General features: G+C 43.6%; 86 protein-coding genes, 1 tRNA gene and 1 pseudogene. 42 read left to right on the forward strand and 46 right to left on the reverse strand.

Features of this window, described 5'->3' with window-relative positions; genetic code table 11:
* Positions 1-465 (reverse strand): annotated as a pseudogene (locus A7325_RS08705) (RNA-guided endonuclease TnpB family protein); the annotation flags it as partial.
* 319 nt (positions 466-784) lie between these two features.
* Here A7325_RS08705 and A7325_RS08710 point away from each other — a divergent pair.
* Complete coding sequence (locus A7325_RS08710) at positions 785-1,390, forward strand: YceI family protein (RefSeq protein ID WP_068407059.1); 606 nt, start codon at positions 785-787, stop codon at positions 1,388-1,390.
* 160 nt (positions 1,391-1,550) lie between these two features.
* Here the strand turns inward: A7325_RS08710 and A7325_RS08715 are convergent, their stop codons facing one another.
* From A7325_RS08715 to serS, 3 genes are all read right to left on the reverse strand, one after another.
* The gene (locus A7325_RS08715; RefSeq protein WP_068407062.1) at positions 1,551-1,751 is read right to left on the reverse strand and encodes a hypothetical protein; all 201 of its coding nucleotides are present in this window, start codon (positions 1,749-1,751) and stop codon (positions 1,551-1,553) included.
* A 314-nt stretch (positions 1,752-2,065) separates the two neighbouring features.
* On the reverse strand, positions 2,066-4,063 hold the full coding sequence (tkt, locus tag A7325_RS08720; RefSeq protein ID WP_068407065.1) for a transketolase: 1,998 nt from the start codon (positions 4,061-4,063) through the stop codon (positions 2,066-2,068).
* A gap of 279 nt (positions 4,064-4,342) precedes the next feature.
* Positions 4,343-5,629, reverse strand: a complete 1,287-nt coding sequence (serS, locus tag A7325_RS08725; RefSeq protein ID WP_068407068.1) for a serine--tRNA ligase — start codon at positions 5,627-5,629, stop codon at positions 4,343-4,345.
* 533 nt (positions 5,630-6,162) lie between these two features.
* Between serS and A7325_RS08730 the strand changes: the two genes are divergently transcribed.
* On the forward strand, positions 6,163-6,828 hold the full coding sequence (locus A7325_RS08730; protein ID WP_068407072.1) for a YcxB family protein: 666 nt from the start codon (positions 6,163-6,165) through the stop codon (positions 6,826-6,828).
* A 380-nt stretch (positions 6,829-7,208) separates the two neighbouring features.
* Positions 7,209-7,697, forward strand: a complete 489-nt coding sequence (locus A7325_RS08735; RefSeq protein ID WP_068407074.1) for a Dps family protein — start codon at positions 7,209-7,211, stop codon at positions 7,695-7,697.
* Between the two features lie 159 nt (positions 7,698-7,856).
* Here the strand turns inward: A7325_RS08735 and A7325_RS08740 are convergent, their stop codons facing one another.
* The 3 genes from A7325_RS08740 to A7325_RS08750 form a co-directional block, all read right to left on the reverse strand.
* Complete coding sequence (locus A7325_RS08740; protein WP_068407077.1) at positions 7,857-8,555, reverse strand: DUF2057 family protein; 699 nt, start codon at positions 8,553-8,555, stop codon at positions 7,857-7,859.
* A 94-nt stretch (positions 8,556-8,649) separates the two neighbouring features.
* Positions 8,650-9,453 (reverse strand): DnaA regulatory inactivator Hda, encoded by an 804-nt coding sequence (gene hda, locus A7325_RS08745; protein WP_068407080.1) that lies wholly within the window; start codon positions 9,451-9,453, stop codon positions 8,650-8,652.
* Positions 9,454-9,670: 217 nt separating this feature from the next.
* Positions 9,671-10,777 (reverse strand): AI-2E family transporter, encoded by a 1,107-nt coding sequence (locus tag A7325_RS08750; protein ID WP_068407083.1) that lies wholly within the window; start codon positions 10,775-10,777, stop codon positions 9,671-9,673.
* Between the two features lie 373 nt (positions 10,778-11,150).
* Between A7325_RS08750 and purM the strand changes: the two genes are divergently transcribed.
* Positions 11,151-12,200 (forward strand): phosphoribosylformylglycinamidine cyclo-ligase, encoded by a 1,050-nt coding sequence (purM, locus tag A7325_RS08755; RefSeq protein ID WP_068407086.1) that lies wholly within the window; start codon positions 11,151-11,153, stop codon positions 12,198-12,200.
* A gap of 23 nt (positions 12,201-12,223) precedes the next feature.
* Positions 12,224-12,901, forward strand: coding sequence for a phosphoribosylglycinamide formyltransferase (purN, locus tag A7325_RS08760; RefSeq protein ID WP_068407270.1), 678 nt, complete (start codon positions 12,224-12,226; stop codon positions 12,899-12,901).
* Positions 12,902-13,042: 141 nt separating this feature from the next.
* Here the strand turns inward: purN and A7325_RS08765 are convergent, their stop codons facing one another.
* On the reverse strand, positions 13,043-14,431 hold the full coding sequence (locus A7325_RS08765) for an NAD-dependent succinate-semialdehyde dehydrogenase (protein ID WP_068407089.1): 1,389 nt from the start codon (positions 14,429-14,431) through the stop codon (positions 13,043-13,045).
* Between the two features lie 371 nt (positions 14,432-14,802).
* Entirely contained in the window at positions 14,803-15,792 is a 990-nt protein-coding gene (locus A7325_RS08770) for a LysR family transcriptional regulator (RefSeq protein ID WP_068407091.1), read from the reverse strand.
* Between the two features lie 745 nt (positions 15,793-16,537).
* Between A7325_RS08770 and A7325_RS08775 the strand changes: the two genes are divergently transcribed.
* Both A7325_RS08775 and A7325_RS08780 read left to right on the forward strand, forming a co-directional pair.
* Entirely contained in the window at positions 16,538-18,124 is a 1,587-nt protein-coding gene (locus tag A7325_RS08775; RefSeq protein WP_068407094.1) for an isocitrate lyase, read from the forward strand.
* Between the two features lie 453 nt (positions 18,125-18,577).
* The gene (locus A7325_RS08780; RefSeq protein WP_068407097.1) at positions 18,578-20,287 is read left to right on the forward strand and encodes a CYTH and CHAD domain-containing protein; all 1,710 of its coding nucleotides are present in this window, start codon (positions 18,578-18,580) and stop codon (positions 20,285-20,287) included.
* A 176-nt stretch (positions 20,288-20,463) separates the two neighbouring features.
* On the opposite strand, the gene A7325_RS08785 is transcribed toward A7325_RS08780, so the two are convergent.
* A complete protein-coding gene (locus A7325_RS08785; RefSeq protein ID WP_068407100.1) occupies positions 20,464-21,003 on the reverse strand; it encodes a L,D-transpeptidase in 540 nt (179 codons plus the stop codon).
* 155 nt (positions 21,004-21,158) lie between these two features.
* Here A7325_RS08785 and A7325_RS08790 point away from each other — a divergent pair, with 155 nt between their 5' ends.
* The gene (locus A7325_RS08790; protein WP_068407103.1) at positions 21,159-22,439 is read left to right on the forward strand and encodes a hypothetical protein; all 1,281 of its coding nucleotides are present in this window, start codon (positions 21,159-21,161) and stop codon (positions 22,437-22,439) included.
* A gap of 132 nt (positions 22,440-22,571) precedes the next feature.
* Here A7325_RS08790 and A7325_RS08795 read toward each other — a convergent pair whose 3' ends face one another.
* Entirely contained in the window at positions 22,572-23,810 is a 1,239-nt protein-coding gene (locus A7325_RS08795) for an argininosuccinate synthase (RefSeq protein ID WP_068407105.1), read from the reverse strand.
* Between the two features lie 332 nt (positions 23,811-24,142).
* Here A7325_RS08795 and pyrC point away from each other — a divergent pair, with 332 nt between their 5' ends.
* From pyrC to A7325_RS08810, 3 genes are all read left to right on the forward strand, one after another.
* A complete protein-coding gene (pyrC, locus tag A7325_RS08800) occupies positions 24,143-25,213 on the forward strand; it encodes a dihydroorotase (protein WP_068407273.1) in 1,071 nt (356 codons plus the stop codon).
* Positions 25,214-25,506: 293 nt separating this feature from the next.
* Positions 25,507-26,190, forward strand: coding sequence for a ribonuclease T (gene rnt, locus A7325_RS08805; protein ID WP_068407276.1), 684 nt, complete (start codon positions 25,507-25,509; stop codon positions 26,188-26,190).
* A gap of 353 nt (positions 26,191-26,543) precedes the next feature.
* Positions 26,544-26,619 (forward strand) — tRNA-Glu (locus A7325_RS08810).
* A 395-nt stretch (positions 26,620-27,014) separates the two neighbouring features.
* Here A7325_RS08810 and A7325_RS08815 read toward each other — a convergent pair.
* From A7325_RS08815 to A7325_RS08865, 11 genes are all read right to left on the reverse strand, one after another.
* Complete coding sequence (locus tag A7325_RS08815; RefSeq protein WP_227514982.1) at positions 27,015-27,629, reverse strand: BLUF domain-containing protein; 615 nt, start codon at positions 27,627-27,629, stop codon at positions 27,015-27,017.
* 437 nt (positions 27,630-28,066) lie between these two features.
* Entirely contained in the window at positions 28,067-28,858 is a 792-nt protein-coding gene (ispD, locus tag A7325_RS08820; RefSeq protein WP_227514979.1) for a 2-C-methyl-D-erythritol 4-phosphate cytidylyltransferase, read from the reverse strand.
* Between the two features lie 115 nt (positions 28,859-28,973).
* On the reverse strand, positions 28,974-29,282 hold the full coding sequence (locus tag A7325_RS08825; RefSeq protein ID WP_068407112.1) for an FtsB family cell division protein: 309 nt from the start codon (positions 29,280-29,282) through the stop codon (positions 28,974-28,976).
* 134 nt (positions 29,283-29,416) lie between these two features.
* The gene (eno, locus tag A7325_RS08830) at positions 29,417-30,733 is read right to left on the reverse strand and encodes a phosphopyruvate hydratase (protein ID WP_068407115.1); all 1,317 of its coding nucleotides are present in this window, start codon (positions 30,731-30,733) and stop codon (positions 29,417-29,419) included.
* A 331-nt stretch (positions 30,734-31,064) separates the two neighbouring features.
* A complete protein-coding gene (locus A7325_RS08835) occupies positions 31,065-33,413 on the reverse strand; it encodes a heavy metal translocating P-type ATPase (RefSeq protein ID WP_068407119.1) in 2,349 nt (782 codons plus the stop codon).
* A gap of 313 nt (positions 33,414-33,726) precedes the next feature.
* Complete coding sequence (locus A7325_RS08840) at positions 33,727-33,951, reverse strand: heavy-metal-associated domain-containing protein (protein ID WP_068407122.1); 225 nt, start codon at positions 33,949-33,951, stop codon at positions 33,727-33,729.
* Positions 33,952-34,188: 237 nt separating this feature from the next.
* Positions 34,189-34,443 (reverse strand): hypothetical protein, encoded by a 255-nt coding sequence (locus A7325_RS08845; RefSeq protein ID WP_068407125.1) that lies wholly within the window; start codon positions 34,441-34,443, stop codon positions 34,189-34,191.
* Between the two features lie 45 nt (positions 34,444-34,488).
* Positions 34,489-35,364: a 3-deoxy-8-phosphooctulonate synthase gene (kdsA, locus tag A7325_RS08850; protein WP_068407128.1), complete on the reverse strand. Its 876-nt coding sequence runs from the start codon at positions 35,362-35,364 to the stop codon at positions 34,489-34,491.
* Positions 35,365-35,610: 246 nt separating this feature from the next.
* Positions 35,611-37,245 (reverse strand): CTP synthase, encoded by a 1,635-nt coding sequence (locus A7325_RS08855; RefSeq protein WP_068407132.1) that lies wholly within the window; start codon positions 37,243-37,245, stop codon positions 35,611-35,613.
* 229 nt (positions 37,246-37,474) lie between these two features.
* Positions 37,475-38,557 carry a porin gene (locus A7325_RS08860; RefSeq protein WP_068407135.1) on the reverse strand — a complete coding sequence of 361 codons (1,083 nt, stop codon included), beginning with the start codon at positions 38,555-38,557 and terminating at the stop codon, positions 37,475-37,477.
* 533 nt (positions 38,558-39,090) lie between these two features.
* Complete coding sequence (locus A7325_RS08865) at positions 39,091-41,295, reverse strand: malate synthase G (protein WP_068407138.1); 2,205 nt, start codon at positions 41,293-41,295, stop codon at positions 39,091-39,093.
* 623 nt (positions 41,296-41,918) lie between these two features.
* Between A7325_RS08865 and A7325_RS08870 the strand changes: the two genes are divergently transcribed.
* Positions 41,919-42,587, forward strand: a complete 669-nt coding sequence (locus A7325_RS08870; protein WP_068407283.1) for a tRNA-(ms[2]io[6]A)-hydroxylase — start codon at positions 41,919-41,921, stop codon at positions 42,585-42,587.
* A 159-nt stretch (positions 42,588-42,746) separates the two neighbouring features.
* Here the strand turns inward: A7325_RS08870 and A7325_RS08875 are convergent, their stop codons facing one another.
* From A7325_RS08875 to mtgA, 6 genes are all read right to left on the reverse strand, one after another.
* Positions 42,747-43,007 (reverse strand): hypothetical protein, encoded by a 261-nt coding sequence (locus tag A7325_RS08875; RefSeq protein WP_156508523.1) that lies wholly within the window; start codon positions 43,005-43,007, stop codon positions 42,747-42,749.
* 92 nt (positions 43,008-43,099) lie between these two features.
* A complete protein-coding gene (locus A7325_RS08880) occupies positions 43,100-43,489 on the reverse strand; it encodes a hypothetical protein (protein WP_227514980.1) in 390 nt (129 codons plus the stop codon).
* Positions 43,490-43,582: 93 nt separating this feature from the next.
* Positions 43,583-43,834 (reverse strand): hypothetical protein, encoded by a 252-nt coding sequence (locus A7325_RS08885; RefSeq protein ID WP_068407143.1) that lies wholly within the window; start codon positions 43,832-43,834, stop codon positions 43,583-43,585.
* A 43-nt stretch (positions 43,835-43,877) separates the two neighbouring features.
* Positions 43,878-44,048, reverse strand: coding sequence for a hypothetical protein (locus A7325_RS13855; RefSeq protein ID WP_193032189.1), 171 nt, complete (start codon positions 44,046-44,048; stop codon positions 43,878-43,880).
* A 377-nt stretch (positions 44,049-44,425) separates the two neighbouring features.
* On the reverse strand, positions 44,426-46,672 hold the full coding sequence (gene ppk1 / locus A7325_RS08890) for a polyphosphate kinase 1 (protein ID WP_227514981.1): 2,247 nt from the start codon (positions 46,670-46,672) through the stop codon (positions 44,426-44,428).
* Between the two features lie 117 nt (positions 46,673-46,789).
* Positions 46,790-47,476, reverse strand: coding sequence for a monofunctional biosynthetic peptidoglycan transglycosylase (gene mtgA / locus A7325_RS08895; protein ID WP_068407146.1), 687 nt, complete (start codon positions 47,474-47,476; stop codon positions 46,790-46,792).
* 232 nt (positions 47,477-47,708) lie between these two features.
* Here mtgA and A7325_RS08900 point away from each other — a divergent pair, with 232 nt between their 5' ends.
* The 4 genes from A7325_RS08900 to A7325_RS08915 all read left to right on the forward strand — a co-directional run bounded on the left by A7325_RS08900 (position 47,709) and on the right by A7325_RS08915 (position 51,402).
* Positions 47,709-48,026 carry a glutaredoxin family protein gene (locus A7325_RS08900; RefSeq protein WP_068407149.1) on the forward strand — a complete coding sequence of 106 codons (318 nt, stop codon included), beginning with the start codon at positions 47,709-47,711 and terminating at the stop codon, positions 48,024-48,026.
* Positions 48,027-48,062: 36 nt separating this feature from the next.
* Positions 48,063-49,250: an alpha-hydroxy acid oxidase gene (locus A7325_RS08905; RefSeq protein WP_068407152.1), complete on the forward strand. Its 1,188-nt coding sequence runs from the start codon at positions 48,063-48,065 to the stop codon at positions 49,248-49,250.
* 264 nt (positions 49,251-49,514) lie between these two features.
* The gene (locus tag A7325_RS08910) at positions 49,515-50,513 is read left to right on the forward strand and encodes a rhomboid family intramembrane serine protease (RefSeq protein WP_068407155.1); all 999 of its coding nucleotides are present in this window, start codon (positions 49,515-49,517) and stop codon (positions 50,511-50,513) included.
* Positions 50,514-50,589: 76 nt separating this feature from the next.
* Positions 50,590-51,402, forward strand: a complete 813-nt coding sequence (locus A7325_RS08915) for a MipA/OmpV family protein (protein ID WP_068407158.1) — start codon at positions 50,590-50,592, stop codon at positions 51,400-51,402.
* A gap of 86 nt (positions 51,403-51,488) precedes the next feature.
* On the opposite strand, the gene A7325_RS08920 is transcribed toward A7325_RS08915, so the two are convergent.
* Both A7325_RS08920 and fumC read right to left on the reverse strand, forming a co-directional pair.
* Complete coding sequence (locus A7325_RS08920; protein WP_068407161.1) at positions 51,489-51,920, reverse strand: adhesin; 432 nt, start codon at positions 51,918-51,920, stop codon at positions 51,489-51,491.
* A 433-nt stretch (positions 51,921-52,353) separates the two neighbouring features.
* On the reverse strand, positions 52,354-53,757 hold the full coding sequence (fumC, locus tag A7325_RS08925; protein ID WP_068407164.1) for a class II fumarate hydratase: 1,404 nt from the start codon (positions 53,755-53,757) through the stop codon (positions 52,354-52,356).
* A 141-nt stretch (positions 53,758-53,898) separates the two neighbouring features.
* Between fumC and A7325_RS08930 the strand changes: the two genes are divergently transcribed.
* Complete coding sequence (locus A7325_RS08930) at positions 53,899-54,870, forward strand: 5-formyltetrahydrofolate cyclo-ligase (protein WP_156508524.1); 972 nt, start codon at positions 53,899-53,901, stop codon at positions 54,868-54,870.
* Between the two features lie 516 nt (positions 54,871-55,386).
* Here the strand turns inward: A7325_RS08930 and A7325_RS08940 are convergent.
* Positions 55,387-56,760 (reverse strand): Na+/H+ antiporter family protein, encoded by a 1,374-nt coding sequence (locus tag A7325_RS08940; protein WP_068407169.1) that lies wholly within the window; start codon positions 56,758-56,760, stop codon positions 55,387-55,389.
* A gap of 347 nt (positions 56,761-57,107) precedes the next feature.
* Between A7325_RS08940 and lon the strand changes: the two genes are divergently transcribed.
* From lon to A7325_RS08960, 4 genes are all read left to right on the forward strand, one after another.
* Positions 57,108-59,705 carry an endopeptidase La gene (lon, locus tag A7325_RS08945; protein WP_156508525.1) on the forward strand — a complete coding sequence of 866 codons (2,598 nt, stop codon included), beginning with the start codon at positions 57,108-57,110 and terminating at the stop codon, positions 59,703-59,705.
* Positions 59,706-59,849: 144 nt separating this feature from the next.
* Positions 59,850-60,932 carry an META domain-containing protein gene (locus tag A7325_RS08950; RefSeq protein ID WP_068407171.1) on the forward strand — a complete coding sequence of 361 codons (1,083 nt, stop codon included), beginning with the start codon at positions 59,850-59,852 and terminating at the stop codon, positions 60,930-60,932.
* Positions 60,933-61,111: 179 nt separating this feature from the next.
* Positions 61,112-62,218, forward strand: a complete 1,107-nt coding sequence (locus A7325_RS08955; RefSeq protein ID WP_068407173.1) for an META domain-containing protein — start codon at positions 61,112-61,114, stop codon at positions 62,216-62,218.
* Positions 62,219-62,388: 170 nt separating this feature from the next.
* A complete protein-coding gene (locus A7325_RS08960) occupies positions 62,389-62,946 on the forward strand; it encodes a superoxide dismutase family protein (protein ID WP_068407176.1) in 558 nt (185 codons plus the stop codon).
* A gap of 82 nt (positions 62,947-63,028) precedes the next feature.
* Here A7325_RS08960 and topA read toward each other — a convergent pair whose 3' ends face one another.
* Positions 63,029-65,695: a type I DNA topoisomerase gene (gene topA / locus A7325_RS08965; RefSeq protein WP_068407179.1), complete on the reverse strand. Its 2,667-nt coding sequence runs from the start codon at positions 65,693-65,695 to the stop codon at positions 63,029-63,031.
* A gap of 281 nt (positions 65,696-65,976) precedes the next feature.
* Positions 65,977-66,534 (reverse strand): hypothetical protein, encoded by a 558-nt coding sequence (locus tag A7325_RS08970; protein WP_068407182.1) that lies wholly within the window; start codon positions 66,532-66,534, stop codon positions 65,977-65,979.
* Positions 66,535-66,874: 340 nt separating this feature from the next.
* Between A7325_RS08970 and A7325_RS08975 the strand changes: the two genes are divergently transcribed.
* On the forward strand, positions 66,875-67,414 hold the full coding sequence (locus A7325_RS08975) for a DUF2799 domain-containing protein (protein WP_068407184.1): 540 nt from the start codon (positions 66,875-66,877) through the stop codon (positions 67,412-67,414).
* A 383-nt stretch (positions 67,415-67,797) separates the two neighbouring features.
* Here A7325_RS08975 and A7325_RS08980 read toward each other — a convergent pair whose 3' ends face one another.
* The 3 genes from A7325_RS08980 to A7325_RS08990 all read right to left on the reverse strand — a co-directional run bounded on the left by A7325_RS08980 (position 67,798) and on the right by A7325_RS08990 (position 70,135).
* On the reverse strand, positions 67,798-68,199 hold the full coding sequence (locus A7325_RS08980; RefSeq protein WP_068407187.1) for an ExbD/TolR family protein: 402 nt from the start codon (positions 68,197-68,199) through the stop codon (positions 67,798-67,800).
* 75 nt (positions 68,200-68,274) lie between these two features.
* Positions 68,275-68,967 carry a MotA/TolQ/ExbB proton channel family protein gene (locus A7325_RS08985; RefSeq protein WP_068407190.1) on the reverse strand — a complete coding sequence of 231 codons (693 nt, stop codon included), beginning with the start codon at positions 68,965-68,967 and terminating at the stop codon, positions 68,275-68,277.
* Positions 68,968-69,148: 181 nt separating this feature from the next.
* A complete protein-coding gene (locus tag A7325_RS08990) occupies positions 69,149-70,135 on the reverse strand; it encodes an energy transducer TonB (protein ID WP_068407193.1) in 987 nt (328 codons plus the stop codon).
* 356 nt (positions 70,136-70,491) lie between these two features.
* Here A7325_RS08990 and A7325_RS08995 point away from each other — a divergent pair, with 356 nt between their 5' ends.
* From A7325_RS08995 to A7325_RS09010, 4 genes are all read left to right on the forward strand, one after another.
* Positions 70,492-71,547 carry a siderophore ABC transporter substrate-binding protein gene (locus tag A7325_RS08995; RefSeq protein WP_068407196.1) on the forward strand — a complete coding sequence of 352 codons (1,056 nt, stop codon included), beginning with the start codon at positions 70,492-70,494 and terminating at the stop codon, positions 71,545-71,547.
* A gap of 96 nt (positions 71,548-71,643) precedes the next feature.
* Entirely contained in the window at positions 71,644-72,753 is a 1,110-nt protein-coding gene (locus A7325_RS09000) for an ABC transporter permease (RefSeq protein WP_082894361.1), read from the forward strand.
* A gap of 120 nt (positions 72,754-72,873) precedes the next feature.
* Positions 72,874-73,968, forward strand: coding sequence for an iron chelate uptake ABC transporter family permease subunit (locus A7325_RS09005; RefSeq protein WP_082894362.1), 1,095 nt, complete (start codon positions 72,874-72,876; stop codon positions 73,966-73,968).
* 52 nt (positions 73,969-74,020) lie between these two features.
* Complete coding sequence (locus A7325_RS09010) at positions 74,021-74,791, forward strand: ABC transporter ATP-binding protein (RefSeq protein WP_068407199.1); 771 nt, start codon at positions 74,021-74,023, stop codon at positions 74,789-74,791.
* 12 nt (positions 74,792-74,803) lie between these two features.
* On the opposite strand, the gene A7325_RS09015 is transcribed toward A7325_RS09010, so the two are convergent.
* Both A7325_RS09015 and A7325_RS09020 read right to left on the reverse strand, forming a co-directional pair.
* Positions 74,804-76,204, reverse strand: coding sequence for a PepSY-associated TM helix domain-containing protein (locus tag A7325_RS09015; protein WP_082894363.1), 1,401 nt, complete (start codon positions 76,202-76,204; stop codon positions 74,804-74,806).
* 155 nt (positions 76,205-76,359) lie between these two features.
* Complete coding sequence (locus tag A7325_RS09020; RefSeq protein WP_068407205.1) at positions 76,360-78,423, reverse strand: TonB-dependent receptor domain-containing protein; 2,064 nt, start codon at positions 78,421-78,423, stop codon at positions 76,360-76,362.
* A 741-nt stretch (positions 78,424-79,164) separates the two neighbouring features.
* Between A7325_RS09020 and A7325_RS09025 the strand changes: the two genes are divergently transcribed.
* On the forward strand, positions 79,165-80,598 hold the full coding sequence (locus A7325_RS09025) for a uracil-xanthine permease family protein (protein ID WP_068407208.1): 1,434 nt from the start codon (positions 79,165-79,167) through the stop codon (positions 80,596-80,598).
* 45 nt (positions 80,599-80,643) lie between these two features.
* On the opposite strand, the gene A7325_RS09030 is transcribed toward A7325_RS09025, so the two are convergent.
* Entirely contained in the window at positions 80,644-81,309 is a 666-nt protein-coding gene (locus tag A7325_RS09030) for a TetR/AcrR family transcriptional regulator (RefSeq protein WP_068407211.1), read from the reverse strand.
* A gap of 377 nt (positions 81,310-81,686) precedes the next feature.
* Here A7325_RS09030 and uraD point away from each other — a divergent pair, with 377 nt between their 5' ends.
* The 9 genes from uraD (at position 81,687) to A7325_RS09075 (ending at position 89,431) form a co-directional block, all read left to right on the forward strand.
* Entirely contained in the window at positions 81,687-82,208 is a 522-nt protein-coding gene (uraD, locus tag A7325_RS09035) for a 2-oxo-4-hydroxy-4-carboxy-5-ureidoimidazoline decarboxylase (RefSeq protein ID WP_068407214.1), read from the forward strand.
* Positions 82,209-82,247: 39 nt separating this feature from the next.
* Positions 82,248-82,616, forward strand: a complete 369-nt coding sequence (gene uraH, locus A7325_RS09040) for a hydroxyisourate hydrolase (RefSeq protein WP_068407216.1) — start codon at positions 82,248-82,250, stop codon at positions 82,614-82,616.
* Positions 82,617-82,728: 112 nt separating this feature from the next.
* The gene (locus A7325_RS09045; protein WP_068407219.1) at positions 82,729-84,069 is read left to right on the forward strand and encodes a urate hydroxylase PuuD; all 1,341 of its coding nucleotides are present in this window, start codon (positions 82,729-82,731) and stop codon (positions 84,067-84,069) included.
* A gap of 101 nt (positions 84,070-84,170) precedes the next feature.
* A complete protein-coding gene (gene puuE, locus A7325_RS09050; RefSeq protein ID WP_068407222.1) occupies positions 84,171-85,163 on the forward strand; it encodes an allantoinase PuuE in 993 nt (330 codons plus the stop codon).
* Positions 85,164-85,222: 59 nt separating this feature from the next.
* Positions 85,223-85,777 (forward strand): ureidoglycolate lyase, encoded by a 555-nt coding sequence (locus tag A7325_RS09055; RefSeq protein ID WP_068407225.1) that lies wholly within the window; start codon positions 85,223-85,225, stop codon positions 85,775-85,777.
* A 130-nt stretch (positions 85,778-85,907) separates the two neighbouring features.
* The gene (locus A7325_RS09060; protein ID WP_068407228.1) at positions 85,908-86,744 is read left to right on the forward strand and encodes a bifunctional allantoicase/(S)-ureidoglycine aminohydrolase; all 837 of its coding nucleotides are present in this window, start codon (positions 85,908-85,910) and stop codon (positions 86,742-86,744) included.
* Between the two features lie 211 nt (positions 86,745-86,955).
* A complete protein-coding gene (locus A7325_RS09065; RefSeq protein ID WP_068407232.1) occupies positions 86,956-87,246 on the forward strand; it encodes a Trp family transcriptional regulator in 291 nt (96 codons plus the stop codon).
* A gap of 69 nt (positions 87,247-87,315) precedes the next feature.
* Positions 87,316-88,734, forward strand: a complete 1,419-nt coding sequence (locus A7325_RS09070) for an anthranilate synthase component I family protein (RefSeq protein ID WP_068407234.1) — start codon at positions 87,316-87,318, stop codon at positions 88,732-88,734.
* A gap of 34 nt (positions 88,735-88,768) precedes the next feature.
* Entirely contained in the window at positions 88,769-89,431 is a 663-nt protein-coding gene (locus tag A7325_RS09075) for an anthranilate synthase component II (protein ID WP_068407237.1), read from the forward strand.
* Between the two features lie 138 nt (positions 89,432-89,569).
* Here A7325_RS09075 and A7325_RS09080 read toward each other — a convergent pair whose 3' ends face one another.
* From A7325_RS09080 to gdhA, 5 genes are all read right to left on the reverse strand, one after another.
* Entirely contained in the window at positions 89,570-90,313 is a 744-nt protein-coding gene (locus tag A7325_RS09080; RefSeq protein WP_068407240.1) for an amino acid ABC transporter ATP-binding protein, read from the reverse strand.
* A 73-nt stretch (positions 90,314-90,386) separates the two neighbouring features.
* Positions 90,387-91,070, reverse strand: a complete 684-nt coding sequence (locus A7325_RS09085; protein ID WP_180952590.1) for an amino acid ABC transporter permease — start codon at positions 91,068-91,070, stop codon at positions 90,387-90,389.
* A 53-nt stretch (positions 91,071-91,123) separates the two neighbouring features.
* Positions 91,124-91,960, reverse strand: a complete 837-nt coding sequence (locus A7325_RS09090; protein WP_068407244.1) for an amino acid ABC transporter substrate-binding protein — start codon at positions 91,958-91,960, stop codon at positions 91,124-91,126.
* 535 nt (positions 91,961-92,495) lie between these two features.
* Positions 92,496-93,080 carry a PepSY domain-containing protein gene (locus tag A7325_RS09095; protein WP_068407247.1) on the reverse strand — a complete coding sequence of 195 codons (585 nt, stop codon included), beginning with the start codon at positions 93,078-93,080 and terminating at the stop codon, positions 92,496-92,498.
* 217 nt (positions 93,081-93,297) lie between these two features.
* Positions 93,298-94,644, reverse strand: a complete 1,347-nt coding sequence (gene gdhA, locus A7325_RS09100; RefSeq protein ID WP_068407251.1) for an NADP-specific glutamate dehydrogenase — start codon at positions 94,642-94,644, stop codon at positions 93,298-93,300.
* Between the two features lie 689 nt (positions 94,645-95,333).
* Here gdhA and A7325_RS09105 point away from each other — a divergent pair.
* The 6 genes from A7325_RS09105 to A7325_RS09130 all read left to right on the forward strand — a co-directional run bounded on the left by A7325_RS09105 (position 95,334) and on the right by A7325_RS09130 (position 99,741).
* Entirely contained in the window at positions 95,334-95,696 is a 363-nt protein-coding gene (locus tag A7325_RS09105; RefSeq protein WP_010201036.1) for a roadblock/LC7 domain-containing protein, read from the forward strand.
* Positions 95,697-95,980: 284 nt separating this feature from the next.
* On the forward strand, positions 95,981-96,475 hold the full coding sequence (locus A7325_RS09110) for a PAS domain-containing protein (RefSeq protein WP_082894364.1): 495 nt from the start codon (positions 95,981-95,983) through the stop codon (positions 96,473-96,475).
* A 3-nt stretch (positions 96,476-96,478) separates the two neighbouring features.
* Entirely contained in the window at positions 96,479-97,228 is a 750-nt protein-coding gene (locus tag A7325_RS09115) for a PhnD/SsuA/transferrin family substrate-binding protein (RefSeq protein WP_068407257.1), read from the forward strand.
* A 186-nt stretch (positions 97,229-97,414) separates the two neighbouring features.
* Positions 97,415-98,041: a hypothetical protein gene (locus tag A7325_RS09120; protein ID WP_068407260.1), complete on the forward strand. Its 627-nt coding sequence runs from the start codon at positions 97,415-97,417 to the stop codon at positions 98,039-98,041.
* Between the two features lie 50 nt (positions 98,042-98,091).
* Positions 98,092-98,706 carry a hypothetical protein gene (locus tag A7325_RS09125; protein WP_068407263.1) on the forward strand — a complete coding sequence of 205 codons (615 nt, stop codon included), beginning with the start codon at positions 98,092-98,094 and terminating at the stop codon, positions 98,704-98,706.
* Between the two features lie 375 nt (positions 98,707-99,081).
* A complete protein-coding gene (locus A7325_RS09130) occupies positions 99,082-99,741 on the forward strand; it encodes a class I SAM-dependent methyltransferase (RefSeq protein WP_068407265.1) in 660 nt (219 codons plus the stop codon).
* A gap of 111 nt (positions 99,742-99,852) precedes the next feature.
* Here the strand turns inward: A7325_RS09130 and A7325_RS09135 are convergent, their stop codons facing one another.
* On the reverse strand, positions 99,853-100,374 hold the full coding sequence (locus tag A7325_RS09135) for an HdeD family acid-resistance protein (protein ID WP_068407267.1): 522 nt from the start codon (positions 100,372-100,374) through the stop codon (positions 99,853-99,855).
* A gap of 31 nt (positions 100,375-100,405) precedes the next feature.
* On the reverse strand, positions 100,406-100,666 hold a 261-nt coding region (locus tag A7325_RS13500; RefSeq protein ID WP_156508507.1), incomplete at its 5' end, for a transposase.

Consider the following 100,666-nt stretch of genomic DNA (forward strand, 5'->3'; position numbering starts at 1 on the left):
GGTGTTGATGGTGTAGAGTGCTAGATTATAGCTATCCCACACGTCGATGGTCAGCTTCTTGCCTTTAGCCAGGCTAAATTGAATGGTGGATTTAAGACTTTTCTTTCCTGATTTTTTGACACCTAAGTATTTGATTGCTGCTTTTTTAAAAGGAATCCAACCAAGTGATTTACGCTTAGATTTTGGGTTATTGGTTCGCCAGTTTAGTTTGGCTTTTTTGAATTGCTTGCGAGATTTAGCATGGGTTTCGGTGATGGCTTGTAAGGTTTGACTGTGCAAATTCAAAAACTCGCCACTACCTTTTACATAAGCCGCAATATCATAAGCTGAAAAGAAATGATTGGTGCGTTGAAGATGCTTAAAACTCAAGTCATTCACATAGTTCCACACAAAATTAACCGCACCAGCCAGTTTATTTAGCTGATTGGCGTGTTTGTCTTTGATGCGACACTTGAGCGTTTTCATAGAGTGATTATGGTCTTAATAAGTTTGGGTGACAAGTCTGTTTTAAGGCTGAGCGACAATAGCTGACGCCTGATATCCACGCCCTAGAAGGGACGTGGTTTTACAGCGCTTTTTGATAAAAAGTCAAATTGGTTATTTTAAGCGCTAAGCCAGTGTAAAGTGTAAGTCTTACTTCTAAATCGCTCATAACTTTAATAATACATTGAAACAGCACAATTGTAGTAGGCTATCGTATTATTATTTCAGCTATAACGCTCAGTTGTGCCCTAAAAGCATGTTCAATACTGACGACTTTAATACCACCCTTTGGATAATACGTATGAATACTCGCGCCGCCTCTTTGTTAAAGATTACGCTTGGTACCTCTTTATTATTATCTTTGCCTATAATGGGAGTCGCCGCCAACACGATGCCACAAAAGTGGAAACTGGACGTGCCTAAGACCAGTGCTGATTTTGAGGTCAAGTATTTAGGCAAGGCGACCACTGACGGTAAGTTTCGTAAAGTAAATGGATCGATCAATTATGACGTCAAAAAGCCTGAGAGTACGACCATTAATTTTACCGTGCATACCGATAGCATCGATACCGAGCGCAAGCTACGTGACTCTTTTTTGCGCCGTAAAGAGCTGCTCAATACGCAGCAATATCCGACGATGACGTTTGTCTCAAAAAAGATCAAGATGATTACGCCGAAAGAAGCCAATGTCACGGGCGACTTTACCGCTTTAGGTCAAACCAAACCGTTAACGGTAAGAGTGACTTTATCTGATGTAGAGATTGACCCCGCCACCTCTCAACCGACGTTAAAGTTTCGCGCGACAGGTATGGTCGATCGCTATAGCTATGGAGTGACAGCTTTCCCGAAACTGATTAGCAATATCATCCCCCTTGAGATATCAGGGAAGCTGATTGCAGCCAATTGATTAAGTGACAAAAAACCCAACTTAGAATTTCTAAGTTGGGTAGATAACACCATAGATTTTTAAGACGATACTTACAGAAACGCTTAATTATTTAAAAATATTATGACCTAAAAATGACTCGAAAATCGATTAAATATTAAAAATATATTTTCTAACGTTTTTAGTACTGCCATATTTGCTCTTCTGCTATACCAGTCTTATCTATTTTATTTCTTCTTTTCTGAATTTTAGTATCTATTTTTTCTTGCTTTTTCATCGCCTTTTGGTTGATATCGTCTATCATTGCCTGAATCTTTTTATCAATTTTATCCTGTTCTTTTTGACGCAGCTTGTCTACTTTATCCAGCTCTTTTTGACGCACCTTGTCTATTAATCAACGTGCCAGTACAAAACAGGTACACGTCCTTAAGCTCGCTTTAAATTAGCGAACTAGATATAACACTAACAACGGTCAACTATAAAACAACACATCAAGCTTGGTTATAGAGCGGCTGGTCGAACTTTGCGTTACCATTTAACGACTCATGGTGCATTATGTTTCGACACTAACCTACCCAGCAATCTATTTACAGGGCTTTTATAATATTTCAAAACCAAAAGTTAATCACAAAAAAAAGAGCCACCAGATTTCTCTAGTAGCTCTTTCTTGTTTAAACGCTAACTAAGTTAGGTTTATTACACCAAACTATTTACTGCATCAACCACAGCGTTAGTGGTAATACCGAACTCTTTATACAGCTCATCAGCAGGCGCTGATTCACCATAAGTCGTCATTCCGATAACTTTGCCATCTAGACCGACAAACTTATACCAGTAATCGACATGTGCTGCTTCTACCGCTACGCGGGCGCGGATATTAGCTGGCAATACCGCTTCACGGTAGCTCGTCTCTTGCTCTACGAAAATCTCGGCACATGGCATAGAGACCACACGCACGCCAACGCCATTTGCACTTAACGTCTCGTGCGCTTGCATAGCTAAGCCAACTTCTGAACCTGTCGCGATGATAATCGCTTGTAGCTCACCTTCCTCTTTCGCTAACACATAGCCACCTTTAGCGATGTTAGCGACTTGCTCACTATCACGTGCTTGATGTGGCAAGCTTTGACGGCTAAAGATCAATGCTGATGGATTGTTTTCGGACTTAATCGCTTCAACCCAAGCGCTAGCAGATTCGGTCGCATCACACGGACGCCATGTGCGTAGATTTGGTGTGGTACGTAAGCTCGTTAATTGCTCAACTGGCTGATGCGTCGGGCCATCTTCACCCAGACCGATAGAGTCATGAGTATAAACATGAATCACACGCTGCTTCATGAGTGCGCCCATACGTACCGCATTACGCGCGTATTCCATAAACATCAGGAAGGTTGCCACGTAAGGGATGAAGCCGCCATGCAGCGCGATACCATTGGCAATCGCGGTCATACCAAACTCGCGCACGCCATAATAGATATAGTTGCCATCGCTATCTTTTTCGATGCCTTTCGCGCCTTTAAATAGTGTAAGGTTTGAACCTGCCAGATCCGCTGAACCGCCCAACAATTCTGGTAGTAACGGCTGTAAGGTATTGATCGCATTTTGACTGGCTTTACGACTGGCAACATCACCGCCCTGCTCTTGCGTTTGCTGAATATAGGCTTGTGCTTGGCTTTCAAAATCCGCTGGCAATTCACCGTTTAAGCGGCGTAGTAGCTCGCTTGCCAATTCTGGATAGGCTTTTTTATAGGCTTCAAAGTCCGCATCCCAGTTCTTTTGCTGTACGTCGCCTTTAGCTTTAGCATCCCATGCTTCATAGATTTCGTCATCTAATTCAAACGGCGCATGAGTCCATGCTAAAGCGTCACGGGTCAAGACGATTTCATCATCACCAAGCGGCGCACCATGACTAGCTGCTAAGCCTTGCTTGTTCGGGCTACCCGCACCAATCGTCGTTTTACAAATAATTAAGCTTGGCTTAGCGGTCTCAGCAATGGCTTGCTCAGTGGCTTTGGTAATCTCATCGGTATCGTGACCATCGACTTTGATGACCTGCCAGCCATAGGCCTCAAAGCGCGCTTGCGTATCATCAGTGAACCAGCCTTCGACATCGCCATCGATTGAGATGCCATTATCATCATAGAAAAAGACCAATTTGCCCAAACCTAACGTGCCAGCCAATGAGCAAACTTCATGGCTGATACCTTCCATCAAGCAGCCATCGCCTAAGAACGCATAAGTATGATGGTCAACGATGTTATGGCCGTCACGGTTGAACTGCGCCGCTAGTGTCTTCTCTGCAATCGCAAAACCAACGGCATTGGCAATACCCTGACCTAGTGGACCCGTTGTGGTTTCAATCCCTGGCGTATAGCCAAGTTCAGGATGGCCTGGAGTTTTTGAATGCAGCTGACGAAAGCCTTTTAAATCATCAACGCTGACATCATAGCCTGATAAATGCAGCAAGGAATAAATGAGCATCGAGCCATGACCGTTTGATAGTACAAAGCGATCGCGGTTGTGCCATTGCGGGTCAGCAGGATTGTGCTTTAAAAATTTGCGCCACAATACTTCGGCAATATCAGCCATGCCCATCGGCGCGCCTGGGTGTCCAGAATTGGCTTTTTGAACCGCGTCGAACGACAGTACACGGATGGCATTGGCAAGTTTGCGTTCATTAATTGGGGTCGGCATAGAGTGTCCTAATATTCGAATGAAAAGTATGGAGCATAAGAGAAAGGGTTACTCAGAGGGCAATCCATCAGAAATACGACAAAAATACAATGGATGTCATCAAAAGATAGACTATAAAATCACATGCAATATTAACATATTTGCCATCTGGCAATCTAAAAATGCGCTGACAGAAGCGTTTGTATTTAACAATCATTCGTATCAGTTTTATTAAACCAATACGTATGAAAAAACCGCGAGTCAGCAACCAACCCGCAGTTTAGATAAAAAACTAAATCATTAAGCTAAAATGGTTTCAACTCCGCCCATGAACGGACGCAATACTTCAGGAATGGTGATACTACCATCAGCATTTTGATGATTTTCCATCACTGCCAATAACGTACGACCGACTGCCAAACCTGAACCATTTAGCGTATGCGCTAGGCTGGTTTGCTTGCCATCTTTAACGCGCGTGCCCATACGGCGAGCTTGGAAGTCGCCACAGTTTGAGCAGCTTGAGATTTCACGATAAGTATCTTGGCTTGGCAACCACACTTCGATGTCATAAGTTTTTTGAGCGGCAAAGCCCATATCGCCAGTACATAGTTTGACCACACGGTACGGCAGATTCAACTGCTGCAAAATGTACTCAGCTTGTGCCGTCATCGCCTCAAGTAAGTCATCTGATTGCTCAGCGGTAGCGATATTGACCATCTCAACTTTTTCAAACTGATGCTGACGGATTAGACCACGGGTATCGCGACCATGCGAGCCCGCTTCACTACGGAAACATGGCGTATGGGCGGTAAATTTTAACGGCAGCTCTTTGATATCCAAACGCTCACCGCGTACCAAGTTAGTCATGGGCACTTCGGCCGTTGGAATCAGATAAAAATCTGTACCTTCGTTATTGGTATGATTGGTCAATTTAAACAAATCATCTTCAAACTTCGGCAATTGACCCGTACCTTTTAAACTCTCAGCGTTCACAATATAAGGCACGTAGGTTTCAGTATAGCCGTACTTGATGGTATGGGTATTGAGCATAAACTGAATCAAGGCACGATGCAGTTGCGCAAGCTGACCTTTTAAGACGTTAAAACGGCTACCAGTCAGCTTTGCAGCGGCTTCGAAATCAAGCATACCTAGCGTCTCACCGATATGAGTATGGTCTTGAATCTCAAAATCAAACGCGCGCGGCGTTCCCCATTTGCGCACTTCGACGTTATCATCTTCTGATGTCCCGACTGGCACATCGGCGGCTGGGATATTTGGGATTTGCATGGCCGCTTGGCTAATACGCTCTTGCAAGGTACGCAGCTCATCTTCAGCTGTCTTAATCTCACCGCTGACACTTTGCATCTCAGCCAACAGTTCGCTGGCATCTGCGCCCGATTTTTTTAGCGCACCCACTTGCTTAGCACCGGCATTACGACGCGATTGCAGCTTTTCGGTTTTGACTTGCAAAGACTTACGTTCGTTTTCGATACTTTGCCAAAACGCCATATCAAGCACATAACCACGCGTGGCCAGCTGCTGTTGTAAATCCGTTAAATCACCGCGTAAGAGTTTTGGGTCAATCATAATAGTTGCCTGTAGCGCCAAAAGTGAGTAAGAAATAAAAAGGGAAAATAGTAGCCAAGTATAGTGCTTAGATATCACTAGCCATAAATGAGATAAAACAAAAAATAGCGCGCAAAGCCTTATAAAACCACTATAAAGCTTTGCCATAAGGCCACGTCAATCTGAATAATAAATAATAGTCACTATCATACCAATACCGAGCAGATTTGACCATGTTTTGGCTATATTTTGCCACAGTCTAGCACTTTCTTTGCACAAGCTTTATGGGTTAAATAACAAATAATAAAAGTCACATCATGCTCTTATACATCAAGTTCTCTCATTGACCTTAGTATAAATAAGGATGCTATCTGAAAAATAACCGAGCTATTGGTCGACAGACCCGCTTATATGTTTCATTTAAGAGCAGTTTTCGGTAAGATAAGCGCATATCTTTATTCTACTTTCCGCCAAGCATCGCTAAGTATGGCATCGCAGCCTCGCTTTGGCGCTTTTCATCCCACGCTTTTAAAATACGTATCTGAGAAACCTTTATGGCCCTGTACCCCTACACGCTTCAACCTGTCGCCTTAAACCTAACCGAGGCCGAATTTCATCAAGCCCAATATGAGCTATTTGCCAGTGCCAGCCCGTCGTTTGGTCTGTCGAGTATTAAGATGAAAGAGTGGATTATTATGGCAGTCGTCGTCATATTAGCCATCGCGGGCTTGGTTTTTTTAACTGGTTATTCGACCATTATCTTTTGGCTTATGCTAGCGGCGGTGGTCATTTATCTATTGGTACGTACCCTTGGCTTTAAATGGTATGTCAAAAAAGAGTTTGAAAAACAAGTTGCTGACCAAGAAATGCCTGATGAGATGCGTCAGATGAAATTGGGCGTGCAAAAGCATGGTTTAGTCATGGCAATGCCAGTCAATCAGCCTGACATGTTTAATAGCAATCAGATGCGCGGTATGCAGATGCGTGCTGGTAGCACTCAGCAAGCGGTTATTCCTTGGAGCGCCGTCAAAAGCTGGGATGAAACCGATGACTACATCTTCATGATGTTTGAGCTAAAAGGTCAACAGGGCAGCCAAATCATTCCTAAGCGTTTACAAGCGCAAAAATTCCCAATCGATACCGTACGTCAGCACCTACAAGAAGTCATTGCCGTTAAAGGCTTAAACCCTGAAAACTTACAGCCACCTGCAAAACTATAAAAGTGACTTTTAAATTAAGAAGTGGCTTTTAGAGTGCTGTGGTTAGTCGTTTTTTATAATTCAGCATTAAACTTGTATAGGTGTTGGCTTTATAAAATAGTATGAATAGCGTGGATATTGTGACTTTATAATTCTATCAAATCAATCACAGACTTAGATTAATTGAATTTAACTTATCATAGTATCTTTGCTATTATAATAAGCATAAACAGACAAGGTATAGATACCTAAAAACCTGTAGAAGATATATAACGAGCATAGCAATGCAGGATATGACTTGCTACACTCTTAGACTTCTACATTTGCCTTAGATGATTAAGTCTAAGTTTATAAAAATAACCAATCTCTTAAATCAACACTCAAACTATAAGGATAATATTATGAGTAATACTAATAATGCAACCAACCAAATCGGTCTAGAAAAAGCGGATATGAGCGAAGTGATTGATAAGTTAAACGACTTATTATCAAGCTATCATATGTTTTATATCAACGTACGTGGTTATCACTGGAACGTAAAAGGTGAGCATTTCTTCACCTTGCACCCACAGTTCGAAGAGCTATATACCAATTTGCAAGTAGAAATTGATGAAATCGCTGAGCGTATCTTAACCTTGGGTGGCACGCCACTGCATGCTTATAGCGACTTTAGTCAACATACCAACATTCAAGAAGATAAAAACGTTAAAGACGGTAATGCTTGCGTGCAAGGGGTAGTGACTGGCCTACAAGCACTGATTGAAGAGCAACGTGAAGTGTCAGCATTGGCAGAACGAGCGGAAGACCAAGGTACAGCAGACTTAGTTGATGAGTACGTACAGCAGCAAGAAAAGCTGATTTGGATGTATAACGCTTTTTTGGCTAAATAACGGCTAAACAGATAAATACATAAAACCATTTATCACTCAATTCGTTTATTAACTGAATAAATAGTAAGTAAGGAAAAAGCACCTAATTTAGGTGCTTTTTTTGTGTTCGCTTTGCTAAAAATCGATAAACGTTAAGCTCTTTCAATAGCTGAACCTATTCTACTTCTCAATCCACTGGCGTATTTTTTCACGCTCTGCTGGCGTTGCTTGTAACCAAAGTTGCATAAACTGATCTAAAGTACTGGTAGAGGCAGCAGCGCTTGTCGTTTGCTGAACTGTGGTCACAGCACCTGTATTGACAGTGCTGGCAGTAGGTTGACCTAACGCAGCAATGGCACGTTGGTTTTGTAGCTCAGCATCATTTGCGCCGCCAAATACACCACCCAATGTTTTACCCAAACCTGATAGCAAACCACCTTGGCTGCCTTCCAAAGCTTGCTGACTGGCAACTACTGTATTATTCTGTTGCACCGCTAGGGTTGGACGCTTGGCATACTCTCTTGCTGCTTCATATTTTTCTGGCTGATTGGGCATAACGAGACGATAGGTCTGATTATCTTTTAATTCAGCCGTCACACTCACATTACCCGAGCGCAAATAATCGTGCTCATCACGGCGCAAGTTATATAAGCGATCATATTTAGCGGTAATCGCATGCTGACCAGGCTCTAAGGTAAACGACTTCGTCAGCGGCTGAAACGGGCTTTGCTGGATTTCTTGCCCATTGATAGCGGTCACTTTGATATGGTCATCAACAAGCAAGGTCACTGCCGCGTGCGATAACATCGATACTGAGCCTGCAGCAATTAATAAGGAGCCAACAGTCAGTTTTTTTAGCAAAGAAGCGTTTGGTTTCATAAGTTATTCCAGAGATAGTAAGGTGGCGTATAAAGGGCGTGTCTATGAACATTAAAAACTAATTATTAAAAGCTAAAGGTCAAAAAACGAAAGGTTAAAAGTCGAGCGGCATGGTATGTTGATCTTGATTAGCGACCTCATTGTCACCTTGCGTTTCTTGGGCGATATCAGCAAGCTCGGCGGCGAGCGTCTGCTCATCAATCGTGCGCAGCGCATCGCTAATGACCGCTTTGGATATATTACTACGACCAAGGTTAGAAAACATTGGCTGAATGTAATTTAGGACGTCCATCATAGCGCCGATACGATGCGGCCCTTCGGTGAGTAGATGATTGATAATACGCTCATCAAACTGCCAACCGCGGCGGCGTAAGATAGATTGTAGCAAAGCTTGACGGTCTGCCAAATCATGACCGGTTGGCACTTTAAAGCTTGGTGACTGCGCCAAACGGGTGAGGAGATCTGTTAACTGAAACGGTAATTCGGTCGCAGGTTTGTTGGAGGCAAAAATCAGCTGCCGTTGCCCCTCTCGGCTACGATTAATTAGGTGAAATAAGGCTTCTTGCCATTGACTGCTTTGCTCAAGCACTTCTAAATCATCAATCGCAATCAGGGAAAAATTTTCTAAAGAGGATAGAACATTGACATCGGTATGAATCAGCTCATTCAATGACAGACAAATCGCTGATTTGTCCATCTCGATAAACGACTCACAGATGGCGGATAATAAGTGCGACTTGCCCGTCTCTGGGCTACCAAATAGGTACAACTGACCTATCAGGCCGACATGTAGCTGCCGCACTGCATCGATAATAGACATCCAACCTGGACCGGCAAAGTCGCTGAGACTCGCATCATGCTTAATGTCCAGATTGAGACTTAGCTGTGCTTCTGCCATGAATCATCAACTCGGTTTGCGTAGCGCAATCACTAAAAAGGCTAAACGACTAATATTCTGTAAACTGGCTTTGCTAACTTTCACATTTAGCAAAGCCAACCTAATAACGGCAAATACCGTTAATACTGCGCCTATATATAACATATTTGCAAAATGACTGACAAGTCTTTTACCCATTAAGCTCAATCTATCATTATTCATAGACTGTCTGGGCGATTTATTTTTCTTCAAATAACGCCAATTGTTTACGGCCTTTATAAAAGTCAGTGGATCGATAATAGGCGTACAAATGACGGAATAAGACGTTGAGGACAGCGGATACCGGTAGCGCAATCAGCATACCGACGAAGCCAAGTAAACTCGCCCCTGCCAATACGGCAAATATAACCCATAACGGCGATAAACCGATTTTGTCGCCCAACAATAACGGTTGTAAAATATAACCCTCTGCCGCTTGTCCGACCAAAAACGCACCAACTACTAAGGCTAGATAAGTCCAATCCAGACCAAATTGGAATAAAGAGGCGATAATCGCGGCGATAAAACCGATACCAAAGCCCAAATACGGCACGAAGCTTGCGATACCAGCCACCATACCAATAATCAAACCAAGCTCAAGCCCGATAAGCTGGAGCTGTACGGCATAAATGACGCCCAATAATACCATGACCAATAACTGACCTTTAATAAATGCCATCAAGGCTTGATCGCATTCTTTAGCAATGGCAATCACCTTTTTACAATAAGGCGCCGGAATTGCCATCTTCCAAGTATGCAGACGTTGATCCCAATTAAATAGGAAATAAAAGGTTAAAATCGGCACCAGTACAATCAAGCCAGCGTTGTTAATAAAATTCATACTAGAGGCCAAAATTTGGCTCATCATGCTGCTGGCATCAGCGAACTTATAATTGGTCTGCATATAATCAACCAAGGTATCAGAAAAGCCTTTGGATTCTAATTCTGGCAGACGAATACGGCTGTTATTGATAAACCACTCACGCACGACTTGGTTATACCAATTTAATACTTTGGGCAGATATTCCCACGCCGCTTGCAGTTGATGCCATAAAGTCGGTATTAACCACCAAAGCAGCAGCACCATACCAAGCGTAATCGTCGAATAAACAATAATAATCGCCATCCAGCGCTTGATATATTTTGATAAACGCTTGACCAGCGGATTAAACAAATACGCCAACACAAAAGCCACGACAAACGGCACGATGACCGGCATCATCAAATACAATAAAAATACCGCTATAACAATCGCAACGACGATAAATAAGCGCCGAAAAAAGGGATCTATTGGTTGGTTTATCATTAAGGGTAACCCTACGATTAAGTCAATGTAAAATACTGGCATCTGATGATTTATTCACTGAAATATGTCTTCAGCAACTTTATATTTGTCATGGTCATTAGCAGCGTCATCGTCGTAGGTTTTGCCAACGACTTTGGCGTTCTATTATCGCAGAGTCGAACAAAAAATCAGTCATTTTTTGTTTCTTAATTTTTTATTGCACCTAAGACAGCTTTATTAGCTCTCTTCTGCAAATATCCGCCAAATATTGGCAAGTTGCTTTGCGGCTAAGGGTCATTTTTGGGTATAATGCGCGCACTATCTGCAAAATTAACACGACCGATCCGCTTTTCTACTGACAGACCTTCATTCCTTATAAATTTGTGAGATGACCATGAGTAACAAGCCTTCTTTAAGCTACAAAGATGCTGGCGTTGATATTGATGCCGGCGATGCGTTGGTGCAACGTATTAAATCAGTGGCAAAAGCCACCTCTCGTCCTGAGGTTGTGGGCGGACTTGGCGGTTTTGGGGCGCTTTGTCGTATTCCGACTGGTTATACCTCACCGTTGTTGGTTTCGGGCACTGACGGTGTCGGTACCAAGCTCAAATTGGCCTTGCAATTAAACCGTCATGACACCATCGGTATCGATTTAGTTGCCATGTGCGTCAATGATTTATTGGTTTGCGGTGCTGAGCCATTATTCTTCTTGGATTACTATGCGACTGGTAAGCTTGATGTCGATGTCGCGGCAACTGTTGTCACGGGCATTGGCGAAGGCTGTAAATTATCAAATTGCGCGCTTATCGGCGGCGAAACCGCTGAGATGCCGGGCATGTATCAAGACGATGATTATGACCTAGCAGGTTTCTGCGTCGGCGTAGTCGAAGAAGCGGAAGTCATCACTGGTGAAAACGTCGGCGAGGGCGATGTATTGATTGCCCTTGCTTCAAGCGGCGCGCATTCTAATGGCTACTCATTGGTACGTAAAGTCATCGAAGTCAGCGGCGTTGATGTCACGACAAGCGATGAGCAATTAGATGGTCAGCCTATTCAGGATACACTGATGGCACCGACACGTATTTATGTTAAAGCCATTAAAGCCTTGCAAGATAGCCTTGGTAGCTCAGCCTTACATGCGATGTCGCATATCACTGGTGGCGGCTTAACCGATAACCTGCCGCGTGTACTACCAGATAATTTAGCCGCTAGTATTGATACGAGCAGCTGGCAGTTCTCAGAGCTATTTACGTGGCTACAAACCCAAGGCAATATTGAGCAAAGCGAGATGTACCGTACCTTTAACTGCGGCGTCGGTTTTGTCATCGTTGTACCTAAAGACAAAGCTGAGACGGCCATCAAGACCTTAAATGATGCAGGCGAAAAAGCTTGGAAATTGGGTGAAATGGTTAGCCGTGAAGCGGACGCCGTGGTGTACCGTTAATGCCAGACGACAATTTAAAAAGCATGGCAAAGCAACCCGCTAAGCCGTTACGCGTCGCTGTTTTGGTATCGGGTAGCGGTAGCAACCTACAAGTATTAATCAATGCCACGCAAGCTGGCGCGCTACCGATTGAAATTGTTGGCGTCATTAGCAACCGTGAAGATGCTTATGCCATTACACGTGCCAATGACGCTGCTATTCCAGTCGCCGTCTTATCTCACGTTGCTAGCGGCAAACGCATGGGTATCAAAACCTTTGAAACCCATGCTAATGCTCAATTAACCACTTGGCAGCCTGATGTGATTGTGCTTGCAGGATTTATGCGCGTGTTAAGCGGCTCATTTATCGATAATTCGCCTGCGCCAATGATTAACCTGCACCCTGCTCTGCTGCCTGCTTATAAGGGCCTAGATACCCATCAGCGCGCGATACAAGCAGGTGAACGCCATCACGGCTGTAGTATTCATGTAGTAACTGCAGAGCTTGATGCCGGTGCGGTGTTGACCCAAGCGCTGCTTGAAGTCAATTACAAAGACACTGCGGATAGCCTGCAAGCACGCGTACAAAAAGGTGAGCATCAACTCTTACCGTGGACCCTATTACTGATTGCTAAGGGCATTATTGACTTAGATCATCCGCCTGAGGATACTAAATCATCTTATCTACCGGCTTTACCGTTAAAGCTATGGTTAGATTATTAAGCTTTTTTAATAAACTAAAAAGCGGAATCCATAACGGGTTCTGCTTTTTTATGCTTAATTCAAAGATAATATATAGCAAAAAAACACCTCGTTACTTAATAACGAGGCATTTCAAATGATAAATCTAAAGCAGTTCAATCATTAAGCTGGTTTTTTATTAACCACATGTACTGCTTTAATATTGACAAATTCTTTGATACCAAAGCCACCATGTTCACGGCCATAGCCTGAATCCTTCACGCCACCAAATGGCAGACCTGGATTGACCAAATTATAGCCATTGATATAAACCATCCCCGTATCGAAATGCTGCTGCGCTAAATTGATCGCTTTCTCTTCATCCTTTGAGAATATAGCACCGCCGAGACCATAGCGACTATCATTGGCAATACGGAAAGCATCGTCTTGGTCTTTGGCACGAATAAGCGCGGCAACGGGACCAAATAACTCATCTTTATAAGCAGGTTGATCTGGTTTGATGTTCTCTAAAATCGTTGGTGGGTAAAATGCGCCTGGCTTATCAGGTACTTCACCGCCGATCGTAATGGTCGCGCCTTTATCTACGCTTTCTTGCACTTGCTTGTGCAAGGTATCGCGCTGTTTGCTACTCGACATCGGACCTACGTCAGTTGACTTTTCCATTGGATCGCCAACTTTATAGCTGTTGAATTTTTCGATCACCAAATCTCGGAATTTATCATACACGCTATCGACGACGACAAAACGTTTGGCGGCAATACAGGTTTCGCCATTATTGTATAAACGTGCATGGGCGCAAGTTGCTGCTGCTAGATCTAAGTCGGCATCCTCTAGCACAATAAAGGCATCATTCGAGCCAAGTTCCATAACCGTCTTTTTCAGTACTTTTGCGGCTTGCTGCGCCACTACTCGGCCAGCGACATCACTACCCGTTAAGGTAACACCGCGTACTTTTTCGTGCTGGATCACTTTTTCAGATTGATCATGATCGATAATCAAGGCACGGAATAAGCCTTCCGGTAAGTCAGATTCTTGCATGATTTTTTCAATCAATTGACCTGAGCCAGTCACGTTGGATGCGTGCTTAAGCAGGATACTGTTACCGGCCATCAAGTTAGCAATGGTATAGCGGAATACTTGGTAAGCTGGGAAGTTCCACGGCTGGATACCATAGATAATACCGATAGGGTCATAGCTGATTAGACCTTTTTTAATGCCTTCGATATCGCGTTCGTCGTCAGCTAAAGCAGCGACGCCTTCACCCGCGGTAAAATCACAAATCGCTTTACATAAATCTACTTCAGCTAAGCTTGCCTCTAAGGTCTTACCACGCTCTTCAGTCATTAGCTTTGCAAGCTCGTCCTTATACTTCATTAGCGTCTCGCCAATCGAGTTAATGACTTTGGCGCGCTCATCGGCACTAACCAAACGCCATTTTGAAAACGCTGCGTGCGAGGCATCGATGATTTTGTTCACTTCATCATCGCTCATATAAGTGTAATTTTTAATGTCTTTACCTGTTGCTGGGTTCACAGTGGTAATATCTGCCATGATAATTGTCCTTATTTATTTACTTATTATGTAATGGATACTTATTAAACGAGCCATGATGACTAGGAAATACTCTATCATTAAGTGTGTCGATACTATCGAATCACTTAACAATGCTCGCTTTAGTTGTCTTTTTTCTTAATGTCCATTTAGCATAACAAAATGCACCAGCAGTAGTTTTACAAGTTATGAAGAAGTGTGCGTAAGATGTTAATAGTGTGACGCCATTATAAAAACTGACTTTATTTTAAGAAATTAAACTTAAAGAACCTTTTGATTCAAAGAGCTTCTTAATTTAAAAACCTTGATATAAAAATGGAGGCAATAAAAAAACCAGCCCATGATAAATGCGCTGGTTTTTAAAAGTTGTGCTAAAACAAATGGTTAATGACTGGAATCTCTGGCGGCGGATTTTCTTCTTCGGCAACCACTTGTCGCGCCACATGCATAATCAGTTGACGTAGCCAACGATGCGCTGGATGGTGCTGTAACAGTGGTGACCACGCCATCGTCAGCTCAAACTCAGGGATAAAAAACGGCGGCTCTTCCATAATGATACTGTCATTATTGGCCTGCATTCTCGCCACCCGCGTCGGTAAGGTCGCAATTAAGTCTTTATTGGCGGCAAGCATCGCTGGCATTTGATAGTGACGGGTAAAGACGCTGATTTGGCGCTTCTGTCCTAGGCGTTGCAGCGCCTGATCGATAGAACCAAGCCCGCCCGATTTTTCTGGATTGACCCCAAAGCCAACGCCCATACCTGTTTTGGACACCCAAACATGCTGCGCTTTGAGATAGTTTTTTAAATTAAAACGATTGGCATACGGCCCTTCAGCGGATAACAGACAGCTAAATGTATCGCGCCAAACCAATACTTGGTGGAAACTTTGCGGAATCTCATTAAAACGGTTAATCGCTAAATCCACGCGCCCTTGCTCCATATCACGGTAGGAGACATCAGATGGCGTCAAAAAATCCAAAATCACATTGGGTGCTTCAGAACGTAGCGCTTTCACCAGTTTTGGCACCAAAGTCGCCTCAGCATAATCTGAGGTCATAATACGAAAAACCCGCGAGGTACTATAAGGACGAAACTCAGTACGCGGCTCAAGCACTTGCGTCAAATCTGCTAATATCTCACGAATACGTGGCTGCAGCTCAAGCGCGCGCTCGGTCGGCGTCATACCTTCCGATGAGCGCACCAATAACGGGTCATTAAACAACTTACGTAGGCGCCGCAAAATATTACTCATCGCCGGCTGGGTAATGCCGAGCTGCTCAGCTGCACGTGTGACGTTTTTTTCACGCAGTAGTACATCTAAATGTACCAACAAATTCAAATCAACCCGCTGCAAATTCATATCTATTTCTCTTTACCGTAGAATAAATGCCACCACAAGCTTAAAAAAGCGCGGCATCTTCCATTCTATTATTTTACAAAATTGTTTTGCGACTGCTTAAATCAAGCGTTTTTCTATCTAAATAATTTTAATATACGCTTATTATACCCCAGTTTACCCTGCTCAAGCCATTGTTATATCTATACTATAACCAAATGAAATACCCAAGATAATAATCATAAACTAGATAAATCAGGGTAACCTAGCTATAGTGCTTAGCAAGCGCTGATAAGTCATTTTTAAATCTTATGCCATCAGCACGGCTTTTAACGAATCAATGATGCCTGCTATTTTATCGCATTTTTATACTAAAAGATGGATAGAAAACTTATTACGTAAGCCCTATTATGCAAGCCGTTTTTTTATAAATTTGGCGTTTTGCTCGCGGCAGTTTTTAGGCTTGAATTGATGCTATATACGCTCTAGGGTAATAAGTGGTTTAACTGGCAAGCACATCTTAACTAAAACAGCGTCAATTAAATCTAAAAAATAAAAGCTGACCAATAAGACAGGTTTTATTTGCTTTTATAATCATTTTCTTATAGTTTAGTAAAGATTGCTCAGGCAAAAGGTTTATATCCCAAACTTTACTTTTGCCAGTGTAGTTCTTTCCAAGAATCATTATTTTATCAGCAACACTTATCTGCATATTTTACTTAAGTAATTTACATCCCCTTTAATCCCCACCCCACCAAGGAGACTATAGATGTCAACTGCATATAAATCAGCGATTGATCTAGTACGTGAACTAAAGCAAAAGCACGGTAACTGGCAGAATATCAGCGAGACTGATGCCGCACGTATGATGATGCAAAACCGTTTCAAAACTGGTTTAGATATCGCCAAGTATACTGCAAAAATCATGCGTCAAGACATGGAAGATTATGACAATGATACGTCTCAGTACACGCAATCTCTAGGTGCATGGCATGGTTTTGTTGCTCAGCAAACCATGTATGCTAAGAAAAAATACTTTGGCACTACCGCTAAAACGTACATCTACCTATCAGGTTGGATGGTTGCTGCCCTACGTTCTGAGTTTGGTCCACTACCTGACCAATCTATGCACGAAAAAACGTCTGTGCCTAAACTAATCGAAGAAATCTACACTTTCTTACGTCAAGCTGATGCTAAAGTGTTAAACGACTACTTCCGTGAGCTAAACGCTGCAGAAGAAGCGGGTCAAGACACTTCAGCTATCCTAGAAAAAATCGAAAACTTCGATTCACACGTTGTGCCAATCATTGCTGATATCGATGCAGGTTTCGGTAACGAAGAAGCGACTTACTTGCTAACTAAGCAAATGATCGAAGCGGGTGCTTGTGCTATCCAGGTTGAAAACCAAGTATCTGACGCAAAACAGTGTGGTCACCAAGCAGGTAAAGTCACCGTACCGCATGAAGACTACATCGCAAAAATCAATGCGATTCGTTATGCATTCCTAGAGCTAGGTGTTGAAGACGGTGTTATCGTTGCACGTACTGATAGTGAGGGCGCATCACTCACGCAAAAAATCCCAGTATCAAATGAGCCAGGCGACCTTGCTTCTCAATATATCGACTTCCTAGAAATGGAAGAAGTGACCATCGAAGAAGCAAAAGAAAATGACAGCCTTCTTAAGCACAACGGCAAATTGGTTCGTCCTAAGCGTCTAGCTAACGGCCTATATCAGTTCCGCGAAGAAACCAACATCGACCGCGTCGTACTTGACTGTGTAACCGCTCTAGAAAACGGTGCTGATCTACTATGGATCGAAACACCTACTCCAGACGTAGAACACATCAAAATGATGGTTGACCGTATTAAAGAAGAGCAGCCAAAAGCGAAGCTTGTATACAACAACAGCCCATCGTTCAACTGGACGCTAAACTTCCGTAAGCAAGTTATCGCTCAGTGGGAAGAAGAAGGCAAAGACGTATCAAGCTACAACAAAGACAACTTGATGAGTGCTGATTACGACGGTACTGAGCTTGATGAAGCTGCTGACATCGCTGCGAAGAACTTCCAACGTGACGCATCACGCGAAGCGGGTGTCTTCCATCACCTAATCACGCTACCTACTTACCACACCACTGCACTTAGCGTTCATGAACTTGCTAAAGGCTACTTCGGTGAAGAAGGTATGCTTGCTTATGCAGCTGGCGTCCAACGTAAAGAAATCCGTGAAGGCATCGCTTGTGTTAAACACCAAGCAATGGCGGGTTCTGACCTTGGCGATGATCACAAAGAAATCTTCTCGGGTGAAAACGCCCTTAAAGCTGGTGGTGGCAAAAACACCATGAACCAGTTCTAATGTCCGATTACTTATAAGTACATTTTATAAGTACCCGATATAAGAAAGCCGTCCTACCTTGTAGGGCGGTTTTTTTTGACTTTAAATAATTTCCCTGTATAAAACGATAGCGTTATTAAAAAGCGATTTAATTAATAGCTATTAAATTTTTTTAACAGCTATTTAGGGCGTGTCTTCATTTTAAAAATGGTGATAAAAATGAGATAAATTGCAGTCAAACAAGGAAAATAGCGCCGTTAATATCGGGATATTACCTAGCTATTTGATGAAGTTTGGCAAAATTTAGCCATTTTTAGCCCATTTAGATGTCCATCAATTGAATTGAAGACACGCCCTAGTATCCACTAATCAGCCAAAGTAAAACTTTTACTTGTCATTGTTCGATAGCTTTCATACGATGGTAATTATTTAACAAATATTACTAACCATTCATAACTATAATCGGGAGCCATCATGCAAGAGATAGAGCTGAAGTTTCTAGTACCAGAATCACGCTTAAAAGGTTTGATGCGCCAAGCGAATATTAAATCCTCACAGCTCACGCAGCTGGCCGCGCATTATTATGACACTCCCGATCAGCAGCTCGCTAAGGCGGGTATTGGCTTACGTATTCGTCAGGAAGGCGAAGCGTGGGTACAAACCATCAAAGCAGGTGGCGACGGTATTGCAGCGCGTTTAGAGCACAATACGGTACTAGATAACCAACAAGTCCAAGCGATGTTGGACACCAATACGCTCATGCCTGATTTGAGCATTTATCAAGACACTCCCATCGCCCCTGCTCTAGCGGCGTTTAAACTAACGAAACTGGCTAAAACGCTCACCCGACTGTATGTCACCGATGTCGAGCGTATAACGCGATTGCTCACAGATAATAGCGACAAGGACAGCAGCAATCAGATTGAAATGGCATACGACTGCGGAGCGATTATCCACGGTAGAGATGATACTCAGCGCGATAGCATTCAAGAAATCGAGTTTGAGCTGATATCAGGCGATGTAGATTTTTTATTTACGACTGCCAAAAACTGGTGCCAGCGCCATAAACTCTGCTTGTCGACAGTGACCAAAGCCGAGCGCGGTGGTTTATTAATTACGGAGCAACAACATAGCCGAGCGGTTAGCGCCAATCTTAGCGATCTAACTGTCGATAAAGACAGCAGCAGGCCGGCATTTATACGGGCAGTCGTACATAATTGCCTATTGCAAATATTACCCAATAGTAGCGCCATCGTCGCAGGCAGCACTGCTGATGAGCACGTTTTACAATTGCATAACGGCATTCAGCGCCTACGTACCGCGCTTAAGGTATTTAAAGGCTTCTCTGATGAGCTCAATCCTGATTGGGCAATCATCCTTAAACAAACAGCGACTTTACTGGCTGATTATCGCAAGCTTGCTTATCTTGCCAGTCATATCGAGCCCTACTTACAAGCGCATGAGGCACCAAGCGTTGATTGGTCGGCAGAAATTGAAGCGGCGAAAATCACTCCTATCGATGCGGTACGTGCCAATAATTTACAACTGACGTTGCTTGAGCTAATAGCCTTTACCATGAGTGACCCCAACCTTGAACCACAGGCGAATAAACGCGCCGCTCATAAGCTTAGAAAAACATTGGACAAACGTTATAAAAAATTGTTGAAAGCTGAGAGTAAGCTCCATGAAGCTAGGAATGCTAACGCGGATAGCAAAGATTTAACTGGTGTCAATTTGGAGACCGTGAGTTCAGAAAGTATTAACTTAGAAGGCGTTAATTTAGAAAGTAGAGAGCCGCAAAGTCTGCAGACGAAGGATATAGATTTGCCAGCCAAGGACGAAAAACAAGCCCAGTATAAACTGTACCGACAGCTTGAAAAATTGCGCTACGTTAGTGAATTTGCAGCGCCCTTAATCAACAATGAAAATCTCAAAAATAAAAAGCTTAGCACTAAAAAGTCTGAAAAGAAAAGTAAGCGCTTCCTAAAGCGTCTCGTAAAAGCACAGCAAGCGCTTAGGCAACAACTTGATACCAATTATTATCAGCAGTGCTATCAATATAAAGCGAGCACAGACTCGAATGCCTTGTACGGCGCAGGCTGGTTGAATGCTTCTTTAATAGATACACAGAAAAAGTCTAAAAAACGCTTAGCTAAGCTTAAATCTGCGGATAAGTTCTGGTAATAAAAACTAAAACTGGCTTTTTGACCCTGTATCTTACTTATAATTAACTTAACCTTTACATAATTCAAAAAAAGACAGCGACCATCAGGTACGTTGTCTTTTTTTATGCGTAATGTTTTTAAGCATGATGTTTTTTAAGCGTAGTGTTTTCTAAGCATAGTGTTTTCGAGTAAATATCAACGAGCAATAATGGTCACAGTTGTGCCCTCGGTCACTTGTTCAAATAACTCCAAAATATCCTCATTGCGCATCCGTATACAGCCGTGAGAGAGCGGCTCGCCCATTGGTTCGCTGTCTGGTGTGCCATGAATATAAATATAACGCTGATAAGTATCGCAGCCGCCGTGAACATTACTGCCTTTATTCAACCCCTCTTCAAGACCGCGTAACCATAAAATACGGCTTAATATCCAATCGCGCTCTGGATACAGTTTACCAAGCTCTGCACTATAGACCTCGCCTGTCGGTTTGCGTCCCACAAATACCGCGTTCATGGGTTCATTGCCGCCGATTTTTGCCGCGATAATGTGCTTACCAAGGGGTGTGCAACCGCTATCTTGCTGGCTGCCAATACCGTTTTTAGCGGTCGATACCGTATATTGAGTCATTCCTTTATCGTATTTATATAGCGTTAACGTTTGCTGAGCAATGTTAATAACCAGTCGCACATCAGAATTTTCGTTAAACTCTTCGGTAAAGCTTTCGTTATTTGTCATAAGATTTTCCAGCGCTCATAAATCTACAGCGGTTATTATCAACTGCGTTGAGAGTAAATAGTGAGCGAAATGTTTGCGTTTTTCTATTATTAAGGGATTGTATCAAGGCTTTTGGCACCGTAATATAGGGGCACACTTTTTGATGCTAGCAGATTATGACGACTATTTCACCGACACGTGTGTCGATGTATGATTTTCTCTATCAAGATACCAAGCCGATGGTGTCATTATTGGCAGACGTGGCTAAGCTGTCATTACCGCAAGCGCGTTTGGCGATGGATGCCAGTTTGCAAGCGATTATCAGCGCCTTACTTGCTTATCAGCAGCATAATGATGGCCAAGCAGTGAGTAAAAAACTGTTTACTCGTACCGCCGTCAAAGAACTAAGACGATATAATTCAATGAATTTTTCGACCATCAATGCGACTTTATATTATCGCCAAGAGGTGGCCGATGCGATTTTTCATGAGAATGCGCGCGTGATCAAAGCCAGTGATTACATTGCAGAGCGCATTGAGGCGACGTCACCGCAAGTGCAAATACTACTCACCTCTTTATGCGTGATTGTCTTACGTGAACTGGCGATTTTAGCAGAATATAGCCAGCTTGATAATGAGGAGCTGGACAAATGGTTCGCCTTGCAGCCACAGTTTTTATCCGTCGAGCGCTTTGTGGCCAATAAACCAGCGTTAGAATCTACCGAGCGGGCTGAACCTAATGAGAATAAAAAAACAACCACTTCTACAGAATCTGGTTTACAACCTGACTTAAAGACAGAAGTAAAAAATGCCACAGAACGCACTTTGTTAAGCACAGCGCAGCTCGCTGATACCCCGCCCGCTTTTGATCCTTATTGGCACGAGTTGACGACGTTTAAACCTGAAAACCATGAGCCTGTCCAAGACATGCAGCTAGCGACGGGCAATTATTTAAAGGTCATTGGGCGCTCACCTGCGAATGCTCAGCAAGGCAAACATAATGACTTATTGGTGTTTGCCGAAATGTCAGCCATAAGCTTGCCACACCAGCGTTGGCTGTTGCAACTGGCGAAAATTTCAGAAATATATTTGCAGCGCAACCGCCTAAGAATTACCTCCGAGCCTGCCAGTCCGCCCAAACCACCTTTGGTCAGTTTGGGCTTAATCGGTGGCAATAACGACAATACGCCGACCACCACCAGTGAAAAGCCGATTGAATACGACGCGCCTATACCGCTCTGGAAAAATCCCGTTATCCTAATCATTATTGCGGTTATTGGCGTACTTGGCGGGCTAGCAGCGCTCAAATATCAAAGCCAAAAATCTGACGGTATCAAATTGGCCACAGAAGAAGTCATCGAGCAAGATCTTATCAAGGAGCGCCAACAGCAAGATGTGGCGATTGTTATGGTAGACGATGATGAAGATGGCGCTGAAGAACCAAAAGCGTCTCAATAAGAATAATTCATAGATAAATTTTGAAGTAGACGAAAATAGTTGAACAACCCTTAAAAAACCAAAAAAAAGGCGCTAACTTATTAGCGCCTTTTTTTATTCATACTTTATTTAGAACAATCTAAAAAAATATGCTTACTTCGATAAATCACGACCACGGCTGGCTTCAATCGCCAAACGTAGACCATTTAAACGGATGAAACCTTCGGCATCTTTTTGATCATAAGCACCGGCATCATCTTCAAAAGTGGCGATTTTTTCATCAAACAGTGAATCGTCTGACTTACGGCCGACGACGCTAACCGCGCCTTTGTATAATTTGACGCGTACGGTACCGTTGACATATTCTTGTGATTTGTCAATCAAGGCTTGTAGCATCATGCGCTCAGGGCTAAACCAATAGCCGTTATAGATAATTTTAGCGTAACGTGGCATCAGCTCATCTTTTAAATGCGCCGCTTCACGGTCAAGGGTTAATGATTCGATACCGCGGTGGGCTTTTAACATAATGGTACCGGCTGGGGTTTCATAGCAGCCGCGTGATTTCATACCGACATAACGGTTTTCGACGATATCCAAACGGCCAATACCGTGCTTACCGCCAATCTCATTCAGCTTAATCATTACTTCATAAGGCTTAAGCGCTTCGCCATCGATGGCAACGATATCACCTTGTTTGTATTCTAATTCTAGATATTGCGCTTCGTCAGGTGCTTCTTCTGGACTGACTGACCAGCGCCACATATCGTCTTCTGCTTCGGCGTATGGGTCTTCTAAGATGCCGCCTTCATAAGAGATATGCAGTAAGTTGGCATCCATTGAGTACGGAGATTTTTTCTTATTGCCGGCATAATCGATGGCGATATTATGTTCTTCGGCATATTTCATCAAGCTTTCACGGCTTGATAAATCCCACTCACGCCACGGCGCAATGGTGACCACGTCAGGTGATAAAGCAACGGCACCAAGCTCAAAACGTACTTGGTCATTACCTTTACCAGTCGCACCATGACTGATAGCATCAGCGTTATGCTCTTTAGCGATTTCAACCAAACGCTTGGCAATCAAAGGACGCGCGATAGAAGTTCCAAGCAGATACTCGCCTTCGTAAATGGCATTGGCGCGGAACATCGGGAACACATAATCGCGGGCGAACTCTTCACGTAAGTCTTCGATATGGATATGCTTGATACCCATGGCTTCAGCTTTGGCACGCGCCGGCTCAACTTCTTCACCTTGACCGATGTCAGCGGTGAACGTAATCACTTCTGCATCATAGGTTTCTTGTAGCCATCTGGCGATGATTGAGGTGTCAAGACCGCCGGAATAGGCCAAGACGATTTTATTAATATTTTTTGGATCAAGCTGAGCCATGAATAACTCCTAATATAAGAATTTATTATCGAATACATTTAATGAGAAATAAAAATGCGCAGGATAGGATAAAATAAATAAAAAATAGATTGCCTGCTCAGTGTACATCATATTTACGAGCGGCAAAAGTATCAGCGCCATTCGGTGCTAGGTTTTCACCGAAAATTAGCATGAATGCATATATAGGCGCTGGTTACTTATCAACGAAATCATAACGCTTTTATGTACAGATATTTCGCCGCATATTTAGTCAAGTAGGCAAATCTGTTATGATAGCAGCTCAGCTAGACTCCCTTTTACTGCCGTATAAAGATATAGAGCGCGACGATACTATGACCGATTCGATTAGAGAATTAACCCTGCTGCAGCCAGATGATTGGCATATTCATTTGCGCGATGATAAAGCGTTGGCGACTACCGTTCCGCACGCCGCCCAGAGTTTTAACCGCGTCATCTGTATGCCAAACTTGGTACCGCCTGTTAAAAATATCGATGCGGCGCAAGCCTACCGTGAGCGCATCCTGCAGCATTTAGCAGCAAGCGATTTGAGTGCGGAGCGTAAAGCAGCTTTTGACCCACGCATGACCTTGTATCTCACCGATCAAACCACTGCTCAGGATATCGAAATGGCGGCAAAATCTGGTATCGTGCAAGCGGTCAAACTCTACCCTGCTGGCGCAACGACCAACTCTGCCGACGGTGTCACCGATATTAATGCCTGCGTCGATGTCTTTGAAGCCTTAGAAAAATACAATCTACCACTACTGCTCCATGGCGAAGTCACGCATGACCATGTCGATATTTTTGACCGTGAAAAGCGCTTTTTAGACGAAGTGTTGGCACAAATCATCGTCAAATTTCCGACGATGAAAATTGTGTTGGAGCATATAACCACCAGTGATGCCGCCGACTTCGTTTTAGAACAAGGCAATCAAATTGCTGCGACCATTACGCCGCAGCATTTAATGTTTAATCGCAATCATTTATTGGTTGGCGGTATCAAGCCGCACTTTTACTGCCTGCCTATTTTAAAGCGTGAAAGCCATCAAAAAGTATTGTTGGATGTCGCTACCAGTGGCAATCCAAAATTCTTTTTAGGTACAGATTCGGCGCCGCATGCAACGAACGCAAAAGAATCGGCTTGCGGCTGTGCTGGCTGTTATAGTGCTGCTAATGCCTTACCGCTATACGCCACTGCTTTTGATAGTGTGGGTAAAATCGACAAACTTGAAGGATTTGCCAGCCGCTTTGGCGCCCAGTTCTATGGTTTGCCAGTAAATGAGAGTACCATCACGTTGATAAACACGCCGATGCAAGTACCGACCAATTACCCTTATTTTGATGGCGCGTCATTAAAGCCGCTGTTGGCGGGAGAGACGTTACCTTGGTCTATTAAAGCTTAACAGCAGTGACATAACGCTATTTGCCTGCATTTATTTCATATCCTATGCTAGGTCTGCACTTTTGCTAAAACGCCAATTCGCTTAGCAAAAGTAAACCTCGTATCATAGGATATTTATTGTTTATTTCATTCAATACCACAGCACGACTGATAAAAGCGATTTAACCTGATATGACCATTCAAAATGATGCCGGCTTACCTAGAAACAATTTGGCTAATACGGAAAATGCCTGTCTTACTACTACCTCAAGCGCTACTGCCGATAGTAACGGCGCAAAAGATGAACAAGCACCCATGCGCTTAAAAGAGCGTTTTCGTAAGTTTTTGCCTGTTGTCGTCGATGTCGAAACCGCAGGCTTTAATGCGCAAACCGACGCCTTATTAGAGATTGCTTGTATTCCTGTACTACTTGATGAGCAAGGTGTATTTTATCCAGGAGAGGCATTTAACGCCCATATCGAGCCTTTTGAGGGCGCAAATCTTGAGCCAAGCGCGCTTGCCTTTACCGGTATCGATCCTAATAATCCACTGCGTAAAGCCATTGCCGAAGATGAAAAAACGGCGCTGCGCCGTATTTTTAAAGGCTTAAAAGAAGTACGCCGCGCTGAAGACTGCCGTCAATGCGTTTTGATTGGCCATAATGCCCATTTTGACCTAGCGTTTTTAAATGCGGCAGTGTTGCGTACCAACAGTAAAAACCATAATCCGTTTCATAATTTCTCAGTTTTCGATACCGTGACGCTGTCTGCGCTTGCATTCGGACAAACGGTACTCGCGCGTGCTTGTAAGGCTGCTGGGCTTGATTTTGATGGTAATGACGCGCATTCAGCGCTCTATGATACCCAAAAGACAGCTGAACTGTTTTGTCATATTTTAAATAGCTACCCGATGCTCGCGAACGCTATCCATAACGAGCAGGAAAATACCGAGACAGCAGCTAATAGCACTGTCGATAGCAACGCTGACGACGCCAAGTAAAATAAAGCATACGCCCTTTGCATTGTTAAACTCAATGAATAGTGTTATCTATAGCTAATCACCTATTATGGATTAGGTGAGCTTAACAAAAAGGGACTTTGCTATGGAACCACAGGTTAAATTATGGGCAACCATTATCGGTTACATGCTACTGGCGTTAACCATTAGCGCTTGTACGTCGTTGTGGATTCGGCATCATTTAAAGCGAAAAGACCTACATCCACGGCGCGCGCTTAAAAAAAGATACTTAATTTCAAAAAGACGTCGAAAAAGGCTTGACAGCAAGCGCGGTCGCCATTAAAATACGCACCACTTCGGCATAAATGGTGAAAGCAGCTGAAGTGTTGTTACTAGTCCCCATCGTCTAGAGGCCTAGGACACCGCCCTTTCACGGCGGTAACGGGGGTTCGAATCCCCCTGGGGACGCCACTATTTGGCGTCACTTATTAGCAAGTTTGCTGTACGGCATCAATAAGACTGATAAGCGCACCAGCAAAACCCTGCTCATAGAAATTTGAGTGGGGTTTTTTTATGCCTATTTTTTTTCACGAATATCTATAGTGAGTGAAAATTAATATCGATACATCACGTACTGCTAATATCAATTTTTCTTGCTTGCTGTGCTTGCGCAGACAGAGGCTACAAAAAATTGATATCAGCAATACCGTCGCGTTTTTAGAATGTTTTGACTATATCTGTCTTTCATCAATATTTATAAATACTCATAAATAAATCGAGCATGATTTATATTATTTTCTCGCAGCAAAAAGCCAGCACTGAATGCTGGCTTTTTAAATATCTATGCGCTAATTATTTAGAACAATTTACCAAATCTTATCGGCTAACATCAACCAAAGCAGCGCCAACACGATTAAGCCCGCTAAGACACTTTGAATTAAGAAAAACGCTTGATGCTGACCGACGACTTTACCTAAGGTCACCCCTAGCGTATTATATTTTATCGGCTGGGTGTCGAGCTCACCGGTCTTTTCTTGGTCTTCATAATAGCCTTGCAGAATATCTAAAAATTGCTGCCAGCCATTCACTTCCCAAGTATGGGGCTTAAATGGCATAAAAGATTTTAGCTTTGGCTCATTCATCATCCAACGCTCAAGGGTGATCGAGCGTAGCGACCATCCCGCAAAACGGCGCTCAGCAATTGCCGAAAAATCCAATATTTTTAAATCTTTATGTCGATCATCGACCAACAAGCGATTTTTCAGATTGGTCAATGCTTGTTCTGACCCTTCTACACATTGAAAAAAGTAGCCATTGCCGTAGCAAAGGATACCGGTAATGTTATCGGCTTGATTACGCTCAATCGCGACCTCTGCGATGTCATTAAGCGTACTCGCACTTGCAAGACCAGTCGACGTAATGTGGCTCAGATATACAAGCTGGCAGAGATCTGGCGTTACTGGATTTGTCGAATCATTCACTGTTGACAATCAGCTTCTCCCTATTATCAGGTAAATGTAGCTAAGACAACCATACTCATTTTAGAAAAAATAGAGCAACAAGGCATTTAGAAGTAACAAATTGGCTTGTTATATTATTGATTTATAAATGTTTATATTAATTGTATTAAGTTGGTTACATCATAGGCTAATTTCGTCATCAAAGCAATATATGTTTATTTTAAATGACTACTTATTAATACTAAACGTTGCTTTAAAAGCATTTATATTCAAAATATAGCATAAATAAATGCTTTTTTATTCAACAGTCGTTCTAAAATCTTAGAAAAATAAAGGTGAAAAATGGATGCTATGAGAAGAGTCATCTCAATTTAGAACTTGAGAATAGAAAATTTATAGTGAAATACTTAGCAGGGGAAAGAATGAGAAATGCAAATAGTGACGGTGGTGAAAATCTTTTAAGACAATTGGGACTGGGCGTTAAGAATCGCGGTAAGCAGGATGGCGTCGTCAGGATAGGTAAGTTTAATGTTCTGCCGATTGCCAACGACCAAACGAATTGGCAGCGCTAAGTACTCAAACGCGCTTGCTTCATCGGTGATAGCAAGGTCATGCTCTTCAACATACGCCAACACTTCCCGCAGCTTAGCTAAGCGAAAGACTTGCGGCGTTTGCGCTTGCCACATATTACTACGCTCAAGCGTACGTTCAACATAAGAATGCTGTTTACCTTTAGCGCTATTAATAGCTTCGGCGACAGCACTAGCGTGCTTATAGGACGCTGTATAGGATTGTTTTAGGGTATCGGCAACTGGGGTCGCTAAGATAGCGCCATACGGCTCTTGCAGCGCGGCTTTAATCACTTTATCAATATCTTGTTGAGGCACCGCTGGACGCGCGGCATCATGGATAAGCACCAAGTCTGAGTCATGCGCACCTGCCCTAATAAGCGCCTCTACCCCTGCTTGCACGGATTGCCAACGCTCTGCTCCACCGCTCGTATATTCAATAGGCAATGCAAAATTAAGCGTCTGCGCCGTATGATCATCTTTTGCAATCACCAATAAACACTGATCAATATAACGACTGCTCGCAAGCCGTGCCACGCTATGTTGTAACAAGGTCTGCCCTTGTAGCTTGGTATATTGTTTGGCGATTGATGCACCAAAACGACTACCGCGACCCGCAGCGACAATCATGGCATGTATATGTGGTGTGGTATTCATAAGGTGGTTTTGATTGATACTCATGGTCAGATTCCATGATGATATGACTGGATTGGATAAAAAGGAAGTTAAAAAAAATCGTACTTTAAATATAAGCAGAAAAAATTATAGGTAATCGTTTATTTTGGAGTAGATAGAATCAATAACGGCTATGGGTTGTCGGCGCTGTTGATACTTGTACAAAGGTTTCATTTGGCTTAATCAAGCCTAAATCTAAACGCGCGTGTTCCTCTACCGCTTCAAGGCCGGTTTTTAGATCATGAACGTCCGTACGCAGCAAGTTATTTGCCGCTACTTGATTGTCATTTAAACGCTGTTGTTCTTCAATCTGGGTCAATAATTTATGATGCTCAAATTGACCGTTTTCACCCAGCCAATACTGGTATTGCAGTCCTAATAGCACAGCGACCGCTAAAGCAAGTAAGATAAATTGGCTAAAGTATTTCATAAAGTATTAACGCCAAGTGATAAAGGGATAATAATTAAAATCGAAAATTAGATTAACTTATTAGGCGCTATATCATCTTGCGAATGACAATATAGCGCTTAAGTTTATACTAAAATTCTTAGCTACTCAGCTTATTAGCCACGTAAACCGATAAACTCTTCACGGCCACGGTAGCTTGCACGTACCTGTTGCTCGATACGTAGTAGCTGATTGTATTTCGCGACGCGGTCTGAGCGGCATAGTGAGCCGGTTTTAATTTGACCAGCTGCTGTACCAACTGCCAAATCTGCAATGGTGCTGTCTTCAGTTTCACCTGAACGATGCGAGATAATCGTTGCATAGCCATTTTTCTTCGCCAGATAGATCGCATCTAGGGTTTCTGACAAGGTGCCGATTTGGTTAAACTTAATCAAAATCGCATTGGCAATGTGTTTATCAATGCCTTCTTGCAAGATAGCAGGATTGGTCACAAACAAATCATCGCCAACCAACTGAACTTTATCACCAATCTGTTCAGTTAGGTATTTCCAACCATCCCAATCCGACTCATCAAGACCGTCTTCGATAGAGATAATAGGATATTGACGCGTCAAGCCTACGAGGTAATCTGAAAAACCTTGGCTATCAAAAGATTTATTACCCTCGCCTGCCAAGATATATTGACCATCTTTATAAAACTCACTGGCCGCACAGTCTAGAGCCAAATGGATATCATCGCCTGCTTTATAACCGACTTGCTCAATCGCTTGCATGATAACGGTGATGGCTTCTTCGTTGCTACGTAGGTTTGGTGCAAAACCGCCTTCATCACCGACCGCGGTATTTAAACCCTGTGCTTTTAGGACAGACTTTAAGCTATGGAAAATCTCTGTACCCGCACGCAGCGCTTCTGAAAAGCTGGTGAAACCAACGGGCTCAATCATAAACTCTTGGATATCAACGGTGTTATCCGCGTGCTCGCCACCGTTTAAGATGTTCATCATCGGTACTGGCATGGTCAATGATGTCTGATTGCGCAAGTTTGCAATATATTGATGCAATGGCAGGCTTTGTGACTTAGCAGCCGCTTTTGCTGTTGCCAAAGACACAGCCAACATGGCATTAGCGCCAAGGTTGTCTTTATTTTCTGTACCATCGAGCGCAATCATAGCGTCATCAATCGCTTGCTGCTCAGTGACGTCTTTGTCCATCAGCGCGCTACGAATCTGGCTATTGACATTGGCAACGGCTTTTTTGACGCCTTTACCCATATAGCGACTTTGGTCGCCATCACGCAGCTCAAGCGCTTCACGTGAGCCCGTTGAGGCGCCACTTGGGGCAGCAGCACGGCCAATCGTGCCGTCAGCTAAGATGACATCAGCTTCAATCGTTGGGTTACCGCGCGAGTCTAAAATCTCACGAGCGCGAATGTCTATAATTGCGGCAACGTTGGTGGTTTCTTCAGCGTACATAATGTCTGTTAATTCCTATGGTCATGCCAAGTTTGAGGGATAAATAACGGCAACTACAATACAAAAAAGGTAAAACAAAATATCGTATAGCACTTATAGCAAAACCAGCAGTATCTATTCATATCATTGGCTGGTTTTATGTATTATTAAAGGTTTATCTAATACTTTAACTGTCAGCTATCGTGCTTGGCATCATAGCATAAATTTCGCCAAACTTCCCTTATCTTACCCCAACTTGCGCCCATAAAAGCAAATATCGCCTGTAATATCAGCCATTAAAGAGGGGGTGCAATCCCTCTTAACAGCGACGATATGACAGGCGGTTTGGTATTTATGTTTTTGTTAAACGCTTACTGTCAGTCTGAGTATTAGAGACGGTGTTATTTAGCTCAACCTCGGTTTTGAAACGCGTCAGACGTAGCGCATTCATCAATACCGAAATAGAGCTCAGCGCCATTGCTGCAGCGGCAATCATAGGATTTAAAAAACCAAAAGCGGCAAGCGGAATACCTAGGCAATTATAGATAAAAGCAAAGAATAAATTTTGCTTGATATTGCGCACCGTTGCATTGGCAATTTTTTGCGCCGCATCAATATGCATGAGCGACTCACCCATCAAGCGTGCAGAGGCACTATGCTGGGCGACATCCGTACCCTCAAACATCGCAAAGCTGGCATCGGCGGTTGCCATTGCTGGCGCATCATTGACGCCGTCGCCCGCCATCGCCACTTTGTGACCAGCCGTCTGCAACAGGGCAATTTGGCTCGCCTTATCACGTGGGCTCATTTTACCGTACGCTTGCTCAATACCTAACTGCCCTGCCACATGGTCAACGACCGATTGCTTATCGCCACTCATCAAAATGACATTGATACCCGCATCTTGTAGCGCAGTAATTGCCTGCGGCGTGTCGTCTTTTAAATCGTCAGCTAACGCAAACGCGCCTAGCGGCTCATCGTTGATACTAATGGCGACAGTACTGGCAATTTGCCATACTTTTGGCATCAGTTTTGGCAGGGTTAGATTAGCAAACTCTGCCGTACCAACTTTTACCACACCTAAGCCTTCGATATTGGCCTGTATGCCCGCACCTTTGATGACACTGATATCAGTGACAGTCATCAATGGCAAGTTGCGCTCTTGAGCCGCGTTAATCAACGCCGTCGCTAAAGGATGGCTGGCGTGCGCCTCAACACTTGCAGCAATTTGCAGCACATCATCGACGGCAAGCGATTTATCCACCATGACCTGATCGACGATGGTTGGCTTACCGATAGTTAATGTGCCCGTTTTATCGAGTACCACGGTATCAATATTACCTGCCGCCTCTAAGCTTTGCGCGTCTTTGAACCAAACGCCATGACGGGCGGCGACACCCATACCGGCCATAATAGCCGCTGGCGTTGCCAACCCAAGCGCACATGGGCAAGCAATGACCAACACCGACACCGCATGCATTAAGGCAGTATCAACCATACCCGTTAGCCACCACGTCAGCCCAAAAGTAACCAAGGCAATCGTTACTACCACAGGGACAAAAATAGCCGTTACTCTATCAGCAAGGCGCGCTAAATTGGCCTTTGAGCCTTGTGCATCGCTGAGCGCTTGTACCATATCACCGAGCTTGGTATCGCTGCCTTTCGCACTGACGCGATAGAGTAAGCTGCCATTTTCGACCAACGCCCCTGCTAGCAGTACATCACCTGCTTCTTTTTTAAGCGGTACGGACTCGCCGGTTAAATGACTCTCAACGCACCAGCCAGCACCGCTGATAACGACACCATCGGTTGCCACACGGCTGCCTTGTTTGGCACGCAGGATATCGCCTACTTGCACCGCTTGTAGCGCGACATTATGAAAATCACCATTTGGCTGTTGCTGCTCAACCTCATCAGGTGTTAGGGATAATAATAAATCAATACTGTTTAAGCTATGCTTTTTGGTGCGCTCCTCTAAATACTTACCCGTACGCACAAAGGCAATAACCATTACCCCTGCTTCAAAATAAACAGCTGGTCCGTGTCCGCCTGCATGCCCGCTTTGTAATAAGCTGCTTAACGTGCCATCGCCATGGGTCAGCCATAAATAAGTAGAATACGCCCAAATGGTTACCGTGCCAATGACCACCAATACGTCCATATTGGCAAGACCACCTTTGATAGACGCCCACGCGCTTTTGTAAAATGGCAATGCCAGCCCAAATTGGACAATGGTCGCTAAGATAAACTGAATCCAAACAGGCGGCATCCACGCCATACCTTGCCCAACGAGCATGCCTGCCATACCAACCAAGAACGGTAGCAAACAAACCCACAGCGCAATCAGGCGCCATGGATAAACAGTTGCGGTATCTTCATCCGACTTAGCAAACAAACTATCAGCGGCCTGCAAATTGGCCACAAAACCAGTTTTATTCACCCATTCTGTTACCTGCTCAGGTGTGGTTTGCGTTGGATCATAATCGACGTTAGCCGTCTCGCCAGCGAAGTTAACATTGACTTCATAGACCGCCGGCTTCTTATTAAGGACTTTTTCAATGCGAGACGCACAAGCCTGACATGTCATTCCCTCAATCGCCAGTTGCAGGTGCGCACGCTTGGGCGCAAGCGGCGTATTTGACTGGATATCAGTCTCAACTTCATAGGGGTCATTGTTAGCGGTACGGGTAGCGTCATTCATAGAGAGAACTCGTTATTGCGTTAAAGCGCGTGATAGCGTTTAGATATTTAGTCATTTGTTTGCGCGAAAAAAAAGCTCAATAGCTTGATAAAGGTGTTAGACGAAAGCGTATTTGAAGCGCCCTTTTCTAAACCTACTGATGATAAATATTAAATGGTTATGATTGGCGGTAATTCAACTTTTTCTATGGTTGCAACTCATCAACAGCTATTGGCGTATAAATAAAAAGACGTTAGTTATTGCTGCCTCATTATTTTTTAGCCATTAAAAAAACCAGCCATCAGAGCCGGTTCTTTTACAAATACAAATAATCTTAAGAGTTTGCAACGGTAGCATCGAAACCTGCATCGTCGATAGCAGTAGCTATCTCCTCGATAGTGGTCTTAGTGTCATCAAAGGTCACGGTCGCTAAATTATCAGCCAAATCAACAGAGATTGTCTCTACGCCGTCTATGCCGTCAGTTGCTTTATGTACGCTTGCCACACAACCACCACAAGTCATGCCATCGATATTAATAATTCTAGTTTGGTTTGCCATGAGAGGCTCCTTATTCTTATAACGGATTTTTTATTAGTGAATTTTTTATAATGTGCAAAAACTGTTTTGATAATGCTCTTTATGCGCTTAATTACCAATACAGCATGCAACTAGCATAAGCCGTATTACTGTTAACAACAAGTAAGTTTGGTTATAACTGTATTAATAAAGCCGTGAATTTATACCAAAACGACAAGCCACACTTCCTATTTCTAAAACAAGAGTAAGCTGTAATCTCTAATCATGATAACGTGGGTTTTGCGGGGCATCGATAGGAAACGGCTGAGTCACGTAATCAACCATGCTGATTGCCGCAACAAATGCATGCACCGTCGTTTTGGTATCATCATAATGGATAAATGCCATTCTGTTTTCAGGCTGTAGCTCAATTTCTGTGACACCAGTAATGTTTTTTAGCGCTGTCATCACGCTCTCAAACCCTTCGGTATCATCGATATTCTCGATACTTACTTGTGCAACTTTAATCGCCATGATCTTATCCCCTCGTCGTTTATAGCATTTATAGCATTTATAGCATTAATGCGTATCCAATACCTCAAAGCCTTTGACCAACTCATCAATCTGCTTAAGCTGACGCAAAAACGGCTCTAATTGACTGGTTCGCAACGCACACGGGCCATCGCATTTCGCCACTTCTGGGTTTGGATGCGCCTCTAAAAACAAACCTGCCAAACCTGTCGCCATACCTGCACGAGCAAGGGTGGTGATTTGCTCACGGCGACCGCCAGCACTGTCACTACGCGCGCCCGGCTGCTGCAAACTGTGCGTCACATCAAAAAACACGGGGATATTCATCTGCTTCATGGTATCAAAACCCAGCATATCGACGACCAAATTGTTGTAGCCAAAGGCACTGCCGCGCTCACACAAAATCAGCTTATCGTTACCGCCTTCAAGGCATTTATTGACGATATGACGCATCTCGTGCGGTGCTAAGAACTGCGCCTTTTTGATATTAATAATCGCATCGGTTTTTGCCATCGCGTGCACCAAGTCAGTCTGACGCGATAAAAACGCTGGTAGCTGGATAATGTCGGCAACTTCAGCGACCGGCGCTGCTTGATAAGGTTCATGCACATCCGTGATAATCGGTACTTGGAATTTTTCTTTAATTTGCCCTAGCCAATCGATACCCTGCTCTAGACCGGGCCCGCGATATGAATGTAAGCTTGAACGGTTGGCTTTATCAAAGCTGGCTTTAAAGACATAGCCAATGCCCAAACGCTGACAGATATCCACATACTGCTCGGCAATCTCAAACGCCAATTCTTTGGACTCTAAAACATTCATACCACCGAATAAGACAAACGGCTGGTCGTTACCGATATTAATCGTCTTGCCACTTGGCGTATCGAGCTTGATATGTGATTGTGCGGTTAATAAATGTTCCATGAAGTGCTGACCCTCATTATTGTTATTTACTGTCGTTATCAACAGCGTTTATTCATCTGACTTTTCCTATTGTAACCGATAGCTCAATGAAAAAAAGTATCCAAGCGTAATTGATAATTTTAACTGCCTGATATAAAAGCTGTACCTATAAAAAATGTCATTAGAAAAGTCGGAAATCAAGCCAAAAAAAAGACCAATCCGAAGATCAGTCTTTTTTATAGTTACCAAGCTGTCGTACGATAATGCTTATTTATTATCGCTATAGTTTCTTGCTGCTTTAACAAAGCTGTTAAACAGTGGATGACCACCGCGTGGTGAGCTGGTAAATTCAGGATGAAACTGTACGGCGACAAACCAAGGATGGTTAGGAATCTCAACCGACTCAACCAAATGCTGCTTAGCAGAATAACCCGATATCGTCATACCTGCTTGCTCTAATGGCTCAATATAACGATTGTTCATCTCATAACGATGGCGATGACGCTCAGTGATATAGGTTGAACCGTAAATTTGGGCAAGCTTACTACCAGCAACCAGTTCCGCTTGCTGCGCACCTAAACGCATGGTGCCACCAAGGTCTGAATCATCGCTACGAATCTGCAATTCGCCGCGCTCATCTAACCATTCGGTAATCAGACCAATAATAGGTTCAGCCGCCGTACGATGGAACTCAGAAGAGTTGGCATCGATATGTAACACATTGCGCGCATACTCAATCACAGCCAGCTGCATACCAAGGCAGATACCAAGATAAGGTACGTTGTTTTCACGCGCATAAGTAATGGCTTTCATTTTACCATTGGTACCGCGCTCACCGAAGCCGCCCGGTACTAAAATAGCATCGGCATCGTTTAGACGGGCAAATAAAGTATCATCCGTTTCTAATAGCTCAGCATCGATATAGTCGATTTTGACGTCGGCTTTATGGGTGATGCCAGCGTGTAGCAAGGCTTCATTGATAGACTTATAGGCATCCGGTAATTCAACATACTTACCAACCATCGCTACCGTCACCGTCGCTTCAGGATTCAGCTGTGCTTCAACCACTTTATCCCAATCGCTTAAATCCGCTTCTGGTAAATCAAGACCAAAGCGCTCACAGATTAAGTCATCAAGATCCTGCTCATGCAGGGTGCGCGGAATCTGATAAATACTTTGTGCATCTTCACACATGATAACCGCACGCTCTTCGACGTTGGTAAATAGCGCAATCTTGCGGCGATTGTCTGGTGAGATATGGTGATCTGAGCGGCAAATTAAGACATCAGGCTGCAAACCAATCGAACGCAGCTCTTTTACTGAATGCTGAGTAGGCTTAGTTTTGGTTTCGCCCGCACTGGCGATATAAGGCACCAGCGTTAAATGCATCAGCATGGCGCGATTGCGACCTAGCTCTACTTGCATTTGGCGTACCGCTTCCATAAAAGGAAGTGACTCGATATCACCGACCGTACCGCCAATCTCGATAATGGCGATATCATAGCCTTCGCCACTGGCAAGAATTTTACTTTTGATTTCATCAGTGATATGCGGAATCACCTGTACCGTACCACCCAAATATTCACCGCGGCGCTCTTTATTCAACACGTTTTGATAGATACGGCCACTGGTAAAGTTATTGCTCTTACTCATCTTTGAATGGCGTAAAAAGCGCTCATAGTAGCCTAAATCCAAATCGGTCTCGGCGCCGTCTTCGGTGACGAACACTTCGCCATGTTGAAATGGACTCATCGTGCCTGGATCGACGTTGATATACGGATCCATTTTGGTCATCGTCACGCTCACGCCACGTGCTTCAAGCACTGCGGCAAGAGAGGCTGCGGTAATACCTTTTCCTAGTGAGGACACTACCCCACCGGTCACAAATATAAACTTGGTCATAGTACTCTGTCGGTAATTAGTAAAGAAGGATTTTACTAAAAATACGTCACAAAATATAGGGCAAAAGCGCAAACTCTTTAAAACACTCAGTTTTTAACGCTTAGTCATTTTAAGTGCGTAGTCATCGTAAATACGTAGCTATTATAACCCACTGCAGCTTTAAAAAGGTCACAACAAAAAAACTCACCCCGAAGGATGAGTTTTCTATAATCAGATTCTAATGTTTAGATTAGAATTTGTATTCTAGACCAGTACCAATTACGAATAATTCCACATCGCCATTGATCGGCACATATACACTTTCACCTAGATCATTTTTACCTAAGTATGAAGCTTTAACATTATCAGCGTTATTCACACCAGCATAAGCATGCATGATCATGTTGTCTTTAAAGAAGTATTTACCACCAACTACGATTTGGTCTGAATCAGCGTTATCCCAACCGTTCAAGTTGTCAGTTTTGTTGTACTGTGCATAGATAGAGGCTGGACGAGCAAAGTTAGTTAAAGGCATTGACGCACTAACGATTAAACCTTTCTCTTTCTTCATATCGTCAACACGATCACTATAATCAAAATCAGCTACTTGATATAGCGCACCTAAAGTAACAGGAGCTGCCATAAATTTACCTAGATCTACAGTTGCGGTACCGCGGATGATATCACCCTCGATGTTGTTGTCTTTATCATAAGCAACACCAGCAGTAAAGCCTGTACCTTGATCAAACATAGCTGCAACGCCGAAGCCAGAATTATTGTTGTTATTCTGATCATCAGAGTTGTACATTGCAGAGATTTCTAATGGTAGACCATCGTATTTTGGTGCAGTCCAAATGATTGAGCTTTTGATACGACTACTATCAGCCATATTTAAAGCTTCAACAGCACCCTTTTCTAATTCATTTGTACCTAGGTTATCCCAGTAACCGCTGTCAGCAGTGATAACGTTGTTAATTCTGTCTAACGTAGATTGGTTTTTACCAACACGGAATTCACCAAACTGTTTGTTGATAACACCAAGATAGGTGTCACGGTTAGTGAAACCATCAATATCACCATCGACGCTTGTGCCGTACTCTAACTGGTAGATAACATCAGTATTAGCAGTCATGGCTTCAGAGCCTTTGATACCGATACGTGAAGCATGAGAGTTGATTTCTACTGTATCTTCATCATAGTTATAACCAGGGCCATCAAGCTCAGCATTAACATAGTCAGCAGCTAAAAAAGCTTTACCGTATAGAGTTGGTGCGGCATTGGCTGCAGATACAGATAGGGCAGCGATTGCTGTAGCTAAAAGTAGTTTTTTCATGGGGTATCTCCACTTTACAATTTTAGTAATGAGCGAGCTATTATTAGCCGGTGCCCAATATGGTATCGTCACAAATCCTCAAAGATATAATGTGTAACTGGCTACCGAGATTAGTCAGAAACAAGTGTGGCGAAGTGCTATTACCGTAAGATGAAAAAAACCATGACTTACATAACTGGGATTAGAATCGTAACTGCCATGTAAATGCTGGTCTTTATCGCTCTGTTGCGTAACATCCGTTACCAAACTCATACTTCGATTACAAGCATAACAACTTTGACATAATTTGCAACATATTTTTTGAGACTTTTATGACGAAAAATTCTTAAACCCATGCTTAACCTAAGGTTTAACGATTGTTCAGATAAAAACAAAAAAAACACCCCTACTCGCCATTGGCAAATAGGGGTAAATTTTTATAAGTAATCAACGTAGAAATATACATCGCTTTAAATAAGCATGCACATGCTAGCTATTAAAGGACTACTTAACTATGGGTAAGTAGCCCCAAAATAACGTTTAAAAATGACGAACTAGCAATGCGTATTGGCTTTTAAGTCTAAACGCGCTTGATGCAATAATGGCTCAGTGTAACCACTTGGCTGCTCACGACCTTTAAAGACCAAATCGCAGGCAGCTTTAAAGGCGTAAGAATTATCGAAGTTATTGGCCATTGGCTGATAGCCATTATCGCCCGCATTTTGCTCATCGACGACTTTTGCCATACGCTTCATGGTATCCATGACTTGCTCTTCGCTTACCACGCCGTGATGCAACCAGTTAGCGATATGTTGACTTGAAATACGTAAGGTTGCACGGTCTTCCATGAGACCTACATCATTGATATCTGGTACTTTAGAGCAGCCAACGCCTTGGTTTACCCAGCGCACAACATAACCTAGGATACCTTGAGCGTTATTATCAAGCTCTTGCTGCTTCTCTTCTTCTGTCCAGTTGCTGTCTTTGGCTAATGGAATAGTCAAGATATCATCTAAACTAGCACGCTTGCGTGATTTTAAGCTGTCTTGCACGTCGGCAACATTGACCTCATGGTAATGCATGCTGTGCAAAGTAGCGCCCGTTGGTGATGGTACCCAAGCTGTGCTAGCGCCTGCTTGTGGATGGGTGATTTTGCTTTCCATCATCTCTTTCATCTCATCAGGCTTCGCCCACATGCCTTTACCAATTTGAGCGTGGCCTTGTAGGCCAGTTTCTAAGCCGATATCGACGTTCCACTGCTCATAAGCTGGCTGCCATGCTTGCGATTTCATATCACCTTTACGGACAAAGGGTCCAGCGTTCATACTGGTGTGCATCTCATCACCCGTACGGTCTAAAAAGCCCGTATTGATAAAGATAACGCGCTCTTTTGCTTGGCGAATGGCTTCTTTGAGGTTAACCGTCATGCGGCGCTCTTCATCCATCACACCGATTTTAATGGTATTGCGCTCTAAGCCTAACAAATCTTCGGCGGCGTTAAACAAATCGTTCGCCATTTTGACTTCTTCAGGGCTGTGCATTTTTGGCTTAACGATATACATCGAACCCTTGCGCGAGTTTGATAGCTCGTTTTTACCTTTTAAATCATTTAAAGACAATAGCGGAGTAATCAGACCATCCATTAAGCCTTCAAAAATCTCTTCTTGGCCGTTACCCAAATCGACCAAGATAGCCGGGTTTTGCATCAAGTGACCAACGTTACGAATTAAAAGTAGTGAGCGACCTGGTAGGATAAGCGCGCCGCCATCTGGCGTGGTGTATTCGCGGTCTGGGTTTTGTTTACGCGTACGAGTTTTGCCGCCTTTTTCAAAGGTTTCTTGCAAGTCGCCATTCATCAAACCAAACCAGTTACGATACACTTCTACTTTTTCTTCGGCATCTACCGCCGCGATTGAGTCTTCGCAATCTTGAATCGCCGTGATAGCAGACTCTAATAGTACGTCTTTGATGTTAGCTGGATCGTCTTTACCCACTGGATGGCTGCCATCGATTTGGATTTCAGCGTGTAGGTTGTTGTTTTTTAACAAAATACCAGTTGGGTTTTCAGCCTCGCCGACAAAACCTGCAAACTGAGCGGCATCTTTTAATTCAGTGCTGCTATCGCCTTGCACAACTTCAAGCTTGCCATCGACAACTTTAAAGCCAGTAGCATCAGTATATGAGCCTGATGCCAATGCAAAGTTCTCATCTAAGAATTTTTTGGCATAGGCGACGACCGCGGCGCCACGCGTTGGGTTATAGCCACCTTTGGCTTCTTGTCCGTTTTCATCGCTGATGACATCTGTGCCGTACAAGGCGTCGTACAAGCTACCCCAACGCGCGTTAGTTGCGTTCAATGCATAGCGGGCGTTACGGACTGGTACCACCAACTGCGGGCCTGCGATATGGGCAATCTCGTCATCGACGTTTTGGGTGCTGACTTTGAAATCATCACCTTCTGGTAATAAGTAGCCGATTTCTTGTAAAAACGCTTTATAAGCTGGGTAATCAATATCGCCATTTTTGGCAGGATTGTCGAGATGCCACTGGTCAATTTGCTTCTGAATTTTGGCGCGGGTCGTGAGCAGCTCTTTATTACGCGGCGTAAATTCTTTAATAACCTTTTCAAAACCTGACCAATAGCTGTCTGAATCAACACCGACTTTCGGCAGCACTTCGTTTTCAATAAAATCGAACATCTGCTTATCGATGGCAAGAATGCCCTTTTGAATACGATTGGCGTTAGAAGACTGGCTCATATTGTTATCCTTATCTGTTCGTGAAGTGTGTTAATCCCGGATTGCTATTATCTATATTGCTACTACTTAGTGCAGTGCAAAGCCAATGCTAGGGCGCTAAGCGTTACTTTTTGCGCTGGCATGGATAGTTGATATAATACCGATTGGCTAGCTATTAACTGATAATAATAGTAAGACAAAATATTCTAAAAGCAAAATCTCATCCTACTATCAAATAATGAAATAAACAAGGAAAGACCATTCACTAAGTAAATACTTAGGCTGTCTATAAATGATACCCTATAACCTATATGGGCTTAGGTGCGGTAAATAGTCTGCTTAAGCGCTAGAATTGAAATAATGTATAAACCGTAAGTAATCATTACTACATCAAGTTATGCTTAATAGTTATCTGTTAAGCCTAAGCATTTGAAAGTACCAAGCTTGCCTGATTATCTATCATGCCAGAAATACCAAACGCCATTAAAAATATTTGCCGTTATAATAGGCATTATTCTCAAAATTTTTTATTAATACCTAATAAATACTGCCTTACACCTACTCTTTAAAAAGCCCGAAAAACTATGACTATTAATACTCATGATCTTGCAACGCTAACCCAAAATAATGACGCTGACGAAGACATATCTCAAGAAGAAACCTCTCAAGAAGACAGTGTCGATATCGCGCAATTAAGAACGCCACTAAAAGTAGACCTATCGCCTATTTATGAATTTTTAGGCGCACGTACCACGCAGGCTTGGGTCGATGCTGCCCTTGCGGATTTGCCGTTAATCATTCAAGACCATGCCAACTGCGAAAAAAAAGCGGCTGGTACGGCGATGAATTTAATCTTTCGTTATGAGTTTTCTTATGACTTACAGCGCAAATTGGCACAATTGATACGCGAGGAGATGCTGCATTATGAGCAAGTGCTTGGCATCATGAATGAGCGCGGGCAAGCATGGAAATATCTGAGCGCTGGACGTTATGCCAAAGGTATGCTCAAGCATAAACGCACTTACGAGCCAGCGGCGATGGTAGATGTCTTAATTATTGGGGCATTTATCGAGGCACGTTCTTGCGAGCGTTTTGCCGCATTGGCAGAAGTCATTAATGATAAACGATTGGCGAAGTACTATCGCTACTTACTTAAATCAGAAAGTCGCCATTTTGAAGATTATTTGGCATTGGCGCAGTCATTAGCTGAAGATAATATTGACGAGCGTGTCGCCTTTTTTAGAGAAGTTGAAGCAGAGCTGATATCAAGTCCAGATGCCGAGCTACGCTTTCATAGTGGTAACCCTGCTTAATTAATTTTCACCTGAAATAAAAAAGGTTTAACCGTTAGCGTATAAATTCTTGCTAAGGGTTAAACCTTTTTAAATCTTACTACTTAAAGCGACACTATAAATTTTACTTAAAGCGACACTATAAATTATCCGTTTCTTATTTTATTGTTCTGAAAGCCATTATTTATCGCTTTCGGTTATCGAAGTATCATATTGTTTGTGATTTTTTACCACATGATGGGGATCATGGTCATCCGTCAACCGTTCTGCTTCTGCCGGATTGACCTTTTGCAGGGCATCGTCAGGTACGATACCATTGTTATCATCGGCATCTTTTAGATTAGAGTTGTTTTCTGGATGATTCAACTTTTGCTGATGCATATCAACGTTCCTATCGTTAACGTCCGTAGCATTAACGTTCTTGTCGTTTTGTATAGTCATAGGCCTTCTCTTTATAATTATAAGCATATAAAAAATAGCTATCTATATTTGCTAGCACTCTTAGCCTCGCTAAGCACCTTCAACCTTAACTATTAGAAATCTTTTTCGTCAGGATTTAGTACGCGTGTTTGCGCATTATCGACATTGGCATAGCGATTTAAATCGTTTATATCGGTGCTTTTGGCCGCTTCAGGCATGGTGGTATGCTCATTTACCCCTTCGTCGAAAGCATTGCCTTCTTGATCGCGGCGATCTGGCTGACGCGCAGGATTGTCATTTTTGTTTACATGCTCTGTTTCTATCACGCCTTCTTTAAAGGTATCAGTACCTTTATTAACTCTGGTATTGTCTTCGATATCATCGTGAGCAATAGATGAATGAGCCTCATTTTCTTGAATAACAGTTTTTTGAATATCATTCTCTTGGATACGAGTTTTGGTTAATTCAGGATCTTTGGTTGGCATATCTTTGGCTTGCATCATAATATCCTTATCGTTTTTTAAATCATTATTTTTATCATGATAGTAAATCGCTACATTCGCTCATTTATCTTTCAGTTGAATAACTGCTACCAATTACTCATTATTTTTTTGAGACAAGTCATAAGCGTTTAAATCAGCGACGTTTTTACCACCGGGTGGCAAATCTTCTTCTTTACGTGGGTCTACATATACTTCATCGGTTTCCTGTGACGCTTGTTCTGGACCGTCAATATCCGGCTCGTACTTTCGACCTTTATAGCTGTCTTTAGGATTTTTTGGTTTTAATGCCGCTGGATCATCAATTGGTACTGGTTCTTCATCATTAGGTTGGGTAAAGTCTTTCATAGCGTGTCCCTCGCGTTTGTTGTAGAGCAACAGATTAGTTTTATTATTTATCAGTACGCAAATCATCTTCGATAAAAGGCGTTTTTTGCTCTTCGCTTAGATTTTCTGGTTCATCGACTTGTTTGTTATCTGCTAGGTTTTTTTCGATTTGTTGACTATCTGCTTGTTCTGCAGCTTTTTTTACATCAGATGTGTCATTATTGGTATTACTCATGGTGCAATTCCTCTTATTTATAATTTATTTATAATAAAATTGTGCTAGCTATGATTAGCTTGTCCTTGTTCGCTCTTTATAAATTATTGATATATAGACTGCCGTCTATCAGCTATCAGCGACAAGGTATAACTTAATTATAAGAATAATTTTTGACTGCTCACCAGTGTACTGCGGTATCAATGTGTGAATAAATGTGAGGTTAGCCGACAGTTTGTAACTTGCTTTTCATTAGTGCGCTACTTTTTTGGTGATTTATTCCGCAACTTTATAAGCGCTGTTAAATAAAAAAACCAAGATCCAATAAATACGGATGCTTGGTTTTTATTTGGGCTTTTCAATGCTTATTAGATCGAAAAAGGTTGTTGAGAAATAGTCTAAGTTGTCTCGCCAACGCCGTTGATGACTTTTAATAAATGCTCTTGTGCGATATGCGGCGTTTCATCTGCCGCTGGCTGTAATTGCTGCCAAACGCCATTACCGTCAAGCGTCCAAGCCTGAGTATTGTCTTGTAGATAGTTGATTAAACCATCTTGATAAATTTGCTTAAATAGCTTTTTGTCTTCGATTGGGAACGCCACCTCAACGCGGTGGAATAAATTGCGGTCCATCCAGTCGGCGCTGCCGCAATACAAGCGCTCATCGCCAGCATTATAAAAGTAATAAATGCGCGTATGCTCCAAAAAGCGCCCAATCACAGAACGGACGGTGATATTTTCGGACAGATCCTTTACTTGCGGGCGTAGGCAGCACATGGAGCGCAAAATTAGCTCAATCTTAACGCCTGCCTGCGACGCATCATACAATTTATCAATCAGTCGGCGCTCGGTCAGCGCATTGACCTTGATGATAATATGAGCGCGTTTGCCTGCTTTGGCTTGAGCAATTTCATCATCGATAAAACTCATGAGCTTTTCATGCAAGGTAAATGGCGCATGTAGGAGTTTTTTTAGATTGGCAGGTTTACCCATGCCCGTCAGCTCTTGGAAGATTTTGTGCACATCCTCTGAGATATCAGGGTCGGCACTAAATAAACCATAATCGGTATAAACTTTGGCATTGGCAGCATGATAGTTGCCCGTACCGAGATGCACATAACGACGAATTTTATCGTTTTCACGGCGAATGATAAGCATCAATTTGGCGTGGGTCTTGTAACCGACGATACCGTAAACCACCACCGCGCCCGCTTCTTGCAGATAATTAGCCACCGCGATATTTGAGGCTTCATCAAAACGGGCGCGTAACTCAATAACCGCCGTGACTTCTTTGCCATTACGCGCCGCTGCCGCTAAGGCTTTAACGATTTCTGAATTGGTACCTGAACGATATAGGGTCTGCTTAATGGCGAGCACTTTTGGGTCACTTGCTGCTTGCCACAGCAAATTGATAATCGGCGAGAACGCATGAAACGGATGATGAACCAAGACATCGCTCTTACGCATCGCGGCAAACATACTGGTCGCTTTATCGAGCTTATCGACTTCACGGCGGAACGGCTTAGGTACGACATGGGTAAAAGGCTGATAGCGTAGCGCTGGGATATTAAAATCAAACAGCAAGCGCGTTAAGTTGACAGGCCCATTGACGCGGTAAAGTTGATTGTCATGCAGCTCAAACTCATTGAGCAAATAATCGCTAATCGGCGCTGGGCAATCGGTAGTGACCTCTAAACGCACCTTGTCGCCAAAGCGGCGGTTTTCAAGCTCGCCCTCTAGTGCCTTGGCAATATCATCGACATCCTCTGCCAAATCCAAGTCGGCATTGCGCGTCAATCTAAATTGATGACAACCAGTGACATTCATCCCCGGGAACAACTCACCGATATGCTCATGAATCACCGCCGATAGCATCACATGATGTTCTTTACCGCCCGTTAGCTCATCAGGTAAACGAATGACACGCGGCAAGCTGCGCGGCGCTGGTACAATGGCGAGATTGATATCACGACCAAAGGCATCTTTGCCCTCTAACGTGGCGATAAAGTTTAAGCTTTTATTCACCAATCTCGGAAACGGATGCGCTGGATCAATGCTAATCGGTGTCAAAACTGGTGAAACTTGCTCGGTAAAATACTGCTTCATCCATGCCGATTGCTCAGGAGTTAGCTCGTCACGTTTGAGATAACGAATATCTTCTTTAGCCAGGGCTGGCAATATATCTTCATTTAAAATGCGGTATTGCTCGCTGATGGCTTTATGAGTGACAGCAGAGATTTCTCTGAGCACCTCACTTGGGCGCATACCATGAGCGCTGGTTGAGACATCACCCATATTGAGTTTTTGCATGATACCGGCGACACGAATCTCAAAAAACTCATCCATGTTGGAAGAAAAGATAATGAGGAAAAACAAGCGCTCTAACAAAGGATGGCGCGGACTGGCGGCCTGCGCCAGCACCCGCAGATGAAACTGCAACAATGACAAATCGCGATTGATATAGCTGCTCGGCGAATAGCTGCCATCGTCGAAACGCTGCCAATCTATTTCACTCAACCCTTTGCTCGAACTTGCTGTTAGCTCTTCTTCTGTTTTGACCAGATTCGTGCTGAGTTCACTATCCGTTTTTGTACTAACATTAATACTATCGTTAATTTCATGATCGTTATTTTGCTTATTAACCATCTATGCCACCTTTTTAATCCTTTACGTGATCGATATGCCGTCATCTTTTATTTTTTATGAACGCTATTTAATGCCAACCGACAATCTAAGCTGATTGTATTGTAAGCCAATCATTTCCTAAGCGGATTGCGGTAAGACGGCATTTTTCATGCGTTTTTTAATGATACGTTGTTTGTTGCGCAAGCGTTTGTCACTTTGATGACCTTCGTAGTATTTTGGATTGGTCAACATGGCGATGAGCAAAGCCGATTCGTCACGGTTTAGATTGGCCGCTGATTTATCAAAGTAATGCTGGGCGGCGGCTTCGATACCGTAAATACCGTTACCAAACTCAGCGACGTTGAGATAAGCGGTCAAAATGCGCTGCTTATCCCAAAAGGTTTCTATCATTACCGTGATAATCGCTTCTTCAGCTTTACGGGTATAAGAGCGATGCGAGGTAAGAAATAAATTTTTGGCCAATTGCTGCGTAATTGTTGAGCCGCCCGCTGACATTTTGCCTGTTTCTTCGTTCTTTTTCTGTGCCGCCTTAATGCCTTTCATATCAAAGCCATTATGCTGGCTAAAGGTCGAATCTTCACTGACAATCGCTGCTTGTTTGGCAGATTTGGCAATGGCGTCATACTCTGCCCACGTTTGCGTGACCGTACCGCCCGTTAAACGATGGGTCAGCATAAACATGCTGTTATTAATTGGCTGAGTTTTCCAAATCAACAGCAGACCTGCGACCAGTATATGGAATGTCACCACCAACAACATGAATGCCAATAATAAGCGTTTGAGAAATGTACCAAAACTTGCCATGCGAGCGATATCCGAGTGGTTGAAAAATAGTCAACATAATAAACTGTTAACACTAACGCGTTAATCATAAATAGCAGGTCATCTTACCTAATCTCACAATCGCTGTCATTATTTACCCTATTTCTTTATCATGTAAATACTGCCAAGTGCTACGAATATTTTTCTTTAAAAAATTTAAAAGTAATGCTTGGCGATAAATACGGCAAACAGACATAAGAATAAGAGTGTAAATATGGCTAATGGTAATACGGTAGCAATGTTACGGGCACACATGATTGCCACCAATCCCAATCTTGGTACGGCTGAAAATCAAGATAAATGGTGGCTACTCGGGACGACTGGCTGTCATCTTTGTGACGTCGCTGAACACCTACTCAGCCAATTTCAAGCGGTGCAGCCGATACGCTATCAGTATGTTGATATTGCTGATTTTGATGAGGTGCTGATGATGGAGTTTGCTACCACGATTCCTGTGATATTGACGCCATCAAAACGTCTAAATTATCCTTTTTCAGTGTTGGATTTGCAGCAATTATTAGTAGCGTCATAAAACAGACAACATAAAAATGATAATAATGAGAAACCTATGAAAGATTTAAAGAAAATAACGGAAATCGAGGATTTGCGCCGTGTTGCCGAGCGTAAAGTACCACGGATGTTTTATGATTATGTCGATTCAGGCTCATGGACTGAGACCACTTATCGCAATAATGAAACCGACTTTGACCGTATTAAATTGCGCCAACGGGTTCTGGTCAATATGGAAGGGCGCTCGCTTGCCACGGACATGCTAGGCTCAAAAGTCAAAATGCCCGTTGCTATCGCCCCAACTGGCTTTACTGGCATGATGTGGGCCGATGGTGAGATTCACGCCGCACGGGCAGCGGAGAAATTTGGCGTGCCCTTCTCGCTTTCAACCATGAGTATCTGCTCTATCGAAGATATCGCAGAAAACACCAGTGCGCCGTTTTGGTTTCAGCTCTATGTGATGCGCGACCAAGAGTTTATGGCAAATCTGATTCGCCGCGCTAAGGCGGCCAATTGTTCCGCGCTTATCTTAACCGCGGATTTACAAGTGCTCGGACAGCGCCATAAAGATATCAAAAACGGTCTATCCGCGCCGCCAAAACCTACCCTTGGTAATATATTGAATCTCATGACCAAGCCGCAATGGTGCATGAATATGCTCGGCACCAAACGTCATAGTTTTGGCAATATCGTCGGTCATGCCAAAAACGTCGAAGATATCTCATCGCTCTCGGCATGGACGGCTGAACAGTTTGACCCGGCGCTAAGCTGGGATGACGTCGCACGCATTAAAGATATGTGGGGCGGCAAGCTCATTATCAAAGGCATCATGGAACCTGAAGACGCCATCATGGCTGCCCGTAGCGGTGCCGATGCATTAGTCGTCTCAAACCATGGCGGCCGTCAGCTTGATGGGGCGTTGTCTTCCATTGCCGCGCTCGCTGATATCGTGCAAGCGGTACGAGCGGAAAATAGCAATATTGAGATTTGGCTCGATAGTGGTATTCGCTCTGGTCAAGATGTGCTCAAAGCACTCGCTGTAGGCGCCAATGGTACAATGATTGGTCGCGCGTTTTTGTATGGACTTGGCGCTTATGGTGAAGATGGTGTTCGCCGTGCGCTAGAGCTTATTTATAACGAGTGTGATATCAGCATGGCGTTTTGTGGTCATACCGATATCAATCAAGTGACGGATGACATTTTGGTTAAAGGCACTTATGAGAATCTTAAAACTCATGCTTATTAAAAAGCCAGTCCTTATTAAAAACCCAGCTTTATTAAATATTGATATATTCAATTTGATCTAAAAAGGATATGTTCAAAATAGCATGCTGCTAGAATAAATTTTCCTTGCTTGCTGTGTGCTTCGCACTCCAGAGGCTTCGAAAAATTTATTCTAGCAACCCTATATCGTTTTGCAGTTGAATCGACTATAACCCACTTATGGGTGACACGCCCTAACCCTAGCCTTTATACTCTACTCATCACTTTTTATTGATAGTTTGCGTTTATGACCATTCAACAATTATTAAAAACCGCGCCCGTCACCACTTTGCTATTAATAAGCTTTATCGGCTTATTTATCATGCAGGTGCTGAGCGGCGTCGATGCTAACAATCCATCGACTGAAGCATTGCTCAAATGGGGCGCCAATGCTTTGCCTTATACTATGGATAATGAACCATGGCGCTTGGCAAGTAGTGCCTTTTTGCACATCGGTCTGATGCATTTATTGTTTAATGGTTTTGCCATGTATTTCTTTGGGCAAATCGCCGAGCCGATGTTTGGCTCAGCGAAGTTTTTGGCGTTATTTTTACTGGCGGCAATCGGTGGTAATTTACTGAACAATTATATCACGTGGCAAGGTATTTTGGATGGCACTGGTCAACCTGGGCTATCAGCGGGCGCGTCTGGCGGTATCATGGGTATCGGTGCCGCGCTATTGATAGCCGCGCTGTTTAAAATATCAGTCAATGGCATGGTGCTCAATCTGAAAAGCCTAATCATTATTATGGGCATCAATTTGGTATATGGCTTTGCCGTACCGGGCATTGATAATGCCGGTCATATTGGCGGCGCGGTCACAGGATTGGTGATTGCATTGGCGTTTGCTATCGCCTACCGTCAGCGCTTGGCTGCTACGCTACAGAATGTGCCTAGCGCAGCGCAAGACATTTATCAGACTACTTATATCAATTCTCCAACAAGTAGCGATACTGACTTTTCTATCCCTACTTCTACCCACGCTCCTCGCTTTGATAATGGGGGTAGTTTTGATAATAACAGCAGTTTTAATCACGACTCTGCTGTAAACTTACCCTTAGATAGCTATGCTAATCAAGCAGCCCTTAATCACAGCAAAATTAACGAACAACAAACAGTGACCAAATCGACGTTTATTTGGCAATTGCTACCGTGGCTGGTCATGCTGCTGATCAGTATTGGTTTTATATGGTGGTGGCAAGATATTCATCAGCAAATACTACAAGTGCTCGCCGCCATTGAGTAAAATGCCAGACTTATTTATTATTCTATTTATCGACTCTGTTTTTATCATTTATCCCACCCACTTATGAGAGCAAATCATGTTTAAATCATCAGCGCTATCGAAACCGTTGACGCGCACTGTCCTTAGCGCATTGACCGCCACTGCCCTATTTAGTGTCGCCAGCATCTCTAACGCCGCCCTCTTTAAAAACAACTTACCAACTGATAAAGATGCCATTTTAAGCGTCGGCGTCAACGTCATGGCAGTCAAGTCGGCTTATGATTTGGAAGACAGCACCGACATAAAAGTATTGCCGGGTGTGTTTTATGATAACAACAGAATCTACGCACGCGGTGCGCAAGCGGGCGCTTATATCATCAATGATGGCACCAATCAGCTAGCCGCTTATGCTCAGCTCGATGGCAGCGAGTTCGACCCTGACGATGCAACTGGCGCCCTGCAAGGTCTTGATGAGCGTAAAGCCTCAGCCGCTGCCGGTCTATCCTATCTGCGCCGTACGCCTGTTGGTGGTTTCCGCCTGCAAGTCGCGACTGACGTGTTAGATAAAAGTGGTGGTAATACAGCGCGCTTGACCTATCTTGCTAAAATTACTAAAGATAAGCTGACCGTCTATCCAAGCATTGGCTTTGAGTATCATGATGCTGACTACAATAACTATTATTATGGCGTTAGTGCGCAAGAGGCAGCGAAGACAGGCGTCGCTGCTTATGAGTCAAATAATAGCTTAAACCCTTATATCAATATTAGCGCTAATTATGACTTTAATGAGCGCTGGGCAGGATTTGCCAATCAAAGCTTAAGCTATCTGCCAAATGAACAATACGATAGTCCAATGGTTGACTCGCGTACGGATGCCACGACGACGCTAGGATTGCTTTATAAATTTTAGTTAAGCACGTATATGCAATAAAAAAAGACCTTGCCACATTATATGACAAGGTCTTTTTTTATCTAACTCTATTAACCTGCTAAAAACTAGCCTTTAAGCTTTTTGATAGAGGCAACATTACAGCCTTTATAAAGGATTTCACGGCTAGCGTTTTGGATATTAGCCGATGATTTATGATAGTTATTCAAACGCAGCGCACCCGTCATAGTACTAAAGTTGTCTTCATCACCAAACACGGTATCGACATCGTCAGAACGACCTAAGTTAATTGGTAAAAATCTTTTTTTGCCATTTAGATTGGCTTCTGCAAAGGTCGGTAAATACTCTTTGTTAAAACCGTAAGTCACGCTGATTTTCTTATCGCTTTGGCAAGTATAGTTGACTTGTCTAATTTTAACAGCGGTATCATAACTCTCGCTTGGCTCCATCACTTGGTCCGAGTAAGCCATGGCAGAACCAGAACCCAACATCGCCATCATAATACCCGCTGATGATAGAGCGGCAGTTAACTTTTTCATAAATTACCTCAATGATATAAATAGAATAGTCATAGATAAGAAAAATATGGACGTTAGCGGCGAACTATTTTTAGTTAGTCTAATCGTTCGCTCTTATTATCTTTGTCGTGATTTAAAATTTTTTTTAAAACTTTCATTCACGAGCCCTTATCTATACACATATTCTAATTAAAATTTTTGTTTGCGCTGTTATAACTATTAGTATGCTTGTTGTCTGAGCGTAAGACATTGTTGCGCGCGATGTATGCGCCTTAATTCATAGGCAAAAAAAAGACCCTGCTCATTCCTCTATAAAGGATGGCAAGGTCTTTTCAAATAACTGACTTCTCAGTGGAACAAATATCACACTGCTACAAGGAAGATGAGCGCAAATTGCACCTGTCGTACATTAAGCGAGTCTGACACCGTAGCAGGTCGTTATTCGGTCAACGACTTAAGAAGGATGCACCATATCAGCAGGGGTTACCCACTCATCAAACTGCGCTTCAGTTAATAGTTCTAGCTCAACGGCAACTTGCTTCAAAGTTTTGTTTTCTTTATAAGCAGTCTTGGCGATTTTTGCTGCGTTTTCATAACCGACATGACGGTTCAAAGCAGTCACTAGCATTAATGAATTATGCAAGAAGTCATCGATTTTGTCTTTGACTGGCTCAATACCAACCGCACAATTTTCATTAAAGCTATTGCACGCATCACCCAATAGCTTGATAGATTGCAACAAGTTAAAGGCAATCACTGGCTTATAAACGTTAAGCTCAAAGTTACCTGACGCACCTGCCATGCTGATGGTGACGTCGTTACCCATCACTTGCGCGACGACCATGGTCATTGCTTCTGACTGGGTTGGGTTTACTTTACCCGGCATGATAGATGAGCCTGGCTCATTTTCAGGAATCGTCAACTCGCCTAGACCACAGCGAGGACCTGATGCTAACCAACGGACGTCGTTAGCGATTTTATTTAAGCTGCCAGCTAGCGTTTTGAGTGCGCCAGAAGCAAATACTTCAGCATCACGAGCGGCTAGCGCTTCAAATTTATTTGGTGAAGTGACAAACGGTAAGCCTGTTAATTCAGCCAATTGCTCAGCCGCTTTTACCGCATAATCAGGATGGGCGTTTAGACCTGTACCAACCGCTGTGCCGCCTAGTGGCAATTCATATAGACCTTGTAGCGCGTTATCGATACGAGTTAATGAATGGTCAAGCTGGCTGACATAACCGCTAAATTCTTGACCTAGGGTCAAAGGCGTCGCGTCTTGCAAATGGGTACGACCAATTTTAACGATACTATCGAATTCTTTGGCTTTAGCATCTAACGTATCGCGCAATGCTTTTACCGCTGGGATAAGCAGGCTATTGATCTGACGAGCAGCAGCAACACGAATCGCGGTTGGGAAGCTGTCGTTGGTAGACTGTGCATGGTTAACATGGTCATTCGGGTGAATCGGCGTATAGCTGCCGCGCTCATTGCCAGCGATTTCGTTAGCACGGTTGGCCAATACTTCGTTCATGTTCATATTTGATTGGGTGCCAGAACCCGTCTGCCATACAACTAACGGGAACTGATCCGTTAGACCGCCGTTGATAACTTCATCAGCAGCTTGGACGATTAAATCGCGCTTATCGCCTTCGATACGCTCAAGGCTCGCATTGGTAATCGCAGCGGCTTTTTTCACTAATGCCATTGCTTCAATCATCGGGCGTGGCAAGGTCTCGCCACCGATTTTAAAGTTCTCGCGACTACGCTGAGTTTGCGCACCCCAATAAGCGTCAGCTGGGACTTCCACGTTGCCCATGGTATCTTTTTCGGTACGAGTTGCCTGATTCTGTGTCGACATAACTACCCTCTTTGATGGTTTGTTGTATAGCTGCTTTGAAAAAAGTGCAACACACGCTGCACATAAAGGAAAATACGATGTAAAGTGGCGTTATGATAGCATGACTTATCACAAATTTCTCCAAGTCCGTGAGGCTAACTGATGTCTAAAAACACCAGCCAACAACATTCTGCTACTGCATTATCTGATTCTTTATCTCAGTTATCGGCTGATGACGCTCGCTCTAAAAAGGAGGTTAAAGTCGCTGATAGCTTGACTAATCCACCCAGACGACAATTTACCCGCCAGCGTCGGCAATTAACGGCTGGCGAGCGCAGACAATATGCGCGCATGGTAAGTTTGCATTTAATCAAGTTGCAACAGCGCTTACTACCACGTGCGCGTATTGGCTTATATTATGATGGCTTTGGTGAGCTGCCCACTCAGCCACTGTTGAACTGGTGTCGACGCTTAGGCTATTTATCTTATCTGCCGGTGGTTGGCTCGTTCGGTCGCGATGATAAGGGTAATGTGGATAAACGGCTGCGCTTTGTACCTATTTATCATAAAAAACTATTGAATGTACCGTCACGCATTCATAGCTTAGGTATGAAGCAAAATCACCACCGCAGGTTACTTTGGGCGCGTGAGTTAGATGTGATTATCTGTCCGCTCGTGGCGATTGATAAAAATGGCAATCGTATGGGGATGGGTGGCGGTTTTTATGATACAACGCTTGGTGAAAGCTATCGAGCGGGGTTAAAAAAACCATTGAAAATTGGTTGGTGCTATGATTTTCAAGTGGTTGAGCAATTAGAACGTCAACCATGGGATGTACCATTAGATGGCATAATTACGCCAAGTGGCTTGAGGTGGTTTAAACGAAATCAGATTACAAGCCGCCATGACAAAGCATCTAGCGCTGATAGTGTTGATACGTACTTACGAGCATTGGGAAATGATGACGCTAGAGAGAAGCTCTACTACAGTCAAGAACAAGCCTTTAGCTCCGACGAATTAGCAAAGGTGGTTAATAAGAAACGCTTAAATGAATTACTGGCTGACAGTGATGCTTTTTTGGCTAGTTTAACTGGTGAGATTGGGGATTTTGAAGATGACAATAAAGACCCATAAAGGGTTTGCAAAGGCAACAATGAGCTACTTTCGCTCAAAACCACTAAGGGTAGTTTTTACTATCTTGTGGATCATTTTCGTCGGTCTTATTATCACGTTAGGTTTTAGCACAGATCCCTATTTACTTCACGTTCAGAATATTCCTCCTCCGCACCCCTATCCTATAGAATTAGTCGTTATATTAATAATGGCGATGCTGTTTCACTTAAGCCTACTGGTAACTATGGATGTATATATGGATAGTCGCTGGAAGTTCTTCGCTATGCTGTTGACTAGCATTTTATTTTTATTTGGTTTCGGTATGATGGCGATGCATGCACCGCCGTCATTAGGTGGGATGATTTTTTGGACATTCCTGTCATCTTTACTATTTTTATTGCTTTGCTTTCGGCAGGTCTGTTTATTTTTTTTAAGGCGATTTTTTCGTAGAGAATCAGTTTAATAACAAGGTAATTGATATTTTAAAGCTGGGTTAAAAATCTAGCCTACACCAAACTCTACTTAACTTTGATAGCTTTACAACACCATCGCCGCAATCCAACCAAATACCAATAACGGAATATTGTAATGGATAAAGGTTGGTACCACACTGTCTTTGATATGGTCGTGCTGGCCATCAACGTTTAGACCAGAGGTTGGTCCAAGCGTCGAGTCTGACGCAGGCGAACCGGCATCACCAAGCGCGCCAGCTGTACCAATAATCGCCACGGTTGCTAAAGGTGAGAACCCTAAAGAGATACATAATGGTACATAAATCGCCGCCAAAATAGGAATAGTCGAGAATGACGAACCAATACCCATGGTCACAATCAAGCCAATGAGTAGCATAATAAATGCAGCCATCGCTTTATTACCTGCAAACAACGATGCCGCGCCATCAACCAACGGCTGAATCTGTTCGGTCGCTTTCATCACTTCGGCAAAGCCTTGGGCGGTAATCATAATAAAGCCAATCATCGCCATCAGCTTGATACCATCATTAAAGACCGTATCGGCGTCACGCCATTTGACCACGCCCGTTGCCATAAAGACGCCAAAACCAAACATTGAGCCGAGTAATAATGAATCGGTATAGAGCTGTACGACAAAGGCTGTGACGATAGCAATTAGCGCGACGATGGTTTTCATTTTACTTTGCGTTTGGGCATCGGCAGCTGTTTTGCTTAACGCGTCTTTTTCTACTACCGCATCGCGAGCCTCTTTATCAATGGCTAATTGGGCATACTGGCGCGGCTTACGATAGCTGATAAATACCGCCACTAGCAAACCAACGAGCATACCAAGTGCCGGAATCGCCATAGCTTTGGTGACCGAAATATTCGATACATCAATACCGGCTTCACCGACGTTTTTAAGCATGATTTGATTAAGATAAATATCGCCAAAGCCATAAGGGATAAACATATAAGTGGTCACCAGACCAAAAGTAATCAGACAGGCAATTAGGCGTCTATCGATTTGCATGCGATTAAAGGCAAGCAATAAAGGCGGTACAAGCAGAGGAATAAAGGCGATATGAATCGGGATTAAGTTTTGGCTAAAGCAGCTCATGGTGACGAGCCCTGCAAACAGCATGTATTTAATCATGCCGCCTGCACCTATACCTGCCCCGCCAGCATCAATGCGTTTAATCACCGCCCCTGCCAAAGACTGCGGTAAGCCCGAATGCGCAATCGCTACCGCGAAAGCGCCCAATAAGGCATAAGACAACGCGATTTGCGCGCCATTACGGATACCTTCTTGAAAGGCATTCAAGGTATCGGTCATACCAAGACCCGCAATCAGCCCACCTGCCAGCGCGCCGATTAATAAACTGAGTACCACGTGTACCCGCGCCAAAGACAGGCCTAGCATGATGACTACCGCTAGTAGCACCGCATTGATGGTCATATTCTCGCCCCTTACCCTATGTTTTTTGGTCCGCTATTGACTATTGGCACGCTATTATCACATTGCCGACCTATTTATTTCGCCCTAGCGTTTTAACTCACACGTTAACCCATATAGTTGCTATTTGAACGGAGCGGTTAAGACGCGCGTCATTTTACCTGATTTTAGCTATAAATCCCACGCGCAAAACTGAGCAGACAGGAGCGACCCTGCAAATAAAGACGCAATATTGTCATGATTGTCATGACGGCTCGTCATATAGCCTTGCAATTTCATTTAGCAACACCATTTATCTAAACATGAACCACTAACTTGACTTTACAAGTCTGGTGAACGAGGAAGAATATATGAGTGAACATAAAATTGCCCAAGACAATATCGACATCGATGTCGACGTTTCATCTAACGTTGCTGATGATAAGGCGCTAAATACTTCATCTGACGATACCTTAGAAAACGTCTCGGCGTCTGAAACTATTCAAGACAGCGCTGAAGACATCGAAGCTGAAAACGTTAAGGCAAAAGATGGCGAAGAGAGTTATCTGCCGCTACTAGCATTGCGTGATGTGGTTGTTTATCCGCATATGCAAATTGCCTTATTTGTCGGCCGTGCGCCGTCGGTAAAAGCCGTGGAATTGGCACAAGCTGAGTATGGCAATAAAGTATTGGTCGTGGCGCAAAAAGACTCGCTAACCGAAGATATTGATCAAGATAACTTGTATCAGTACGGAACGGTGTGCCGCATCGTCAGCACTATGCCGCATGATAGCGATGAAAATTGCATCAAAGTATTGATCGAAGGTCAATACCGTGCGCGCGTTGATAATATTGAAAATCACGACGAGCTATTGATGGCAAGCTTTACGCGTGCTGATCTCGATATCAGCATGAGTGAGAGCCAACAAAAAAACACCATTCAAGCCTTAACGACGTTATTTGAAGGCTATGCCGATGCTCGTCTGCGTAATGCTCGTGAGCTAACTCGCGTGGCGAAACGCATCGATGATTTGCTTGAGCTGGTATATTTTATCTCAACCCGCGTGTCGATGGATTTGGATATTAAGCAGTCGTTCTTAGAAGAAGACGATATCAAAACCCACATCAATACCTTGACCGAATATCTCGTTAAACAAAGCGCTGAGCAAAATATCGAGCAAGATATCCAAGATGCCGTTCGTCAGCAAATGGAAGACAATCAGCGCGAATACTTCTTAAACGAGAAGATGAAAGCCATCAAAAACGAGCTGTCAGATATGAATGACGGCGCGTTCGATGAAGATGATGTGGCTGAGCTTGAGCAGCGTTTAGAAGATGCTGACTTGCCAGAAGATGTGCGCAAAAAAGCCGAGCAAGAGCTGAAAAAACTTAAAATGATGCCGCCTGCATCGAGTGAATCATCAGTGGTGCGCAACTATATTGAATGGATTTTGGATACGCCGTGGAATGCGACGACCAAAGTGTCTATCAATTTAGATAAAGCGAAAACTGTCTTAGACGAAGACCATTATGGCTTGCAAGATGTGAAAGACCGCATCTTAGAATACCTTGCCGTACAATCGCGGGTGAAAAAACTGCGCGGTCCGATTCTTTGTTTAGTCGGTCCTCCGGGTGTCGGTAAGACCTCATTGGGTGAGTCAATTGCGCGCGCAACGGGTCGTAAGTTTGTACGTATGGCACTTGGTGGCGTCCGCGATGAAGCGGAAATCCGTGGTCATCGCCGTACTTATATCGGTGCGATGCCAGGTAAAATCGTTCAATCACTGGCGAAAGTCGAAGTTAAAAACCCGCTATTCTTATTAGACGAAATCGATAAAATGGCGCAAGACTTCCGCGGCGATCCAGCGTCAGCATTGCTTGAAGTATTAGACCCTTCACAGAACGATACCTTTAACGACCATTATTTAGATATGGACTTAGATTTATCGCAAGTGATGTTTATCTGTACCGCTAACAGCATGGATATTCCACCTGCCCTGCTTGACCGTATGGAAGTCATTCGTCTGCCGGGTTATACGGAAGAAGAAAAGGTCAATATCGCGCAGAAATACCTTGTACCAAAAGCGATTAAAAATAATGGCCTGAAAGAAGGTGAAATTGAAATCGTTGAAGCGGCATTGCACAGCATCGTGCGTAGCTATACGCGTGAAGCAGGTGTGCGTAACCTTGAGCGTGAAGTCAATAAAATCTGCCGTAAAGTGGTTCGCGGTTCGGTTGAAACCCATGGTGCACGTGCTCCGAAAAAAGCCGAACGTGAGCTGGTAGTAGTCGATGACAAAAACATCGATGACTATTTAGGTGTGCATCAGTACGACTACGGTCTAGCAGAAGAAGAGCCTGAGATTGGTCGCGTGACTGGGCTTGCTTGGACACAAGTCGGTGGCGAGCTATTAACCATCGAAGCGGTGGCGATGAAAGGTAAAGGCGAGCTGAGCTTTACAGGGTCACTCGGCGATGTAATGAAAGAGTCGATTCGTGCTGCCATGAGCGTAGTACGTGCCCGCGGTGACAGCTTAGGGATTGATTACGAGACCTTTAAAACTACTGACGTCCACGTGCATATGCCAGAAGGCGCGACCCCGAAAGACGGTCCATCGGCTGGTGGTGCGCTCACGACAGCGCTGGTCTCTGCCTTGACGGGCATTGCCATTCGTCCAGATATTGCGATGACAGGCGAGATTACCTTGCGCGGTAAAATCCTACGTATCGGTGGTCTCAAAGAGAAGCTGCTAGCTGCGCATCGCGGTGGCATCAAGCACGTCTTGATTCCAGCGACCAACGAGCGTGACTTGGCCGATATCCCTGATAATGTCAAAGAAGGATTGACCATCCAGCCAGTAGCGACGATTGATGAGATATTAAAAGTAGCATTGGTCAGTATGCCAGTGCCGCTGAAACCTGCCAAAGTGACGGTTGATAAAACCTCAGGCAAAGCGCTGCATAACTAATCTGATTAGTTACTAATCCAGTCTTACAAATTAAAGAGCCGCTCATCGTCATGATGGGCGGCTCTTTTTTGGCAATAATAAAAAACAATCTCTCTAAAACTCTGTGCTATATTTTAAACAAATGTTTATTTTGTAATAGCCATAATGTTAAACCATCTGATTTCAAACCGCTTAATTCTATCCTTATTGCTCGCTATCTCTTTTCCGGCAGCGCTAATAGGTTGTCAGTCTAATATTGCAAAAGATAATTCTACACCTGCTAACTCAATGGTGACTGGCTTTAGCACTTCTGCTCCCATACTATCTGAGCAAGTGATAAATGTTGAAAGTGTCAATCGCTTTGATTGGAAGCTGGTGCGCCGGATAGACAATCAAGGTATTGTTAATGATGTCGATACCGTGCCGCCGTTAATGCTTGATGTACGTCCGAGCAATTTAGTGTTTAAATATGACTGCCAGCGCTACCGCTTAAACCATGATGGTTATCAAGATTACACTTACAGCTCATACGGCGTAACTACCATTACGCAGCCTTCTTGCTTAATAACTGATAAACAAGCAGCTAGCAATATCCTTCACTATTTAGAACAATTATTTCCTGAATATGGCAGAGGACGTTTTAACCTTAGAATCACTTCACCATCTACACAAACAAAATCAAAACCGTTTTCATTTTTGAATAAACTTACTCCAAAAAAACCAACGTCTTATGAGCTGATCTTAAATGTTCAGGACAAGCAGCTCATATTTGAAGGTACACTTAAGACCTTACGACCAGTAACGGGACTACCCATTACTTATGAGTTTCTAAAAGAATATCAATGGCGACTAGTAAGCGCGGTCGATAGCAATAAAAACACCATCATTGAGCTTAGTCGTCCAGATTTTCCAGTGACTGCCTACTTTGCTTACCCACTATATAACGATGAGCATCACGTTGGCTTTAGCTCTGATTGTAATGGTGTTGGTGGTTCTTACATTTTGACGCCTGACAATAAATTGTTGATTGGTTCAAGCCCGCAAACTATGATGGGATGTAGTCCTAAACGTGAAGCTGCTGAAGATAAAATTCGTGAGCTTGAACAGTTAAGCAAAAGCCAATTAATCTTACAAAGATTAGCAAATACGAATCTCGACTCCTCAAGCTTACCCTATTATCTACTGACGCAAAAACTCGAAACAGGTGAAACCCTCATTTGGAAAAACGAAGTAAAGAAAACACCTTAGCCTCTATTCATTTTCATATTTTTTAGGTGGTGTTCTAAAAAGTATGCTGGCTATAAAAGTCAATAAAAAATCTATGCTAAGTTTACTGATTCTATAGGGCTTTCAAGGCTTTAAAAATTGTTCAAATTTTAATCAGCATACTTTTTGACACACCACCATTTTTTAAAAAGGATTTTACAATGCTGCTGCCAACTATAAAGCGCTCATTAACTATTATCAGCTTGTCTGTAGCAGTGGGATTAATGGGTTGCCAGTCTGCGCCATTGAATAGTACCCAGCAGACCACTATCGTCAACACACCTATTACTAAAGATAAATCTAACTTTACTGACCAGATAGTAATTAAAGAATCACAAGTAATGCAATGGGTAGCTCATTATGACTGGCAATTGGCGCAAGTAATTCATCAAAACGGTAACATAGCCGATATCGAAAATTTTGCACCGATTACCTTAGCAATAGAACCCAGTTCAATAAGTCTGCATCAAGGCTGTGAGCATTATAGAATGGATTTTCATGCGCTGTCCGCGCCGCCTTATCCCTATTATTCTCATCTTACTAAAGTACCCACAACTTGTCATGACGACAATAATACTGATACTGCAATTAAAGAGGATAATAGTATTCAATCGTTATTTGTTAAGTACGCACCTGTTAGGCTTAATTTTGAGTTATTGCCAACTTCACATTTAGCATCACAATCAGCGCCAGTCGCTATACAAGCTGCCCCTAAACGTTTGGCACTTAATATCGAAAATGGTAATCGCTTAATTTTTATAGGTTCAACTAAAGCATTGGCAACTCCCGCTGGATTGCCCATTACTAACGAGTTATTAGAGCAGTATCATTGGACGCTGGTGAGTGCCGTCAGTAATACTTATGATGCAAAAGGGGAATTAACTAGAAAACCTTTGGGCAATTTTTATCACCCAGATCATCCTATTTCAGCGAGCTTTGAAAGTTGGCCTAACAATCAGTACGCATCCTTTAGCTCAGGCTGTAACGGCGCGCGCGCGCCTTATTTTTTACTCAATGATAATACTTTCAAAGTCGGCACTATTATTAGTACTGTAATGGGCTGCGGTGAGACAGGCAATAGAATCGAGTCCGCTTTGTTTGATTTGATGCGTGATAGCAGCAGTCAGCTAACATTAAGCTTACAACCCTCACAGCCAACATCGCCAACAGCAGATAATCAGACCGATATGCCTCGTTATAATTTATTGCAAACGATGGCAACAGGCGAAACCTTAGTTTGGCAAAACGAAGTAAAGAAAACGCTGTAAACCTTTTTCAAACGCATACGTTATTTACATTTATTAACCGATTGTTGCGCATTTAATGAATAGTTATATTTAAACCTTGGCTATACTGATTGCGACATTAAGCAATGTTTGAGTATTTTAATAAAACAATAGACATTCATCACAACAAATAAATATAAATGGAGATAATAATGAATAAGACGATGCTTGCAAGTGCCCTGTTATGTGGTTCAGCTCTAGCGATGACAGGTTGCCAAACCGTCAAAGGTCAAATGCAAACGGGCAATCCACTTAACCAACCTGCGTTAAAATCTACGATCAATGCAGTCGCTGGTAATAAAAATGAAGTGGGTCAAGTATTCCTACGCCCAGTAGATGGCGGTGTCCAAGTTTATGGTAAGCTCATGAACCTGCAGCCTGGTAAAACTGTGGCATTGCACATTCATGAAACGGGTAGCTGCGGCGATATGGGTAAAGCGGCTGGTGGTCACTTTAATCCAGATAAAAAACCGCATTCTCATCCTGATGATATGAATGGTCATGCGGGCGACTTGCCGAACTTAACCGCCGATGCGAATGGCGTTGCTACTATCAACTATGTGAATAAGAAAATCTCTGCCGCTGATGCAGGTAAATACAGTGTTAACCGTCTAGCCTTTATCGTCCATAGCGGTGCTGATGATTATAAGAGCCAGCCTGCTGGTAACGCAGGCGATCGCGTTGCTTGCGGTATCATCGAAAAGAACTGATAGCCCAAAAGTTAATAGCAAAAAACCTCTTAGATTATCTAAGAGGTTTTTTATGGTTTAAAGATAAGGTGATTAAAGAGGTTTACTCTTCTACCCACTCGCCATTACGCCAGTACACGCCCCAACGGGTGGCTTTGCCGTTTTTCTCAGAGCCAATATACTGCTCTTTTTTCTTCCGTGACCAACGTAGAATGGTTGGATTGCCATCTGGATCCTCATCTGGACCTGCAAACAGATACTGGAATTTATCTTCCATTTTATCTTTGATTTCGCGTAACTCAGCCAGCTTTGGTGGACGGGTTTCGCGTACTTTTGGGAATTTAGACGCAGCTAAGAACATCCCAGCCGCCCCTTCACGCAAGATAAAGTAATCATCATGTTTGGTCGATTTTAGCTCCGGCAGATGGATAGGCTCCATACGCGGCGGTGCCGCTTCACCAGTTTTAAGCACTTTACGCGTGTTATCACATTTCTGACAAGCAAAGTATGGCCCAAAACGTCCGGTTTTTAGTTCCATCTGTCCATCGCATTTATCACAGTCGATGGTTGGCGCATCTGAACCCGGTACTTCAAACTTACCTTCTTCTAGGATATAGCCGTCGCAATCAGGATTATTACCACAGATGTGCAGCTTTAGACCACCATCGACGATATAGCCATTCATCGCCGTTCCGCATTTCGGACAGCGTTTTTTCTCCATCAAATCTTTAACTTCGGCTGCTTCATCATCGCTGTCGCCATCATCAAGATTGGCAAACGCTTCGACTGGCATCAAGTTCTTGGTACCTTTGCAGCGCTCTTTTGGCGGTAAATTATAGCCAGTACAGCCTAAGAATACACCCGTTGAGCCGGTACGTAGTTGCATCGGACGATCGCAAATATCGCAATGGACGTCTGGCACATCGGTTGGATCATTCGGACGCATACCATCTTTTTCTTTGGCACGATCTAGAGTCTTTTTAAAGTCGCCATAAAAGTTATCGAGGACATCTTTCCAGTCGGTATCACCTTCAGCAACATGGTCAAGCTTGTCTTCTAGCGCAGCGGTAAAGGTATAATCCATCAAATCTGGGAAACTGGCGGTCAATCTGTCGGTGACGATATCGCCCATTTTTTCAGCAAATAAACGTTTGTTTTCAAGCTTCACGTAACCGCGATCTTGAATGGTTGAGATGATAGACGCATAAGTCGAAGGTCGACCGATGCCTTTTTTCTCAAGCTCTTTGACAAGGCTTGCCTCTGTGTAACGCGGTGGCGGCTTGGTAAAGTGTTGACTCGGATCGAGCTTATCGAGCGTTAACTTATCACCTTGTTTGACATCAGGTAATAAAGTATCGTCAGTCTTCGCTGGTGGCATGACTTTAGTAAAGCCATCAAACACTAGGGTGCGACCGCGTGCTTTTAGCTCGACATCGCCGGCAGCGACAAATAGATTCACGGATAAGTATTTCGCAGGCGTCATCTGACAAGCGACAAACTGACGCCAAATCAGCTCATATAGACGAATGGCATCACGCTCAACGCCTTTTAACTGCGTCGATTTCATATTGACGTTAGACGGACGAATCGCCTCATGCGCCTCTTGTGCGCCTTGCTTATTGCCATAGAAGTTTGGCTTTTCTGGCACGTATTTGTTGCCATAACTGTCTTCGATATAGCCACGTACGGCGGCTAATGCATCACCAGACAAGAAAGTCGAATCGGTACGCATATAAGTAATATGACCAGCTTCGTATAAACGCTGCGCCAAAATCATGGTTTTCTTAACTGAAAAGCCCAAGCGCGTACTGGCAGCTTGCTGCAATGTCGAGGTGATAAACGGCGCACTCGGACGCGACTGCGTTGGCTTCTCTTCGCGCTCTTTCACGATAAAGTCGTTTGAATTAAGAACTTCTAGGACTTTATCGGTCTGCTCTTTATTAACAAGCTTTAGCGTTTTGCCGTCTTGCTTGGTTGCCTCTAGACGAATCGCAATGTGCTCAGCGTCTGCCGCTTTCTTGGCTTTACTATCAGCAACATGAGTATCGGCGTGAATCTGCCAGTATTCTTCTGGAATAAAGGCGCGAATCTCATGCTCACGCTCGACGACCAAACGCATGGCGACCGACTGCACGCGACCAGCTGACAGACCGCGAGCGACTTTTTGCCAAAGTAGCGGCGATACCATAAAACCAACGACGCGGTCTAAAAAGCGCCGCGCTTGCTGCGCGTTCACGCGGTCAATATCGAGCTTTGAGGGCTGTTTAAAGGCATTTTGAATGGCGGATTTGGTAATCTCATTAAAGACCACGCGCTCATATTTACTGTCTGCGCCGCCGATGACTTCTTTGAGATGCCAAGCAATCGCTTCCCCTTCTCTATCCATATCCGTCGCCAGATAGATTTTGTCAGCGTCTTTGGCTAAGGCTTTAAGCTCTTTAATAACCTTGGTTTTATTGGGCAATACCTCATAGACAGCCGCCCAGTCATGTTCTGGGTCGACGCCCATGCGCCGTACCAATGCCTGCTGGGTTTTTTCTTCTTTGCTCAGGCTATCATCTTTTTTACTCGCGGCTGGCTTTTTCGCGCTTTTGCTCGCGCCCACTGGCAAATCACGGACATGACCGATACTTGAGCGCACGATAAAGTCGTCGCCTAAGTATTTGTTAATGGTTTTTGCCTTGGCGGGTGATTCAACAATCACCAAAGACTTGCCTTTGGGTTGGTCTTTTGCCGTGGCTGGGCTTTTTTTGGTTGCGGTTTTTGCCATAAGTGACGACACCATAATAAGTAAATTAAAATAAGGATAAACTCGGCAGCTGGCAATTTATAATAGTTAGTTATAATGGCTCAGCGAATTATTGTAGTAATGGCGGCCGATAAAAACGGTTATAAAACAAACAATAACCATAACGCATAGATACAGTTATAAAGACGTTACACTGCAAAGCGTTAAGCTGTCAACTTAAAATGACTGAGAGTTTGCCAAAAGGACTTGCATATTGCCTCTTTATGGAGACGAAAAAATTTTTTACTAGCACCGTGCGTTTTTTATGCCGACTTTTGCATCTGTAATGCCCATTTCTCAAGGTTCTCTCTCATGATTAATAAGTCGCTTTCAATCGTTTGCTGCTGATAAGCAGGATTGGTCGCCGGACGCACATAAGCAATATCTTCCCAATAAATAACAATGCTATTCGACTTCACCAATAACGCTTTCACAAATGGCTCGATGCTGGCTGGCAGCGCTAAAGGTTCTTTATCCAAGCTAAAATTGGCTTGTACGGGTAAGCTTTTATTGTCGCTGCTATTGTTATCACTACTGCTGGCGTTACTTGCCGGACGCCATTGTCCATCTAACACCTGATAGCGAGTTAATGGCAGCTTGACATTATCGAGCACCAAACCATATTGCCCAATCATGCCGCGACCATACTCATTGTCACGGCCTTTTACCCAATCAGGGCAAGTAACTAACTTGGGATTGAGCTGCAAACGGCGCGCCGTCATACGCAGCTTATCCAAACGCTGGTCGATACCGCTAGGTTTGAGCGCCATCATACTCCCTAATACAAATAGTACAATGGCGATCGCAATCCACATTCCCATAACAGTCTGACCTTTTAACAAAATTAATGGTGTGCTAGTGATTAAAACGTGCTGAATAATCTATCAGCGTGGCTCTTTATATAACAGCTTAAATATAAACGGCGACTATCTAGTCGCTTATAATGAGCGTAAACCTTTAAAAAACAAACGCTCGTAAATACTATCTTCTATAAAGGGCTAGTTGCTAGGCACACCTGACATTTACCAACGCCTTGCTATTTATAGTGGCATATCAAATACTTAGTACATAAAACCACTGATTCGATAACAAGATGCAAAAAGTTGGTCGCCTAAAAAGGTGCTATGATAAACCATAATTTTAAACGTGCGCAGGTTTATTATGAATTATCTTATTAAACAAAACTCATCGACTGCTGCATCAGTAAATAAAATTGTCACCAAACTTATGGGTAAATCTGGGCTGACCATCTCGCTAGTAGGCGTAGCTTTACTGACTTTATCGGGCTGCGCGACCACCCAAAGTCTGACGCCCGAGCAATGCCAAAATAGCAATTGGCAAGAAGTCGGCTATGTCGATGGACTTCTCGGGCGCTCGGGGGCTTACTTTGGCAATTATACCAATCAATGCGCAAGTGTCGTTGGCGCAACGCCAAACCGCGTATTGTGGGAGCAAGGTCGCCAGCAAGGTCTAAAAAACTACTGTACCGAGCTCAATGCTTATAAACTTGGCCGCGAAGGTTATGATTGGCAGCCTGTCTGTCCACTCGAAGGCATCGAAAAACTTGAGGAAGCCTACGCACAAGGACGCTACTATTATATGCGTCAGCGCGACCTTGATTATCTGCGCTCGCCGTATCCATTCGGTTATGGACCTGGACGCTTTGGCTATGGTTATCGCCCGTTTGGTTATGCTTGGTAATTACTATGATTAATGCCCGCTATATAGTCAAAATATCCTGAAAACGCGACGGTATTGCTGATATCAATTTTTTGTAGCCTCTGTCTGCGTAGGCATAGCAAACAAGAAAAATTGATATCAGCAGCGCGTGATGTATCGATATTACTTTTCACTCACTATATGACCCACCGAATGCCATACAATCTACTAAATTGAAGGGTTGCTAAAAAAAGATAACCTCGCAAGGTTGCCCAAGCGAGGCGGGAGAGAAAGTTTATTATTTTAATTATTCTTGTTATTGTCGTGGTTATTTTCTTATTACTAAGCTTACTTATTTATCTTGCTAGCTTATTGTTTTAAAAACTATTTTTACTGCTCAACTGTATTAATCAGTCGTTTAAACCTTACTCGTTAACAAAAGCCACCTTCGTTAATCCTGCTTGACTGGCTGCCGCTAATACTTGCGCCACGGTATCATACCTACTTTCTTTATCGGCACGCAGCTGGATAGAAGGATCCTTGCCATTCGCCGACTGTTCTTGCAGACGCACTTCTAATGCTTCTATACTGATAGGCTTGTCATCCCAAAACAAACCTGCATCTTTATCGATGCTAATTTGAATCGCCTCGGGCGGTGTTTCATTGACCTCGGCACTGGTTTTCGGTAAATCCAATGGCACCGTTGGATTCAGTACGGTCGCTGTCAATAAAAAGATAATCATCAATACCAGCATGATATCGATAAGCGGAATAAGATTCATCTCATTCATGCTTTGACTGTCATCGTCACCCAATTGAAATGCCATAATTGTTCTCAATACCGTTAATTGTCGTCTTTGCTGCTCGTGCTTTTTTGGCTTATTATCTCTACTGAACCATCACTACAACTGCGATGGTGCGGATTTATGATAATGCTCAGCTTGTTTATCTGCATTTGACTGCTTCGTTAACTGCGTTACTTGATTAGTAGTATCACGTTGGACTGCTGGCTTTTGAATTGGCGCTTGTTGCACTGCAGCAAGCTCGCTAGATTGTGCCAATAAATCATGCGCTCTATCATTGGCGTGATACATGACGCGGCGATTGATACGTATCGCAAGGTTATAAAACACCACCGCCGGAATCGCAACAGCAATCCCTAAACCAGTCATAATAAGAGCCTCACCGACAGGTCCTGCGACTTGTCCTAATCCTGCTTGACCACTGACACCGATATTATGCAGCGCATGGAAAATACCCCAGACCGTGCCAAACAGACCGATAAACGGCGCGATTGCTGCTGTCGTACCAAGTATCGGCAAACCGCGCTCACTGGCAAAACGATAGCGACCGATGTGCTTGAGTAACGTCTGCTCAATCACCAAACGTCGAGACGCGGCATCGCTTTCAACCAAACTGACCTGCTTACTATGAATCTGCGCACTCAAATCATCGGCGACGCTAGCTGCCAGTTTGCGACTTTGCAATATGCGAATGATACCCGTCACCCAAGAGGCAATAGATAAAACAAGAAGCAAAAAGAATAAGGTTCTGGTCACCATATCGCTATATTGCCAGTAGGTTGTAAAGTCCATATCAGACTCCTTAATGTGGGATGTCGTTACTTGTCATTTTATGATTGTTAGCAGTACGAGTTTTGATATCTATTTTCGTACCTCCTTGCTATATTTCGCTGTGTTTCACTATATTTTGTATGTGTCGGTTGTTTTATATCTGCTTGTATAAATGCGCTTTTCTACACCCAGTCTTTTATATTTAAGGAACCGCATAGGCAATTGGCAGGGTGACATTACCGACCACTGGCGCGCCGTTTTTGGTAAAGGGCTTGAATTTACCTGAACGCACTTGGCGCTGTGCTTCTTTATCTAACAGCGGATTTCCTGACGATTGGGCCACACGTACGCTATCGATACCACCTTGTTTATTGACTCTTAATACCAACACCACGTTGAGCGTATCTCCCGAACGGGCGCGGCGAGCGGCGCGGTCTGGGAAGCTAAAGTTTGGCGCCGATGCCCAGTTCGCAGCACTGGCGGTAAAATTGACAGGCTCATTACTTGCCGCAGCCGCAGCTTTGGCTGCAGCCTCTGCTTTTGCTCGAGCAGCGGCTTCTGCTTCTCTTTCAGCCTTTGCCTGCGCTGCTTTTTGCGCCGCCTCTCTAGCGGCATTGGCGTCTGCCTGCGCTTGAGCGTCACGAGCCGCTTGCGCCTGCGCTTCTTGCAGCGCTTTTGCTTGCGCTTGTCTTTCCGCTTGTTGCGCTGCCTTTTCTGCCTGCGCAGCTATTATACGGCGCTGTTCGTCAGCGACTGACTTATCAATAACTGGTGGCTTGTCTTCTATTTTTTTCTTTACAGGTAGTTCTTTTATAGGCGGCGTCTGTACAGGTTTTTCTTTCTGAACGATTGGTTCTTCTTCTCTTACTACTGGATCTACTGGCGTAACCGCTTTCATTTTTTGTTGCGTTTTTGGTTCAGGCTTGGGTTCGGGTTTAGGCGTTGGTATAGATTCAGCTTTACTTTGCGGCACTTCCTCTACCTCAGTAACCACGTTTTCGATGGGTTGAGTAGGTAATGTGACCATTTGGATTTCAAGCGGCGGCGTCTCTTTAATGGGCTCATCTTTAAGCATAGGCGCTTTGATGATCACCAAAGCGATTGCGGTAAGCAGGTGTAGCCCGACCACTAAAATAATAGCGATAAGTATCAATCTAAGTGGTGGCGCCTCTAAATCCGTTGAACTCATAACACCCTAACATTTAACCGTTATAGAATAGCGTAGATAATAATGCAAACGATAACTATTATCAATAGTAAATTATTAATCTCTCCATTTTTTTACTGCCTATCTTAAGCAAAGTTCTTGAGCAAAGTTGTTTAAAACTAAAAATTTAATGAATGAAAAGTCAGTTAATAAAAACCATTATCGTTAATATTGATAATAAGTCTCAATTACTTTATCATGGCAATTGTTTTTATAGTGAAAATAGCAAATGATCGTAAAACTTTAATTATAAAGCCGCTATTTTTTATCATTATTCTGCTGTTTTTTTAGCATTCTTATAACAATACCAACCAAACCTTTGATATACCGAGTTATTTATGACTACTACTTTATGTTCTAATCGTACCGCAAGCCTCCTTGTTAAACGTCCATTATTGACCGCCATGATGACCGCGTTCATTGCTAGTGTTGGCTTAGCAGGTTGTAGTTCGCCTGATTCAAGTGATAATGAGATAACAGAAACCAAAGCTGAAAACCAAACGGCTGATGCGGCCTCGAATGTAGCTGAAAATGACAACGTTTCTGTTGCGACCATCGCAGTTGATACGGTAAAAGGTAAAGTCGATTTGGCCATGAATCCATCACCATTGGTCGTTTATGATATGACCTTGATGCAAGATTTGGCGGCGCTTGACGTAGCGGTTGACGGTATGCCAAGTGGGCTACATTTAGATAACTTACAGTCAAAAGTACATCCTGATCCTAAAGAAGTCGGCACGGTATTTGAGCCTGATCTTGAAGCGTTGAACGCCATGCAGCCGCAAGCAATTTTGATCGGCTCGCGTATGGCAGAAAAATACAATGAGCTATCGAGTATCGCACCCACGCTGGATATGAGCATTGATACGGCAAATATCTATGAGTCAAGCAAGCAGCGCTTACACGATTTGGGTGCGTTATTTGGCAAAAGCGATCAAGCAGTGAAATTGCAAGGCAATATTGACACGCTGATTGACGAGACCAAAGCCTTAACCAAAGAAAATAAAGGCAAAGGCTTGGTGGTTATGGTCAATGGCAATAAGCTGTCAGCCTATGGTGATAAGTCGCGTTATGGTTTTATTCACAGCGTATTAGATATTCCAATGGCAGATGATAAAATCACTGATGCGCGTCACGGTCAGCCTATCTCATTTGAATACATACAAAAGACCAATCCAGATTGGTTGTTCGTCGTCGATCGTAGCGCTGCAATCGGTGAAGATGGTGCGGGTGCCAAAGCCGTATTGGACAACCCACTGGTGGCGCAAACCACTGCGTGGGATAAAGCCCAGGTAGTGTATCTAAGCCCAGACTCTTACTTAGCCTTTGGTGGTTATTATCAGTGGCTACAGGATTTAACGACGATTAAAAACGCCTTTACTAAGGCAAAATAAATTTTGACGCTACACAAAATACAAGTAGCAGCTGTTGCTTATGACAGTTGCTATCCATAAAATTTTTCACACTCTATTCGTAAGCCAGTAGCCGTTATGCCATTATTTTCACCTCGTGCTCAAGTCAGCGTTAAAACCAGCTCTACTCTGCCAGCTGCGCCATCAAGCTGGCAGCCGAGTGCAAGTAGTGGCAGCCGCTACGCCCGTGATAAACAGCGCCGCGCTGCGATACCGCCGTGGTTAATAAACACAGCCAGCCTCATTATTATGGGGCTTTTGGTGTTGTTAAGCTTATCCATTGGTGTAGCAGATTTTTCGTGGTCAGGTATTTTGCAAAGCCTTATCAGTCAAAGCGCCAACTCTGATAGTTCATTAATGTTAGTGAGCCGTATTCCGCGCACCGTTGCCATTATTTTGACGGGTATCGCGATGGCGGTGGCTGGGATGATTATTCAAGTGGTGCTGAAAAACCGCTTCGTGGAACCCTCGATGGTTGGGGCAACCCAAAGCGCCGCATTGGGATTACTGGTAGTCAGTTTATTGTTCCCAGCCAGCGCGCTACTGGTCAAAATGGGTGTCGCAACTATTGCGGCAGTCGCGGGCATGATGCTCTTTATGCTGCTGATACATCGCGTTCCGCCGACGGATTTTTTGATGATTCCACTGATCGGTATTGTCTTTGGTGGCATTATCGAGGCGATAACCACTTTTATCGCCTACCAAACGGAATCGCTACAGATGCTCAGCGTTTGGCAATTTGGCGACTTCTCTTCGGTATTAGCTGGACGTTACGAATTGCTTTGGTTGACGGGCGCACTATGCGTGCTGGCTTATATTATCGCCGATAAACTGACCATCGTCGGTTTAGGCGATAATATCGCGCTAAACTTGGGGATTAGTAAACGACAAGTGACGTGGCTTGGTGTTGGCATGGTGGCGATGATGAGCGCTGTCGTCGTCGTAACCGTTGGTATGATTCCCTTTATCGGTTTGGTCGTACCCAATATCGTTAGCCGCATTATGGGCGATAAACTACGTCGCAGCTTGCCCGCAGTCGCGCTCTTGGGCGCATCAGCCGTGCTACTTTGTGATATTATCGGGCGCTCCATTCGTTATCCTTTTGAAGTGCCTGTGGCGACAGTTTTTGGTGTGGTCGGCACGGTGATATTTTTATGGTTGTTATTACGTGCGCCTGCTGAGCAATAAGCCCTAGCGCAATCTTGTCGCTGCCTGATTGTTAACACTTTTCTTAATTTATTCGTCCTGTTGTCTGATTAGATAAGCTTGGCGTTGTTACTATTGAAGGTAGCATAGTAGGATTTATTCATGTTCTCATCGTCTAAGCATAACTTTATAAACGACAATTCTACCAAGACTGGCTCGGCAAAAAAGAGCGCTCTAGCAAATGCTACTTTAGACAATGACAGCCTTGAAGATACTTGTCGTCAAAACCTTTTAGCAAAACTTTGGACCTTTATCGCTGGTCATCCAAAATCCATTGCCGCGATTATTTTACTTATCTCGATGACGCTGTTTTTGACACTTAACGTCAACGGCTATTGGGACTTTGCCCTGCCATTACGGGGTAAAAAATTACTGGCGCTAATGGTCGTCGGTTATGCCATCGGCGTATCGACCCTGCTCTTTCAAACCTTGACCCACAATCCTATTTTGACACCCTCCTTATTGGGCTTTGACTCACTGTATGTGTTATTACAAAGCTTATTGGTGTTCTTTTTAGGCGCCATTAGTTTTACCAGCATCAACCCCATTACCAAATTTACCCTTGAAATCGTCCTCATGTTTGGCGCGTCGTTATTGTTGTTTCGACTGTTGTTTTCAAAAAGCAGTCAGGATTTAACGCGGCTGATACTGGTAGGCGTTATCTTTGGCGTGTTGTTTCGCAGCTTATCAGCGCTAGTTGCACGGCTCATTAACCCCGATGACTTCGTGGTAGTCCAATCGGCCAGTTACGCGCAGTTTAATACGGTCAATCCGCGGCTTTTGGGCATTAGCTTTGTTATTTGCGTCATCAGTGCGCTATTTATCTGGCGCTGGCGCTATCAATGCGATGTCTTGATGCTGGGCAAACCACAAGCAATTAACCTTGGTATCAACTATCAACGCCTCGCCTTTGGGCTATTAACGGTCATTGCGGTATTAGTCGCTACGGCAACCGCTTTGGTCGGTCCGGTAACTTTTTTTGGCTTACTGGTCTGCGCCTTGACCAATCGTATCGCGCGCCATATGTATCACAGTGAGCGTCTGATATTGGTCAGCTTGGTAGCGATGATTTGCTTGGTCCTCGGTCAAACTATATTTGAGCAAGTACTCGGCATGGCGGGTGTATTGTCAGTAGTGATTGAATTGGCAGGCGGCTTGGTATTTTTATTACTCATATTTATGACCTATCGCCGCTAATGATGACTTTTTAAAACGCAACGGTTAAATTTTTCTAAAAACAAGAACTGCTATGATTAAAATAAATAATGTTTCCCACCATATTGGCAGACAGCAAATCCTGCATGACATTAGCCTGTCTTTACCGCCCTCGCAAGTGATTGCCTTAATAGGACCAAATGGTGCAGGTAAATCGACGCTGTTTTCGGTGATGGCGCGCTTGCAACCGCTACAATCAGGGCAGGTCAGTTTCGTTATAGGGAATGAGAAGCATGACATTGTCAGCTGTCATGCACGAACGCTGTCTAAGACCGTAGCCATGCTTGGGCAAGACAACCAAGTACAAGGTCGGTTGCGTGTGCATGAGCTGCTGATGTTTGGGCGCTATCCTTATCATCAAGGACAACCAACGGCTGATGATCAGCAAAAAGTGCAGGAAATTATCGAACGCTTTGAGCTTGAGCCGTTAGCCGAGCGCTTTTTATCGACGCTCTCTGGGGGTCAACGTCAACGCGTGCTGATTGCGATGATTGTCTGCCAAGATACACCGTACCTACTCCTTGATGAACCGCTCAACAATCTAGATATGTACCATGCTGGCCGTCTGATGCGTGAGCTGCGCGAATTGAGTCATACTGAGCAAAAAACCGTGGTGATTGTCTTGCACGACATCAATCAAGCGGCGCAATTTGCCGATACGGTAGTGACGATGAAAGAGGGTCGCGTACTGGCAACCGGTGCGCCTGTTGATGTACTCACGCATGAAACCATGAAAGAGCTATACAAAGTCGATGTGACTGTCCTTAACCATCAAGGCCGACCCGTGATTGTCGATACGGTTTAAGTACGGGGTGTTTTATAACTGTTTTTTAATAGCTAGTTTTCCGTAATGGTTTGAAAATTTATTTTTAATGGTCAATTTTTGCTTTAATCGGCTTTGACGAGCTTTGACCCATAAATACACACCGGTAGCGGACAAAACTGCCACGGCCAACCCTATCATTGCTAAAAATATTTGATACAGTAAATGAGCGTTACCCTGTCCAATATGTCCCATATGTAAGGTTGAGCACCATTGGTCGATTTTATTACCAAATGCGCTTTGATAACCGAAATTAACCTTTTCAACTTTGCCAGTCGCCGCAGCCACTGTGATAGACGAGGCACCACCGTGAGTGCCGACATCTTTGTCGGTTTTAAAACGCATTTGCCATTGCCCCTCCTCTGTAAGCCTGCGGATACCCAATGTCTGCTGTACGGTTACGCCATTTTTTTGCGCAGCAATATGCGCTTGCTCAGTTAAATACGCAATACTATTCGCTTTATTAACAAAGGTATTACTACCCGTTTCAGTGCTCATTGGTGCAACGGCTGACATAGCCTGCTCGCTCGATTTATCTGTTGTCTTTGACTTGCCTTTTTCTTCTCTTTTACCCTCTCTACCTTCAAACCCAACCACTGCTTGCATCACGGGTTGATACACCGATTTTAAATTAAAACCGACACTCGACCACGCAATGACAAATAGCATCAGCCACAACCATAAACCAAAAGCGTGATGCAAATCATAATTGAGCTTAAAGGTATTGGTTTTGCGGCGGATTTTCCACGCCGGTAGCCAGCGCTTAATAAAAGACGCACGTTTTTTAGGCGTAGTTTTAGGTACAGTTTTCTGCAATGCTTTTTTACCGTTAATAGCTCTAGGAAAGGTCAAGTAAAAGCCAATAAAGCAGTTAATCGTCCAAATAAGGGCAATCAAACCTAGCAGCAGCTTACCAATATCGCCGAGCAATAAATCACGGTGCAACCAAAACACCTTCCACATGGTATTACGCCATGCCCACGCGTCTTTATCACGCGTTCCTACGATATCGCCGTTATAAGGATTGACATAAACCTCTTGAAACGGGGCTTTAGGCTGATCTGTAGCGCTTTGACCTCTAGCTCTATCGACCGAGAATACCGCAGATTTATCCGCTTCTAATGATGTTGGCATACTAGAAAAATTGTACTCTGGATAGGCGGTGATCACCTTGTCGTGCAGGGTTGCAATAGGAAGCTGTGGCCCATCTTGCCGCTCAATTTGAGCCAATTTATAATTAAACACATCATCCAACTCGGCATGGAAAGCCAATAACGAGCCAGTAATGCCAGCCATGATTAAAAAGCCTGCCATCACAAGCCCAGTATAACGATGAATCCATAGACAAATACGGCGTATATTCGATGCAAAAGAAGAGAAGGAAAGTGAAGTCATGAGTGCTGATTCTTTATGAATATATAGGGTTAATGGTGCTATAGCCGAAGCGTAATGTTTAAAAAGAAAGCTTGGGTGCCAAAAAATGGCGATAAAAAAGCCAGCTCTTTTTTATAAAAAGCTGGCTCTTTTGCTACTAAGAAATAAATGCAGGCTTAAAACTGATAGGTTAAAGAAGCTTTGATATTACGACCTGGCTCGAAGTCAGTAGCAACATCATCAATCGGGTTTAGGCGAGATGAGTGGCTAGCATAAGCTTCATCGAAAAGATTGTAAACGCCAACCGTCGCTTTTAGTCCTTCAATTTGTTTTGGCGAATAGTTCATAAATATATCATGAACGTCATAGCTTGGTTTTTCAATATCATTCGCGCTAGTATTTGGCATTACTGAAGCGACATAGGTACTGCGCCAGCCAATATCTGTGGTCTCCGTTGGACTATAAGCCAAATTGACCATATATTTATCACCCGACTCTGAGCTGCTTCCGGTCACTGATGGAATACTATAGCCTGTTTTGTCGCCTTTACTGCGCGCTCGCGAATAGCTCAAACCCATACTAAAGTTATTCATTTTATAATCAGCGGCGAGCTCAACGCCTTTAATTTTAAAATCTTCATCTTTATTGATGACACCTTGGCAATCGCCACCTGGTTGTCCATTTGCACAGTTCAAGCCCGGTCTTGTCCCACCTGATCTCACAAACTCAATATAGTTTTCGATATCAGTTTCAAAGTATTTACCGCTTAGTTGCAGGGCATCACCGGCGACCGTTAGGTCACGTAAGGTTGTAACGATTCCCACTTCAGCGTTAGACCCTTCTTCTGCTTTTAAGTCATTATTAACATACGTTTTATCACCGTCCGAATTAAAGATGGTTTGGCTTAAATCAGGACCATTAAATAACTGTGTGTAGCTAGCGAATACTTGCGTTAGTGGTGCAATCTCATAGCTTGCAGCAAGTGCACCGACGACATTGTCATAGGTTTTGCCCCCAGCGATAAACTCAGGAGATTTATAACGGTCATAACGCACACCGGGTGTTAAAGTGAGCTTACCGTTTCTCCATTGGTCTTCTAGATAAACAGAGGTGTTTGTTGCCTCGTCTGACCCTGTTTTAACGAAGTCGCGCTCCATCTCCGATTCTTTTTTGTAGTGCTCAATCCCAGAGATGAGCTTGTGCGTGCCAACATTCGTAGCAATGTCACTGGTGTTTTGGATTTTTGCGCCTGTGGTTTGAACTTGCGCGTTAAAATCAAAACCTGGATCATTGATATAATCAGAATCGCGCAAAATACGGGTTTTAGTCTGATACACATTGGTATCTATATCAATCAGCGGATTGCTAGGATTAAACTTATAATCAATACCATAAGTATCGCGCTTCACCTGTTGCGGAATTGGTGGCTCAGAGCGACTCGGAAAATCTGGACGGAATGGGAAAATCCCTTCTTTCTCAGTACGGCTAAAGCTTGCACCTACATGATGGTCATTACCAACATAAGCACCGGCTTTTAATAAGAAGCTCTCGCTCTCACTGTCTTCAAACAACTCACGGCCTTCACCGTCTTCACCCGAGCTGGTATCACGCTTGCCATAATAAGCCAATAAATCGACATTATCAGATGGTGCGCCAAAAACCGTGGCTGACGTCAGTAGCTCATCATTATTACTGGCATAACCTGCTTTTAGCTTGGCACCAATCTTTTGACCAGGTTTAAGTAAGTCAGCGGCATCGACCGTTTTAAAAGCAACCGCGCCGCCAAGTGCATCATTACCGAGCGTGACAGAATTGTTACCCACTGCCACATCCGCTTGTTTGAGCAAATCAGGATCAATGGTGATATCGCCCATATGATAGAACAGCTTGCCTTCTTGGCGCGCGCCATCAATGGTGACTTTTAGGTTGCTATCTTCAAGACCGCGAATACGAATGCGCTGGTTGACCGCTGACGTACCACCTATGGTCACGCCTGGCACCACATTTAAAAAATCGCTTAAATGGCTCGCTTGCTGTGCAGGCGTATAGTCTTCGACATCGACGCCATCCTCTTGCACCTTTTCACGTACCGAGCTATTGGCAGTTACGGTGATGGTTTGTAAGGTCGTACTAGGCACATCCGTTGCCGCAACCGCCAGCTGTGAACACAGAATTGCTGAAACAGCGACCGATAACACCGTTAATTGATTAGAAAATGTTGCTGACTTAACTTCACGCATAACACACTCACTTTACTTACTATTAGGATTGAAGGATTTAAGTGCCACTTTAGAAAGACAGTTTGAAAAAGATGGTCCGAAAAAAACAATTTGGGATTTTGCTTTTTATTTTCTATTAAAATTTTTGTGTTTTATTGATTGACCACGCCTACTCAATCAACAAATACATATAGAAATAACATGATTAACACTAATGATAATGATTAGCATTTGAAATATGACAGGCATAATAACGAAGTATTAACAATTTGGCAATAAATAAAGTAAGGAATTTAATTCAATAAGATAGACGACATTGTGAAAGTTAAGCAGCACCTAACATCGACTGCTATTAAGTACTTAATAGCAGTCGTAATTTTATTTGTCATAAGCGCATTAAGGTTTTGTTAAATCGCCGAGATGAAACAAATTAATATTTTAATCGCAAAAAAAACATTGCAATAAGCAAGGCTTTCGCTATACCCTTAGATAGCTGACTAATTAGTCAGGTTTTAATCACCATATCTGGCAATATTGATAAATAATGGTGAGCTGCTTTTATTTATTAGCACACGGAAAAGTGCGACTCTCTGTTGGAAAATTAGTAAATGCTTAGATAGCTAGAGAAACAAGATGAAGATCTAGAGTTTACTGAAAGGCTTTTTTAAGTCACGGACTCAACTCTCAAATCATCAGTTTTCCTACGCTGTTTAGGTCTACCTTCAGAGATTGGACTAAAAGTCACTTTAGGAGAAAGCCAAAATGAGTGAAGTTACTCAAGGAAACCCTGATTTATTATATGGACTGCATGACCGCCCCGCTCCTGCAAAAGCATTCTTAGGCGCGGTACAGCACGTACTTGCCGCGTTCGTTGGTATTATCACGCCCTCTTTAATCATTGGTGGCGCTTTGGGATTGGGAGAGCACATCCCCTATCTGATTAGCATGTCACTGATGGTATCAGGGGTCGCCACCTTTATTCAGACCCGTAAAGTCGGGCCCGTCGGCTCAGGGCTGATGGCATTACAGGGCACCAGTTTTGGCTTTTTGGCTGCCGTCCTTGCCGCAGGTTTTGTGGTAAAAAATAAAGGCGGTAGCCCAGAGGAGATTCTTTCTGTCATCTTTGGCGTGTCATTCTTCGGCGCATTTGTCGAAATATTTTTAAGCCAGTTCATCACCAAACTTAAATCTTTGATGAGCCCTATCGTTACTGGCTGCGTCATTGTCACCATTGGTTTGTCATTGACCAAAACAGGTCTGACTGATTTGGCGGGCGGGGTTGGTGCCGAAAACTTTGGTAGTATGGAAAATTTACTACTGGGCGGCGGGGTGCTGGTCAGCGTGGTGCTGATTAGCATCGTCAATAATAAAGTGATTCGCTCAAGCGCTATTTTTATCGGTCTGATGCTGGGTTTATTTGCGGCGATGTTGATGGGGCGTATTGACTTCTCTTTAGTCTCTGAAGCGCCATTACTTACCGTCCCTATTCCTTTTAAATACGGTTTGAGCTTTGATTGGCAAGCGTTTATTCCGATTGCCTTTATGTATATCATTACCAGTATCGAAACCTCAGGCGATTTGACCGCAACTTCAATGATTTCAGGCGAACCTATTCAAGGTCCTGTCTACGAAAAGCGTATCAAAGGCGGCGTGCTAGGTGATGGGGTCAATTCGTGGATTGCCGCGGTATTTAATACCTTTCCCGTCACTACCTTTAGCCAAAATAACGGCGTCATTCAAATGACTGGTATCGCCAGCCGCTATGTGGGTTTTTATGTGGCGGCGATTTTATTTACCATGGGGCTATTCCCTATCCTTGGCGCTATCTTTACGCAGCTGCCAAAGCCTGTGGTTGGCGGCGTGACGCTATTGATGTTCGCAACCGTTGCTACTGCGGGTATCCGCATCCTATCCACAGTGAATTTTACCCACCGTAATATCTTAATTATTGCGACTTCGCTTGGTTTATCGATGGGTATCGCGTTTGTTCCTGATGTCTTTGCGCAAACGCCGCAGCTGTTCCGCAATATCTTTGGCTCGGCAGTGACCATGTCAGGTATCGTCGCTATCACGTTGGATATGATTTTGCCAAAGAACTATGGCGTCGAGTTTGATACGTCTGATCAACATATAGAAGATGGTCTAAAACCTGTGCGCGTGTTGCCGAAAAGTGAGGTTGAAGGTCAGCCGTTATAACGGCAGCGGGCTTGGTTGAATAAATGGCGCGCTATGTAAAATCCGCTATTCAAGCCCGCAACCGCGCAGAATAAAAGGTATTAAGAAGTCAGCCGCGCGCGCTTCATCTTGCTTATCATAAGCGTCTTTTTGTAGCAGACCGACGATTTCTGTTTCAAATTCTGCATAACGCTGCGTCGTTGCCCAAATTAAAATCAACAGCTGCAATGGGTCAGCGATGCCAATTCTGCCTTGCTCATGCCAAGTTTTCATCACTTGTGATTTATCAAGCGCCCACTCTTTCATGGTTGTCGACATAAAGTCATGTAAATATGGGGCGCCGCCGATGACCTCTAACGCAAACAATTTATGACGGTTTGGATGCACAAACGCTTGGTGTAATTTGGTGCGTACAAACTTCTCTATCACGGCTTTTGGGTCGCTATCGACGGTCATTGTCACCAAACCATCGTTCCATTCTTCAATAATAGAGCGCAAAACCATTTTGTAGAGGTTTTTTTTATTTTTAAAGTAGTAATGGACATTGGCTTTTGGTAGTCCTGCCCGATCAGCAATGCCCTGCATCGTAGCGCCGCGATAGCTTTGTAATACAAACTCTTCTTCTGCAGCTGCCAAAATTACTGCTTGATTTTGGGCGCGGATATCTTGCTGATTACGATGAATAGGCGCCTCAGAATCGGACGCTTGAGATGTTTGATTAGGTTGGGTCATAAGATAAACCATTGGATAGGAGGATAAATAAGTAGCCATATTGCAACATATAACAGCACTGATAAGCCAATTTTATTTTTTATTTAGCGAAAATATAGCAGGGTTTTCGCCAGCGTATAAAAATAATTTGCATAAAACAGTTGACCAAATGGTCAGGTTTAAGCAGAATGGATGTTATTAAACCACTTATCACTCAATTAAACATAAGAATAAAGAGTTACGCCAATCTCAACTTATCGTAGGCTTTTGATTTTTATAGAATTTAAAATTCTAATTGTTTTAACTGAAATTTTAAAAACTAAGTAAACCAATAACCTTAGAAAAATAAGTTGAGAGTGGGGTAAAGAGTTTTAAATTTAAATGAAAAGGATGTCACCGTGAGCTTAACACTAGCGCAATTTAATGCCCTCTCGCCAGACGAAGCACTCTCAAAACTATTGACCTGCTGCACTAGCAGCAAATGGGCGCATGACGTAGCAGGCGCTCGCCCTTTTGCAGATATAGACGACCTACTTGCCAGTAGCGACAAGGCTTGGCAGCAAGCGCAAACCCAAGAAGCCAATTTGCTTGAGGCCTTTGATGGTCATCCACAAATCGGCAACGTTGACTCATTAAAAGAAAAATACCGCAATACGCAAGACAGCGCGGCGCATGAGCAATCTGGTGCCAATAATGCTGACATGGATGTCATTGAAGCATTGGCAAAAGGCAATCAAGAGTATCTTGCTAAATTTGGCTTTATCTTTATCGTCTTTGCGACGGGCAAAAGCGCGCAAGAAATGCTGGATTTATTACTCACACGCCTGCCAAACGACCGCGCCACTGAGCTACTAAATGCGGCTACTGAGCAAAATAAAATTACCCGTTTGCGCTTACAAAAACTACTCGGCACTGCTTAAAGCAAATGTGCTTATTTTTAATATATAAAAGGAATGATCATGTCAGGCACTCTCTCTTCCCACATTTTAGATACCCATCTTGGCAAACCTGCCGCTGATATCGCAGTCACCCTCCACCGCGTGCCTGCAAACGGTGAGACCTATCTATTGGCAACAGGTGTCACCAACGCCGATGGTCGAGTTGCCGCTGACAGCTGGAAATTTGATACTAGTATCGATATCGCTAAATATCATTTAGATGTTGGCCGTTATACCTTGACGTTTGCGACCCAAGCCTATTTTGACGCGCAAAATCTCACGGCATTTTACCCGCAAGTAGTCATCGATTTTATGATCAGTGATGGCGGTCATTACCATGTACCGCTACTGCTCAGCGCACACGGCTATAGTACCTATCGCGGTTCATAAATGAATGGCTTAATGGATTTATAGCTGTCTGTTTTACCGTTTTCAATTAACGACAGAACGCTGAACCAAACATTGAATAAAAAAGTATTGCAAAGAAAAGGACAATTCGCGCATGGGTGCATATCTTCTCGACTGGGTCGCTTTATTTTTCCGCTGGTTTCACGTCATCGCTGGCGTGGCGTGGATTGGCGCCTCCTTTTACTTTGTTTGGCTAGACATGAGTTTACGTAAGCCGCCACAGTGGAAGGCGGACAAGGGTATATCCGGCGACTTATGGGCGGTACATGGCGGCGGATTTTATGAAATTGCCAAATATAAGCTTGAACCAGAAGAGATGCCAAAAACCCTGCATTGGTTTAAATGGGAAGCTTATACCACTTGGCTTACTGGCATGGCGATGCTGGCTATCGTTTATTATTTCAATGCGACTGCCTATCTGATTGATCCCAGTAAAGTCGCTTTTGGCAGCAGTATCGGCGCGATTTCGACCAGCTTATTGTTTTTATTTGGTAGCTACTTTCTGTATGAAGTGATTGTTCGTAGTCGTCTTGGTAAAAACTCGCTGATTTTTAGCAGTATTATCTTTATATTACTAGTGATCGCTTGCTGGGGCTCTTATCAGCTATTTAGTGATCGCGCTTCATTTATTCATATTGGTGCCATTTTAGGGACGGTAATGGCGGGGAACGTCTTCTTTGGTATTATGCCTGCTCAGCGCGCGTTGGTAGATTGTGTGCGCCGCGGTGTGAAGCCCGGCAAAGAAGTGGCGGATTTGGCGCTACAAGCAAAAAACCGCTCGCTGATGAATAACTACTTTACCCTGCCGCTTATCTTTACCATGATTAGCAACCACTATCCGATGATGTATTCACATGCGCACGGTTGGTTGGTGTTAGTATTTGTCGGTATCATCACAGCAACGGTACGTCATTATTTTAATCAAAAACACTTGGGGCATCACAAGCCAAAATTCCTCTGGATTCCGGCATTAGCAACAGTATTATTGATTATTTGGATGCGTCCTGCCCCTGTTGAGCCATTACCCGCTGCTAGTGCCTCTGTTTCTACAGCAAACGCTACACCAGACACTACATCGGACACTACGCCACCAGTTACTGCTGGTTCAGCCGATAACTCGGAAATGAGTGCTGCTACCGAAACTGGCGCTGCCAATGAAGCGGCTACCGAAGTCGTACCTGTGACTGCCTCAGCAGATGATGCCATTATGGATATCGTCCACACCCGTTGTACCACTTGCCACGCGGCGCAGCCAACCCAGCAAGGATTTGCCGCACCGCCATCGGGCATCATTTTGCAGACGCCAGCAGATATGAAAATCCATCAAGACAAAATTGTCACAGCGGTACAAACTGGCTATATGCCACTGGGCAATCTCACTCAATTGACCGATGCAGAACGCCAACAACTCGTCGCTTACGCTTCAGGGCTATAGTTATTTAATGAGACAGTTATTTAGTCAGATAATTAGTTAATGAGCCGACAGTAGAAATACTCACCTTTAATTTGCTTTATTGTATTTAGGATAGTTTAAAAATGAGTCAAAAAATAACCAGTGATTTTAATCACGACACTTACCTACGTGACTTAAAAGGCTATGCAGGCAATCCGCCAAATGCCAATTGGCCGGGCGGAGCAAAAATTGCGGTACAATTTGTACTAAACATTGAAGAAGGCGCAGAAAATAGCGTTATTCATGGCGATGGTCAATCGGAGCGCTTTTTATCGGATGTACTAGGTACGCCCGAATTTAACAACCGCCACCAATCTATCGAATCCGCCTTTGAATATGGTAGCCGAGTCGGCGTTTGGCGCGTGTTAGATACCTTTAAAGAGTATGGTTTACCCATCACCACTTTTACCTGCGCCGCAGCAGCTGAAAAAACGCCGCATATTATCGAGCGCGTGCTAGAAGATGGTCACGAAATCGCCAGTCACGGGCTACGCTGGATTACTTATCAATATATGTATCGCGAAACGGAACGCGAACACGTGCGCCGCGCTACCGAAATCTTCGAGCGTATGCTTGGTCGTCAGCCGCTTGGTTGGTATACCGGCCGCGATAGTCCCAACACGCGTGAGCTGGTTGCCGAACAAGGCGGTTATATCTATGATTCAGACTCTTATGCCGACGAGCTGCCCTACTGGCTCAATGTCAAAGTAGAAGATGGGCAAAAAATCGCCCGCAAGCCGCATTTGGTCATTCCTTATAGTTTAGAGACCAATGATATGCGCTTTGCTTCAAGCCCTGGTTTTACCAATGCTGAGCCTTTTTATCAATACTTAAAGGACAGCTTTGATACCTTGTATGAAGAAGGGGATAAAAATGGTAAAAACGAACCCAAAATGCTGACCATCGGTTTGCACTGCCGCATCATTGGCCGTGCGGGCCGTATCACTGCTCTCAAAAAATTCTTGCAATACATTACTAGCAAACCCGATGTCTGGATATGCCGCCGCGATGACATTGCCAAACACTGGTATGAAAACCATCCAGCTACTGATGATAACATCGCCAACTGGATGTAATCATCTGGCGCTAGCTAAACTAAATACATAAAACTGCTCATTAAACAAAAGGTGACATCATGACTACCACAATTATCGCGAGGCCTTTAACCAAGGCCGAATTTGCACCTTATGGTACGGTGATTGAACCCTATGACAAAGAAGAGCAGACCTCTGAAAACTGCTTCTTTATTAATAAAGGTTATGCGTGTCGACATCATGCGATTACGCAGGCTACGCTTGACGGCGGCGATGTTGGCTTCAGTATCTTTCGTGCCAAAAAGCGCGAACTGCCTATCGCCTTATCGGTGATGGAGTATCATCCCTTTGGGTCGCAAGCGTTTTTTTCGATGAATGGTCAAGATTATATTGTCGTCGTCGCACAAGCTGGTGAACCACCACGTTCGGCCGCTGATTTATCAGTGTTTTATGCCAAATCGCATCAAGGCGTGCAATACGATGCCAATGTCTGGCATCATCCGCTGCTGGCACTTGGTCGCGACTCAGATTTTTTGGTCATTGACCGTATCAATGGTGAGGGTAATAACTGCTACGAGCTGGCCATTGATGATTGGCAAGTGAATATTGAAGTAGCAAATGAACAAGCCGAACCAAATACACAAATCGCAGACTAAGCTGAACTATTTAAGCTATTTTTAATGCCTTGCTTAAATGAAAATAAGACTTAAACAGCCGTACTCACCCTTTATCTCTTGAAGATAGACACTAATTTAACACAGCAAAACCCCCTAAGGATTATTAATAATGCCAATTAAAAGTACCTATTACGCCCCAACTGGCGGCTTACCGCCGCAAACGCAACTGTTATCTGACCGCGCTATTTTTACCGAAGCGTATGCGATTATCCCCAAACGGGTGCTCACCGATATTGTGATTAGCTACCTGCCGTTTTGGGAAGGTATGCGCATGTGGGTGATTGCGCGTCCTTTAAGCGGTTTTGCAGAAACTTTTTCACAGTACATCGTTGAAGTCGCTCCAAACGGCGGCTCCGACAAGCCTGAGCTCGACACTAATGCCGAAGCCGTGCTGTTTGTCGTTGAAGGTGAGATGGATATTACTATCGAAGGCGTAGCCCATCATCTTGAAGCCGGTGGTTATGCTTTCTTACCACCTGCCTGTCAATGGACGCTAAAAAATAATAGTAATGAGCCTGTTAAATTTCACTGGATTCGCAAAGCCTATCAGTTTGTAGAAGGACTTGATGCGCCAGAAGCCTTTGTCACCAGCGATCATGATGTTGAAGCAATTGAGATGCCAGAAACCAATGGTGTTTGGAAAACCACGAGATTTACCGAACAGTCTGATATGCGTCACGATATGCACGTCAATATCGTTACTTTTCAACCAGGCGGCGTGATTCCGTTTGATGAAACCCATGTCATGGAACATGGTTTATATGTGCTAGAAGGTAAAGCCGTCTATCACTTAAACGGTGAATGGGTCGAAGTTGAAGCAGGTGATTTTATGTGGCTACGCGCATTTTGCCCGCAATCTTGTTACGCCGGGGGCCCTGGTCCATTTAGGTATTTACTCTATAAAGACGTAAATAGACACATGCCGTTTATACGTCCACAGCGTTAATTTATCTAAAATTATAAATGACCTAAAAGCCAGCATATCACCATGCGCTGGCTATTATTTTTATTTTCAATTTAACCTTCAACATCAAGCGTTAAACAAATAACGCTAAACGTCCAAACACGTTACTTGTTTTTCTTGTACTACTGTACTAGAATACTGAAACGAAACAATATTTTGCTTATTATCCTTTCTCTTACTAAGATTATATATTATGAGCGCCAATCCTTATCACAGTCTATTAACTCATTTGGCCAGCTGTCACGATAGTAGCGCTATCGACGAGCTATTTACTGCGCTATTGACCGATAAAGAACAACAAGAAATCGCCAATCGCATCCGTATTTTTGATTTGTTAGAGCGCGGTATCACCCAGCGTGAGATATCTGAGCAGCTCGGCGTCGGTATCGCCACTGTCTCGCGCGGTGCGAAAGCCATGCAAAGTCACGATGTGAGCGCCCTACTTAAAACTCATAGAGAAAATACGCATAAAAAAGACGCTTAATTGGGCAAAAACATAATTTCATTCTGCCTTATTTTTTTGATAAATCATTGAACTATTTTGGACATCGTTATGACCGCTTCTACTTCCAAGCCTGACCAACCTGCTGCTATCGAAATTCCTAGCAAACCACAGCGTATCAAACTCACGCAGGATATAGATTTTTTTGCGTTATTTAAGCGTATTGAGCACGCTTTTGAAACTTGTTATTTGCTTGAATCATTGGGCGAGGATGGACATATGGCGCGCCACCATGCCATTGGTTTTGACCCAGTGATGACTATTGCCGCTATCGACCGTACCACCTTAGCAATTACTGATAATAAAACCGCCGAAACCACACATTATCAAACTGACAATCCTTATCAGCTATTACGCAGCATCACCCCGCAGCACGTTATTGCGCGCGACCAAAGCGGCGGACTGGTTGGCTACTTGGGTTATGACAGTGTCAATTTTTTTGAGCCAAGTCTCAACGCCAAAGCCAGTGATGATTTCGAACCCTTCAAATTTGGTGTGTATTTAGATGGCTTAACGCTTGATAAGATGACCGGCGAAATATTCTATTTTTACTATCCAACTGAACAACAAGACAACCGTATAGAGCAAATCAAAGCCTTACTTGACGCGCCCATCCCCAATTATGAACCACCCTCGGTAGAGTTTTTGGGTGATGGCATGAGTCAAGAGGAGCACGCCAAAGCGGTGCTGCAAGTCAAAGAAGACATCATCTCTGGGCGCATCTTTCAGTGCGAAGTTGGTTTTAAATCCAAATATCGCATTGCCGGCGATAAGATGCCGATTTATGAAAAGCTACGCGCGGTTAATCCGTCACCGCATATGTATTTTATGAAATTTTCTCAGCAATGCATCATTGGCGCCTCGCCTGAGTTGCTGTTTCGCCTGCGTCAAGGTGAGATGGAAACCTACCCATTAGCGGGGACTGCCAAGCGCGGCGTCGATATCGCAGAAGACCGTAAGCTTGCCCGCGCGCTACTGAATGATGCCAAAGAGATTGCCGAGCACAATATGCTCGTTGACTTGCATCGTAACGATATCGGCCGTGTGGCACAATTTGGTACGGTAAAGGTGCGTAGCCTCATGGATATCAAACGCTTCTCACACGTGCAGCATATTTCTTCTGAAATCGTCGGGATCTTGCATCCCGATGAAGACATGTTTAGCGCCCTTGCCAGCAACTTCCCCGCCGGTACTTTATCAGGGGCGCCAAAAGTGGAAGCCATTAAAGTGATTAATGAGCTTGAGCCTGATGGCCGCGGTGCTTATGGCGGCGCGCTAGGCTCCTTTAATTTTAATGGTGATTGTATTTTTGCCATTCCTATTCGCAGTCTATTTATCAATGGTGAGTCGGCTTATGCGCAAACTTGCGGCGGCAATGTTTACGACTCCAATCCTGCTGATGAATACTTAGAAATCCAGCGTAAGCTGTCAGCGATGAAAGTGGTGTTAGACAGCTTTATGACAGCGTAAATCCATTATATTTTTGCTAAAGAGCTTATGCCTTATGAATGTTTTAATTATCGACAACTACGACTCGTTTACCTTTAACCTTTATCAATATATTGGCGAGATTTTACAGACCATGGATGGTGATAAAGACGGCGCTAAACAAGCGGCAAATGTCATCGTCAAACGTAATAACGAAATTACCTTGGCTGACGTGCAGGCGATGAATCTTGACCGCATTATCATCTCACCCGGCCCTGGTGCGCCTGACGACCCGGCCTATTTTGGTATTTGCGCCGAAGTAATTGAGGTTATGGGCAAGACGACGCCGCTATTGGGCGTTTGCTTGGGCATGCAGGGCATTGCGCATGTCTTTGGCGGCGAAGTGGTACGAGCCAGCATACCGATGCATGGCAAGGTTTCAGCCATTCGCCATGATAATGCAGGTGTCTATCAAGGCTTGCCACAAGAGATAGAAATCATGCGCTATCATTCGCTAATGGTAAAGGCAGATACGCTACCAGACTGCTTAACTGTTACCGCCGTCGTGAGTAATGACGCCCATCATGACTTAAGACTGACAGATGCAGCGGTCGCAGGTGATGAGATTATGGGACTTGCGCACACTGACTACCCGATACAAGGTGTGCAATTTCACCCAGAGTCGTTTGCGACTGAGGGGGCGAAGCGTTTATTAACGAATTTTTTATTGCAGGTGTAATGCAGGGTTTTAAAAGGCTAATGTTAAAAAGCATAAAGGTATAGTCAAAATGTCCTAAAAACGCTACGGTATTGCTTTTCACTTACTATACAATAAAAAAGACTGGCTATTTAGAAGCCAGTCTTTTTTTAAAATGAACTACTGCTCGATACGCTGTAAAAACGCTTGCGTGCGTGGATGCGTTGAATCCTCAAATAGCTGCTTGGCGCTGCCCTCTTCAACGATATGCCCATCCTCGATTAACACCACATGATCAGCTACATCACGCGCAAAGTTAATCTCATGGGTCACCACCACCATCGTCCAACCTTCAGAAGCCAACTGCTTCATCGTTCCAAGCACATCTTGTACCAACTCTGGGTCAAGCGCCGAAGTTGGCTCATCAAACAGCAACAATGACGGCTCAATCGCCAGCGCACGAGCAATACCAATACGCTGCTGCTGACCACCAGACAACTGAAACGGATACAAATCTGCTTTATCCGATAAGCCGACTTTATCAAGTAACGCCAACGCTTGCTCGCGCGCTTGCGCTTTACTTTGTCCTTGTACCACCGTCGGCCCAAGCATCAAATTCTCAATGGCTGACTTATGCGGAAACAAATTATAAGACTGAAATACCATGCCTGACTTACGTTGCAGGGCGAGCAAGGTTTTCTTTTTTGGCTTGGCGGCAAAGTCGACGGTCAAGCTGCCATCATCAAACGCAATCACCCCTTGATCAGGAATCTCTAACGCATTCAAACAACGCAAAAACGTGGTTTTACCCGACCCTGATGGGCCCAAGATGACCACCACTTTGCCTTTTTCAATGGACAAGTCGATGCCTTTGAGCACTTGATTGCTACCAAAGGCTTTGTGGATATTAGTGACTTGAATCATAGAGGTTTCCGCTTACAAATAAAAAAACGCTGATGGTAAAAAACAACAAGATGGCTGTATTTTTTAGCAAAAATTATTTCGCCACATAACGATCAAGTCTGGTTTCAAGTTTACCCTGAATAAAGGTTAAAAACAGACAAATTGCCCAATAAATAAACGCCGCTTCGGTATAAACCAGCATAAACTCATAATTCCGCGCCGTAATGATTTGCGCCTGTTTGAACAGCTCAGTGACCAGCACCAATGACGCCAAAGACGTGTCTTTTACCAAACTGATAAAGGTATTGGACAATGGTGGCACCGACACTCGCAGCGCTTGCGGCAAAATCACATGGCGAAAGGTCTGTAGATAGGTCAAACCAACTGTGGAGCCCGCTTCCCATTGCCCTTTTGGAATAGACAGAATCGACGCACGTACGGTTTCCGACGCATAAGCACCAATGTTCAACGAAAAGGCGATAATCGCTGACGGAAACGGGTCGAGCTTCACGCCAACACTTGGCAAGCCATAAAAGATAATAAATAGCTGCACCAGCATCGGCGTACCGCGAATGGCGGACACATAGATGCGAGCAAGCCGATAAAGTATCTCATGGAACCAGCCTGCACGCGGCACTATACGAATCAAAGCCACCGTCAGCGCAATTACCATCCCAATCGCAAATGATATCAATGCCAGCGGTATCGAATAATAAATACCGCCTTTGAGCATCGGCCAAAATGAATTGATGACGATTTGGGCGCGTGCAGCATCCATAAAGGGCAATAATGCCAATAAATCGCTTAATACTGAGGTTATAGACGCTAGCATTATTTTTGTTGACTTATATCAGCACCGAAGAATTCTTCGCTAAGTTTGGTTAGCGTGCCGTCAGCTTTTAGCTCAGCCATGGCGCCATTGAGTTTTTCGACAACTGCGTCATCACCTTTCAGCAGCACCAAGCCCGAACCCGTCTGCTCACTGGCAGGCGCAACCAATTTAATCTCAAGATTGGCGTCTGGGAATTTTTTTAGATAGTCCAATACGGCAAGGTTGTCATTCATCGTAAAGTCAGCGCGGCCTTGTTTGACCAACTGAATCGCTTGCGCCATACCATCGACGGGAACGATTTCAGCTTCATAACGCTCTGCCAGCTCACCATAATTACTGCTAAGCGACTGTGCAGAACGCAGTCCTTTTAGCGCTTCCCACGAGCTATAACGATTGTCATCAGTCGGTGCCAATACCACAGCGCCTGACCAGCTATATTCAGTCGCTTTATCGTACTTTGCTAGGCGCTCAGGCGTGGTCAAACCTACCTGATTGGCAACCATGTCAAAACGTTTTGAGTCTAAACCTGCTAGCATGGCATCCCACTGGGTTTCTTTAAATTCAACATCGACCCCAAGTTTATCAGCAACCGCCCGCGTTACTTCGACATCATAACCGGTAAGTTTGCCGCTCTCATCATGGTAGGTAAACGGCGGATACGTACCTTCAGTACCGACGTTAATAGTGCCGCCATTATTGATACGTTGGAGCAAATCAGAACCACCAGTCGCCGCACTATCGGCTGCATTGGTATCGGCATCAGTAGTAGGTGACTGATTACAAGCGGCAAGTAATACCGTACTGGCGACAAAGGCTAAAAGCGTACGACGTTTCATAAGACGTCCTTATAAAGTAGGTGAATAAGGCAAAAAGTAGCAAACCAATAAATAGGGTGAAAGCATTACAAGCAGTCTTGACTAAAAATTGTGCCTATTGGCTGTCATGCTTGGCTTTGGCTTCCCGATTTGAGGATACTGCGGCTATTTTTCAATACTATTTTTCTATTATGTTGCATCAAATAGGCTAAGTGACGGTTAATATTCATAATATTTTTAACGGCAATCCTACTTATGCAACCATGACTTGCTCATATACTATCGCATTTGGGTAAGAATAAACGTACAAAAACAGTGAGTATGCGTAAGATTGTTAAGCTTTACTCATTTATAAAGCTTTATATAGCGACTTTTTAGATGAAACTCCTTGATGAAACTACTTATTCATAATAAGGGTAAGACGAGCTTACTTTGGTTATACTTATATTGGGCGTTTATTATATTAAGTGCTCGCGTAGTAAATAAGCCGTTTTCAATAAAAAAGACATCAACCCTATGACTGATGTCTTTTATACTATTTTTATCAAAATAACTGCTACTTTTTGAACTTATTGGCAAATGTTTTACCGCTGTTAGCGTCGACATTAATACTAACAATCTTGTTACCTTTTAATAGGTCAGCTTTATAATACGCCGTATGATTGGCATAATCGCGATCATTCTCAAATTCAATTTCTAATATCTTACCACCCGTTTGTTTTTCAGCGATATTAATAGCCTTCATAATATCGATTTTCGCTTTTTTCTGAACTTGGTAAACGTTGATATCATCGCCATCAAGACGATCCGTTTCCTTTTTTACAATTTTACCTGTATTGGCATCTACTTTGATTTCATAATTGACGCTATCGGTACTGAATTCTAATTCATAGACGCCACCTTTGCCAATGGCATCGCTATCATCCTCATCAAAATCGGCACTGATTAAAATACCAGAAGCTGATTTACTGGCGATAGTAATGGCTTGCTTTAAGCTAATTTTCGCAGCTTGCGCAGCGCGTACTTCGTCTACATTACTAGCGGCACTGGCGGCTGTAGTTATGACGCCCGTCGTCAAGGCTAATGTCAGACAAGCACCCAATGTTGTTAGCTTAAAACCTTTGAGAATTTTATTCATCATATCGTCTCCTGATTCATATTTTTATTTATTACTATCGATTTTGTTTACCGTATTTTTTATTCAACTCTACCGCTTTTCTTATCATAACGCTGATGAGATAGACCTGTGCAGCAAAAAAGTATCCTAATGTATCATCATTGTTTGCAGTCAAAAAAACCGCGCCTATCCTCTTAGATAAGCGCGGTTTATGAAAAACTGCTTTCGTATTAAGACAAGTTTAGTTCAAGATACCATAAGCACATAAGGCATCAGCAACGCGTTTAAAACCAACGATATTTGCCCCTGCCATATAGTCGATATAACCGTTATCGGTCTGGTTATATTTTTCTGAAGCGTCAGCGGCGCAGTCGTGGATATTTTTCATAATGCACTTTAAGCGCTCATCGACTTCTTCAAAGGTTTTATATTGACGTACAGAGTTTTGTGACATCTCAAGACCCGATACCGCGACCCCGCCTGCGTTGGCCGCTTTACCTGGTGCATAGTGGACGCGGTGCAAACGCACATAGTCAATCGCATCAGCGGTCAGTGGCATGTTAGCGCCTTCGGCAATATATTTAATGCCGTTTTCAACCATTAATTTGGCATCTTCTTCATCAACTTCGTTTTGGGTCGCTGATGGAATGGCAATATCACCTTTGATATGCCAAGGTTTTTGCTTAGCCAACCATTCACCGCCGAATACATCGACATAATCACACAACGGCTTACTTTGGGCTTTTTGCTCTTTTAGCCAGTTGATTTTTTCTTGGTCCATACCGTTTGCATCGTGCAGCGTACCTTGTGAGTCAGATACCGTTAGTACTGTTGCACCCAGCATGTGGGCTTTTTCAGCGGCGTGGAGTGAGACGTTACCGGCACCTGATACCAACACTTTTTTGCCTTTGATGTTATCGTTTTGAGCGGCAAGCATGTTTTCTAAGAAGTAAACTGCGCCATAGCCCGTCGCTTCAGTACGCATCAAGCTACCACCAAAACCCACGCCCTTACCAGTCAAGACGCCGCCGTGCTCACGGGTTAGATTCTTATACATCGCAAACATATAGCTGACTTCACGTCCACCGACGCCGATATCGCCTGCCGGTACATCGATGTCTTTACTGACATATGGATGCAGCTCACGCATAAAGGCATAGCAAAAACGGCGGATTTCACTGTCAGACTTACCTTTAGGATCAAAATCAGCGCCACCTTTACCGCCGCCCATCGGCAAGCCAGTTAAGGCGTTTTTGAAAATTTGCTCAAAACCTAAGAACTTAAGGACCGATTGGTTGACGGTAGGATGAAAGCGGATTCCGCCTTTATAAGGGCCTAAGGCATTGCTGAATTGTACACGCCAGCCGCGGTTGACCTGCACTTCACCCTTATCGTTTTCCCAGTTGATACGAAAAGCGATAACACGGTCAGGCTCGACAAGACGCTCAAATATTTTGAACGTATCATATTCCGGATGGGCGTCGTATAGCGGAGCAATGGTGATTGCAACTTCTTTTACCGCCTGAATAAATTCAGGTTGATGGGCGTAACGTGCTTCGACTTTTTCGATTGCCTGACTGATACTCATATAGGTTCCTTAGGGTAAAAATGGTCATCGTGCTGATTCACGTGGGTGTTTTATCGCTTAAATACAAACGATGGGATTTAAAACACCAATGTGAGATTGAAATCGTTTCTATACGCTAGTAAATATAGAAACTGGGAGATTAGAAGCCAACTGAATGTGTCTCTAAATCGTAAACCCAGAAGCACAAACAATTTTTATCTCATAACTATATAGCATTTTTTTGCCGTATAAGTCTAGTAAATATCACCATCATCAAAATTTATAAAGGATATTTATTTCATTATAATCTATCAATAAACCTGCCGTGAAAACTCGTTAGTCAAAAAAACGACCACTGTTATTTGAGTGATTTACGGTGATTTTGTGCAACATTGTCGTCTTAACTAACCCTTTGATTGCTTTACTTGCTACTTAGACTATAGGAAAAAAACACATTAATGGAAAATAAAAATACTAAACAACTTAAACTATGCCAACTTTTATTTATTAATCGCAATGAAATTGCGATAAACGGTAGTGAAATAGTATTGAGCGGTAAAAAAAACACCGAATATTAAGGCTTCAAACGTTGTTCAGCCATATCAATGGTGATAGTAAGGATTTATAATATCGCCCGCTAGTCGAAGACTAAAATCAGCAAATCCTCAATCCCAATTATCCCCTTATTTATTCGTCACAGAGAAATCGTTATGCGTACAGACTCATTCCAGCAAATCTTGGAAGACCTAAACAGCTCATCTGCCGATGTTGAAGCATCTGCCCTTATCTCGAACGACGGTCTTATGATTGCATCGGCGCTGCCTACAGGCGTTGATGAAGACCGCGTTGGCGCGATGTCTGCTGCTTTATTATCACTAGGTGACCGCGCAGGTCGTGAATTGGCTCGTGGTAGCATCGACCGTATTATGATCCAAGGCGAAAAAGGCTATGTGATTATGACCTCATCAGGTGATGAGGCGGTATTAACCATTATGGCAAAACCAAACGCCAAACTTGGCTTGATATTCTTAGATATTAAGCGCGCCTCAGAAGCCTTGGCAAAACTTATCTAATACTTATTTTTAAAGTTCTGTCATTAAGACTTTATGGGCTATCAGCGCTATAAACTACTTGATAAACAACACTTTAAATGAAAAATCATGCCTTGTCTTATAAAAATTATTTAAGGTATTGCATACCGTTTATATTGAATAAATCTAACAGTGCGGTTTAAAACCTGAGTTTAATTGTCAGTTTGCCATATAAATTTAAGTCATACGCTTAAACCAAATATTTTTTCAATAAGGTTTACGCTTTTTAATAATTATCACAACCATGATAAATGAAGGAGATTACAATGGGTTCTCCACTCCCCGACGCCATGAAGCCTGACATGCCAGCAGAAGAAGTCACTCTGACTTACCACGACGGCACTTCGCGCACTGTTTATGATACCGGTATCGAACGCCCTTATCCTGACGGTAAATTAATCGTCTCACGTACCGACTTAAACGGCGTTTTGACGCACGTGAATGATGCCTTTGTCGAGATTAGCGGCTATGATGTCGATGAATTAATCGGTAAGCAGCATTATATTTTACGCCATCCTGATATGCCAAAAGCGGCTTATAAAGACCTATGGTCGACCGCCGACGCTGGGCAAAAATGGCATGGCTATGTGAAAAACTTATGCAAAGATGGCAGTCACTATTGGGTTTACGCGACTGTCGTACCAAACGTGCGCCGCGGCGAAACGGTTGGTTATACTTCTGTGCGCCGTAAACCATCGCGCAGCAAGATTGATGCGGCAATCGCCCAATATGCCGAAATGAAACAAAATGAGGAAGGCTAAATCATGACGACACATAATATGTTAATCGCGCCTGATTTTTCGCCGGAGCGTTTTGCAGGCTGGCACATGTTTAATACTTTGATTCAAAAGCGTGCCAATCTCAACATGCACCTAAACATCCCTACCTCGCATGCTGAGCAAGAAACCGTTATCAGTGAAGGTGATATTCAAGTTATTTATGCCAACCCTTTTGATGCGGCTACCCTTATCCGTGAGCACGGTTACCATGCGGTTGCGCGCCCTATCGGCAAATCTGATGAGATGGTCATCGCCGCGGCGGCAAATAGCGATATCAATAGCTTAGACGACATCAAAGCTGGCGCTACTATAGCAATGGCTGATAACCACGATGTAAAATTGATTGGTTTACGCCTGCTTGAAGCGGTCGATATCGAAGAAGCCGACCTTAACTGGTCAGTGACTGAAACCTATCAGGCAGCGGCGCGCCAAGTGATTAAGGGTGACGCGCAAGCAGCGTTCTTTTTGGCAGAGATTTTCCATAGCTTTTCACGCCTAACCAAAGCGCAGCTATCAGTGTTAATCGAAAGCGATTTGGCCGATATCAGCCACGTTTTGCTGATTAAAGACGGCTTTCCGGATACTGACATTTTGATGGATGCCATTTTGAATCTGCATAACGATGATGATGGTAAAGAAGCGTTGACTGAACTTGGTATGCCGCAAGGTTTTGAAGCTATGAACGAAGAAGACGCAGAATTTATGATTGATTTGATGCAAACGTTACTTGACTAGCAGGTTCATTGGCATCTTACTGCCGTCATAGCCTATTAGGCTACAATAATGCTAAGCAACCATCGCTATGGTCTATCACGTCATAGCGATTGAGCAAAGTGGTGGCCTAATAGCATTTTTATTAATACTTTTTGAATAACTTTTTAATCGCTTTTTGCATAGTGCTATGACTAACAGGACACGCTTATGTCTGATTTAGATCTCATCAAAGAAAGTGAAATGGCAGCACGGCGCGTCTATCGTCTTTATTCGCGTAAAATATTTATCGCACCCAACAACCGCCATTTTCACGAACAACGTATCAATGCTGCCCTACTGTTAAACGAAAAAGAACCACTACAAGGCGCGGTAGCCGATTTTTTTTATGGCTGCTGGTATGACATCCCTTATGATGTCACCAATATGTTTACCCGCTTGCAAGGGCGCATGCTGCCGCCTATCGAGCAAGGCTTTCGTGATTGTATCGATAAAAAAAGCTATATCCAAAAAAACAGTATGCTGGCAACGCGCTGGAGCGTACTGGTCTCACCATCTTTAAATGAACAGACGCAGCGCCTGCGTGTCAGTAGCGATGACGCCAAAGAAATCGCTAAAGACATCACCAACGATTTGATGCTCGCGCGTGACAATCAAGACTGGGATACCATAGAGCAAATCGAAAACGAGTTTTTTGCCCATTGTATCGCGCGTCACGACCGTCTGGCATTCTCCTTGGTTTGGTTTCGCTTGGGTAAAAGCGATTGGCAATTCGATGCGCGCTGGAATGACTGTCAGCAAAAACTTGAGCAAACCAAAGACACACAAGACGCTTAACGTGCTTATTTTTCATAGCATCATCAACATTCATCTAACGAGTAGCCGCTATGTCTTCTTATTTAAACGCTGATAAAACCTATCTGACCTTGACCCCAGCTGGCATTTTTGAGGCATTTTCGCAAAGTGAACCAACGCCTGAGCAGTTATCCTTGCAAGATTTATTGTCGCATAACGAGACGCTGCTGGCCGCTGACTGGCTCGAGCGCTATTCTGATGAATGGTTAGACAGCTTTTTAGAACATGGCTGGATTGAGAAGCTGTCGCTATTTTTGCCCGCGCCAAATTTGCCGCTTGATCAATTTTTACCGTATGTGGTTTCAAGCTTGTCGGGTAAACGCCGCGCGGCGATTGGTTCTGATGAAGGGTTTTGTCTGGCACGGATTGGCTATAGCCAAGAAGAAGCGGATATGCTCAGTGTGGCGGCGGCGGACTTTTCAGGCTTTATGCTACGCCAAAAACAACGCGGCTGGGCAGTAGAGAGCCAAGCGATTTCTTTCTTTCAGCAAGTTGATTTGCTGATTCCTGAAACCAGTTTTGTATTTTTATGGATTGATGGCTCAGGCTACGTGCTTATCATCGATGGCGAACCTTTAACCAACAACCGTGCCTTTGTTGAGTTGGTATGGGCGCTTAAAACGTCTGGGCTTAGATTTACTAATTAGACCGAATATTTAGCAAACTACACTTAATAAAACCAGTTGCTTCTTATAAATGCACTCTTTAACCATAAGCGGTGCATTTTTTGTATCTGTAACTTAAACTACTGAATATGATAATAAAAATTACCATTTATAATTTTATCGCGTAATAACAATACCCTTAGAATTAACAATAAAGGTTTAAACGTTAGATTATACTTATTATAAGCAACTGTTTACTTTTCCGTTAAATTTATAATTTTAATAAAAACCTCCATTGCTAGATTTTCCTCATCTTCACATTTCCAATGTTTTAAATCATCTTTATTAATAACTACATTCCCCGAACGTGGCAACTTTTGCCAAACCTTGCATTCTTGCTTATTTTTAGGACAGTTTATGGCTTCGCTAACCACTGTGCGCGTACGTTATCAAACGATTGAAATTGGCAGCACCGACATCCACATTTGTACTTTACGTGACAATCAACAATTTAGTGACCCTGATAATGAGGCGCTGGACCTTGGTATTTGCTCGGCGTCGTGGCCGATGTTTGGCGTGATTTGGCCGTCAAGCTTGGTGCTGGCCAATCATATGCTTGATTATGATATTGCAGGCAAGCGTATCTTAGAAGTTGGCTGCGGTATGGCATTATCAAGTCTACTACTGAACCATCGCCATGCCGATATTACAGCGACCGATTATCATCCGACGGTTGAGTATTTTTTAGATAGAAATACCACGCTAAATAATAATAAAGAGATTAACTTTGAGCGCTTAGACTGGGCTGAAGACAATAGCCATCTTGGCAAATTCGATATCATCATTGGTAGTGACTTGCTATATGAAGACCAGCATATTGATATCTTAGCGGAGTTTATCGAACGTCATGCGCTGCCAACTTGTGAGGTTATCGTCGTTGACCCTGGACGCGGGCGCAAAAACAAGCTGACCCATAAGATGGTTGAATTTGGCTTTAGCAGTCAGCACGTGAAACCTGAGGACACCACTTATCTTGAGCTACCTTTTAAAGGGCATATTTTGACGTTTTCGCGTTAATATTTAAAACAATCAAAACTTATAGAATAAAAAAAGACGCCATTTTACGGCGTCTTTTTTATGCATTTTATATCGCGATTTATTGCTAGTGTCATTTATAAGTTTATGTATTTACAAGCGTCGAACCAAAGGTGGTTGCACACGTGAATACATGATTAATGAGATACCATTAGATATCAGCTCAATGGCCAATAGGACGCCAAGAATATAAGTCGCTGACTGCGGATAGCTGGTGAATATCATGATAGCCAACGCAATCGAGATAAGCCCTGAGATTAATATTGGCACAAAAGCCACGGTTCGGCGTAAACCAAAAGCAACTATTACTCTGACAATACCCGTTGCCATAAATAAAATCGCAATCACCATGGTTAGGGTCAAAATACCTTGTAGCGGGTTTTGTAGTAGCTCAATACCAATAAATATGCCAAGTACACCGCCGATGGCCGCCAACACTTTACCCGTCGTGGTATAAGCACGGAACAGGGCAATAAACTGTAAAATACCAACCAAAAGAAAGACGAATCCAGCCAGTTGTTCGGCAGCGAAACTGGCGCTAAGCGGATTAAAAAAAGCAAAGATACCGCCAAGAATACTGATGATACCAACGACTAGCCACAGTGTACGACTCATAAGATCCCCTTACTTTATATTTACCCCACTCTCAACTTGAAATAAGCAAATCAAACTGAAGAGGCGGGTTACCAAGTTTTTTGTTGAGTACAAAGCACAGATTGTGTGAAAGAATCTTACGAATCAATCGATGAGACAAATGCCATAAATCTCTTGCTCGTACCCTTTGTATATTAAATCGTTCTGATAGCTGACCAATGACTGTTTCAACGATACGGCGGGCTTTCATCAGCCGTCTTACCACAGGTTTGGGTCTATCTTCTTTCATATTAGCTCTGAGTGGCGTTTGTAA

It is taken from the genome of Psychrobacter sp. SHUES1 (genome assembly GCF_001652315.1).
GTDB lineage: Bacteria > Pseudomonadota > Gammaproteobacteria > Pseudomonadales > Moraxellaceae > Psychrobacter > Psychrobacter faecalis.

Coding starts and splice junctions, on each gene's coding strand:
- A7325_RS08710 (WP_068407059.1), top strand. CDS start 785: ATGAATACTCGCGCCGCCTCTTTGTTAAAGATTACGCTTGGTACCTCT.
- tkt (WP_068407065.1), bottom strand. CDS start 4,063: ATGCCGACCCCAATTAATGAACGCAAACTTGCCAATGCCATCCGTGTA.
- serS (WP_068407068.1), bottom strand. CDS start 5,629: ATGATTGACCCAAAACTCTTACGCGGTGATTTAACGGATTTACAACAG.
- A7325_RS08730 (WP_068407072.1), top strand. CDS start 6,163: ATGGCCCTGTACCCCTACACGCTTCAACCTGTCGCCTTAAACCTAACC.
- A7325_RS08735 (WP_068407074.1), top strand. CDS start 7,209: ATGAGTAATACTAATAATGCAACCAACCAAATCGGTCTAGAAAAAGCG.
- A7325_RS08740 (WP_068407077.1), bottom strand. CDS start 8,555: ATGAAACCAAACGCTTCTTTGCTAAAAAAACTGACTGTTGGCTCCTTA.
- hda (WP_068407080.1), bottom strand. CDS start 9,453: ATGGCAGAAGCACAGCTAAGTCTCAATCTGGACATTAAGCATGATGCG.
- A7325_RS08750 (WP_068407083.1), bottom strand. CDS start 10,777: ATGATAAACCAACCAATAGATCCCTTTTTTCGGCGCTTATTTATCGTC.
- purM (WP_068407086.1), top strand. CDS start 11,151: ATGAGTAACAAGCCTTCTTTAAGCTACAAAGATGCTGGCGTTGATATT.
- purN (WP_068407270.1), top strand. CDS start 12,224: ATGGCAAAGCAACCCGCTAAGCCGTTACGCGTCGCTGTTTTGGTATCG.
- A7325_RS08765 (WP_068407089.1), bottom strand. CDS start 14,431: ATGGCAGATATTACCACTGTGAACCCAGCAACAGGTAAAGACATTAAA.
- A7325_RS08770 (WP_068407091.1), bottom strand. CDS start 15,792: ATGAATTTGCAGCGGGTTGATTTGAATTTGTTGGTACATTTAGATGTA.
- A7325_RS08775 (WP_068407094.1), top strand. CDS start 16,538: ATGTCAACTGCATATAAATCAGCGATTGATCTAGTACGTGAACTAAAG.
- A7325_RS08780 (WP_068407097.1), top strand. CDS start 18,578: ATGCAAGAGATAGAGCTGAAGTTTCTAGTACCAGAATCACGCTTAAAA.
- A7325_RS08785 (WP_068407100.1), bottom strand. CDS start 21,003: ATGACAAATAACGAAAGCTTTACCGAAGAGTTTAACGAAAATTCTGAT.
- A7325_RS08790 (WP_068407103.1), top strand. CDS start 21,159: ATGACGACTATTTCACCGACACGTGTGTCGATGTATGATTTTCTCTAT.
- A7325_RS08795 (WP_068407105.1), bottom strand. CDS start 23,810: ATGGCTCAGCTTGATCCAAAAAATATTAATAAAATCGTCTTGGCCTAT.
- pyrC (WP_068407273.1), top strand. CDS start 24,143: ATGACCGATTCGATTAGAGAATTAACCCTGCTGCAGCCAGATGATTGG.
- rnt (WP_068407276.1), top strand. CDS start 25,507: ATGCGCTTAAAAGAGCGTTTTCGTAAGTTTTTGCCTGTTGTCGTCGAT.
- ispD (WP_227514979.1), bottom strand. CDS start 28,858: ATGAGTATCAATCAAAACCACCTTATGAATACCACACCACATATACAT.
- A7325_RS08825 (WP_068407112.1), bottom strand. CDS start 29,282: ATGAAATACTTTAGCCAATTTATCTTACTTGCTTTAGCGGTCGCTGTG.
- eno (WP_068407115.1), bottom strand. CDS start 30,733: ATGTACGCTGAAGAAACCACCAACGTTGCCGCAATTATAGACATTCGC.
- A7325_RS08835 (WP_068407119.1), bottom strand. CDS start 33,413: ATGAATGACGCTACCCGTACCGCTAACAATGACCCCTATGAAGTTGAG.
- A7325_RS08840 (WP_068407122.1), bottom strand. CDS start 33,951: ATGGCAAACCAAACTAGAATTATTAATATCGATGGCATGACTTGTGGT.
- A7325_RS08845 (WP_068407125.1), bottom strand. CDS start 34,443: ATGGCGATTAAAGTTGCACAAGTAAGTATCGAGAATATCGATGATACC.
- kdsA (WP_068407128.1), bottom strand. CDS start 35,364: ATGGAACATTTATTAACCGCACAATCACATATCAAGCTCGATACGCCA.
- A7325_RS08855 (WP_068407132.1), bottom strand. CDS start 37,245: ATGACCAAGTTTATATTTGTGACCGGTGGGGTAGTGTCCTCACTAGGA.
- A7325_RS08860 (WP_068407135.1), bottom strand. CDS start 38,557: ATGAAAAAACTACTTTTAGCTACAGCAATCGCTGCCCTATCTGTATCT.
- A7325_RS08865 (WP_068407138.1), bottom strand. CDS start 41,295: ATGAGCCAGTCTTCTAACGCCAATCGTATTCAAAAGGGCATTCTTGCC.
- A7325_RS08875 (WP_156508523.1), bottom strand. CDS start 43,007: ATGACTATACAAAACGACAAGAACGTTAATGCTACGGACGTTAACGAT.
- A7325_RS08880 (WP_227514980.1), bottom strand. CDS start 43,489: ATGATGCAAGCCAAAGATATGCCAACCAAAGATCCTGAATTAACCAAA.
- A7325_RS08885 (WP_068407143.1), bottom strand. CDS start 43,834: ATGAAAGACTTTACCCAACCTAATGATGAAGAACCAGTACCAATTGAT.
- A7325_RS13855 (WP_193032189.1), bottom strand. CDS start 44,048: ATGAGTAATACCAATAATGACACATCTGATGTAAAAAAAGCTGCAGAA.
- ppk1 (WP_227514981.1), bottom strand. CDS start 46,672: ATGGTTAATAAGCAAAATAACGATCATGAAATTAACGATAGTATTAAT.
- mtgA (WP_068407146.1), bottom strand. CDS start 47,476: ATGGCAAGTTTTGGTACATTTCTCAAACGCTTATTATTGGCATTCATG.
- A7325_RS08900 (WP_068407149.1), top strand. CDS start 47,709: ATGGCTAATGGTAATACGGTAGCAATGTTACGGGCACACATGATTGCC.
- A7325_RS08905 (WP_068407152.1), top strand. CDS start 48,063: ATGAAAGATTTAAAGAAAATAACGGAAATCGAGGATTTGCGCCGTGTT.
- A7325_RS08910 (WP_068407155.1), top strand. CDS start 49,515: ATGACCATTCAACAATTATTAAAAACCGCGCCCGTCACCACTTTGCTA.
- A7325_RS08915 (WP_068407158.1), top strand. CDS start 50,590: ATGTTTAAATCATCAGCGCTATCGAAACCGTTGACGCGCACTGTCCTT.
- A7325_RS08920 (WP_068407161.1), bottom strand. CDS start 51,920: ATGAAAAAGTTAACTGCCGCTCTATCATCAGCGGGTATTATGATGGCG.
- fumC (WP_068407164.1), bottom strand. CDS start 53,757: ATGTCGACACAGAATCAGGCAACTCGTACCGAAAAAGATACCATGGGC.
- A7325_RS08930 (WP_156508524.1), top strand. CDS start 53,899: ATGTCTAAAAACACCAGCCAACAACATTCTGCTACTGCATTATCTGAT.
- A7325_RS08940 (WP_068407169.1), bottom strand. CDS start 56,760: ATGACCATCAATGCGGTGCTACTAGCGGTAGTCATCATGCTAGGCCTG.
- lon (WP_156508525.1), top strand. CDS start 57,108: ATGAGTGAACATAAAATTGCCCAAGACAATATCGACATCGATGTCGAC.
- A7325_RS08950 (WP_068407171.1), top strand. CDS start 59,850: ATGTTAAACCATCTGATTTCAAACCGCTTAATTCTATCCTTATTGCTC.
- A7325_RS08955 (WP_068407173.1), top strand. CDS start 61,112: ATGCTGCTGCCAACTATAAAGCGCTCATTAACTATTATCAGCTTGTCT.
- A7325_RS08960 (WP_068407176.1), top strand. CDS start 62,389: ATGAATAAGACGATGCTTGCAAGTGCCCTGTTATGTGGTTCAGCTCTA.
- topA (WP_068407179.1), bottom strand. CDS start 65,695: ATGGCAAAAACCGCAACCAAAAAAAGCCCAGCCACGGCAAAAGACCAA.
- A7325_RS08970 (WP_068407182.1), bottom strand. CDS start 66,534: ATGGGAATGTGGATTGCGATCGCCATTGTACTATTTGTATTAGGGAGT.
- A7325_RS08975 (WP_068407184.1), top strand. CDS start 66,875: ATGAATTATCTTATTAAACAAAACTCATCGACTGCTGCATCAGTAAAT.
- A7325_RS08980 (WP_068407187.1), bottom strand. CDS start 68,199: ATGGCATTTCAATTGGGTGACGATGACAGTCAAAGCATGAATGAGATG.
- A7325_RS08985 (WP_068407190.1), bottom strand. CDS start 68,967: ATGGACTTTACAACCTACTGGCAATATAGCGATATGGTGACCAGAACC.
- A7325_RS08990 (WP_068407193.1), bottom strand. CDS start 70,135: ATGAGTTCAACGGATTTAGAGGCGCCACCACTTAGATTGATACTTATC.
- A7325_RS08995 (WP_068407196.1), top strand. CDS start 70,492: ATGACTACTACTTTATGTTCTAATCGTACCGCAAGCCTCCTTGTTAAA.
- A7325_RS09000 (WP_082894361.1), top strand. CDS start 71,644: ATGCCATTATTTTCACCTCGTGCTCAAGTCAGCGTTAAAACCAGCTCT.
- A7325_RS09005 (WP_082894362.1), top strand. CDS start 72,874: ATGTTCTCATCGTCTAAGCATAACTTTATAAACGACAATTCTACCAAG.
- A7325_RS09010 (WP_068407199.1), top strand. CDS start 74,021: ATGATTAAAATAAATAATGTTTCCCACCATATTGGCAGACAGCAAATC.
- A7325_RS09015 (WP_082894363.1), bottom strand. CDS start 76,204: ATGACTTCACTTTCCTTCTCTTCTTTTGCATCGAATATACGCCGTATT.
- A7325_RS09020 (WP_068407205.1), bottom strand. CDS start 78,423: ATGCGTGAAGTTAAGTCAGCAACATTTTCTAATCAATTAACGGTGTTA.
- A7325_RS09025 (WP_068407208.1), top strand. CDS start 79,165: ATGAGTGAAGTTACTCAAGGAAACCCTGATTTATTATATGGACTGCAT.
- A7325_RS09030 (WP_068407211.1), bottom strand. CDS start 81,309: ATGACCCAACCTAATCAAACATCTCAAGCGTCCGATTCTGAGGCGCCT.
- uraH (WP_068407216.1), top strand. CDS start 82,248: ATGTCAGGCACTCTCTCTTCCCACATTTTAGATACCCATCTTGGCAAA.
- A7325_RS09045 (WP_068407219.1), top strand. CDS start 82,729: ATGGGTGCATATCTTCTCGACTGGGTCGCTTTATTTTTCCGCTGGTTT.
- puuE (WP_068407222.1), top strand. CDS start 84,171: ATGAGTCAAAAAATAACCAGTGATTTTAATCACGACACTTACCTACGT.
- A7325_RS09055 (WP_068407225.1), top strand. CDS start 85,223: ATGACTACCACAATTATCGCGAGGCCTTTAACCAAGGCCGAATTTGCA.
- A7325_RS09060 (WP_068407228.1), top strand. CDS start 85,908: ATGCCAATTAAAAGTACCTATTACGCCCCAACTGGCGGCTTACCGCCG.
- A7325_RS09065 (WP_068407232.1), top strand. CDS start 86,956: ATGAGCGCCAATCCTTATCACAGTCTATTAACTCATTTGGCCAGCTGT.
- A7325_RS09070 (WP_068407234.1), top strand. CDS start 87,316: ATGACCGCTTCTACTTCCAAGCCTGACCAACCTGCTGCTATCGAAATT.
- A7325_RS09075 (WP_068407237.1), top strand. CDS start 88,769: ATGAATGTTTTAATTATCGACAACTACGACTCGTTTACCTTTAACCTT.
- A7325_RS09080 (WP_068407240.1), bottom strand. CDS start 90,313: ATGATTCAAGTCACTAATATCCACAAAGCCTTTGGTAGCAATCAAGTG.
- A7325_RS09085 (WP_180952590.1), bottom strand. CDS start 91,070: ATGGATGCTGCACGCGCCCAAATCGTCATCAATTCATTTTGGCCGATG.
- A7325_RS09090 (WP_068407244.1), bottom strand. CDS start 91,960: ATGAAACGTCGTACGCTTTTAGCCTTTGTCGCCAGTACGGTATTACTT.
- A7325_RS09095 (WP_068407247.1), bottom strand. CDS start 93,080: ATGATGAATAAAATTCTCAAAGGTTTTAAGCTAACAACATTGGGTGCT.
- gdhA (WP_068407251.1), bottom strand. CDS start 94,644: ATGAGTATCAGTCAGGCAATCGAAAAAGTCGAAGCACGTTACGCCCAT.
- A7325_RS09105 (WP_010201036.1), top strand. CDS start 95,334: ATGCGTACAGACTCATTCCAGCAAATCTTGGAAGACCTAAACAGCTCA.
- A7325_RS09110 (WP_082894364.1), top strand. CDS start 95,981: ATGGGTTCTCCACTCCCCGACGCCATGAAGCCTGACATGCCAGCAGAA.
- A7325_RS09115 (WP_068407257.1), top strand. CDS start 96,479: ATGACGACACATAATATGTTAATCGCGCCTGATTTTTCGCCGGAGCGT.
- A7325_RS09120 (WP_068407260.1), top strand. CDS start 97,415: ATGTCTGATTTAGATCTCATCAAAGAAAGTGAAATGGCAGCACGGCGC.
- A7325_RS09125 (WP_068407263.1), top strand. CDS start 98,092: ATGTCTTCTTATTTAAACGCTGATAAAACCTATCTGACCTTGACCCCA.
- A7325_RS09130 (WP_068407265.1), top strand. CDS start 99,082: ATGGCTTCGCTAACCACTGTGCGCGTACGTTATCAAACGATTGAAATT.
- A7325_RS09135 (WP_068407267.1), bottom strand. CDS start 100,374: ATGAGTCGTACACTGTGGCTAGTCGTTGGTATCATCAGTATTCTTGGC.